At 63.6% G+C, this 115,343-nt stretch carries 88 protein-coding genes, 2 tRNA genes and 1 pseudogene (1 of these 91 running past the window's edge); 40 read left to right on the forward strand and 51 right to left on the reverse strand.

The genetic code is table 11. The annotated features are described in order from the left end of the window. Positions 1–211 precede the first annotated feature (211 nt). From GNK13_RS04575 to GNK13_RS04600, 6 genes are all read left to right on the forward strand, one after another. Positions 212–835 carry a ClpP family protease gene (locus GNK13_RS04575; RefSeq protein ID WP_164101270.1) on the forward strand — a complete coding sequence of 208 codons (624 nt, stop codon included), beginning with the start codon at positions 212–214 and terminating at the stop codon, positions 833–835. A gap of 78 nt (positions 836–913) precedes the next feature. Then, positions 914–1,504, forward strand: coding sequence for an ATP-dependent Clp endopeptidase proteolytic subunit ClpP (clpP, locus tag GNK13_RS04580; protein WP_164101271.1), 591 nt, complete (start codon positions 914–916; stop codon positions 1,502–1,504). A 311-nt stretch (positions 1,505–1,815) separates the two neighbouring features. Then, a complete protein-coding gene (locus tag GNK13_RS04585; RefSeq protein WP_164101272.1) occupies positions 1,816–4,029 on the forward strand; it encodes an HlyD family efflux transporter periplasmic adaptor subunit in 2,214 nt (737 codons plus the stop codon). 60 nt (positions 4,030–4,089) lie between these two features. Continuing rightward, positions 4,090–5,211, forward strand: a complete 1,122-nt coding sequence (locus GNK13_RS04590; RefSeq protein ID WP_164101273.1) for an HlyD family secretion protein — start codon at positions 4,090–4,092, stop codon at positions 5,209–5,211. After that, on the forward strand, positions 5,208–7,325 hold the full coding sequence (locus tag GNK13_RS04595) for a hypothetical protein (RefSeq protein ID WP_164101274.1): 2,118 nt from the start codon (positions 5,208–5,210) through the stop codon (positions 7,323–7,325). The genes GNK13_RS04590 and GNK13_RS04595 overlap by 4 nt, the downstream gene beginning before the upstream one ends. A 29-nt stretch (positions 7,326–7,354) precedes the next feature. Further along, entirely contained in the window at positions 7,355–7,909 is a 555-nt protein-coding gene (locus GNK13_RS04600; RefSeq protein WP_164101275.1) for a peptide chain release factor family protein, read from the forward strand. Between the two features lie 11 nt (positions 7,910–7,920). On the opposite strand, the gene GNK13_RS04605 is transcribed toward GNK13_RS04600, so the two are convergent. The 7 genes from GNK13_RS04605 to GNK13_RS04635 all read right to left on the reverse strand — a co-directional run bounded on the left by GNK13_RS04605 (position 7,921) and on the right by GNK13_RS04635 (position 18,253). Then, positions 7,921–10,938 carry a PQQ-dependent sugar dehydrogenase gene (locus GNK13_RS04605; RefSeq protein ID WP_164101276.1) on the reverse strand — a complete coding sequence of 1,006 codons (3,018 nt, stop codon included), beginning with the start codon at positions 10,936–10,938 and terminating at the stop codon, positions 7,921–7,923. 49 nt (positions 10,939–10,987) lie between these two features. After that, on the reverse strand, positions 10,988–12,322 hold the full coding sequence (locus tag GNK13_RS04610; RefSeq protein WP_164101277.1) for an outer membrane protein assembly factor BamB family protein: 1,335 nt from the start codon (positions 12,320–12,322) through the stop codon (positions 10,988–10,990). A gap of 35 nt (positions 12,323–12,357) precedes the next feature. Further along, positions 12,358–13,059, reverse strand: a complete 702-nt coding sequence (locus GNK13_RS04615; RefSeq protein WP_164101278.1) for a hypothetical protein — start codon at positions 13,057–13,059, stop codon at positions 12,358–12,360. Positions 13,060–13,198: 139 nt separating this feature from the next. After that, positions 13,199–14,233: a Kelch repeat-containing protein gene (locus GNK13_RS04620; RefSeq protein WP_235934775.1), complete on the reverse strand. Its 1,035-nt coding sequence runs from the start codon at positions 14,231–14,233 to the stop codon at positions 13,199–13,201. Positions 14,234–14,405: 172 nt separating this feature from the next. Continuing rightward, positions 14,406–15,389: a DUF1559 domain-containing protein gene (locus GNK13_RS04625; protein ID WP_164101280.1), complete on the reverse strand. Its 984-nt coding sequence runs from the start codon at positions 15,387–15,389 to the stop codon at positions 14,406–14,408. 333 nt (positions 15,390–15,722) lie between these two features. Continuing rightward, positions 15,723–16,739 carry a threonine ammonia-lyase gene (locus GNK13_RS04630; protein ID WP_164101281.1) on the reverse strand — a complete coding sequence of 339 codons (1,017 nt, stop codon included), beginning with the start codon at positions 16,737–16,739 and terminating at the stop codon, positions 15,723–15,725. Next, entirely contained in the window at positions 16,736–18,253 is a 1,518-nt protein-coding gene (locus GNK13_RS04635) for a hypothetical protein (RefSeq protein ID WP_235934776.1), read from the reverse strand. The genes GNK13_RS04630 and GNK13_RS04635 overlap by 4 nt, the downstream gene beginning before the upstream one ends. Before the next feature lie 192 nt (positions 18,254–18,445). On the opposite strand from GNK13_RS04635, the gene GNK13_RS04640 reads away from it, so the two are divergent. After that, positions 18,446–19,168 carry a hypothetical protein gene (locus tag GNK13_RS04640; RefSeq protein ID WP_164101282.1) on the forward strand — a complete coding sequence of 241 codons (723 nt, stop codon included), beginning with the start codon at positions 18,446–18,448 and terminating at the stop codon, positions 19,166–19,168. A gap of 284 nt (positions 19,169–19,452) precedes the next feature. On the opposite strand, the gene GNK13_RS04645 is transcribed toward GNK13_RS04640, so the two are convergent. Next, positions 19,453–22,632, reverse strand: coding sequence for a protein kinase domain-containing protein (locus tag GNK13_RS04645; protein WP_164101283.1), 3,180 nt, complete (start codon positions 22,630–22,632; stop codon positions 19,453–19,455). A gap of 460 nt (positions 22,633–23,092) precedes the next feature. Here GNK13_RS04645 and GNK13_RS04650 point away from each other — a divergent pair, with 460 nt between their 5' ends. Together GNK13_RS04650 and GNK13_RS21890 are read left to right on the forward strand one after the other, a co-directional pair. Then, positions 23,093–23,716 carry an RNA polymerase sigma factor gene (locus GNK13_RS04650; protein WP_164101377.1) on the forward strand — a complete coding sequence of 208 codons (624 nt, stop codon included), beginning with the start codon at positions 23,093–23,095 and terminating at the stop codon, positions 23,714–23,716. Between the two features lie 179 nt (positions 23,717–23,895). Next, positions 23,896–24,030: a hypothetical protein gene (locus GNK13_RS21890; protein WP_261345391.1), complete on the forward strand. Its 135-nt coding sequence runs from the start codon at positions 23,896–23,898 to the stop codon at positions 24,028–24,030. On the opposite strand, the gene GNK13_RS04655 is transcribed toward GNK13_RS21890, so the two are convergent. Next, complete coding sequence (locus tag GNK13_RS04655; RefSeq protein WP_164101284.1) at positions 24,027–24,335, reverse strand: GYD domain-containing protein; 309 nt, start codon at positions 24,333–24,335, stop codon at positions 24,027–24,029. The two genes, GNK13_RS21890 and GNK13_RS04655, sit on opposite strands and share 4 nt — an antisense overlap. Between GNK13_RS04655 and GNK13_RS04660 the strand changes: the two genes are divergently transcribed. Further along, the gene (locus GNK13_RS04660) at positions 24,322–24,558 is read left to right on the forward strand and encodes a DNA methyltransferase (protein WP_164101285.1); all 237 of its coding nucleotides are present in this window, start codon (positions 24,322–24,324) and stop codon (positions 24,556–24,558) included. The genes GNK13_RS04655 and GNK13_RS04660 overlap by 14 nt on opposite strands. A 353-nt stretch (positions 24,559–24,911) precedes the next feature. Further along, positions 24,912–25,946: a DUF6807 domain-containing protein gene (locus GNK13_RS04665; protein WP_164101286.1), complete on the forward strand. Its 1,035-nt coding sequence runs from the start codon at positions 24,912–24,914 to the stop codon at positions 25,944–25,946. Here the strand turns inward: GNK13_RS04665 and GNK13_RS04670 are convergent, their stop codons facing one another. Next, positions 25,947–26,126, reverse strand: a complete 180-nt coding sequence (locus tag GNK13_RS04670) for a hypothetical protein (protein ID WP_164101287.1) — start codon at positions 26,124–26,126, stop codon at positions 25,947–25,949. A 123-nt stretch (positions 26,127–26,249) separates the two neighbouring features. Beyond that, complete coding sequence (locus GNK13_RS04675) at positions 26,250–27,614, reverse strand: purple acid phosphatase family protein (RefSeq protein ID WP_164101288.1); 1,365 nt, start codon at positions 27,612–27,614, stop codon at positions 26,250–26,252. Positions 27,615–27,690: 76 nt separating this feature from the next. Between GNK13_RS04675 and GNK13_RS04680 the strand changes: the two genes are divergently transcribed. Further along, a complete protein-coding gene (locus tag GNK13_RS04680; RefSeq protein ID WP_164101289.1) occupies positions 27,691–28,473 on the forward strand; it encodes a hypothetical protein in 783 nt (260 codons plus the stop codon). On the opposite strand, the gene GNK13_RS04685 is transcribed toward GNK13_RS04680, so the two are convergent. Next, positions 28,463–29,197 (reverse strand): 3-keto-disaccharide hydrolase, encoded by a 735-nt coding sequence (locus GNK13_RS04685; RefSeq protein WP_164101290.1) that lies wholly within the window; start codon positions 29,195–29,197, stop codon positions 28,463–28,465. The genes GNK13_RS04680 and GNK13_RS04685 overlap by 11 nt on opposite strands. 80 nt (positions 29,198–29,277) lie before the next feature. Beyond that, entirely contained in the window at positions 29,278–31,314 is a 2,037-nt protein-coding gene (locus tag GNK13_RS04690) for an SHD1 domain-containing protein (RefSeq protein ID WP_164101291.1), read from the reverse strand. Positions 31,315–31,502: 188 nt separating this feature from the next. Here GNK13_RS04690 and GNK13_RS04695 point away from each other — a divergent pair, with 188 nt between their 5' ends. The 4 genes from GNK13_RS04695 to GNK13_RS04710 all read left to right on the forward strand — a co-directional run bounded on the left by GNK13_RS04695 (position 31,503) and on the right by GNK13_RS04710 (position 34,459). Beyond that, a complete protein-coding gene (locus tag GNK13_RS04695; protein WP_164101292.1) occupies positions 31,503–32,768 on the forward strand; it encodes an RNA polymerase sigma factor in 1,266 nt (421 codons plus the stop codon). Positions 32,769–32,861: 93 nt separating this feature from the next. Then, on the forward strand, positions 32,862–33,293 hold the full coding sequence (locus GNK13_RS04700; RefSeq protein ID WP_164101293.1) for a YciI family protein: 432 nt from the start codon (positions 32,862–32,864) through the stop codon (positions 33,291–33,293). Between the two features lie 278 nt (positions 33,294–33,571). Beyond that, positions 33,572–34,036, forward strand: coding sequence for a VOC family metalloprotein YjdN (gene yjdN, locus GNK13_RS04705; RefSeq protein ID WP_164101294.1), 465 nt, complete (start codon positions 33,572–33,574; stop codon positions 34,034–34,036). A 12-nt stretch (positions 34,037–34,048) separates the two neighbouring features. Then, the gene (locus GNK13_RS04710; RefSeq protein WP_164101295.1) at positions 34,049–34,459 is read left to right on the forward strand and encodes a YciI family protein; all 411 of its coding nucleotides are present in this window, start codon (positions 34,049–34,051) and stop codon (positions 34,457–34,459) included. 180 nt (positions 34,460–34,639) lie between these two features. Here GNK13_RS04710 and GNK13_RS04715 read toward each other — a convergent pair whose 3' ends face one another. From GNK13_RS04715 to GNK13_RS04725, 3 genes are all read right to left on the reverse strand, one after another. Next, positions 34,640–36,310, reverse strand: a complete 1,671-nt coding sequence (locus GNK13_RS04715) for an ATP-binding response regulator (RefSeq protein WP_164101296.1) — start codon at positions 36,308–36,310, stop codon at positions 34,640–34,642. 76 nt (positions 36,311–36,386) lie between these two features. Next, complete coding sequence (locus tag GNK13_RS04720; protein ID WP_164101297.1) at positions 36,387–37,169, reverse strand: response regulator; 783 nt, start codon at positions 37,167–37,169, stop codon at positions 36,387–36,389. A gap of 459 nt (positions 37,170–37,628) precedes the next feature. Further along, positions 37,629–39,776 (reverse strand): FAD-dependent oxidoreductase, encoded by a 2,148-nt coding sequence (locus GNK13_RS04725; protein WP_164101298.1) that lies wholly within the window; start codon positions 39,774–39,776, stop codon positions 37,629–37,631. A 327-nt stretch (positions 39,777–40,103) separates the two neighbouring features. Between GNK13_RS04725 and GNK13_RS04730 the strand changes: the two genes are divergently transcribed. Both GNK13_RS04730 and GNK13_RS04735 read left to right on the forward strand, forming a co-directional pair. Beyond that, positions 40,104–42,521, forward strand: a complete 2,418-nt coding sequence (locus tag GNK13_RS04730; RefSeq protein WP_164101299.1) for a peroxiredoxin family protein — start codon at positions 40,104–40,106, stop codon at positions 42,519–42,521. Between the two features lie 287 nt (positions 42,522–42,808). Then, entirely contained in the window at positions 42,809–43,744 is a 936-nt protein-coding gene (locus GNK13_RS04735; RefSeq protein ID WP_164101300.1) for an isochorismatase family protein, read from the forward strand. A gap of 221 nt (positions 43,745–43,965) precedes the next feature. On the opposite strand, the gene GNK13_RS04740 is transcribed toward GNK13_RS04735, so the two are convergent. Further along, positions 43,966–44,310: a carboxymuconolactone decarboxylase family protein gene (locus tag GNK13_RS04740; protein WP_203328924.1), complete on the reverse strand. Its 345-nt coding sequence runs from the start codon at positions 44,308–44,310 to the stop codon at positions 43,966–43,968. A 75-nt stretch (positions 44,311–44,385) separates the two neighbouring features. On the opposite strand from GNK13_RS04740, the gene GNK13_RS04745 reads away from it, so the two are divergent. The 5 genes and pseudogenes from GNK13_RS04745 to GNK13_RS04770 all read left to right on the forward strand — a co-directional run bounded on the left by GNK13_RS04745 (position 44,386) and on the right by GNK13_RS04770 (position 50,171). After that, positions 44,386–45,873: a pectate lyase gene (locus tag GNK13_RS04745; RefSeq protein ID WP_164101301.1), complete on the forward strand. Its 1,488-nt coding sequence runs from the start codon at positions 44,386–44,388 to the stop codon at positions 45,871–45,873. 172 nt (positions 45,874–46,045) lie between these two features. Further along, the gene (locus GNK13_RS04750) at positions 46,046–47,443 is read left to right on the forward strand and encodes a TIGR01777 family oxidoreductase (RefSeq protein ID WP_164101302.1); all 1,398 of its coding nucleotides are present in this window, start codon (positions 46,046–46,048) and stop codon (positions 47,441–47,443) included. A gap of 269 nt (positions 47,444–47,712) precedes the next feature. Then, positions 47,713–48,720: pseudogene (locus tag GNK13_RS21640) on the forward strand (DUF1559 family PulG-like putative transporter). 17 nt (positions 48,721–48,737) lie between these two features. After that, entirely contained in the window at positions 48,738–48,935 is a 198-nt protein-coding gene (locus GNK13_RS04765; protein WP_164101305.1) for a hypothetical protein, read from the forward strand. A gap of 417 nt (positions 48,936–49,352) precedes the next feature. Next, positions 49,353–50,171: a TIGR01457 family HAD-type hydrolase gene (locus GNK13_RS04770; protein ID WP_164101306.1), complete on the forward strand. Its 819-nt coding sequence runs from the start codon at positions 49,353–49,355 to the stop codon at positions 50,169–50,171. A 59-nt stretch (positions 50,172–50,230) separates the two neighbouring features. Here GNK13_RS04770 and GNK13_RS04775 read toward each other — a convergent pair whose 3' ends face one another. The 10 genes from GNK13_RS04775 to GNK13_RS04820 all read right to left on the reverse strand — a co-directional run bounded on the left by GNK13_RS04775 (position 50,231) and on the right by GNK13_RS04820 (position 66,501). Continuing rightward, the gene (locus tag GNK13_RS04775; RefSeq protein ID WP_164101307.1) at positions 50,231–50,890 is read right to left on the reverse strand and encodes a bifunctional 4-hydroxy-2-oxoglutarate aldolase/2-dehydro-3-deoxy-phosphogluconate aldolase; all 660 of its coding nucleotides are present in this window, start codon (positions 50,888–50,890) and stop codon (positions 50,231–50,233) included. A 31-nt stretch (positions 50,891–50,921) separates the two neighbouring features. Next, complete coding sequence (locus tag GNK13_RS04780; RefSeq protein ID WP_164101308.1) at positions 50,922–52,442, reverse strand: UxaA family hydrolase; 1,521 nt, start codon at positions 52,440–52,442, stop codon at positions 50,922–50,924. Positions 52,443–52,721: 279 nt separating this feature from the next. Then, on the reverse strand, positions 52,722–54,278 hold the full coding sequence (gene malQ / locus GNK13_RS04785; RefSeq protein ID WP_164101309.1) for a 4-alpha-glucanotransferase: 1,557 nt from the start codon (positions 54,276–54,278) through the stop codon (positions 52,722–52,724). A 392-nt stretch (positions 54,279–54,670) separates the two neighbouring features. Further along, positions 54,671–55,303, reverse strand: coding sequence for a hypothetical protein (locus GNK13_RS04790; RefSeq protein ID WP_235934786.1), 633 nt, complete (start codon positions 55,301–55,303; stop codon positions 54,671–54,673). A 240-nt stretch (positions 55,304–55,543) separates the two neighbouring features. Beyond that, the gene (locus GNK13_RS04795) at positions 55,544–56,836 is read right to left on the reverse strand and encodes a 6-phosphofructokinase (protein ID WP_164101310.1); all 1,293 of its coding nucleotides are present in this window, start codon (positions 56,834–56,836) and stop codon (positions 55,544–55,546) included. A gap of 26 nt (positions 56,837–56,862) precedes the next feature. Then, positions 56,863–58,209, reverse strand: coding sequence for an acetyl-CoA carboxylase biotin carboxylase subunit (gene accC / locus GNK13_RS04800; RefSeq protein WP_164101311.1), 1,347 nt, complete (start codon positions 58,207–58,209; stop codon positions 56,863–56,865). A gap of 88 nt (positions 58,210–58,297) precedes the next feature. Continuing rightward, positions 58,298–58,816, reverse strand: coding sequence for an acetyl-CoA carboxylase biotin carboxyl carrier protein (accB, locus tag GNK13_RS04805; protein ID WP_390622496.1), 519 nt, complete (start codon positions 58,814–58,816; stop codon positions 58,298–58,300). Between the two features lie 79 nt (positions 58,817–58,895). Beyond that, the gene (locus GNK13_RS04810) at positions 58,896–59,987 is read right to left on the reverse strand and encodes a M24 family metallopeptidase (protein ID WP_164101312.1); all 1,092 of its coding nucleotides are present in this window, start codon (positions 59,985–59,987) and stop codon (positions 58,896–58,898) included. A gap of 605 nt (positions 59,988–60,592) precedes the next feature. Further along, positions 60,593–64,939, reverse strand: coding sequence for a PVC-type heme-binding CxxCH protein (locus tag GNK13_RS04815; protein WP_164101313.1), 4,347 nt, complete (start codon positions 64,937–64,939; stop codon positions 60,593–60,595). 101 nt (positions 64,940–65,040) lie between these two features. Further along, the gene (locus GNK13_RS04820; RefSeq protein ID WP_164101314.1) at positions 65,041–66,501 is read right to left on the reverse strand and encodes an outer membrane protein assembly factor BamB family protein; all 1,461 of its coding nucleotides are present in this window, start codon (positions 66,499–66,501) and stop codon (positions 65,041–65,043) included. Positions 66,502–66,517: 16 nt separating this feature from the next. On the opposite strand from GNK13_RS04820, the gene arfB reads away from it, so the two are divergent. The 4 genes from arfB (at position 66,518) to GNK13_RS04840 (ending at position 70,080) form a co-directional block, all read left to right on the forward strand. Continuing rightward, the gene (gene arfB / locus GNK13_RS04825; protein ID WP_235934777.1) at positions 66,518–66,928 is read left to right on the forward strand and encodes an alternative ribosome rescue aminoacyl-tRNA hydrolase ArfB; all 411 of its coding nucleotides are present in this window, start codon (positions 66,518–66,520) and stop codon (positions 66,926–66,928) included. A gap of 153 nt (positions 66,929–67,081) precedes the next feature. Continuing rightward, entirely contained in the window at positions 67,082–67,759 is a 678-nt protein-coding gene (locus GNK13_RS04830) for a UvrB/UvrC motif-containing protein (RefSeq protein WP_235934778.1), read from the forward strand. Further along, positions 67,759–69,240 carry a sensor histidine kinase gene (locus GNK13_RS04835; protein WP_164101317.1) on the forward strand — a complete coding sequence of 494 codons (1,482 nt, stop codon included), beginning with the start codon at positions 67,759–67,761 and terminating at the stop codon, positions 69,238–69,240. The genes GNK13_RS04830 and GNK13_RS04835 overlap by 1 nt, the downstream gene beginning before the upstream one ends. A gap of 204 nt (positions 69,241–69,444) precedes the next feature. Next, the gene (locus GNK13_RS04840) at positions 69,445–70,080 is read left to right on the forward strand and encodes a response regulator transcription factor (protein ID WP_164101380.1); all 636 of its coding nucleotides are present in this window, start codon (positions 69,445–69,447) and stop codon (positions 70,078–70,080) included. Positions 70,081–70,359: 279 nt separating this feature from the next. On the opposite strand, the gene GNK13_RS04845 is transcribed toward GNK13_RS04840, so the two are convergent. Together GNK13_RS04845 and GNK13_RS04850 are read right to left on the reverse strand one after the other, a co-directional pair. Then, positions 70,360–71,280, reverse strand: a complete 921-nt coding sequence (locus GNK13_RS04845; RefSeq protein ID WP_235934779.1) for a deoxyribonuclease IV — start codon at positions 71,278–71,280, stop codon at positions 70,360–70,362. A 50-nt stretch (positions 71,281–71,330) separates the two neighbouring features. Then, positions 71,331–71,945 (reverse strand): 5-formyltetrahydrofolate cyclo-ligase, encoded by a 615-nt coding sequence (locus tag GNK13_RS04850; protein WP_164101318.1) that lies wholly within the window; start codon positions 71,943–71,945, stop codon positions 71,331–71,333. A 177-nt stretch (positions 71,946–72,122) separates the two neighbouring features. On the opposite strand from GNK13_RS04850, the gene GNK13_RS04855 reads away from it, so the two are divergent. After that, positions 72,123–72,440, forward strand: coding sequence for a hypothetical protein (locus GNK13_RS04855; protein ID WP_164101319.1), 318 nt, complete (start codon positions 72,123–72,125; stop codon positions 72,438–72,440). A gap of 130 nt (positions 72,441–72,570) precedes the next feature. Beyond that, entirely contained in the window at positions 72,571–73,713 is a 1,143-nt protein-coding gene (carA, locus tag GNK13_RS04860) for a glutamine-hydrolyzing carbamoyl-phosphate synthase small subunit (protein WP_164101320.1), read from the forward strand. Between the two features lie 145 nt (positions 73,714–73,858). Here carA and rplT read toward each other — a convergent pair whose 3' ends face one another. The 5 genes from rplT to rsmG all read right to left on the reverse strand — a co-directional run bounded on the left by rplT (position 73,859) and on the right by rsmG (position 78,231). After that, positions 73,859–74,221, reverse strand: coding sequence for a 50S ribosomal protein L20 (gene rplT, locus GNK13_RS04865; RefSeq protein ID WP_164101321.1), 363 nt, complete (start codon positions 74,219–74,221; stop codon positions 73,859–73,861). A 161-nt stretch (positions 74,222–74,382) separates the two neighbouring features. Then, on the reverse strand, positions 74,383–74,604 hold the full coding sequence (gene rpmI / locus GNK13_RS04870; RefSeq protein ID WP_164101322.1) for a 50S ribosomal protein L35: 222 nt from the start codon (positions 74,602–74,604) through the stop codon (positions 74,383–74,385). A 90-nt stretch (positions 74,605–74,694) separates the two neighbouring features. Then, entirely contained in the window at positions 74,695–76,632 is a 1,938-nt protein-coding gene (cysN, locus tag GNK13_RS04875) for a sulfate adenylyltransferase subunit CysN (protein ID WP_164101323.1), read from the reverse strand. 1 nt (position 76,633) lies between these two features. After that, the gene (gene cysD / locus GNK13_RS04880) at positions 76,634–77,545 is read right to left on the reverse strand and encodes a sulfate adenylyltransferase subunit CysD (protein WP_164101324.1); all 912 of its coding nucleotides are present in this window, start codon (positions 77,543–77,545) and stop codon (positions 76,634–76,636) included. A gap of 41 nt (positions 77,546–77,586) precedes the next feature. Next, complete coding sequence (rsmG, locus tag GNK13_RS04885) at positions 77,587–78,231, reverse strand: 16S rRNA (guanine(527)-N(7))-methyltransferase RsmG (RefSeq protein WP_164101325.1); 645 nt, start codon at positions 78,229–78,231, stop codon at positions 77,587–77,589. A 119-nt stretch (positions 78,232–78,350) separates the two neighbouring features. On the opposite strand from rsmG, the gene tsaD reads away from it, so the two are divergent. Beyond that, complete coding sequence (tsaD, locus tag GNK13_RS04890) at positions 78,351–79,367, forward strand: tRNA (adenosine(37)-N6)-threonylcarbamoyltransferase complex transferase subunit TsaD (protein ID WP_164101326.1); 1,017 nt, start codon at positions 78,351–78,353, stop codon at positions 79,365–79,367. A 128-nt stretch (positions 79,368–79,495) separates the two neighbouring features. Here the strand turns inward: tsaD and trhA are convergent, their stop codons facing one another. Beyond that, positions 79,496–80,179: a PAQR family membrane homeostasis protein TrhA gene (trhA, locus tag GNK13_RS04895; RefSeq protein WP_164101327.1), complete on the reverse strand. Its 684-nt coding sequence runs from the start codon at positions 80,177–80,179 to the stop codon at positions 79,496–79,498. 367 nt (positions 80,180–80,546) lie between these two features. Here trhA and GNK13_RS04900 point away from each other — a divergent pair, with 367 nt between their 5' ends. Beyond that, on the forward strand, positions 80,547–83,297 hold the full coding sequence (locus GNK13_RS04900) for an FtsK/SpoIIIE family DNA translocase (RefSeq protein WP_164101328.1): 2,751 nt from the start codon (positions 80,547–80,549) through the stop codon (positions 83,295–83,297). A gap of 158 nt (positions 83,298–83,455) precedes the next feature. On the opposite strand, the gene GNK13_RS04905 is transcribed toward GNK13_RS04900, so the two are convergent. The 5 genes from GNK13_RS04905 to GNK13_RS04925 form a co-directional block, all read right to left on the reverse strand. Continuing rightward, complete coding sequence (locus tag GNK13_RS04905) at positions 83,456–84,058, reverse strand: SpoVG family protein (RefSeq protein WP_164101329.1); 603 nt, start codon at positions 84,056–84,058, stop codon at positions 83,456–83,458. A gap of 156 nt (positions 84,059–84,214) precedes the next feature. Next, positions 84,215–85,243 carry a 4-(cytidine 5'-diphospho)-2-C-methyl-D-erythritol kinase gene (locus GNK13_RS04910; protein WP_203545337.1) on the reverse strand — a complete coding sequence of 343 codons (1,029 nt, stop codon included), beginning with the start codon at positions 85,241–85,243 and terminating at the stop codon, positions 84,215–84,217. A 291-nt stretch (positions 85,244–85,534) separates the two neighbouring features. After that, complete coding sequence (locus GNK13_RS04915) at positions 85,535–86,467, reverse strand: LpxI family protein (protein ID WP_164101331.1); 933 nt, start codon at positions 86,465–86,467, stop codon at positions 85,535–85,537. Then, positions 86,467–87,552, reverse strand: coding sequence for a UDP-3-O-(3-hydroxymyristoyl)glucosamine N-acyltransferase (gene lpxD / locus GNK13_RS04920; protein ID WP_235934780.1), 1,086 nt, complete (start codon positions 87,550–87,552; stop codon positions 86,467–86,469). Before lpxD ends, GNK13_RS04915 begins: the two co-directional genes overlap by 1 nt. Before the next feature lie 94 nt (positions 87,553–87,646). Continuing rightward, positions 87,647–88,351, reverse strand: coding sequence for a hypothetical protein (locus tag GNK13_RS04925; protein ID WP_164101332.1), 705 nt, complete (start codon positions 88,349–88,351; stop codon positions 87,647–87,649). Between the two features lie 295 nt (positions 88,352–88,646). On the opposite strand from GNK13_RS04925, the gene acnA reads away from it, so the two are divergent. After that, positions 88,647–91,409, forward strand: a complete 2,763-nt coding sequence (gene acnA / locus GNK13_RS04930) for an aconitate hydratase AcnA (protein WP_164101333.1) — start codon at positions 88,647–88,649, stop codon at positions 91,407–91,409. A gap of 557 nt (positions 91,410–91,966) precedes the next feature. Continuing rightward, the gene (locus GNK13_RS04935) at positions 91,967–92,461 is read left to right on the forward strand and encodes a keratin-like protein (RefSeq protein ID WP_164101334.1); all 495 of its coding nucleotides are present in this window, start codon (positions 91,967–91,969) and stop codon (positions 92,459–92,461) included. 681 nt (positions 92,462–93,142) lie between these two features. On the opposite strand, the gene tig is transcribed toward GNK13_RS04935, so the two are convergent. Further along, complete coding sequence (gene tig, locus GNK13_RS04940; protein WP_164101335.1) at positions 93,143–94,639, reverse strand: trigger factor; 1,497 nt, start codon at positions 94,637–94,639, stop codon at positions 93,143–93,145. A 197-nt stretch (positions 94,640–94,836) separates the two neighbouring features. Then, positions 94,837–94,909: transfer RNA gene (locus GNK13_RS04945), tRNA-Gly, on the reverse strand. A 471-nt stretch (positions 94,910–95,380) separates the two neighbouring features. Here GNK13_RS04945 and GNK13_RS04950 point away from each other — a divergent pair. From GNK13_RS04950 to GNK13_RS04960, 3 genes are read left to right on the forward strand one after another with little or no spacing between them, the layout of a single operon-like run. Next, entirely contained in the window at positions 95,381–96,436 is a 1,056-nt protein-coding gene (locus tag GNK13_RS04950) for a ketoacyl-ACP synthase III (RefSeq protein ID WP_164101336.1), read from the forward strand. Beyond that, positions 96,429–96,977 (forward strand): YqgE/AlgH family protein, encoded by a 549-nt coding sequence (locus GNK13_RS04955; RefSeq protein ID WP_164101337.1) that lies wholly within the window; start codon positions 96,429–96,431, stop codon positions 96,975–96,977. The genes GNK13_RS04950 and GNK13_RS04955 overlap by 8 nt, the downstream gene beginning before the upstream one ends. Positions 96,978–97,001: 24 nt before the next feature. Then, positions 97,002–97,712, forward strand: a complete 711-nt coding sequence (locus GNK13_RS04960) for a metallophosphoesterase family protein (RefSeq protein WP_164101338.1) — start codon at positions 97,002–97,004, stop codon at positions 97,710–97,712. Positions 97,713–97,765: 53 nt separating this feature from the next. On the opposite strand, the gene GNK13_RS04965 is transcribed toward GNK13_RS04960, so the two are convergent. Beyond that, the gene (locus GNK13_RS04965) at positions 97,766–98,287 is read right to left on the reverse strand and encodes a hypothetical protein (protein WP_164101269.1); all 522 of its coding nucleotides are present in this window, start codon (positions 98,285–98,287) and stop codon (positions 97,766–97,768) included. Positions 98,288–98,488: 201 nt separating this feature from the next. Here GNK13_RS04965 and GNK13_RS04970 point away from each other — a divergent pair, with 201 nt between their 5' ends. After that, a complete protein-coding gene (locus tag GNK13_RS04970) occupies positions 98,489–99,649 on the forward strand; it encodes a glycosyltransferase (RefSeq protein WP_164101339.1) in 1,161 nt (386 codons plus the stop codon). A 305-nt stretch (positions 99,650–99,954) separates the two neighbouring features. On the opposite strand, the gene GNK13_RS04975 is transcribed toward GNK13_RS04970, so the two are convergent. The 8 genes from GNK13_RS04975 to mfd all read right to left on the reverse strand — a co-directional run bounded on the left by GNK13_RS04975 (position 99,955) and on the right by mfd (position 112,997). Continuing rightward, positions 99,955–101,178: a BON domain-containing protein gene (locus GNK13_RS04975; RefSeq protein ID WP_164101340.1), complete on the reverse strand. Its 1,224-nt coding sequence runs from the start codon at positions 101,176–101,178 to the stop codon at positions 99,955–99,957. A gap of 338 nt (positions 101,179–101,516) precedes the next feature. Continuing rightward, the gene (locus GNK13_RS04980) at positions 101,517–101,891 is read right to left on the reverse strand and encodes a hypothetical protein (protein ID WP_235934781.1); all 375 of its coding nucleotides are present in this window, start codon (positions 101,889–101,891) and stop codon (positions 101,517–101,519) included. Positions 101,892–101,920: 29 nt separating this feature from the next. Next, entirely contained in the window at positions 101,921–103,870 is a 1,950-nt protein-coding gene (locus GNK13_RS04985; RefSeq protein ID WP_164101341.1) for a S1C family serine protease, read from the reverse strand. A gap of 96 nt (positions 103,871–103,966) precedes the next feature. Next, on the reverse strand, positions 103,967–105,061 hold the full coding sequence (locus GNK13_RS04990; protein WP_164101342.1) for a S1C family serine protease: 1,095 nt from the start codon (positions 105,059–105,061) through the stop codon (positions 103,967–103,969). Beyond that, positions 105,061–106,902: a S1C family serine protease gene (locus GNK13_RS04995; protein WP_164101343.1), complete on the reverse strand. Its 1,842-nt coding sequence runs from the start codon at positions 106,900–106,902 to the stop codon at positions 105,061–105,063. The genes GNK13_RS04990 and GNK13_RS04995 overlap by 1 nt, the downstream gene beginning before the upstream one ends. A gap of 26 nt (positions 106,903–106,928) precedes the next feature. Beyond that, complete coding sequence (locus tag GNK13_RS05000) at positions 106,929–108,149, reverse strand: NPCBM/NEW2 domain-containing protein (RefSeq protein WP_203545338.1); 1,221 nt, start codon at positions 108,147–108,149, stop codon at positions 106,929–106,931. A gap of 299 nt (positions 108,150–108,448) precedes the next feature. Further along, the gene (locus tag GNK13_RS05005) at positions 108,449–109,636 is read right to left on the reverse strand and encodes a peptidylprolyl isomerase (RefSeq protein WP_235934782.1); all 1,188 of its coding nucleotides are present in this window, start codon (positions 109,634–109,636) and stop codon (positions 108,449–108,451) included. Between the two features lie 106 nt (positions 109,637–109,742). Beyond that, on the reverse strand, positions 109,743–112,997 hold the full coding sequence (gene mfd, locus GNK13_RS05010; protein ID WP_164101385.1) for a transcription-repair coupling factor: 3,255 nt from the start codon (positions 112,995–112,997) through the stop codon (positions 109,743–109,745). A gap of 219 nt (positions 112,998–113,216) precedes the next feature. Between mfd and GNK13_RS05015 the strand changes: the two genes are divergently transcribed. The 3 genes from GNK13_RS05015 to GNK13_RS05025 all read left to right on the forward strand — a co-directional run. Beyond that, positions 113,217–114,257, forward strand: coding sequence for a Gfo/Idh/MocA family protein (locus tag GNK13_RS05015; RefSeq protein ID WP_164101345.1), 1,041 nt, complete (start codon positions 113,217–113,219; stop codon positions 114,255–114,257). A gap of 338 nt (positions 114,258–114,595) precedes the next feature. After that, positions 114,596–114,667: transfer RNA gene (locus tag GNK13_RS05020), tRNA-Cys, on the forward strand. 80 nt (positions 114,668–114,747) lie between these two features. Continuing rightward, a protein-coding gene (locus GNK13_RS05025) for a potassium channel family protein (protein ID WP_164101346.1) crosses the window boundary here: on the forward strand, positions 114,748–115,343 show its 5' portion. The gene runs 505 nt beyond the window's last position; 596 of the gene's 1,101 nt are visible here — the first part of the coding sequence; its start codon is at positions 114,748–114,750; its stop codon lies beyond the right edge, outside the window.

Raw genomic sequence — 115,343 nt, forward strand, 5'->3', positions numbered from 1 at the left:
CTCCCCCCTCCCATTCTCTCCCCCCTCCCACTCTTCTCCGGCCCCCTCCCTGCCGCCACGGTCGAGCGCTCCTGCTCGGCCGCTGGCGGTTTTTCTTTGCTCCCAGTAAGCCTCGGACCGTGGCCGGAGATACCACTCTTGTCAGTCGGCTCCATTTCGCGAACACTTAGGTCCATCCCCTTTTTGTCAGGACCCGGGAAAGGCACGCGAGATGAACTACGAGCTAGCCAATAGCTACTCCTACCAGAGCTACCAGCGTCAGCGGCAAATGACGCTTGGCGACCTGCTGCTGGAAAACCGGATCGTCTTTTTGCAAGGCGAGATCTACACCGGCAACGCCAACGAAGTGGTCATGAAGCTGCTCTACTTGCAGAGCGAGAATCGCCGCAAGGACATCCACTTCTACCTGAACTCCCCCGGCGGATCGGTCACCGCGACGCTGGCGATCTACGACACGATGCAGATGCTCTCGTGCCCGGTCGCGACCTACTGCGTGGGCGAAGCGGCCAGTGGTGCTGCGGTCCTCCTGGCCGGTGGTACCAAAGGCAAGCGGTACGCGCTGCCGAACAGCCGCGTGATGATCCACCAGCCGCTCGGCGGCGTCGGCGGGCAGGTCAGCGATATCGAGATTCAGGCTCGCGAAATCCTTCGCTACCGCGACGTGCTGAACCACATCATGGCGCACCACACGGGCAAACCGATCGAGCAGATCGCCAAGGATATCGACCGCGACTTCTTCCTCTCGGCCGAGGGCGCGAAAGAGTATGGGCTGGTCGACGATGTGTTGACCAAACCGCCGGTTGATGTGAATGCCGAAGACGACGAGCCGAAGTAGAGCCGCCGCAGCCACTGTTCGCGGTTCCTTCGACTCCACCGATCCAGCCTTTCCTCCATACCATCCAGGTTCACGGCGATGCCCCTAATTCCCTACGTTGTCGAAAAGAGCGGCCGCGAAGAACGCGTTTACGACATCTACAGTCGGTTGCTCAAAGACCGGATCATTTTTCTCGGCCAGCAGGTGAACGACGAAATCTCCAATTCGTTGGTCGCTCAAATGCTGTTTCTGCAGAGCGAAGACCCCAAGGCCGACATCCACCTGTATATCAATTCGCCCGGCGGGAGCATCACGGCCGGCTTGGCGATCTACGACACGATGCAGTACGTCTCGTGTGACGTGGCGACTTACTGCATCGGCCAAGCGGCTTCGATGGGTGCCGTGCTGCTGACCGCCGGGGCCAAGGGCAAACGCTACTCGTTGCCCAGCGCACGGATCATGATCCACCAGCCGCTCGCCGGCATGCAGGGAACCGCTCAGGAGATCGAGATCCACGTCGAGGAACTCCGCCGCGTGAAGCGGAAGATGAACGAGATCATGATCCGCCACACCGGCCATTCGCTCGAGAAGATCGAGCAGGATACCGACCGCGACCGCTTCATGTCGGCGACCGAATCGGTCGACTACGGGCTGATCGACAAGGTCGTCACCTCGGTCAGCGACAGCTGAACGAGCTCAGGCCAGCCGCTGTTAGAGGACGGCGCTTAATAGTCACCCTCCCCGCGGGAGGGTCGAGCGTCAGCGAGGGGAGGGATCGCGATCCCTAGCGATTGCGCCCCCGTGAAATGCACCGTTGCGGAAACCCTCCCCGCTCGTTCCTCGCGACCCTCCCGGGGGGAGGGTGTCGTGGTTTTTTATAGAAGCAGGTCAGGCTGGAAAGCCTGACGTACTTTCGGGTCAGGCTGGGAAGCGTGACGTATGGGGTGGGGTGGGAAGTTGTCTGTACTTCCCTGCCTCGTTTGTGGTATCGGCCTCGATGCATGGAAGCGTCATCGACCACCGAACCGTTCCGGTTTTCCGCCAGCTCGCCCTCGCTCGAGGGACGGGGTGCGCCTCACGCGCCGCGCCCCGAGGCGGACGCGCTGGTCCTCGAGACGAAGCGGGAGATTCGGCGGCTCGTGCAAGAGATCGCCGCGCTCTGCCACTCCCGCTTATCGGCTCGCCAGTTCTGGCCCCGCTTCCTGGCCGACGTCACCAGCGCAATGGCCGCCGAGGGATGCGTCCTGTGGCAGCTCGCCGGTGAGCACTGGGCTTCGGTCGCACATCACGGCCATGTCGATCGCCGCCTGCTCGTCCCCCGATTGTCGCCAGGAGACTCGCTCGAGCCGGTGCGGTCCGGCGGGACCAATCGCCACTGGCTGATGATCCGTGAAGTCGCCCATGGCGGCGGCCCGATGGTCGTCCCGCCGAGCGGCGACTGGACTGTAGCGGATGCGGAAACGGCTGCCGCGTCGGACGATGGGAACGACGCGGTGGAGCCGGGTAATCCCACTGAGTTTCTAGCTGCGGTCGTCCCCATCCCCGTCGATTTGGACCAGCCGGTCGAGTGGATGATGGAGCTGTTTTTGCCGGTCGGCGGCGGACCGGCCACGCAGCGTGGCTATCTGCGATTCGCGGCTCAGATGGCCGATTTGGCCGCTGATTTTCTTCGCCGGGAACGACTCCGCGCCGCTCGTGCGCACGCCGACCAAGCCGCGCGGATGCACGAGAGTGTGCTCACCCTCTACCGTTCGACCGATCGCACCACTGCGGAGTCGAGGATCGTCGACGCGGCGGCCCGCGTCTTCTCCGCGGAACGCGTGAGCTTGGTCCGCCGAAGGGGCGGTTCCTGGCGCGTGGTCGCCGTCAGTGGAGTCGACCAGATCGATCCCGCACTTCCCGCCGTGCAAGCCATTCGCGAGCTTGCCGCAGGACTCGTCGCGGCGAGCCCCACCAAGACCGACGGCTCCGTCGGTTTCATCCCCGCCGGCAGCGCCCCCGAGACTTCGGGCAACATCCCCGACGCTGCGGGCGCGGAGCCCGTCGAAGCGGAGCCGGCCGAAGCGGAACCGGACGCGGAGGGGGAGGCGAGCGAGGGAGCACTCGTTCTTCGTGGCGTCGCGATCGTCGATGCCGCTGGCCAAGCGCGCTTGGTGGTGGAAGACCGGGCGGCGACGGAGGTCGACCCCGAACAGCAGCACCGCTGGTCCCTGTTTCTCCAGCACACCGATTGCGTGTTGACGCGTCTCGATCGAACCCGGCAGCCCGGGCTCCGCGGCTGGATCGCGGCCCGCGGCGAGCGGTTGCGCAATCGTCTGGGACGGTCGGTCGTCGTGCTGGCGATTGCGGTCGGTGGACTCTTGCTCGCCGCTCTCCCGGTTCCGCTCATCGTGACCGCCGATGCGAGACTCGAGCCGCGGCAAGTGCAAAACCTGTACGCTCCCCGCGACTCGGTGATCGACGAGATCTGGGTCGATCATGGAGCTGCGGTCGAACCGGGAGAACCGGTGCTGCGGCTGGTCGACCTCGAATTGGATCGGTCGATCAACTCGCTCCTCGGCCGCCGCGCGGTCCTCAGCGAGCGGCTGGCGGAGATTCGAACCCGGGTCGTCGGCGGCTCGACCAATGATCCCGAAGAAACCGAACGACTGCAAACCGAACAGCAGATCGCCGGCGAGGAGCTGCGGAGCATCGCCGCCGAACTGGCGGTGTTGGAGCAAGAACGCGAGCGGCTCGTCTTGCGAAGTGACCGCAGCGGGATCGTGGACGCTTGGCAGATCCGCGAGCGACTGGGCCATCGACCGGTGGGAAGAGGACAGATGCTGTTCCGCATCGTCGCCCCCGAGGGAGGCTGGTTGATCGAAGCCGACGTGCCGCAGAACCGCCTCGATCACCTCGTCGCGAGCCGCGGGAATGGCCCGGTGGAAGGAACGGCTGTGTTGGCCGCTTTCCCCGACCACGCCGTTGCGGCCCAACTCGAGGACATCGGCCCCGCCGCATGGCCCCGAGAAGGTTCACCGTCGCTGGCGACCGCGGCCAGCGGTCCCGATCCGACCGGAACCGTGACCTTTTCTCTCGATGCCGACCGCTTGCCCCTCAAGCAACCGGGGGCGCCGGTCAAACTCGGGATCGACTGTGGCCACCGCCCGCTCGCCTACGTCGCATGCCAGGACCTGGTGCGCACCGTCGTGGGCTGGTTGCGGCTGTACCTGTAACCCATTTCACCCTTCCCAGAGAGAGCCGTTTCGATGCAGCCATGCCGCTGGCCACTGTGGATGCGAACATGGGACGCTGCGGCGACCCTGCTGGCGGCCCTTTTGGCGGCCCTTTTGGCGGCCCTGCTAGCAGCTGGTCCGCTTGCCGCGGACACGCCGCGCCCGGCGACCGCCCCGAGGCTCGCTTCCGGCGGGTCGCCGGCCGTGGTCGCGGAGGAATGTGTCATTCGCTTTGCCGAAATCGTCGACGTCCCGGCGCTCGATGCTGGCCCGCTGGCCGAAGTTGCGGTCACGCAGAACGAGGAAGTCGAGGCTGGGCAATTGCTCGCTCGGCTGGACGACCGAACGCTCGCGATCCGGCGACACGCGGCGGAACTCAAACGGGAAATCGCCCAGCAGCGAGTCGCGGACGATTTGGAAGTTCAATTTGCCGAGACGGCCTACCAAGAGGCTCTCGAAGAACTGGAATCGAACCGAGCCGTCTACGACGCCAGCTCTGGAGCAGTTCCCCTGAGCACGCTGCGGCGGCTGAGGATTGCGGTGGAGCGGGCGAATTTGGAACGCGAGCGAGTAAAAAAATCAGGCCGACAAGCGGAGATTGAACTCGAGCTGCAAACGGCTGAGCTGGAAGTGATCGACGACCATCTGAGACGGCTCAAGGTCCAAAGCCCGATCAGCGGGATCGTGCTGACCGTCGACCACCGCCCCGGCGAATGGTTGGCGACGGGTGAGACGGTCGCCCAGATCGCTCGCCTCGATCGCCTCCACGTCCAGGTACTCTTGTCCGAAGACATGCTCCCGCAGCGGGCCGCCCCAGGGGCCGCTGTGCTGGTCCGCTGGAGCGAAGCGGGAGTGGAGCATTCGCTTCGCGGCCGCGTGACTTCGGTGGATCCGCAGCAGATGGCCGGCGGACGTTATCGGCTGCATGCGATGATCGAGAACCGGGCGGTCGCGGGCGGTTGGCTGTTGCTGCCGGGCCGAGAAGTCCAGATGGTGCTCTATCCGCTGGCGGCGGGAAGCGCGACCGCCGACGGGTCGAGAGCGGAAGAATCTAAAAACTCCGAAGCAGCAACCGATCTGCAATCGCCTGCGACAGCCCGCTCAGCTCAGCGTCGCTTGACGGCGCCGGTGGCGCCGGTGGCGCCGGGGGCGCCGGGGGCGCCGGGGGCGCGGCAGCGATGACCGCCGCCGGGACCGGGGCTCGGCCTGGACCGGGAACTTCCTACCGGCTGCGGGGGGATCTCGAAATTCACCCCCGCGAGCGCGCAGGCCGCCGGCAGTACTGGTTGGCCCATCCGATCAGCGGTCGCGTTGTGCGGCTCGCCGGAGAGGACTATCGCGGGTTGGTGGGAAGAGTCGACCGCGGCGGAGCGGTTGAGCGTTTACCGGCGGCCGATCCGGCGCTATTGGCCGAGGCTCGTGCGGCGGGGCTCGTTGCTGGAGAGCGTCCGGCCACCGCCGTCCGCGCTCGTTCCGGATGGTGGCGGAATCCGCTCTACATTCGTCTCTCGGGAGTTCCCGCCGATGGCGTCGGAGCGTGGTTGGCGAAACGCACGTCTTGGCTGTTCTCCGCGGTGGGCGTCACGTTCTGGGGACTGGTGATCGCGGTCGTCGCGGTGGCGCTACTCGCCCACGCTGGGGAGTTGGTCCGCCGGTTGGATCCGCTGGTCACGTTTCAGGCGAAGCACTGGGGACTCGCGCTGGCGACGCTGGCGATCACCAAAGGGATTCACGAGTTGGCCCACGCGGCGGTCTGTCGGCGCATGGGAGCGGCGGCCCGGGAGATCGGCGTCCTGTTGCTCTGCGGAACGCCCTGCTTGTACTGCGATGTGACCGACAGCTGGCGCGTTGATTCGCGCTTGCGACGGGCGGCGATCATGCTCGCGGGCGTCTATATCGAATCGGTACTGGCCGCACTCGCCGGAGTGGTGTGGCTGCTCAGCGAGGATGGATTCCTGCGGATGGCCGCGTTGAATTTGATCTGCGTGTGTGGAGTGAGCACCGTTTTGTTCAATATCAACCCGCTGATGCGCTACGACGGCTACTTCGTTTTGGCGGACTTTTTGGACGTCCCCAACCTTCGCAGCCGAGCCGTCGAAGCGTGGCGCTCCGCCGTCGTTCGCCGAGTGGCCGGGGCGAGTTATCAGTCCGGGACGTTCGGCGGGAGCGGAGCGGTTCAGTGGGGGCTCGCAGCGTTTCACTTGGCGTCGACCGGCTACCGCTATGTCGTCCTCTCGGCGCTTCTCGGCTGGGGCTATCTGGTGCTCAGCCGGGCCGGTGTGGAAAGTCTTGCACGGGGAGCGATCGTGGTGGGAATTGCCGGGTTTATCTGCGGTCAAGCGAATCGACTGTGGCAGGTCGGCAAGGGCCGCGGGGCGTGGAGCGGCGTGTCTGCTTGGCGGCGGTGGGGAATCGCCAGCGGCTGGACGCTGCTCGCCGGATTGATCCTGTGGGTACCGGTGGAACGCCGCGTCACCGCCCGAGGCGTGGTGGAACTTCATGCGGCTACGAATGTCTACGCCCCCCGCAGCGGGCGGGTCGAACGGATCGAAGTCGAATATGGGAACGCGGTCGAGCAAGGTGCGACGCTCGCGCTGCTCGACGAGCCGGCGCTGCGGATCGAGCGGGTACGCCTCACATCGCAGCTGGAGGAGTTGCGGATTCGAAGTGCCTCGCTCCGCCGCCGAGCTCTTGCGGACCCGGAACTGCTCGACCAACTCGAGGAGCAATCGGCGGCCATCGCAGCGACGGAAGATCAACGGCGGGCGGTCGAGACGGCGATCGGACAGCTTCACTTAACCGCGCCCCGCAGCGGAACGCTGCTGCCGTACGTCGCACCATCGCACGGCGGCGGGGAGTCCAGCAGCGGTTCAGGAGCTGGCGTGCGAGCTGCGGCCCCCGCGGCTGCTCCACGGTTGTCGACTCGTGAGGGACAAACGATTCCCGCCGGCAGCGTCTGGTGCTGCGTTGGGGACGAGAGGTCCAAGCAAGTCGTCTTGGAAGTCGATGCGGCGCAGCGACGGTTCATCGAAAGAGGGGGCGAGGTGCAGGTTCGGCTTGACCCGCTGCCGGCGGAAATCGTGACCTGCCAAGTTGCGGATGTTTCGGCAATCCGTCACGATCCTCGCAGCTTCGCGGAACTGGTTCCGCGAAATCGATTCGCGGTCGCCTGCCGGCTGCCGGAAGAGATGGCCGCACGCGTTCCGATCGGCTCGACGGCGACCGGCGTGTTCCGCGGCGAGCCGCTTCGGCTGTGGGATTGGTGCCTCAGCCGCATCACCGGAGCGGCGCTTTGACCCGTGACTATTGATCCAGTAAGGAACCCATGACGAACGGCTCTCGTGACGACGGACCTACCGCCTGTGACCCTCCGCATCCCGCCTGGCTCGAGGAAGCGGAATTGTTGGCGGTGTGCACGATGCAGCAAACTCGCCGTGGCGGACCGGGAGGCCAGCACCGCAACAAGGTCTCGACGACGATCGTCCTCGTTCACCAGCCGACTGGGATCAGTGCCGAGGCCTCGGAGCGGCGGAGCCAAGCCGACAACCGGCGCGTGGCGCTGCGGCGGTTGCGTGAAACGTTGGCGCTGCGGCTGCGGACCCGCGGGGTCCCCAGCTCGGCTCCGGAGTCGGCTCCCGTGCGGCTCCGCGCCAAGTACGGTGGAGCGCAGTTCCGCGTGGCCGAAGACAACGTGGACCGTCCAGCCGTGCTCGCCCTGCTGCTCGATGATCTGGCCCGAGCCGCGGCCCGTCCGGCCGAAGTCGCCGCGCTCTGGCAGACGACGACGAGCCAAATCGTCCGCTTCCTCCGAGAAATCCCCGCAGCGTTCGCAACGGTCAATCGCTGGCGGGAAGACATGGGACAAAAGCCGCTCCAGTAGAGCTCGAGTTGCTACTTTCGGGGTGCGGCTTGAACGGGTTTGCTGATGTCCGAATGGGGGCGGCCGAGGGTGGTGAGGAAGGCGAGCAGATCGGCGGCTTCTTGGGCGGTCAGATCCCGGAGCACTCCATCGGGCATCAACGATTGCGGAGAGACGACCATTTGTTCGATCTCCTCGGTCGGCACTTCGACGACGCGGCGCTCCACGTCAGCGACTCTCACGCGCTCCGCTGTCCGCTCGATGAGCAACCCGCTTAGCACGCGACCATCCACGGTCTGGATCAAGTAGGTCTGGTACGCGGGATCGATTTTTGCCGAAGGCGTGAGCAGACTTTGCAGCAGTTCCTCCCGGCTCCGCTGGTGGCCAATTCCGCTCAGGTCGGGGCCGAGCGATGTTCCTTGGCTGCCGGCCGCGTGGCACCGATTGCACTGCAGTAGCTTGTCCGTGAAGAACATCTGCTCGCCCCGCTTCGGATCTCCCTTGCGGCGGAGGATCGACTCCGGATCGATCCGGTCGCCCAGCCGCTGGCGTTGCTCGTCTTCAGGCAGAAATCGCTCGAAGAGATCGCGGACCAAAGGGTCGTGGTGCGCCGCTGCCGCGGCGACAAGCTGATCCTGGAGGGCAGGAGGCAGGGAGTCCCGGTCGAGTGCCATCACGCTGCGGAGGGCGGTCGTGGGCGAGGCGAGTTGCTCGGCCAGTTCGGTCGCGGAAGTGTCTCGATTCGCCGCCGCTCGCAAATCCGCAGGAACGTGGTCCTCGCGTGCGGCGGAGCTCGCCCCCGCCGCTGCCAACTCTCCGTCGGGCTTCATCTGCTCGACCCAGCGGTAGAGCAGCGCGAGGCCTCGCGGATCGACCCGATGGGCGCCCAGCCGCGGCATCCGCCCTTGCCCCGCTTTGGCGATCCGGTACAGCAGCACCGAACGTTCGGGCGCGCCCGGGGCGATGACCCGGGCCCCTTCGATTCCCAGATCACCCTGGGTCGGCGGGGCGTCGATCATCTGAGTCGCGGCAGGCTCGAGATCGTACGCCATCTGCGAGAGCACCGCGCCGCCCGCATGCAACCGATGGCAGTGGGCGCAGTTCGCATGCAAGTAACTCCGCGCCCGCTCGTCGAGCGTCGCGTCGGGGTCGTGGGGATCGACCAGCGTCGGTCGCTGTCCCACGTTGTCCGCACTCGCGCCCGCGTCGCTGGTAACCTCAGCCGCATCGAGCCACTCAAGTCGCTGCAGCTGCAGCGGGTCAAACGCGAGCGGAGGCCCCGACCAGGGGTTGTGGCAGCGGAGGCAGTCGGATCGTGACGCGTAGTGCCACTGGACTTGCTGCGGCGTGGCGTCTGGATCGTCCGCCGCAAGCTCCCACACGGCGTCCGCTCCCTCCTCCGGCACCAACTCCGCGTCCCGCTGATCGGCATCCCAGCGGTAGGAATACGCGTTCCAGTCGCGGCCGTCAAAGTGCAGGAGCTGCGTTTCGAGATGCACGCTTCGGCCGCGGACATCGGGGAGCGATAAGGTTTTGACCAGCACGGTGCCGTCGGGAAACTCCCACTTTCCGTCTTTCGCTGCCACTCGCGATTTTCCCGGCAGAGCAATCCAGCGCTGGCTGGTCGCACCGTCCTGCCACATCGGCGCATGGATCGTATAGCGAACGACCCCCGGCGCCGGTTGCTGATCGGGGACCGAGGTAAAGAGGCCCGTTTCGCTCAGCCGCTCGGGGAACTCGCTCGGCTGACCGGCCCGCGGGTTCTCGACGAAGCGATGAATCGAACCTGTATGGTCGAGCAGGAACAACTCGCCGCGGTGGTCGACGCCAAAGCTGACCAGCTTGAGCGTCGAATCGGCGAGCTCTTGGTGCCAGGCGACTTCACCATTCGATCCGAGACGCAGGCCCCAAATCTTTCCTGTCTCATAATCCCCATAAATATAAGCCCCCCGCAGCTTGGGCAGACGGTCGCCCCAGTAAACCACGCCGCCGGTGATCGAGGCGGCTTCGGTATGGGGATGATCGACCGTGGGGGCCTGAATCGGCGTCGGGCCACGGGGAGCGTCGGAGTTGATCGGCTGTCGGCCCTCCATGATGCTCCAGCCGTAATTTCCGCCCCGGGTGACGCGATAGATCATCTCCCACAATTCCCATCCCACATCGCCGACCCACAGATCGCCGCTTTCGGGATCGAAGCTCATCCGCCACGGATTGCGAAACCCATAAGCCCAGATTTCGCCGCGGGCATCGGGCAGTGAGATGAACGGATTGTCAGGGGGAATGGTATAAGGTCGATTCCCATCCGCGTGATCCACGTCGATACGCAGCACCGCCGAGAGCAGATTCGTGACGTCCTGGCCGGCGCCATGAGGATCCGGCGGATTCGGCCCCACGCCATCGCCGGTAGAAATGTAGAGGTAGCCGTCGGGACCGAATTGTAGGCAGCCGCCGTTGTGTCCGCCGGAAAACCAGGTGAGCAAGATTTCTTCGCTATCCGGATCCACGCGCGGCGGTTCGGTGTCGAGAACCTGAAAACGCGACACGCGACTCCCATCCTCCTGCCCGGGCGGGAGGACATAACACACATACAGCTGTCGATTTTTTTCGAACTGGGGATGGAACGCGACGCCGTAGAGGTGGTTGAGCTTTGGGGCATGCGCAAGCAGATCAAAAAACAAGTCGGGCGGTGGGGCCGTCGCTTCATTCCCCTCCGGTGGCAGCTGGAACGAATCCAAGCGACCGCGAAGCCCGGCGACCAGCATCCGACGGGTCCCCGGAATCGCCACGATCTCCACCGGTTGCGGGAACGACAATTCGGGAAAGGCGTTCTCGGTCGTATAGGGCAAGGGCGGTTGCGGCGAGCCCACGACGCGGGAAGTCGTCCAGGCCGCCCGCGGTTCGACGCCTGAGGCCTCTGCTTGCTCCTCGCCACGCGTCGACCCAGCCGGCAACAAAAAACAGCCGGCAATGAAGAGGAGTAGCCGCAGTTTGCACCGACTCCATCCCGCGAATGCTCGTCCGCCATCTCGAGGCACTGTCCGATGTCGCATTGCCCGCGCTCCCGTCGACGCACCAAGGCGAGTCCCGTTGCACAGCCTCCTATCGTAGCGACTCGGCTTGGCCAATGGCGTAAAGAGCTTCGCCGCTGCGGATCAGAAAGCGTCCCTCGACGGCGACCGCGGCGTAGAACGTCGCTCCAGCGGCAGCCGCTTCCCTTCCTCCGTCCGATTGCGGTTGGGCTTCGGGAGCAAGTTCGTTTTCGGCGAGCACCTCGAAATCGGGGCCTGCTTGAATCACGGTCGTCGTTCCCTCTTTTCCGAACAGATAGATCCGCTCTCCAATTCCAATCGGCGTCGCCCAAATGCTTCCCGACGATCGTTTCGCATATTGCTCTTCACCGGACTCGAGATCGAGGCAGTAGACGACCCCGGCCCGATTGACGAAGTAGGCATATCCTCGGTGGGCGATCGGGGAGCCAAAGGAAGATGTGGCCCGCTCGGCTCGCCAGACCCATTCCGCACTGAACGCCCCGTCCGCCTGACGCTTGATCTGGACGACCCCATTGGAGGCCGCCGCCTTGCCTGCATTTGCATCTCCGTTACCCGTCGTCGCTCCGATCAAAAACCGTCCCTCGCCGAGTGGGACTGGGGTCGGCGTCGAGTTTCCGGATATATCCTCAAAACTCCACAGCCGCTGGCCGGTCCGCGGGTCGAGTCCTGCCAAGCGACCAATCCCGCTGAGGACGAGATGGTTTGCTTCGCCGATCGGGACCAGCCGCGGGCTGCTCCAGGAGGTGACGCCCAGCCCCTCCTGCTTCCAGATCGTTTCCCCGGTCGACTTGGAGAGAGCCAACACGTAGGGCGCCTCGCTTCGCTCGATCCACCCATAGATCCGCTCCGCATCCTGCTCGAGCGACGCTCCCAACCCATGGCGAGAATCGATCGCTCCGTACTCCGCTACCAGATTTCGCTGCCAACGGACTTTGCCGTCATGGGTCAGCGAGATCAAGTTTCCTCCTTCGAACAATGCCGTCACGCCAGCTTCATCGACGACGGGGGAAGGCGCCGCTTTGCTGACGTAGGTCGAGTTCTCTGCCTGCGAAGCCGCCGCGAGATCGTGCTGCCAGAGGACTTTCCCCGACTGAAGATCGTACGCTGCGACGTGGCAGTTCTCCTTCATCGCGCCCGAGATCGATGTGACGAACACACGCCCCTGCCAGACGACGGGACTCGACTGCCCGTATCCCACGAGCGGTGTCCGCCAGGCAACGTTCTGCGTCGACGACCAGCGGAGCGGAACATCCGCGACCGCCAGACTTTCGTCGACCGGACCTTGGAAGCGAGTCCATCCGTCACCAGCGTGGGCTTCGACCCCGACGGCCAATGCGATGAAGAAGAGATTCACCAGGATGCGGAGGCGAGACAGAATCGGCATACTCGGGCTTTCGAAACAAGTGGTGGCTAAACCGATTACGGACGAACAAACGTGACCGTCAGGTAGTGCGCTTCACCGGTATAAGGTGTACCGTTGAATTCACCAGTGGTGGTTTTGTCGACCTGGCCGACCAACAGCCCGTGAAGTCCCGCTTCGAGCTTGTTCGCAGGAAAGCTCACGCGGCCGTCCGCGTCGGTCGTCGCAGTTGCCTTTTCTTGTCCCTCTCCATCGAGAAGCTGAACCTCGGCTTCGGATAAGGGTTTGCCACGCCAAAAAATCTGCGCGGTGATGCCTCCATCCTGCTGACCCACTACCGCTTCGAGGTCGAGATTGCCGGTAGGCTTGGACGCAGCCTTCGACAACTCGCGGTCGAGGATCGCTTGCGCCGAATAGGTCAGCTTCATTCCATGGTAGAGCCCGTAGTCGACGGTCGACTGCAGTTGTCCCTTCGTGGCGAATTTGTGGGCCGATCGTCGTCCGATCAACCCATCGGTCTCGACCGCCGCAAAATCGGTTAGCGGTTTGCGAGCTTCGCCGGTCTGATGTTGAACCTGAGCCGCGGCGATCGATTCGGGCATGGCGTACTCGCGATCCGCCGGGTTTTCACCAAAGAACAAGATTGCCCGGCCTTCGGCATCGAGGGCCAACCAGGGGAAATGTGCGTGGGTGGATTTTGGAGTCGCACTGCCGAGCAACAGGAGGACGCCGAGAACGAGCAGAGTTTTGAGATGGTGCATAATTTCGATTTCCTAACTGATGGGTGGAGCCTGATAAGGCTGTGTCAAAAAAACAAATCGACACCCTCCCCGGGCCTAAGAGCCCGACCCTCCCGGGAGGAGGGTATTGGAAAGAAGGCGTCTTCTGAAGGAGCCTCAATTACTTGACTTGGACGATTCCAATTTCTTCATACTTCCCCTCGGACATGTTCGCCCCTCCGATGAAGACCAGGCGGTCGTCGCCGAGCGGGAGCATGCGATGAAAGAAGCGGGCCGGTTCCAGTTCGCGGACGATCTCCCACGACTTGCCATCTTCGGCCAGCCGCTGCAAAGTGCCGTGGAGGGTGCTCGTGTAGAGCCGTCCGCCGACGGCGAATGCGGAGCTTCCAAATCCGTCCATCCCTTCGCCTTGAAGATCCGGTCCTTGGCTCCAAGTGCCGCTGGCCACGTCGTAGACGTCGACCCGCGTCGTCGGCTTGCCTTCCTTGGTCATTCCACCGATCGCATACAGCTTCCCTTGGTAGGCTGCCACGCTCAGGGCTCGCCGCTCAAACGGCGGTGGGGCCAACGCCTTCCACTCCGGCGACTCGGCGGACAAGTCGAGCGCGTAAGCGGTGTCATGCCACAGGTGCTCATCCCCGCGGATCTGCCAGCCTCCGACCACATAGATCGTGTGGTCCAGAACGGCGGCATCGAACGAGGAACGTGGCTCGGGGAGCGACGGGAGCTTTTGCCACTGCTCGGCCTTGAGATCGTAGGCGACGACGGTGTCTTGAGACCAAAGATCATGTTCTTCCCCGTCGTCGTTCTTGGCCGTGAAACCACCGATGCGGTAGAGCCGGTCTCCGTGGGCAACCATCGCCAAGCCTTGCAGCCCGACGTCGCTGGCGACTTTCTCCCAGCCCTGCGGCTCGTTGAGATTCAGCCGCCAGAGCGTTTTGCCTTGAGCTTCTGCCGAGTATGAGTGGGCCGAGCCGGTATGACCGCCGTAGAGGTAGAGCGCGTCGCCGACGATCGCCGCTCCAAAGCTGGTGACCGGTTCGGGGATGTCCGGGTAGCTGGTCCGACCCTCTGAAGGAGAGTCGGCGGCGGAGGTCAGCGGCAGCGGACCGCCGAGCAGGATTCCAAGGAGCAGGAGACCGGCGGGGGGCAACCACCGAAGAAAGGCTGAAGGGTGATATAGGGAAGTGGTCATGAAGGGTGCTTTTGTGATAGGGGGAGGGGAAGGGTCATGGGAAGGGATCATCAGCCGCCGGGCGATAGCCCCCGGTTTCCTCAAACGTGAACGGAACCGGACGCTAGCGCGTGGCGGCTGATTTTGAAATCATCGAAAAGTGACCTGCATTGCCGCTTGTGAGACCGCGGATTCAATACTCGGCGACCACTTCGCCGCCGGCGCGGGTCGCGAGCGCTTGGTATGTCGCGTACTCGATCGTTTCGGCCACAAACCTCACCGAGCCGTCGGTCAGGGCGAAGTTGCCGCCACCGGGATGCTGGCTGCGGAATGCTCCATAGACGGTCCCCGCATTGTCGTGGTTGTTGAACGGGTGATAGCTGGTGCCCCAGCTGTAGCCGATGTAGCCATAGGCCCAAACTCCGCCGTAATCGGTCGAGGGAACTCCCTGGGGCATAAAGTCGGTTTCGCCGGCCAGGAACGTGCTGGAGGTCCCGTCGATGATATCGCGGAACTTCGTCGGGTTGCGATGGTTGGGGCTGGTTGCCACGGCAGTCTTGATCGGCACGATAGCCCCGTCGTAGGCGGGCTCACCGGCCGGCATGTACGCCCCGTAGTGCAGCAGACCTGCCTCGGGAGTCCCGGCGCAGAACAGGTAGCTGGCCGGAGCCCGATCTTCGACGCTCAGCGGCCCCGAGGGCGGCGACATGCTGGGGCAGAGGTAGGTAGGGATCTCCATCTGCTGCAGCGTCGCGTTGCTGTAGCCATCGCCGTCCGCATCGTCGGTGCTGTTCCGCGGCTGGGCCGGGTCCCAGCGGCTGGCCACGGCGTCCCCTTCGAGGAAGGGCAGGATCTGAATCAGTCCGGTCCCCCAGGTGTCGCTCGTCTCCGAAGGCATCCGATCGCGGGTCGCGTAGGGAAACTCGCGGTGGGTGTCGTGAAAGTTGTGTGTGGCGAGGGCAATCTGCTTGAGCTGATTGGTGCAAGACATCCGCCGGGCCGCTTCCCGTGCCGCTTGGACAGCGGGCAACAGCAGGCCGACGAGTACGCCGATGATCGCGATCACGACCAGCAGCTCGACGAGGGTGAATCCGGAACGCGCCGCAAGACGGGGTTGCGGGGCGAGTGGCCGCCGCAGCAGGCGGTCGGCGCAGGGGGACGGGCAGCGGGAAGACATCCGGCACTCCTTGAGCGTTGGGCCCGGGGCTAGGATCCCGCGGCAAACGTGTGCCGCGAGAGGAACTAGTCGCGCGTGGCTGGCTCAACAGAAGTGGCTGGCTGCGGTCGCGATGAAACTGATACTCAGTCTCAATAGAGGCGAAGTTTAATGGGGAGACGCGGGCTGGTCAACACCCGGGGAGCTTTCGCTTCGCCATAGTCGCCTTTCGCTCCGCGAAAGTAGCGTTCTTGCACCACTTTCGCGGAGCGAAAGGCGACTGTATGCCTGCACCACTTTCGCGGAGCGAAAGGCGACTATATGCCTGCGCAACTTTCGCGGAGCGAAAGGCGACTATGCTTCCCCGATCCAGCGGCGGAAGGCGTCGTCGTCGGCGTTGCGACCGCTGATCACGGCGACCACGTCTCCGTCGCCGGCGAGTTCGACTTGGCCGCTGAGCAGCGCGGCGATGCCGATCGCCCCCGACGGCTCGGTTCGCAGTCCGTGGCGGTCATAAATCCACCGCATTGCCTGCTGCGTCTCGGCGTCAGGAATGGCGACCGCCTCGCTGACCAACTGACGCAAGATCGGCCAGTTGTGTTCGCCGACGTCGTAGGAGAGCAGCCCGTCGCAAATGCTCCTCGGATGCTCGATGCGGCGCCGTTCGCCAGCGGCGAGTGACTGGCAGAAATCGTCGGCTTCGCTCGGCTCGACTCCGATAATTCGAGCTTCGGGGAATCCGTCATGGATCGCGATCGCCTGGCCGGCCATCAAACCTCCGCCGCTGATCGGACAGAAGAAGTGCGAGACCGAGCGGCCTTGCGACTGCAGATCGCGGACGATTTCCAGAGCTCCCACGCCGTTGCCGGCGATCACGAACGGATCGTCGTAGGGCGAAGCGGGGATCGCGTTCTCGTTCTCCGAGATCTCGCGAGCCATCCGTAGCCGATCGCCGGTGATGTGATCGCGCGTAATGTCATAGGTTCGCACCTCCGCGCCAAACGATTGCGTCCGTTCGAACTTGATCCGCGGGGCGTTCTCGGGCATCACGACGATCACCCGTTTGCCGTACCGCATTCCGGCGTAGGCGATTCCCGAGGCGAAGTTTCCGGAGGAGTGGGCGGCGATCGGGCGGTCGCCGATCCGCTCGAGATTGTTGTACATCCAGTTCAGCGCCCCCATCAGCTTGAACGAGCCCGAGGGAGTCCAGCCGTAATCTTTGATCCACACGCGGCGGTTCGGCGAGAGGCCGAGCTGTTTCTCGAGTTCGTAGGAGCGAATCAGCGGTGCCGGCGAAATGTGCTCGCGGATCACAGGCTCAGCGGCGCGAACGTCTTCGATGGTTGCGATCCGGATCTCGGTTGCACTCATAGCTTTCCTAGCAATTCGGACACCTTGTCCTCGAAAATCTGTTGCCATGCGGGAGCCAGGATACAGTCGCTGTCCTCCTGAGCTCCGCCGATGTTCCGCAACTGTTCGGCGGTCGGCGCGTAATAGATATAACCATTCGTATAGCCGGCGACGAAGGTCTGTTCGTGCGGCGAGCGTTCTTTGATGCCCAGGCCGATCCGCACGGTCAGTTCACCCGGAAAAGTGACCAGCACGAAGTCTCCGATACGAATCGCTGCGACTTCGACGTCGATCGTCCGCTTCCCCGAATCGAGCAGGCTTCGCTGATGTTTGCGGAGCAGGGCGAGGTTCGTTTGCAGCCGTGTCAGCTCTTCCATCACGCGGATGTTTTCGGCATAGGCTTCGATGTTCCGCCGGTTCTCCGCATCGAGCCGGGGCAGGTGCTCGCGGCCGAGCGCTTGGTCGTGCAGATAACGCTGGGCCGGGGCCAGTGGGTATTCGCCGCCGACCTTATATTTAACGATCAGCGGAAGAAAGGTTTCAAAATTTAAACTCGTCCCGCGGAGCGATTGCAGCAGCCGTTGTTGCTCGGCTTCCATGGCGTAGATCCGCTCAGTCGGATCGACTCGCGGCAGGGTCAGCGTCTCGTTCAGAACGACGAACCGGGCGTCGTCTCGGCAACGAATTTTACGAACCGCCTCGAGCGTGCTCAGGCCGAGCAGGTTGCCGAGCGGTTCGGCGTCGCGAGGCTGGTCGACCGCTTTGTAGCCGATCGGATTGATGTCGCCGCCGCAGCCTTGCACGAACAGCGCGATCGCGCCATCGTCCAGGTTGTCTTCAATCACCTGGGAGGCAAAGCCGGTGATATCGGCGGTGTTGCCGCCGCTCGGGACGCCCTGAATCGGATGGCAGGCGAAGTTATAGACGACGGCCAGCGTGCGACCGTCGTCTTTGCGATCGAGCCGGAGGATTCCAATCTGAGGATCGACCGGTCCGGCTTCGGCGACTTGTTCGTCCGCTGGAAAGGCATACGCGTGCCGCACGTCGGCCTCTCGGCCGCTCTTGAGCTTCACCCGCCGGTTCTCCATGATCCGGTCCTCGTGTCCGGAGCCGCTTCCGACAGTGACTGGAACCATGCTTTGCACGGCCGCCTCGACCGCCTCGACGGTGCGCTCGGCGACGTCCGCACGCACGACTCCATGGCAATGGCTGGCGTTGGCCAGCACATTGGCCGGCTCGATGCCAAGCTTCGCCTTGAGGTGTTGGCGGACCGTCGGCAAGTAAACGTTCGTGATGTAGCCGATCTCCCCGATCGCGACCGCATCGACGGTGATCAAGACCGCGGTGGTCTCGCCCGACTGGATCGCCAAGGCTTTGACCCACAGCGGATCGTTGACGGGTCCCGCCTCGCGGTCGGTGATCTCGACTTTGGCCACCCCCGCCCTCAGCTCTTCGGCGGCTGCCGAAGAGCCGAAGTTCATCGCCGCGATCGCGGCAACGGCGAGCAAAACGATCTCGGTCGAGCGAAGCAGCATGGTGTCGGTCCTCAGCAAAAACGGTCGGGGCAGCCAGCGGGCCGGAGCGGTTACCGGCGGGGCTGATTCTAGCTCAATTGGTGAGTCTCTGTGTGCCGACTGCCGAGGGAGCTTCGCTCTGAACGCACCGATCGTTAGGATGCAGGTTCGAACGGCTTCCGTCACCCGTTTCACCAGCTCCGAGGAACCGAGATGTTCGACATTCACCAAAACCTGTCAGATGAATACGGAGAATGGGACGAGGATGCGGCAGAGGAATACATCGAGGGGCTACTCGAAGCCTTCGACGATTCGCGGGAGGCGAAGGAGCTTTCCGCTCGGGAGACCGAGTTCGGGTGGAGTCGAATCTTCCTCGAGTACGGCTTTTCCTATCGGGGCGAAACGCCTCCGCAGATGAACCGGTACAGCATCGAGGAGATCGTCTTCGAACTGTTTCCCCGCAAAGTGTCGACCCATGCGGATGCAGCGGCGGACATCATCGCAGAGCTGAGAGCGTTTTGGAGTTTCTTGCAGCGAGAATATAAGCTGGCCAACGCCGCGACGATTCTCGAGGCATTGGATCCTAAAGCTGAGGAGGAGCTCAAAGCGGCCCTCGGCGACAGCTCGAATTTCGGGCCGGCCAAGTCGCTCGTGTTAATGGGACGGGAGGCTGGGTTTGATATGTCGACCCAGGAAGGGATGGCTGAGTTCATGCAGTACTATAACGCCAACATCGCGGCTCAACGGGCCGAGCGAACCGCGGCCGAGAAGCCTTTGCCGCCGAGTCGCATCGATCCGCCTAGCCCACTCGGTGGCCTCCGGGACCCCGGCGCACCGCGGGTCAAACGCCCCCTCTCGGTGACTCACGTATCGCCCGACGAACGCCGCGAGCGAAACAAGAAACTCCGCAAGCTCAAAGGAAGAAAAAGAAAATAGCCCAACGCAATGCCGCAGTCCCGGAGGGACGACATACACTAGCCTGGGGCGCGAGCTGCAGTCGCGCTCCATTGAGCCGTAGGCGCTAGCCTCGGGCTCGATCCGTTCCGCGCCGCGGCAAAACGTTGTGCTGCAGCGGCGGTTAAACATGAGTTCGAGCCATTCGGCAGCGCAACGGAACCCGCGGCTAGCGCCTTGCGGCTCAAATGGAGTTTGCATGGGGCTTACGCCACCTGGCTATTCTCTGCCGCCGCTCCGCGGCTGAATGCTCGACCTGCCGCAAGCTAAGGCCGCACCACCTCGCCTCCGTTGCGGGTGATCAGCTTGGCGAGTTTTTCCCAGTCGACCGGGTCCATCTCGTGCGCCGCTCCGTCGGCGTTGAGGTAGTAGAGGGGCGAGTCGTCGAAAGGTTTGATGGCCTTTGCATCTTCCGGTTTTTCGAAGCGAAGATCCTCGGGCTTCGTCCACGGGACGCTGGCCTGGCTTTCCACGATCAGCAGCGTATTACTGGTTCCGTCGCGGAACTCCCGCATCGCCAGCCCACCGCCGGTGCCGAGCGCCGTCTGTTCGCCGACGAAACCTTGAAAATGGGTTTCGCCAGCGGGTGTGGGCTTGTCCGAACCTTCCGCCAACGGACTGCGATAGACCTCGGGCATCTTCGTAAGCAAGGTTCGGTTGTGCTCGCTGTCCCACGGCTCGTCGAAGCGATACTGATCGAACAACTCGTTCTCGCCAATGAAGGGCAGGATCGCAACTCGCCAGCTGAACGGTTCGAGCTTCGTTTTTCCACCCGAATGGCGAGCGCCTTCGAGTACATTCGTGCTTCCGGGAAATTTGCCGTAGGGCGCGTAAAAATTGTGAAACGCGAGGCCTAGCTGCCTGAGCTTTCCTGGTGTCGCAGCTCCTCGGGAGTCCTTTGGGTCGCCCGCAACTGGTGTTGTCGGAAGATCCTGCTCCGCAAAGCCTGCAGGCTTGAGTGCGTTAACAATCGCCTGGGCCAATTCGTGATTCTTCCCTTTTAGGATCGCCTGAAGTTGTCTCAAGTTTTCTGGTATGTCACCGATTCGTGTGAGGATCTGGTGAGTTCCTGTAGAATCTCGAGACGTTTTTAGCGAAAGTGCAAGTTTGCCATCTGGGCGAACGGAGTAGACACCCGGCACTGTTGCGTCAGTGCCAAATTCGATTCGTTCATTTCGAAGGGTGATTCTGTGATGGTGAGCGTCTATACGCAAATCGAATGTTCCGCCGCCCGTCAGGGTATTTGCATTAGCGACATAGAATTTCTTGCCGTCGAATGCCCACACGGTCTCAGGTGCGTCTTCGACTTCCTTCACGTTCACTCTTAGTTCGCTTACTCGCCAGATCCCCTGGAACTCTTTGAAGCTTTTACTCATCGGATCCGCAGTCGACTTCCTAATCGGCTCGGATCCACTGCCCACGCCACGAATCGCGTCGATCAAAGCCTTGATTTGCTCGTCGCTCAAATCGCCCTCCAGGATGGCTTGGCTGCTTTTTAGGCCTGCATGGACGACGGGCGCGGCGATGACTTTGCCACCGAGGATGATTGCGATCTGTCGCTGGACACTGGCTTCCGCGAGTTGATTAAGCTTCGCGAATAACGCTTCGTCAAAGTTTAGCTCGATGCGGTTGATGTCGTTCTGCTTCGTAACCGTCGCGGCAACGTGTCCCTCGATCGTTTCCCAGCCGATCATTCCCGCGGAATCGTTTCTAGCGAGTACATACCGCTGACCGTTGTGGAATAAGGAGAGCGGCTCGTTGGGACCGGGGGCCACCGCTATTCCCATCGGCATCATACCCGAGTCCAAACCGAGCCGGCCGTCGGATGCAAGCGGGAAATTCGCTGCCGACAGCGGGTACCAGGTACCGATCTCGGTGGCGACCGGGCGGTTCTTATCGCTGGTCAGGAACTTATCGATGGCTGCCCGCACAGCTTCATCTTTGAGATTCGGCTCCGCGAGGATGGCGAATTGAAGTGGCGGGATTCCGGCGGCGTTGCTGAGCGGTTCCGTATGCGTGGCTGGCGCGGTATCGCTGTCTGCCTCCCCACTGGTCGCGTCGCCGATCGTCACTCGGCTGCCGGCCGGGGCTTCGAGGCGGACGGTCGTTCCGTCGGGATACTCGATCGTGAGCAGGATTCCGAGCACTGCGCCCAAAAGCATTCCCGCAACGCCGCTGGCCAGGGCGATCCACAGGGCGATCGGACGGCGGAGCAGGGGGAGGGTAGGTGGCGAGCTGGGGCGAGTGCTCGGCGACGCCGGCTGAGGGAGCGGTTTTGCAGGTTCGAGAGCTTCCGCCCGCTCGGCGAGCCTTCCGAGTTCAGCGCCCTGCGTGAACGCGGTCAGCCGCTCAGCGACCGCCTGCGGTGTTTGCGGACGCTTCCGCGGCTCTTTGGCGAGCATCGCCGCGATCAAACGCACCAGGCCCGCCGGGGCGTCGGGCAAGCGATCGGCGAGACTCGGCGGCGGCTCGGAGACGTGCGCGGTCATCTTGGCAAACGCGGTCAAATGCTCCGCGTCGGCGAACGGGGCGGAGCCGCAGAGCAGCTTGAACAGCGTGCAGCCGAGCGAGTAGATGTCGGCGCGGACGTCGACCGAGCGGCTATCGGCGACTTGTTCGGGAGCGACGTAATCGGCGGTCCCCATGGTCTGACCGGTGCCAGTCATCCCCACCGACTCCAGTTCGTCAAACTGCAATCGGGCCAATCCCAAGTCGAGCAGCTTCACCTCGCCGCGGCGGCTGAGCATGATATTCGATGGTTTGACGTCGCGGTGGACGAAACCTTGGGAGTGGGTGTAGGCGAGCGCCACGGCGACTTGGCGAGCGATCTCGCAAGCGTCTGCCACCGTCAGCGGCCCGGTGCGGGCGACGAGTTCGCTGAGGTCCAGGCCGTCGATGTACTCGGTGACGAGGACTGCCGTGCCATCGACTTCGCGAGCATCGTGTGCGGTGACGATGTTGGGATGGTGGAGCTTTCCCACGGCTCGCATTTCGGCATCAAACCGCTCTCGCATGCGTGGGTCGCCGAGCCGATGGCCGGCAAGCACTTTCACGGCGACTTCGCGGCCGAGTTTGGTATGGCGGGCGAGAAACACCGATCCCATCCCGCCGCTCCCCAGCGGCCGCACCAGTTCGTACTCGCCGATCGCCCTCGGCAATTCCGTAGGGACGCCGTCGGAGGTCGTATCGCCCACTGCCGCGAGTGCTCCGAGCGCCTTGGCGAGCGCGAGTCGGTAGCCCGGCTCGCCGTCAAACGCCGGCGGGGCTTCCGGAGAACGCAGAGCAGCAACCAGCGAATCCTCGCCATCGGCGACCGAAACAATCGCCGAGCGGCACGGTTCGCAGCCGCGCAGATGCTCAAGCAGCTCGTCGCTCCGCTCGTCGGCGAGCCGCCCCGTCGATAGGGCTCGCAGTTCCTCCGGCGGCGGACACTCAGTCGCGATCATCATCGTTCTCCCCGTGACCTTATAGGATAAACCTTCCGCTAGCCGCGGAGTATCGCTCCGCCGCAATGAGATGAACGCGAGCGTCTGACACGATTTTTCGAATCGCCGGCAGTCGCAGTTGCAGAATCTCGCTGCACCAACCACTCGCCCGGCTCCTGCATCAGCCGCCGGGCGCTAGCCCCCAGTTCTCGAAAATGCCATGACAACCGGACGCTAGCCCGGATTATTCATCAGCCGCCGGGCGCTAGCCCCCGGTTTCCGAAAACGCCGTGAGAACCGGACGCTAGCGCGTGGCGGCTGTTTTAACGCACTGTCTCGCGACGGTCTGTCGCAACTTCAAACACCACATGAACTTGTAATACATTTAGCTAAACGCATGAATAATCCGGGCTAACGCGTGGCGGCTGATTCAGAGATGCGTTCGGTGACAGCCGGCATCGCAGCCACTACGATTGGCGGCATGGATCATCCCCATCTCCCAACCCCGCCGCCCCCGGAGCATCCGACGCTCTCCTCGACGTTGCTCGGCGATGTGCAGCAGATGGATGCGGCGGCGTGGAGCCGGTTGGTGGAAATCTTTGGGCCGATCGTCTACCGCTGGTGTCGCACGACCGGCGTCCCGGCGGCGGATGCAGCGGATGTGGTGCAAGAGGTTTTTACTTCGGTCGCCCGCGGGATCGGCACGTTTCGCCGGCAGAAAGAGGAAGGAAGTTTTCGCTCCTGGCTGGCCACGATCACCCGCAATCGCGTTCGCGATTATTTTCGCCGACAAGCCGCTCGCGAATCGGTTCGCGATGCAGCGGTCGGAGGCACCGAGGCGCTGCGGCGGTTGGAACAGCATCCCGACTCGCTTGAGTCGACGATCTGTCCTGAGTCGGCAGCCGGCTCGATCCTGCGGCACTCGCTCGAGGCGGTCCAAGCCGAGTTCACGCCGACGACCTGGAAGGCGTTTTGGATGGCCGCCGTAGAAGGGAAGCCCGCAGCGGAGATCGCCGAAACGACTGGGTTGTCGCTGGCCAGCGTCTATCAAGCCAAATCGCGTGTCCTCAAACGCCTGCGTGGTCGCTTGGCAGAAGTGCCGTAGAGTCGGAGGCTGGTTAGAGTTCATGCCGCCGCTCATTCGCTTGCCGCGACATCCGGCTTGTCGCGGAGCCTACCATGACGCGACCTGAAAGCTCCTGCGAAAGGGCTACTTATTTCAGCGGTTCGATGCGGAAGGCATGCAGCACGAGGAACCGGTGCTTGGGATCGGTGGAGTGAAGGATGCTGAGGGCGCTCGGCTACGATCGAACCCGGCAGTTCATCGAGATCATGCGGCACTCGATCGCCCTCAACGGATCGTTCTTCAATACCCAGCGGATGTTGAACCAATACGTGATGCGGGCCTATTTCGGTTAGCCAACACCTCCTTCGCTGGATTTCGGGAGGAGCTCTTCCATCTCCGCGGCGGTGAAGGCGCGGTTGGTCGTGGTCCGCACGTTCCCATGCGAACCGAGTTGCAGCAGAAACGTTGCCGCAGCGGGGTCATCCGGAGCCTCAAAAATCAGCACTCCGTCGTAGGAGCCGACGGTCCAGTAGACGTTGGAGATTTTGACTCCCAACTTTTTGGCCGCGGTCTTGATCGCCGCCACTCGCCGCGTCGTTTCACCGACCGTCTTCATCCCCTGGTCGGTGAACTTGATCGTGCTGATGAAGGTTGCCATCGCCCATCTCCTCGCAGTGGAATGCCATGGAACGGAACCCAGCTATCACGATGGGGCTCGCATCAGCCGGCGTCAAGTTTTTAAGATCTGGGACCTCCCGCTCCGGATGGGCGAAGACTTCGGGGGCTCCCTGCCTGAGTATCTCGTGCGGCTCTCGACCCGAAAGGGACAGACGGTGTTGAACTGGTTCTGCGGATCGGGATCGACTGGCGTGGCCTGCTAGCGCTCGAGTCGGAAGTTCGTCGGCATCGAACGCGACGAGCCGCATGCCCGGACCGCCGCCGCCCAGATCGCCGCCGCCCAGATCGCCGCCAAATGATCTACAATCAGCCCAATCAGTCTCGACCCCCTGAGCTCACAGCACCCATGCAGGAGGAGGGCCGGAGGAGCATCTCGATGAACTCGCCGATAACGATGCCGACGCGGAGTCGCCCCACGGCATGTTGCAATGGAAGCAGGCAAAGCAGTGGGCGGTTTGCCAGGGCCTTTGGAAGCTGATCCATGGACCCAGACCAACCCGAGAAGAACCGTAACTGAGCGAACACGATCGGAATTGGTATTAGGAATGAATGAAAGATGAACCGAGCAAGCCTCACTATTGTCGCCCTGTTATTCGTCGGCTGCGCGGCTGTCGCGGCGGATCCTCTGGAGCCAACTTCGTCGGTGCCGGTTCGGTGCGAGATCGTTCCACTCGCGGACTTTGCAACTTCATTCACGATCGACGGGATCGAGAAAACTCGCTGGCATTTTGACTCCCAGCATCCAGGACCGTTTTTCTACCCGTTGCGAAGTCCGCGCGGCGGAGTGCTGACTCGGATGGGGCATCCAGGTGCGCCGAACCACGATCACCACCGCTCGATCTGGTTCGCGCATAAGGACGTCGATGGACTGGACTTCTGGTCGATGGATCAGAAGACGCGGATCCGGCAGAAAGGGTGGTATGGATACGGCGATGGTCCAGACGAGTGCGTCATGGCGACTTCGCTCGGCTGGTACGACGGCGAGGGCCGAGAGGTGATGGAGCAGGACCTGGTCGTCGCCCTGCAGCCGTTACCGGAGGAGGAGCATGCTCTGGAAATCCAGATCACGTTGCGGCCGGGCGAGGGGCGGTCGAAGGTGGTGCTGGGCAAAACGAACTTTGGACTTTTTGCTGTCCGCGTCGCGAAGAGCGTGTCGGTGCATTTTGGTGGAGGAAAGTTAAGCAGCAGCGAAGGCGGAGAGGGAGAACCGGCGATTTATGGGCGTCCAGCCCGGTGGGTGGACTACAGCGGGCCGGTGGTCGTTGGCGAGGGAAGTGACCGCAGAGCCGAAGTGGAGGGCATCACCTTTTTCGATCACCCCGACAATCCTCGTTATCCGACGACTTGGCACGTCCGGTCTGACGGATGGATGGGAGCGGCGTTCTGTCTAAACGGGAGCTACGAGGTGACGGCGGAGCAGCCGCTTGTGCTCCGCTACCTGCTGCACGCTCATCGCGGCAGCTGCGAACCAACCACTGCGGAGCAATTACACGAAGACTTTGCAACGCGGCCGGAATATGAGATCCGGAAATCCTCGCAGCCGCACCGGCAGTTCGAAGTCGTCCGCACCGCGACCGATTCGAACAGGTAGTTAGACCCGCGGACGGCGGAGAATGTCGGCGCGGTGCACGTGCCGCTTTTCAAACTCCGACAAATCCTCCGGCGGGCATTCCACCGGGTCGTTGGCTTCCTGCAGGCTGACCGAGATCACCAGGAAACTGATCAAGGCGGCCACCATGACGATCAGGAAACCGAGCAAGAGATAAACCATTGTTTGCACCCTCCAGAGGGGCACGCCCCGAGGGCAGGCGCGCATGGCACGAACCGAAGACGGCCCCGGGTTGTGCGGCCGCCAGCAGATAAATCGCTGCAAACGTTGGACCTCTCCCTGCGGTCATTCACTGCGCGCCGGAGCGAGCGGAGCTTTAGGTGCAAGGCTGAACGAGTCGATCGGTTTGCGGTCGAGGCCGATCGCTTGGACATGCAGCCCGTCGTCGCGGATCTCCAGTCGATGGACATGGTGGGCGGCGGTGGTCATGCCGGGAGCTTGTAAATACCAGCGTGATGGATCGGGAGTCCGCTGGGGGACTCCCAGCCCACCATCGCCGATATAGACGATCCCCCGCTTCGGGTCATGTTGGTCGTTGCGGATTGGGAGCGTCCGCTTCAGGCTATGGTGGTCGGCTTCGCAAACCAGGTCGACATCATACTCCTCGAACAGGGGCACCCAGTGGAGGCGTTGGGCCTCCCCCTGCCGATAAGACTTCACGCTCCCATACGACGGCACATGGTACTGGGCGATAATCCATTTGCCTTCGTCCGCGCGTTGCCGCCGCAATTCGTCTTCGAGCCAGTTTCGTTGATCCCCCGCCTTGCTGATTTCCGTGTTCAGCGTGAGCAGAACAGCGCGGTCACTGAGTTCGGTGGCGAAGTAGTAATCGTGGTCGCGTCCGGGCCAAAAGAACATCTCTTCGAACACGATGTCGCGATCGTGATTGCCGCGAGCCGGAATGATCGGCAAAATTCGGTCGGAGTCGGTGATCGTCAGCTCGTGATCCGACAGCCAATCGGTCATGAACCGCCAGTGGGCACGGGTGCAGTAGTCGCCGCCATGAAACAGCGCCAGGATCTCGGGATCCTCCTCGACCATTTCGGCGATCATGCGGTTGATCTCTCGACGCGCCGTGTGAGCGGCGGGGAGGGATGGAGGCCGCCGCGAGTCGCCGCCGAATAGCAACTTGATCGGACGATCATCCGCTGGAGCGGTGACGAAATGGAATTCGCGCGAGACCAAATCGTCGCTGGCCACGACGAAATAGTAAGTCGTCGCCGGTTCGAGATTCTCGAGCAGCAAATGATGGTAGAATCCGGCCGGTGTGCCCTGGTCATCTCCGACGGTGGTGAACCGGCCGGAGCGAGTGACGGGGTGTCGGTTGGCGTACGCCGAAAGCTCGCCCTGCCGCGGTTGAGTGTCGAAATAGACGCGGTGCTCCTTGCCGGGCTGGCCGGTGGTCCAACTGATCACAGCTTTCGTCGATGGATCATGCATCCAAAGAACGCGGAAGTGCATGATCGGCCGGGCGGCGCGTTCGGCGGGCGAACCGATCGTTTCAGCCTGATTGGGGATTTCGGGCTGCTCGGGGGCTTGGCCGTGCCCCGGCGTGGTGGCGGAGAATAACGACCCGCCGAGCACGAGCAGCGAGCCGAGGAGCCGAAGATTCATGAGTCGCAGCGCGGCGAGCGGGGAGTGAGCAAGCATGGCAACTGGGGGAGATTGGGACCGTGAAAATCGGGATGCGAAAGAGCGCTTTACTTTACTCCTCCTCGGGATCGCTGTGGCCGCGACCATGCTGGGGCAGACGTTCGCGGTATTTCGCGGCGACGGCATTTCAATCAACGCTTGGCTGTTCCTCGACCTGGGATTGAGCCACGCCGCCGCGGCTCAACTGGAGCGAATCACGCTGGTGGCGGTGAGCGTACTCGCGTGGGTGGCCCTGGCATGGCCGCGATGGTTTCTTCTAGCGCCGGCTGCGCTTTACTTGCTGCTGGAGTCGCTCGCCGGGTCGATCGTCCGCGGTTATGCCTTCAGCGAGTGGACTTTGGCCGCACACGCGTTGCGGTATCTCACCCCCGTGGCCCTGATCCTGCTCGCAGCGGCAACGCGCCGACCGCGAGCCTCGAGCTGGGCGCGGGTCAGTGGGACTTGGCTGCTACGGCTGGGCCTGACCAGCGTCTTCCTGGCGCATGGTTACGAAGCGTTCGAGCGGCATCCAGCGTTCATCGATCTGATCATCACCAGCAGCCAAAACTTGCTAGGCATCCGGATTGAGGAAAGCCAAGCAGGGGCGGTGCTGCGGATCATCGCCGTGGTCGACTTTGCCGTGGCTCTGCTGCTGCTCGTCCGGCCATGGCGTCCAATCCTGTTTTGGATGCTCTTTTGGGGGCTGGTCACCGCTTGCTCACGGATGACCAGCTACGGCTGGGGAGCGTACACCGACGTTCTCCTTCGCACGACGCATTTCGCCATTCCCCTGGCGCTACTGTGGATGACGCGAAATTCGGCTTCGCGGACGAAGGACGAGCCCGAGCGATCCACGCGGGAAGAGGCTACGGCTTGAGCGGCAGCAGTTCGACTTTGCGGAATTGCACGGGGTGACTTTCCGACTGGAGGCTGATCGTACCTTGGCGGATCAGCAAATCGTCACTTGCGATCAACCGCTGTGCGTCGGAGTCGCTCGGATCGTACTGGGGCTTTTCGTACTTCAGCACGACCTGTCCATCGAGGATGTGTTTGATCACATCCCCGCCGCGGACTTCGAACTCGGCAGTCACCCATTGGTCGCCGTGATAAGTTTTGCTCCGCGAACTGTTGCAGTGTCGGGTGATCCGTTCGCCATCGATCACGATGTGGGTGCCGGGGGTACAGACGTTGGATGTCGTGCGTTCGGCGACGCCATCGCCACCGAGCAATTGTGCTTCGACCGAGACGGGGAACCGCTGATCGACGGTCATCGTTTCCGGCTTTTGGCCGTGTAGCATCACACCGCTGTTGCGAAAGGCCCACCCAGGGCCGCCGGGGCATTGCTCGCCAATGAAGCGATATTCCACGCGGAGGCGGTAATGTGAGAACGCATCGCGGTAGAAGAGGTGACCAAACTGCTCATCGAACGTGTCGTATTGGTCGTAGCGGACCGTCAGCAGCCCGTCCTCGACGCGGAAGGTATTGCCAAAGTTCTCACCGACTGGATGATTCCGAATTTTGACGGTCCAGCCGTCCAGATTCTTGCCATTGAATAGCTGGATCCACGCCTCGTCTTCGGCGGCGAGCGATGTCGAAGCCATTGCGAACAGGCAAAACGTGGTAGCGATCAGACGACAATACACGGGCGGAGTCCTTTGCGAGCACAGGAGGTAAGTCAGGGTCAGCGGCGCGACCGCGCCCGGGCGGGAGGGGCCGGCTCTCCGGTCACATCATACCACTGCCCATCCCGGAGCACGCTGCGACCGACCGAGGCGGCGATCTCTGGCTTGGGGATTCGAGGCGGCAGATCCAGGCGACCGAAAAACGCAGCATCCGGTTTCTCATACCGCTTGACGGCATCCTGCACCGTTTCCCCCTCCTCGAGCCTCAGGATGGGAGGGATGCGGTTTTCGCTGGAGCGGGTCCAGAGCACGTCGGTCCCGCGTCGAATCTCCAGTTCCGCGGTAAACGGAGTGAGCGTCGCCGTGCTCGGCGGCCGCGAGCCATCGAACCTGCTCACTCCCATGCCACGGAACTTCAGTTCTTGCGGTTTTCCGCGACCGATTTTGGCCACTAGCGTAATCGGGGCCTGCGGGCTGACCTTCCAGCCCGCTTCTTGCGCCGCCTTGGCGAGTGCCTTTTCGATCTCCGCGGCATCGGTTCCCGGAAGCGCCTCGACTGCGATCGCGACATCCGAGCCGGGGCGAACGAGCATCGCTTCGTCGCCGGCACGCTTCAGCATTTCCGCGGACTTTTGCGCCGCCTCATGCGGCACGGCGATGCTGACCAGCACACACTCGGAAGACGTGGTCGCGGTCAGCAATTGTCCGCCGCGGAGCAGGATGGCGGTGCTCGCCGGACGCGAGTACTTCCAGACCGACATCCCAAGTTCCAAGTCGATGACGTCGCCGGAGGAGCATAGGAGCATTTTTGGGCTGAGCCAGTGGACTGGGTGGGAACCAAGATGAGCGGTCGTTGTCGCTTGATGCACAATGCGCTCTTCCACACAGTCCCAGACCAGATACTGGTTGGAAAAGCAGATGGCGAGCAGCCGGCCCGAAGCGTCGAATGCGGCTCCAGACATATGGCCTGGCTGGGTCGGGACGCGAGCCAGCACCTCGCCCGTCGCGGTTTCGACGATCGCCACATAACTGGGCTGCGGGACCGCCATGTACCTTTGGTTTGCGCTAAACACCGGAGGATCATTCGATCGCACTTGTTGGATCTTATAGACCAGCTGGGCCGAGGAGAGGTCCCAGAGCAGAAATGCCCCGTCGAGAATGACCGCGACATGCGATCCTGAAAGCATCTGTGCCCACTCGATTCGGGGGCGAAAGCCCGGTTTGCCGGCACCCGGCAATATCCGCTTGTAAAGTGGCGAAGCGGACGTTCCCTCGAGATCCTCATACATCGCCAATATTCCGCCGCGATCGAACTGGTCCAACCCTTGGATCAGCAGGGTCCGGCCGGTGGGCGGATCATGGTCGAGAATCCGTACCGATTCAGGCTGGTTCCAGATGAGCGACGAGGCTTTGGCACTGAGATCCGCGAGATATATGCGTCCGCGGATCTCCTCCTTCTTTTCCAGTTTGTTGCGACCGATGGAGACGAGGAACTTACTTCCGGTGGTTCCATATTCCACCGGCGGCGCCACGTGATCGTAGGGATCGACGCTGCCCAGAGCGATCGTCGCCGATGGGGGCGGCTCGGTAGGGGAAGCGGCGTCGGGGACGAAGGCTTTCTCGGCATCGACCTGCGTCAGGTCGAGCGTCTTGCCCGCATCGGGGAGTGCGAGCGAGGCTGCAGCGCTCGGTGATTCGGGTAAGCTACGGAGCGTCCCCGGCGCGGATGCCGAGGCGGGACTTGGAGCGTCGCTCTCGGGCATCGCCGCGGCGAACGGGTTGTCACTCGGAACCGCGAGCGACGCGAGAAACTCCTGGTCGGCCGCGCTTAACCGATCGCGAGGTACGGTGACTTCCCGGCCATTGGCGGCCCGCAGGCGGACGGTGGTCGGGGTTTGCTCGACGAGCCTCGCTTCGACCTGAAACTTGCCGGTCGAGTCCTTCCATACCCGTGGGGCGGTGGATTGAGTGGCCGTGGCGGGTGGTGCTTCGTTCTGTGCTTGTAACGGCGCAGGCGCCCCAGGACAGCCGACTGCAAGGATCAGGGCCAGGCCGAGCGGGCGAGAAAAGGGAGCGGGCAGAAGTTGGGCGGGCATGGGGGTTCTCGGTTCGAAGGCCACCGGGAAGAAATAGTGCCGTGTCATCAGCCCGTTAGCTTAGCTCATCCGGGGGGAAGTCGCCCCTCGCGTTCTCGAAATCTGCTCTGGAAACACCAGGTGCCGTGACGCTTAAGCTGTACGGCCGGAGCGGGAATGCAGGTGAGCGAGAGCAGGAGAGGAGAGGTATGTGCGACGAGACGGCAGCTTCGATCCGGGAGCGGATCGAGGAGCTTTATCGGTCTGAATCGCGACGCGTGTTCGCCACACTCGTCCGCTTGCTGGGCGATTTGGACCTGGCCGAGGAAGCGCTGCACGACGCCTTTGCCTCGGCGATGCAGAAGTGGCCTGGCGAAGGCGTTCCGGAGAATCCTCGCGGCTGGCTCATTTCTACCGGGCGGTTCAAAGGAGTCGACGCGATTCGCAGGGGGGTGCGCTTCGATGCTTCGCTAGCCGAACTGGCCCAGCGGGCTGAACAGAAGATGGCTGCGGGCTCCGCGCGGGAACTGGAGGAGGATCGCGAGGGACTCGAGGACGACCGACTGCGACTGATCTTCACTTGCTGTCACCCGGCGTTGGCGGCCGAAGCCCAGGTGGCGCTGACGCTCCGCGAGGTTTGCGGGCTGACGACCGAGGAGATCGCCCGCTCCTTTTTAATTGCACCGTCGACGTTGGCTCAGCGGATCGTTCGGGCCAAGGCCAAGATTCGCCGCGCCGCAATTCCCTACGAAATCCCGCCCCGCTCCGAACTGGCGAGCCGCTTGGATGCGGTGCTGCAGGTCGTCTACCTGGTGTTCAACGAGGGCTACGCAGCCTCATCCGGAACGACGCTGACCCGCGCCGATCTTTCGGCCGAAGCGATTCGGCTCGGCCGGCTGCTCGTCGACTTGCTGCCGGAGCCCGAGGTGGAGAGTTTGCTCGCGTTGATGTTGCTGCAGGAATCGCGGCGGCTGGCGCGGGCCTCGCCCAGCGGCGAATTGATTCTTCTGGAGGACCAGGACCGGGCGCTCTGGGATCGGGCTCAAATCGAGGAGGGGGTTGAGCGGGTCCAGCGGGCGTTGACGTCTGGTCGCGTCGGCTCCTACACGCTGCAAGCAGCCATCGCGGCGGTGCACGCGGAGGCCCCCACGGCCGCGGCAACCGACTGGGAACAGATCGTCGCCCTCTACAGTCTGCTGTTGCGAGTCGAGCCGTCGCCGGTGGTCGAACTCAATCGGGCCGTGGCTGTAGCCATGCGAGACGGTCCTGAGGCGGGCCTGGCGGCCATCGACGCGATTCTTGACCGAGGAGCGTTAGCCGATTTCCACTTGGCCTACGCGGCGCGAGCGGAGATGTGCCGACGGCTGGAGCGGAACGAGGACGCCGCGGCTGCCTACCGCCGCGCAATCGGACTCGCCCGCCAAGAACCGGAGCGGCAGTTTCTGGATAAAAGGCTCCGTGAACTCGGCCACTGACCGCCGCGGAAAAAAAATTTTCGCCGCGGTCGATTCTCCTTCGCTCCGGTCGACTACATCATGTTCAAGCCAATTCCCTTGGAGACTCTTCCGATGCGTTTCATGATCTTGATCAAAGCCGACCAGAACACCGAAGCGGGAAAAATGCCCAGCGAGCACCTGCTGAGCGAAATGGGCAAGTTCAATGAGGAACTGGTGAAAGCCGGTGTGATGCTCGCTGGCGAGGGGCTGCAGCCGAGTTCCAAAGGAGCACGCGTCAAGTTCTCCGGCAATCAGCGGATCGTGACCGATGGCCCGTTTGCGGAAACGAAGGAGCTGATCGCCGGCTTCTGGCTGTGGGAGGTCGCGTCGAAGGAAGAGGCCATCGCGTGGGTGAAACGCTGCCCCTGCCCGCTCGAAGGGGAGGCGGAAATCGAAATCCGCCAAGTCTTCGAAGCGGAGGATTTCGGGCACGAGTTTACGCCCGAGTTGAGGGAGCAAGAGGACCGGCTCCGCGACCAGATCGCCGCCCAGCAGCGCGCGTAGTCTCGTTTGCAGCCGTGCGTTTGGCTCTGTCAGAGAACCGATTTTCACCGTCACCCTTCCCCCGGGAGGGTCGGGCTCTCAGGCCCGGGGAGGGCCAGCAGAATCCAGCTGCATTGAGGGCTCTACGCCGCGCGGATCGCCCTCCCCGCTCGTCCCTCGCGACTCGCCCGGAGGGGGGCATTCACCGTTTTGTGAAAGAGCCTATCGCGTTGCAGCTGATGAAGAATCTGACCCGACACGACAGTTTTCTAACCTTACTTCCCCCCAAGAGCATTCCCATGCAACTGCAACCCTATTTGTTTTTTGACGGCCGCTGCGAAGAAGCGGCCGAGTTCTACCGCAAGACACTCGGCGCTGAAGTTGTGATGATGATGCGGTTCAGCGAAAGCCCCGAACCGGCTGGCGATGCAGAGGGTTGCCAGCCGGGCGACCCTGACAAGGTGATGCACATGAGCCTGCGGATCGGCGACACCGAGGTCATGGCTTCCGATGGCAACTGCTCCGGAAATCCCAACTTCCATGGCTTTTCTTTGACGCTCAACGCCGCCGACACCGCCGAGGCCGATCGCTGGTTCGCGGGATTGGCCGAGGGGGGACAAGTCCAGATGCCTCTGGGCCCAACCTTTTTTTCACCTCGGTTCGGAATGGTCGCCGATCGGTTTGGCGTCTCATGGATGGTTCTCGTCTCACCGGAACCGTCAGCCCACGCCCCGGCCGATTCGCAACGCGCCGCAACCTCCTGAGGACCAGGTGCCATGAAATACATGTTATTGATCTACAGTGACGAGAACGCTTGGACAGAGTCGGAGCGGGAGCACTGTTATGAGGAATCGACCCAGCTCGTCGGCCAGCTCCGCAGCAGCGGTCAGTGCTTGGCGGCCGCACCGTTGCATCCGGTCTCGACGGCTACGAGCGTGCGCGTTCGCGACGGCAAACGGCTGGTGACCGATGGACCATTCGCCGAAACCCGAGAACAGCTCGGCGGATACTTTCTGATCGATGCGACCGATTTGGACGAAGCGATCCGAATCGCAGAACGCATTCCAGGGGCTCGCGTCGGGACGGTGGAAATCCGTCCGGTCCTGGAGATCCCGGGCTTGCCCGAAGCCTTGGACGCGGTCGCCGCGGCGGACCGGAACGGCCATTCCGTGAGCCGTAGGCGCTAGCGTTCTGTCAGAAAACTCCCTCTCAGCATTACCCTCCCCCCGGGAGGGTCGGGCTCTCAGACCCGGGGAGGGCTTAGTGAATTCCGCCGCATGGAGGCTTTACGTCGCGGATCACCCTCCCCGCTCGTTCCTCGCGACCCTCCCGGGGGGTGGGTGACGTTATGGGTTTTCTGACAGAGCCTACCGCGTGGCGGCGGATACTTCGCGGACGGTGCCGCTCATGCCGTCGCCGCGAATTTGCGCGAGCAGCTCCTGCAGGCAGACCGGTTTGACGACGTGGGCGTCGAATCCGGCTTCCTCGGTTAAGCGGCGATGCTCATCGCCGCCCCAACCGGTCAGTGCAATGATCTGGGGCTGGTCATTTCCGCAGCGGCGACGGATCTGCTTGGCGACTTCAAAGCCGTCCATCCCGGGCAGCCCGATATCGAGGACGATCGTGCGATATTGCTTGCGGTCAATCGTGCGGAGGGCCATCGGGCCATCGTTGACGACGTCCGCCTCCATGCCGTGCAATCGCATCAGTTCGCGGAGACTCGTTCCGGCATCAACGTTGTCTTCGACGATCAGCACCGCTTCGCCCACCGCAGAGGCCGAACCCTGCGAAGCAAAGTCCATTTCGCTGACAGCGGACGCGTCGCAAGGGGCGACGCGATTCGCCATGTCCGCGGTTGGGATTTCACGCTGCTCGACTGCACTGTGCCTGCCTTCAGGGTGCCGTCCTTCAGGGTGCTGGGCCTCAAGAGGCTCGTCGCGCCGCGGTTCGGCAGCGGCGGCTGGCTTCGAGAGTGGCAGAGTGACCGAGAATCGGCTTCCGGTCCCGGGGCCGCGGCTGACCGCTTCGAGCGTACCGCTGTGCATTTCGACCAGATTGCGGACGATCGATAGTCCCACTCCGAGGCCTCCATACTCGCGGGTTCGGGAGGTATCGATCTGCGTGAAGGGCTCGAGGATCCGCTCCGCTTCGGACGGTGGAAATCCCATCCCGTTGTCGATCACTTGGATCACGGCCTGGCCATCGAGCATTTCGAGGCTCAAGGTGATCCGGCCGTTCTTCGGAGTGTACTTGGCCGCATTGGAGAGCAGGTTTGCCGTCAGTTGCGTCAAACGGACGGAATCGCCGTGGACGTAGACCGGGGCCTTCGGAAGGATGTAGCAGAAGTTATGAAATTTCTGCTGCATCCATTCATCGGTTTGCTCGATTGCATCGCGGACAGATTCGCGAAGGTCGACAACCGCCAGTTTCAATTGGACGTTGCCTCGCAGTAACCGAGAGACATCCATCAGGTCATCCACCAACCGGACCAGGTGGGCCATTTGGCGGGCCATCACGCGGCGGTTTTCTTCGCGAACCGTGCCCGACTTCTCCCAAATCGCCAAGCTGGTTTTGATTGGCGCAAGTGGATTGCGAAGCTCGTGCGCGAGCAGCGCGAGAAACTCATCCTTGCGGTGATCCGCCTCTCGCAGCGAAGCGGTCAGACGCTCATTGTCCTGCAATCGCATTTCGGCCAACTTCCGCTGGTGATCGCTGGTGACAAAGAGCCCGATCGCCACGCAGTTGACGAGGACATAGATCGCGAGGCTGACGAGGTCATCCGGCGAGTCTACGATCAGACTCCACGTGGATGAGACGAAGAAAAAAATTGCGGCCAACGTGCCCAGCAGCAGGGACAGTAGCGCCGGTCCCGCCCCCGCGATCCACGCCGTCAACAGGACCGACAGGTAGAACAAGCTGAAGGGGCACTCCGAGCCGAGACTCGGCTGGAGCAACGACCGTACCCAGACGGCCGTCGCCGTGCTGATAAACGCCACGGTGTAGCGTGAAAGTACATTGTTCCAAACGTGCGGTGCCATGAGCGGTCCTCGAACTCCCACGGGGCCCCGCGTCCGATGGCGGGGCATCTCAATCGAGCGGTTTCAGGACCGGAGCTCAGTGCACCGACGTCCGCAATGAACGGCCCGCCTCGCGCGGCGAGTCCAACGACGACAGTAGGGCGGGCACGTTGAGCGGCTTGGAGAACCATCCGTCCCAGCCATCGACGTCGGGACGCGTCTCCGGCCCCGCGTCCTCGCCGGTCACGGCATAGACGCGGAGGTTGCGGAGCCGCCCGTTGCCGCGGATTTGCGCTAAGGCCTCCAGCCCATTGCACATCGGCATGTTGAGATCCATTAGCACGAAGTCCGGTAGCACGGAGGACTGCAACAGGATCTCGAGCGCCTCTTGACCATCGCGGGCAACGCTCACATCAAAGCCGCGGGCGACTAACAAGTAGGAGAGCAGCATCCGCTCATTATCCGAATCCTCCACCGCCAGCACGCGTGGCCGATGGGAGGCATCGGCGACGGCCGGTGGCCAAGCCGCGATGGGCTCTTCGTCACTTTCGCTCGAAGCCGCTTCGCCAATGATCTGCTCGAGCAGCTTTTCCGCTTCCTCGGTGTTCCCACGCTCTAAATGCACCTGCAGAATCTGCAACTTCAACAGCAGCGAGTTCAGCTGGTTCCGCAGCGCGTGGGTCGTAGCCGTGTGCGGGACCGACGGATCGCTCGGCAGCAAGTCCGCGTCCATACCGACCTCGGCCCGGAGCACCTTGACCGATTCGGGGGCGGCGACGCCGACTTTGACCAGCCGACCGCTGACCTTCAGCACCCGTACGACAATTCCCAGATTGGGAAAAATGAGATCCTGCCCGGCTCGTCGAGATACGACTAACATCCAATTGCCTCCTGCATCTCCGCCGAGCCGACAAGTCGCTTCATGCGAAGATTTCGACGCCACAAGCCGTGGGTGTGGCTGCCCATCGTCCCCTGCCACAGTTCTTCGCGGACAGGTGCAGACGAGTGGTGGAATCGGTGCCGTCATCTGCACCGTCAAGTGGGCTTGATTCTACGGCTCGCCCATCGCCCCTTCAATGACCGACGCTCCGATTTTCGTAACCCAGCGGTGCGTACGTCAGCCTTTCCAGGCGGACTCTTACGCTCGAAAGGCCAGGCTGGAAAGCCTGACGCACGTGCAGGCGGACTGTCACGCCAGGCTCTGTCAGAAAACCCTGAGCCGACGGCGCTAGCCGCGGGTGCTGCAGCGGAAATCCCGGGGCTGCGAGGCCCGAGGCTAGCGCCTACGGCTCACCCGAGGCTCGCAAGTCCAGGCTGGAAAGCCCGACGTATGGGGGACTTACTGGTCGAGCGGCAGCCACTGGACGGCATCGACGATCACGTGCCCCTCGGTCCCCGCGTTGGAGACGGTGACTTCGGCCGTCAGCTCGGAGAAGTCGTAGCTGCCGAGCGAAATCAGCAGCCCATCGATCGGCGGGGTTTTCTTCTGGTCAACCGACACGGTGGCGGTGCCCGCTGCGTGCTGGATTCGCACTGGCACGTTGCTCGAGCGGTTACCCCCGGCCGAATAAGCCAGGCGGACTTCGTAACGTCCGGCCGAGGGGAGTTCGGCGGAGAAGGTCGCCGAGGCTTCCCCTTTGGTGGTGCTGCCGTCGTGGAGGTACCCGCTGGCGACCCATTTGCCAAGCGTGGTGCTGTGGCCCCAGTTGCCGACCAGCTTCGCCTGCTCGTCGTCGACGACCACGCCGCCGAGCGACTTGGGGGCGACGCCCTGTTTGGTAGGCCGAGGATCGGTCCACTCGAGCACTTGGCCGTCGGCGACGAGCCGCTCGCGGAGCCGGTCGTAGGGCACTTCTTGAACGCTTAATTCTCCGTCGATCGCCAGCGCCGCGGCAGTCGCTGCGCTTTGCCCGAGAATCATGAACACGGGCTCCATTCGAATCGAGCCGAAGGCGATGTGCGAGCTGCTAACACAGACCGGGACGAGCAAGTTTTCGCACTCCTCGCGTTTGGGCACCAGCGAGCCGTAGGCGATTTCATAGGGACCGCGCGTGCTGACTCCGATGTCCCCCTCGTTCTGGACGTAACCTTCCGGAGTAACGTAGCGCTGCACGTTATGAGAATCCATCGTGTAGGACCCCATCCCCACCGACTCGGGTGTGGGACGTTTTTTCAGCAGCTCGTTTTCCGTCATCACGTACTTCCCCACCATCCGCCGCGCTTCGCGCACATAGATCTGATGGGGCCAGTGGCCGTTGTCGGTGAATTCGTCGCGCGGCAGCCCCCACTGTTGCATCCGCGTGCGAACCTCTTCGGGAACGCGAGGATCGTTGGCTAGAAAATACATCAGGCCCTTCTGATACGTCTCGTGCTCGCGAATGATCGCTCGCCGCTGATCATAAGAGCCTTCGGGGTAGTCATAGTTGTATCCGATGTTATCGGTGCTGAAGGGACCGTGATTATTCGTATCGGTTTTGTGATTGGGGATCGGGTCAAACTTGTCGAACGTTTCCCGCCAACCAGCATCGAAGATCCGCACCAGTAATTCGTACTGTCCGGGATCGTATCCCTCGGGCTTCGGAAAGGGGATTCGGTTTTCGGGAGCGTTCGTGAGGCACATCCGGAAGCAGTAGGCTTGGATTCGCTTGTCGGCCTCGCCACGCTGCCCCGGGTCCTCGCCGCTGATTCGCGGCAGCAGACCGCTCGAAGGATCATCGGGCACCACGTAGGGGCTAATGGGTTTGGGAACCGCGCCGAAGTGATGGCGGTGGTGCAGCACGCCGACTTGCACCCCGTTCCAGGTTTCCCCGTACTGGCTGCTCGACTCGCGGCCGACGTGGTAGGAAACACCGGCAGCGGCCATTAGATCGCCTTCGTACGTGGCGTCGATGAACATCCGGCCGCGATAGGTCTCGCCGTCGAGCGTCGTGATCGAGGCGATCCGATTGTCCTGGAGTTCGACACCCTGCTTGCGGTCGAGCCACGCGTTGCGAACGACGGGAATCCGCAGTTCCTCGACCCAGGCATCGAAGACCTGTTCGGCCACGTGCGGCTCGAAGATCCACATTGTCCGTTCGGCTTTGTCGATCGCGGGCGTGCCCTGCCCTTTGTTGCCGTACTCCTCAGCCGCTTGCCATTTCCAGGTTTCCGGCTGCTGATACTCTCTCCAAATCCGGTGATAGAACTGCCGGGCCAGGCCGCCAATGACAGCTTTATTTCCGCTGTCGGTCCATCCCAGACCGCCGCTCGATAGTCCCCCAAGGTGCTTGTCGGGGCTGACGACGATCGCGGTCTTGCCCATCTCCTGGGCCTGCACGGCCGCCGTGACCGCCGCGCTCGTCCCCCCGTAGATCACGACATCGTAGACGTCGGCGTCCCGGGTATTGGCACTGCGAGCCGCTCGTTCGTCCGCAGCTTGCAGCCCCTGAGTCGCAAACAGAAGAAGCGTCAGCGTCGCACAGACACGATGAGAGAGCCGGATCCACATGCAGTTTGCCTCGAGGAATATTTCGCGAGAGAGCGGGTACGGGAGCGGAGACGCAAAGCCGGCCGTGGAGTGAAGGCTGGTGCGCTCCGGTTCTCGTTCCCAGCCTACTCCTCCGTCCGCTCCAGATCGAGCTCCCGACGTGCCCGTTGCACCGGAGGCGCTGTTTTGCCACTTCGCCCGCGGGGATGCATTACAATCGCAGGCGAGCTGTTCGCTGTGACAGCGAGTCCCGCCCCGATCCTTCCTGTTGGCACCGATTCCGCTTGGCTGAATTCCGTGCAGCCGAATCTCCCCTCCTGCCGAACCTAGGGTCCACCAGAAATGAAAATGAGTCGATCCATCGGCATGCTGCCACTCGCCGCGAGCCTCTTCGGGGTGTGCTTGCTGAGCACCTCGCGACTGGCTGCTGCTGACTCGGTCGAGCGTTCGGCCGAAGCGGTTGCCGCCGGCCATAGCTACCACGGCGAAGCGTTCAACGAAGGGCCACGGCAAGCGGCAGAGTTGCTCGACGGGATCGCGAACCTTGACTTTCCGACCTCCGCCAAGGAGGAGCGAACGCAGGCCTTCATCGAACAAGGTGTCGCCCAGCTCCACGGCTTCTGGTACCTCGAGGCGGAGCGGTCGTTCCGCCAAGCGGCGGCCGCGGAGCCGGAATTGGCAATCGCCTACTGGGGGATGGCGATGGCCAACACCAATAACCAGTCGCGGGCCCGCGGGCTGATCGACCAAGCAATGGAGCTTCGCGAAGCCGGCGCCTCACCTCGAGAGAAGCGGTACATCGAGGCCCTCGATCGCTACCTCGGTCCGGCCGAAGATTCGGAGCAAGCTACCGAGTCGAAGGAAGAGGAATCGGATGAGCCGAAGAGGAAGGCCAAGCCGCAATCCAAAGAGGAGAAAGCTCAGGCCGAGAAGGATGCGAAGCGGAAGCGAGCTGAGCGGTATCTGTCGGACCTCGAGCAGATTCTCCATGAGTTCCCCGAGGATATCGAAGCCAAGGCCTTGCTCGCCGTCCAGCTCTGGATGTTCGAACGCGAGGGAGTGACGATGCCGAGCCGGTACGCCGTCGACGCGCTGCTCGGTGATGTCTTTGCCGCGAACCCGATGCACCCAGCGCATCACTACCGCATTCACTTGTGGGACCGACAGCGACCGCAAAACGCGCTCGAGTCCGCGGCGCTCTGCGGGCCTTCGATGCCGGCGGTCGCCCACATGTGGCACATGCCCGGGCACATTTATTCGCGGCTGCATCGCTACGCCGACGCCGCGTGGCAACAGGAAGCTTCGGCGCGGGTGGACCATGCCCATATCTCCCGAGCCCGGTTGCTCCCCGATCAGATTCATAACTTCGCTCATAACAATGAATGGCTGACGCGAAATCTTATCCATACTGGCCGGGTGGAAGACGCGCTTGAGCAGGCCCGGAATCTGGTTTCGCTGCCGCAACATCCGAAATACAACTCAATGAAGAAGGGTGGGAGTTTCAAGTACGGTCATCAGCGGCTGCTTCAGGTTCTTACCACGTATGGACTGTGGAAAGAGTTGACCGAGGAAGCCGCCGGGCCTTATCTGGCGGTCATCGGAGATGCGAAAGCGGACCGCGAGCGGACGGCTTGGCTCGCCGTCGCCCATCTCCTGTCGGACAATCGCCGCGAGGGGCGGAGGTTGCAGCGGGAACTTCAAACCCAGCGATTGAAGCTCCAGGAGTCGCTGCTCCAGGCCCAGGCCGCCGAGGATTCGCCCGCCAAAGACGCATCCGCCACGCCAGAGCAGGAGAAAGCCAACGCGGAAGAGACGGGCGAGTCGACCCCACCGGCCGAGACTCGGAGCGTTGCGAAGCTGAAGGCGGAGCTTAAGGAACTGAACATCGTCTTGGCCCGCGTGGCCGCGGCGGCGGCCGCTCTTCGCAAGGACTCAGAGGCTGTCGAGCGGCACGCCAAAGCGGCGAAGCTCGATAAAATCTTGCAGGCTTGCTGGTTGGCCCAGGCGGGCGACCTCAAATCCGCGGCGGAGGTCGCGGCGGAGGCGGTCAAGGCTGGCGAAGGAGAAGTGCCACCGCTGGCGGTACTGGTCGATGTGCTGTGGCAGCAAGGAAAACAGGAGGAAGCCCAAAAACGCTTTGCGGAGCTGCAAAAGCTGGCCTGCGACGCTGATCTGACAACTCCGCTGCTGGCAAGGCTCGCACCGGTCGCCGCTGCACTCAAAGCCGGAGAGGATTGGGGAATCGACACCCCACCCGCCAAAGATCTCGGCAAGCGGCCGCCGCTTGATCAGCTCGGACCGTTCCGCTGGGAGCCCCCCACCGCGCCCGCATGGCAGGCGGTAGATGCGGAACAAGCGGCAGTCAGCGACGATCGTTTCGCTGGTAAGCCGCGGATTCTGATCTTTTACCTCGGCTTTGGTTGTCTGCACTGCGTCGAACAATTGAAAGCCTTCTCGCCGATGGCCGAGCAATACGAACAAGCCGGAATCGAACTGGTCGGGATTAGCAGTGAAACCGTGAAGCAGCTCCAATTGGGACTCGAAAATTTCGACCAAGAGTTGCCGCTGCCGCTGCTAGCCGACCCTGAGCAGAAGGTGTTTAAGCAGTATGCGTGCTGGGACGACTTTGAGCAGCAGCCGCTGCACGGCACGTTTTTGATCGATAGCGCGGGGAAAATTCGCTGGCAAGATATCAGCCACGAGCCCTTCACCGATGCAGCGTTCCTGCTCAAAGAAGCAAACCGGCTGTTGGCTCTGCCGCAGTAGCAGCATCCCCTCAGCCACCACACACTGGGCTCTGTCAGAAAACCCATAACGACACCATCCCCCCGGGAGGGTAGTGCCAAAAGGGATTCTTCTGACAGAGCCTAGCTGGACAGCGCCACTTTCTTACGCTGAATTGCGATAAAGTCAGCAGCGCCCAGCAGTTGGCTACCAAGTCGTTTAACGGCAAGCCGAAGGCGACTGTGTTTTAAAAAGCAGTCGCCTGCGGCTTGCCGTTAAACGATTTTCATCTGCTTCGAGCGCTATATCCCAGGCAAAAGGAGACTCCCATGCGGCTGAACATGACGTGGCGTAAGACTCTGCAGTTACTCGCCCTTGCGGTCGCTATCGTCGCGGTCTCTTCAAACCGCTCCATCCTGGCTCAGGATGCGGCGGCATCGAAACCGCCCGGCGATGAGTCTGCCGAGCGGGTGGCGAACCGAGTCAAGACGCCGGGTATTCTGGAGATCGAGATGCGCTCTCGCGACCCCGAGAGTGGGAAAGATCGGCAGGAGACCGTGCAGTGGCAAGCGGCGGAAACGGCGATCATTATTTGCGACATGTGGGACGGTCATTACTGCCAACTGGCCGCGCAGCGCGTCGGCGTCATGGCGCCGCGGATGAATCAGGTCCTCTCGGCCGCTCGCAGCCACGGTGTGATGATCATCCATGCTCCAAGCGGGTGCATGGATCAGTACGCCGACACGCCTTACCGAGCTCGCATGCAGCAGGCCGCTGCCGCCGAGCCGCCGGTTCCGATCGGCGGCTGGTGTTACCTGGACCCGGAGACCGAAGCGCCGCTACCGATCGACGACTCGGTCTCCCCCTGTGACGATCCGGTCGTCGGCCCGGCGGTGCGGCAATTCACTCGACAGCACGCAGCGCTCGACATCATTGGCTTTGACGGGATCAGCGACAGTGGCACCGAGATTTATAACTTTTGCCGGCAGGAAGGGATTAAGAACATTGTCTTGATGGGCGTGCACACCAACATGTGTGTGCTCGGGCGGCCGTTTGGGATTCGGCAACAAGTGCGGCTGGGGATGAACGTGGCTCTCTGTCGCGATCTGACCGACGCGATGTACGATCCGCGTCAACCGCCGTACGTGAGTCACACCCGAGGCACCGAGTTGGTCGTGGAGCACATCGAGAAGTACTGGTGTCCGTCGTTCGAGAGCGAAGACTTGACCCGCGTCGTCGCCGGATCAGCCGGACCCGTCGAGTAGAAAAGCACAGTCGCCTTTCGCTCCGCCCATAGTCGCCTTTCGCTCCGCGCATAGTCGCCTTTCGCTCCGCGAAAGTAGCGCGCGCATTCCGCAACTTTCGCGGAGCGAAAGGCGACTATGCGCAACTTTCGCGGAGCGAAAGGCGACTATGCGCAACTTTCGCGGAGCGAAAGGCGACTATGCGCAACTTTCGTGGAGCGAAAGGCGACTATGATTGGCGACTATGTCTCGAGGGCATCGAGGGCTTCGGTCACGCGGGGCAAATAGGTGTAGCCCGGGCCTCCGGACATCATCACGGCAACCGTCGCAGCTTCGAGCACTTGATCGCGAGTTGCCCCGGCTTTCACGGCTCCGCGGACATGAGTGTAGATACAGTCCTCGCAGCGTAACGCCATGCCAATCGCGAGCGCGATCAGCTCCTTCTGTGCGATGTCGAGCTTACCCTCTCCCATGGCTGCGACATACATCCCACCGAAACCCTTGAGAAATCCCGGTAGTGCTTCGCGAGTCGGCTCCATGGCGGCGGCATGTTCGCGATAATAACGAGCGGCATTCGTCTCATGCATGGGAGTTCTCACGGCGTTACAGTGGTTGGCTGTGAAATGGATCCGAATTCCAGGCTCTTGCGCCCCGGTGACCGAATGACCCTCAGCGAATGGCGTTCCGGCAATCGGCTTTGGTGTCCGCTCCTGTGCTTGCTTGCTGCGGCGCTTGCAGCCCCGTGCGGGGCCCGCGAAGTCGATCCCGCGGAGGCTCGGCAGGCGATGCATCGGGCCGTCGATTTCTTCCGACAGCACGCGGCTTCGAAAGGAGGCGGTTACGTCTATCGACTCAGCGGAGATCTGATGAAGCGAGAGGGGGAAGGGGCTGTCGACGCTGCGACCGCATGGGTCCAGCCGCCCGGAACTCCGGCGATCGGAATGGCTTATCTGCAGGCTTATCAGCTGACCGGTGACTCAGTGCTTCGCGAGGCGGCGATTGAGACAGCCGAGGCCTTGATCAATGGGCAACTTGAATCGGGTGGCTGGGACAACCGCATCGAGTTCGCTCCCAAGGAGCGACGTCGGTACGCCTACCGAGTGGAGAAGCACAAAGGGGACCGCAACGTCACGACGCTGGACGACAATAAATCGCAGTCCGCCGCGATGTTCCTGATGCGTCTCGACCAGGCACTGGACTTCCAGCATCCAGAGATTCACGAATCGTCGCTCTACGCGCTCGACTCCTTCGTCCGCGCTCAATACCCCAATGGCGCATGGCCGCAGCGGTACAGCGAGTTTCCCGAGGCGGAATCGTCGCCACCTCGCAAGGCGAGTTTCCCTGAAAATTGGCCGAGGAAGTTTCCCAAACGAGACTACGGCGGATTCTATACGCTCAACGATAATACGATCCGCGACATGATCGAGACGATGCTGGCGGCGCACCGTATCTATGGCGACCAGCGGTATCTTGATGCAGCGCGTCGCGGCGGGGACTTTTTACTGCGGGCTCAATTGCCGGAGCCGCAGCCAGGTTGGGCGCAGCAGTACAACGAACAGATGCAACCGGCGTGGGCGCGGAAGTTCGAACCGCCGGCGATCACCGGCGGCGAGTCGCAGGGCGTGATGTCGACGCTGATGCGGCTGTACCGCGAGACGGGAGAGCCAAAGTACCTGGAACCGATCCCTCGGGCTGTCGAGTATTACCGCAGCCTGCTGTTGGAGGACGGACAACTCGCTCGATTCTATGAGCTCGGTACTGATCGCCCTTTGTTTTTCACGAAAGATTACCAGCTGACCTACAGCGATGCCGACATGCCGACGCATTACGGATTCAAAGTCGGCTCAAAGCTCGACACGATCGAGCGAGAGTACCAACGGTTGGTCCGGCAACCGCCGCCAAAGGTTGCCGACGGTCCTCGCAAGGAGCGCGTTGAAACACCTCGACTCACCGATTCGCTCGCGAAGGACGCCGAGAAGACCATCGCCGCGCTCGACGAGCGAGGGGCTTGGGTCGAGCAAGGGCGGCTGCGGTATCACGGGGACGAGGACCCCACGCGGGAGGTGATCGATTCCCGAACGTTTGCGGAGAATTTGCTGGTGCTGGCGCGGTACATCGCCGCGGCGCAGTCGTCCGACAACGAGCGGTAGAACTGAAGTTTCCGTTTCACGGCTATCAGCCGCAACGCGCTAGCGTCCGGTTTCCGCTGCATCAGGGGAGCCGTGGGCTAGCGCCCCGCGGCTGATGTGACTTCTTGCAAAACAGTCGCCTTCGGCTTGCCGTCAAACGATCGCGCCTCGAACTCGAAATCCGGACCTTTTTGTGAACGCTTCCGCTACTGCACGCTATTCGATCACGCTTCCGGTGTCGCAGCAGGCGGCATTCGACTATCACGCGCGTCCAGGAGCGCTCCAGCGGTTGCTTCCGCCGTGGCAGAACGTGGAGATCGAATCGTCCGACAACAGTCTGACAGAAGGCAGCCGCGTCGTTCTACGGATGCGTGTCGGGGGGCTGCCGGTTCGCTGGGTAGCCCAGCACACCGCCTACGATCCGCCGAACGCCTTTGAGGATGTCCAACTCGAAGGTCCGTTTGAGCACTGGCATCACCGCCACGAGTTTACGGCTTTGGGGGAGGATCGCTGCGAGTTGATCGATTCGCTGACCTACAAGATCCCCGGTGGATCGATTGGAGAGCGGATAGGCGAGCGTCGGATTCGCGACCAGTTAGATCAGATGTTCGCCTTTCGGCAGGCGACGATCCTCGGCGATCTGCAGTTGGCCGCGGCCCATCCATTGCCGAGCCAGCGGATTGCGCTCTCGGGAAGCCGTGGTCTGGTCGGGTCCCACCTCCAAAATCTGTTGACGGTGCTCGGTCATCAAGTGCGGCCGATTGTTCGCAAAGCATCTGGAGGCGACGAGGAGGAGATCGCGGTTTGGGCGGACGATGCTCCTCTGGAGAAACTGCGAGAGATCGATGCGGTGATCCATTTGGCCGGTAAACCGATTGCCGCGGAACGCTGGAGCGAATCGGTGAAGCGGGAGATCCGCGAGAGCCGTGTGCGGAAGACTCGGCAGTTATGTGAACGGTTGGCCAAATTGGACGGCGAGGGTCCTCGCACGCTGCTCTGCGCTTCGGCGACTGGATATTACGGGGACCGGGGCGATGAACTTCTGACGGAAGAGTCGGCGGCTGGCGAGGGCTTTTTGGCGGAAGTGGCTCGGGAGTGGGAGCAAGCCTGTCAGCCGGCCGTCGAGGCAGGAATTCGCGTGGTGCATCTCCGCTTTGGCGTCATCCTTTCGCCTCGTGATGGAGCGCTGCCGAAGATGCTGACTCCGACCCGGTTGGGACTTGGGGGAAAACTCGGCCGTGGCGATCAGTGGTGGAGTTGGATTGCGCTCGATGATTGTTTGGGAGCGATCTACCACGCGCTGGCCCGCGAGTCGGTGCAGGGCCCTGTCAACGTCGTGGCTCCCACGCCGGTTCGCAATCGAGAGTTTGCCCAGACGCTTGCCCGCGTCCTCTCGCGACCGGCGGTGTTGCCTGCGCCTAAGACGGCGCTGCGGCTGATGCTCGGTGAAATGGCCGATGCACTTTTGTTGGCAAGCGCTCGAGTGCAGCCCGCGCGGTTGGAGCAGACCAACTATCGATTTCGTTATCCCGCACTCGAACCTGCACTACGACATCTGCTTGGGCGTGCAGTAGTGGACACAAGTGGATGAGGCAGAGCTGGGCAGGTGCCGTGCCAGGAAGGATTCCCTAAGAGAAAGATCGGCAGAGTCTTGCGGCAGACTCTTTGCCATAAAGCCAACGAGAGGCGAGTTGCGTCCGGGTTAGAAGGACCGGAATTCTCGTAATGGAAGATAATCTGCCTCTAAAATACCCATACGGAAATTTTCTTGACTACTGCTCATCGATCCCCTATCGTGCCGAGATGAGCCAAATCTGGCTCCGTTCTTTTCCTCATTCCCGGATTCAAGGGGATTAAAGCATGGCGCGCTCTCGCTTGGGGCGTAGGGGCTTCACCTTGGTGGAGTTGCTCGTCGTAATCGCAATCATTGGAGTTTTGGTCGGTCTATTATTGCCGGCCGTGCAAGCAGCTCGGGAAGCGGCTCGCCGCATGTCCTGCAGCAACAACATGAAGCAATTGGGGCTGGCGCTACACAACTACCATGACACGCACGGCAAGTTCCCGCCGGGTGTGATCTGGGGACCTGGCAAGGCACCGTACACCCAGCCCTATCATCACACGTGGAACGTGATGATCCTGCCGTTCATGGAACAGCAGCCGTTGTACGACAGCGTCAACCTCGATCTGCCGATTTGGGGTCAGCCGATTGTCAGCACTCCACTCGCAGCGCTTCGCTGCCCGTCGGACGGCGGACGTTGGGAAATCAGCGAGACGAGCGACATTGCCGTCACCAACTACCCAGGCACCGAAGGCTACCACTGGCACCCAACCGGTTCTGCCAATGGCGGTGCACCGTGGAACTCCTACGCAGACCCTTTCACCAAAACGTGTGATATCCAGGGGATTTTCGCGCAGACCAAGACTCGGCGGATGTCGGACGTGACTGACGGCCTTTCCAACACGTTGGTGATCGCCTAAGGCGACTCGATGGGCTTCGGCGGCGGACCGATTCGCACCTGCGGAACGGGGCTGCGTCGCACTGGAGCCCCCGTGTTCCACAGCGCGTTTGTTGGCACGGCGCACGCTGGATGGGGTGCGAATGAAAGCGGTGCCAATTGCGTCAACGTCGACGGAAGTGCGAAGTCGAGCGGCACCTGGTTCCGCAACCACTCGTTTACTCCCACGTTCATCGCGGCTTGGGGCCCAAACGCTTCGTGGCACGGTCCGTCGAGCTACCACCCCGGAGGCATTCAGGTGACGATGGGAGACGGTAGCGTGAGCTTCATCTCGGAGACGATTGACTATGGGACGTGGCTGAAGCTCAACGCCATGGCCGATGCTCACAACTTCATCGATCCTCGCAACTAAGTAACCGGAGTACCACGATGCGGATACTGATGGGAATGTTCCTCGCCTGCCTACCACTGATGATCAGCGTCGGCTGTGGGGAGAGCCGCCCCGACCCGCGGGCAAATCCGGACTTTGACGAGGAAGCCTACAACGACCCGAACATCATGCCGGGAGTCGAGGAAGGCGAAAGTCTCCTGCCGCCACCGGGACTGCGAGTTCCCGTGCGGCTGTAGCCCCTACGTTTTGCGTGGATTCCTTTCCACCGAAGATCAACACCCACCCCGCCCGGTGCACTTTGCACTCGGCGGGGTTTTTTCGTGGCGTGGGTGGTACCTCGTTTGCCCGTGACGGCCGAGTTGCGGTCGAGGCAAGTCAGTTGTCCGAGGCGAGGAAAAAAATTTTCCGTATTTTTCACGGTTGAGCCACGGCAGTCGGCGGCGGACGGAAGGGCGCTTCGTTTCCGTAGCAGATCGGCCAAGGCAATTTTGCTCCGCGTTCGCCGACTTCCGCTCCGCTGACGCTCTGGCGAGTTGCTGCCCGTAACACCCTTCGTCCCCCGCCGGGGGGCTTTTTGCCCGATTCTCTTCGCGGCATGCTGACCATGCGGTTGTGGATACCGCAGCGAGTTACGTGTTGCAGGAGAGTTTCGAATGTACGGTTACTTGATCGACATGGACGGCGTCATCTACCGCGGCGGGCAGTTGATTCCCGGGGCGGATCGGTTCATCGCGAGTCTGCGAGCAGCCGAGATCCCGTTTCTGTTTTTGACCAACAACAGCCAGCGGACACGCCGCGACGTGGCGACGAAGCTTCAGCGGCTGGGGATCGATGCGGGCGAAGAGCATGTCTTCACTTGCGCGATGGCCACGGCTCGCTTTCTGGCCCGTCAAAAGCCGGGCGGCACGGCGTATGTGATTGGTGAAGGAGGGCTGCTCAATGCGCTGCACAACAATGGTTACTCGATCGTCGACAAAGACCCGGATTATGTCGTCGTCGGCGAGGGGCGGACGCTGAACTTTGAGATGATGGAAGCGGCGCTGGGAATGATTTTGGGAGGTGCGAAGCTGATCGCTACCAACCTTGATCCCAACTGCCCGACGCAGTCTGGCATGCGACCGGGATGCGGAGCCATGGTCGCGTTGCTCGAAGCTGCCGCCGGAGTGAAGGCGTTTAGCGTGGGCAAACCGAGTCCGGTGATGCTACGCGACGCACGCAAAGCCCTGGGTCTCACTACCGATCAGACGATTGTGATCGGCGATACGATGGAAACTGACATTCTGGGAGGTGTGCAGCTCGGATTCAAAACCGTGCTGGTTCTAAGTGGGGGCACGCGTCGTGAGGACGTCGCCCGGTACACCTATCGGCCCGACCGGATCGTGGAGTCGATCGCCGAGCTGACGCACCAGCAATTGGTCGAGGAGTTCACCAGCGTCAGTTCGAGCGACTTTGAGCTCGCGCATGTTGGATAGGCTCGGTGAGAGAAGTGACCTTCGTTGGCGGGGCGCTACTTTCGCGGAGCGAAAGGCGACTATGGCGTCGCTTGCCGCGCTTCGCCGACGACTCGGATGTAGTCGGCGGCAAGGCGGCTCAGTTCCGACCAGTTGCCGCTGCGAATGAGGTCCTTGCGGACCAGCGACGACCCGACGCCGAGTGCGACCGCTCCAGCCTTGATCCAAGCGGGCGCGGTTTCCAGATCCACGCCGCCAGTCGGCGTGAGGCGAACGTGAGGCAGCGGCCCGTGGATGTCCTTGAAGTAGCTCGGTCCAAAGTGATTCGCCGGAAAGACTTTGACGATATCCGCTCCGGCTTCCCAAGCCGTCGCGATTTCCGTCGGGGTGAGTGCACCGGGGACCACGACCCGGTCATAGCGATGAGCCGCTTCGATGACTTGCGGTTTGACGATCGGCGAGAAGACGAACTCCGCACCGGCATGGATGCTGGCTACGGCCGTTTCGGAATCTAAGACCGTGCCCACCCCCGCGATTCCCTCGTCGCCAAGTGTTTCCGTCACCTGCTCAATCGCCCGCAGCGCTCCAGGCGTCGTCATGGCGATCTCCCAAGCCAGGACGCCTCCGTCGCGGAGCGCGCGACAGACGTCGACGGCTTGAGTCGCATTGTCGGCGCGGATCACCGCCACAACACCGGTCGATTCGATCAAAGAGAGGGTTTCCAGGCGGGAGCGAGGCATGGTCGGGTTTTGGTGGGAGGGGGAGAGGGGACTACAACGTGACGCCCGATTTCCAGACGGCGATTTCTCGGTAGCCGTTAATCTCATTGCGGGTCGGTTCGCCGCTGGCGAAGGCGAGCAGACGCTCAAAGAGGGCATCGGCGAGCGCTTCGGGATCGGCGCCCGCGGCGGCCAGCGGCCCTGCGTCAAAATCGATCCAGGACGGTTTGCGGTTGGCTAGATCCGAGTTGGTGGAGATCTTCACCGTCGGAGCGGGAACGCCGAATGGGGTGCCGCGGCCGGTGGTAAACAGGATCAGATGCGCGCCGGCGGCAGTCATCGCGGTGCAACTGACCGCGTCGTTGCCGGGCGCGTTGACCAATCCCAAACCTCCGAGCCGCGGCGTTGCGGATTGACCGTAAGCGAGGACTTCGGCGACCGGAGCTCTGCCTCCTTTTTGGACGCAGCCGAGCGATTTGTCTTCGAGCGTCGTCAAGCCACCGTCTTTGTTCCCGGGAGATGGGTTTTCATAGATCGTCTGACCGTGACGGCGGAAGTAGTCCTTAAAATCGTTGATCAGGTGGACGACTCTTTCAAATACATCTCGATTGACCGCTCGGTCCATCAGCAGTTGCTCGGCGCCAAACATTTCGGGAACTTCGCTGAGCAAACTCGTACCACCGCCGGCGCAGTGTCGATCGCTGATTCGGCCCACCAATGGATTGGCGGTGATGCCGCTAAACCCATCGCTCCCTCCGCATTTCATTCCCAGTACAAGTTCATTCGCATCGATCGGCTCGCGCTGGGCGTTTGAGGCCGATTCGACGAGCTCGCCGATTAACGCCATGCCATGCTCGATCTCATCCTCCACCTGCTGGGCGTTATAAAACCGAACTCTTTCTCCATTCTCGAGTCCGGCCTGCCGCAGCTGCATGCGGATCTGATTGTGTTCGCAACCGAGCCCAATCACGAGCACTCCGGCGGCGTTGGGATGGCGGATCAGCGCGCCGAGCAGCGCCTGCGTCGACGCTAGATCGTCGCCCATCTGCGAGCAGCCGAAAGGATGGGGAAAGCTATAGACGCCATCGATGCCGCGACCAGCAAACTCCATTCTCGCTCGTTCAGCGATCCGAGCGGCTGTCATATTGACGCAGCCGACCGTGGTGATGATCCAGATCTCATTTCGGGTCGCCACGCGTCCATCGCTGCGGCGAAAGCCTTGGAACTGGCGGACCTTGGGTTTCGCAGCGGCTGCCCCCGCCGGTGCTGGGCCGCGCCATTCGTACTCGAGGTTTGTGTCGAGCGCGCTGTGGAGATTATGCGAGTGAACGTGGTCGCCGCTGGAGATCGGGCGCGTCGCAGCGCCGATTGAGAATCCGTATTTAAAGACGTGCTCGCCAGTTTCTATGGGACGGAGCGCGATTTTATGTCCAGCGGGAATCGGCTGCCGCGTCGTGACTCCGTTGACTTCGACTCCTGCGGGAATTGCGTCGATGGCAACGATGACATTGTCAGCCGGGTGGATCTGCAGCCAAGCCGGCCGCTGGGCGACGGGTGTCGGACACTCACTCATCGGGCGATGCTCCACTGGGGCCGCGGGTTAGACGGAGCCTATGGTAACCAATCGCGCGAAGGGAGAAGGAGCGTGAGAGAGAATCGCCGACCGAGGATCAGCCGCCAGACACCGAGCTCTGTCGAAATTCGGAACGATACCTTCCCCCCGGGAGGGTCGCGAGGAACGAGCGGGGAGGGCGCTGCGGGTCGTAGATCGCAGACCGCGGCTCGATTCCGTGAGCCCTCCCCGGGCCTGAGAGCCCGACCTTCCCGGAGGGAGGGTGATGGTGAAAGGCCGTCAGCGGGCGGGGACGGCCGACGCTTCTCGGCCGGTGCGGCGGGTGAGCTCATGAAGCCGCTCGAAGACCTGATCGTCGAGCATCTCTTCGGTGACTCGCCACGACCAATTGCCGGCGGCGAGGCCGGGGATGTTCATCCGCGCGTCGCTGCCGAGGTTCAGCAGATCTTGGAGCGGGGCGATGGCCAGCCCGGCTTTGGAACTCCAGGCCGTCTCGATCAACGCCCAGGCGACTTCGTCCGCATCGAGATCGGGGCGGTCGAGCGTCTCGCGGACCAGTTTCCGCGACTTTTCAGGAAGCTCGGCGTACCAACCTCGCGTGGTGTCGTTGTCATGCGTGCCCGTGAAGACGGCCGTGTTCTCGTCGTACATGTGGGGCAGGAAGAGGTTGTCGGGATCGCCGTCGAAAGCGAATTGCAGGACGCGCATCCCGGGCAGATGAAACGCGTCGCGGAGAGCCCGCACATCGTCGGTGATCAGCCCCAAATCTTCGGCGATGAAGGGGAGCCGCCCGAAAGTGTATTGGGCTTGGACGAAAAAGTCGGCACCGGGACCGGGAACCCATTTGCCCGTTTCCGCCGTGGGAGCTCCGGCCGGTACGTGCCAGGCCGCGGCAAAGGCGCGGAAGTGGTCTAGGCGGACCGCATCGACCAGCGTCAGCAGGGCGCGGAGCCGGTTCATCCACCACCGGTATTCGTTCCGCTGCATGGCGTTCCAGTCGTAGATCGGATTGCCCCAGAGTTGGCCGGTCGCGCTGAAGTAGTCCGGTGGGACGCCGGCCGCCACCAGCGGCTGACGATTCGCGTCCAGGAGGAACAATTCCGGATGCGCCCAAACTTCGGACGAGTCGTGTGAGACGAAAAAAGGTAGGTCGCCAAGGATCCGCACGTTCCGCCGCGCAGCATGCTCACGCAGCCGGTGCCACTGGCGGAAGAAGAGGAATTGGCCAAACCGGGCCTGCTCGATCCGCGGTGCCAGCTCCTGGCGAGCTTGAGCGATCACGTCGGGATCGCGGCGGACGAACTCATGCGGCCAGCTGTAGAAGGATGCGCCGCTAAAGCGCTCCTTGAGGGCGATAAAAAGGGCGTAGTCATTCAGCCAGTGCGCCTGAGCTCCGCAGAAGGCAGCGAACGCCTCGCGGAGCGCCGTGCTCCCGTGGCTTTGGAAATTCTTCCAGGCAAGTTCCGCCAGCCGCGGCTTAATCACGCGGATCCGATCGAAGTCCACATAATGCGTCGGGTGATCCACTCGCTCGCAATCAGACGGCTCGAGCAGCCCATCTTCGATCAACCAGTCGGGGCTGAGCAGGTGCAGGTTTCCCGCGAATGTGGAAAGCGGATCGTAGGGTGAGTTTCCGAGCCCGGTAGGGCCGAGCGGAAGGATCTGCCACCACCGCTGACCGGCATCCGCCAACCGGTCCACCCAGGCAATCGCTGCGGGACCGAGGTCGCCAATCCCATACGGCGAAGGGAGTGAAGTGACGTGCAGCAATACGCCCGCTGCGGGATCATTGGGCGAGAGCAGCGCGGGCGTTTGCGGATTCTGGTTCTCAGACATGCTCTGAAACGCTTTTCCGGTGCAACCAGTCGAGGGAAGGGGCGAGGCGGTGCTCGGAACTACAGCCGAAGCATCTGCCATGCCCAAAGTATCGCCTCGAGCGGGTTTCCGGGAGCCGGGAGCAGGGAGCAGGTTTCAGGGTTTAGGTTTCAGGGGGGCCACGGAAGGACACGGAACGGCACGGAAGGGAGAGGGGACGTCAGGTATCGTGCTCGTGCTCAGTGAAGCGGTGCTCGTGCTCGTAATCGAAGAGGAGCGAAGGGGGGACAACCACGAATGACGCGAATGGTGGCCACGGAAGGACACGGAACGGCACGGAAGGGAGTGGGACCGCGGATAGCACGGAGAACGCGGATGAAGAGGGGGAGGGAGAATGCAGGTCGTTGGAGCCGCTACGGGTTGGCGGACTGAGGCGGGGCTTGGTTGGGCTTCCAGTAGAACTGGCGGTCGGGCAGCCGCGGGCGGAACGGGACCGAGGGATAGTAGCCATCGGCGTAGGGCGGAACCGGATAGGGCGAACGCGGCCCCGAAGGGTAGGGCTGATAGGGCATCGGAGGTTGGGGGCCCCCACCCCGATGGCCCCCACCCCAATCGTCATCGCCCGGATGGTCATGGCCCGGATGGCCGCCGGGGCCAGGGTGGTAGCCGGGGTAGCCGTAGGGGAAACCGCCGAGATTCAGGCCGGCGAGCGGCGCACCCCACTCGGGATAAGGCACCGAGTAGGGGCGATAGGGAAACCGCCATTCGCCGTAGGGTCGGACCGGCGGGCCCCACTGTTCAACGCGGTGGTAGTTGTCGGCCGATTGTCCGACTTGAATCGAGCTGCGGAGGTGGGTGTAGCCGCTCGAGCGAAAGCTAGCCGGTTGTGGGACCGCCGCCGGCGGCGGGGCGGCGTACTGGCTGGTCCGCAGGCCCGTATGAGGATCGTGCGTGTAGAAGCTCGGCGCGGTCAGCCACTCCCCGCCGCGGGCATTCCCGGCGGCGTTGGCTGCGAGCAGGACGAGCAGGGCGAGCACGGTTCTCATCCGCACCAAAATAGTTCACCCCGAGGCCAAAGCCGGCATCGGGGGAAAATTTTTGCGGCGGATGCGGCTAAAGAGCCCGCATAATCGGAACGGCCGGCAGGAATGGGAGCGGCTTGTCCAGGTCAATCATCAGCCGCCGGGCGCTAGCCCCCGGTTTCCGCAAACTCCGCAGTAACCGGACGCTAGCGCGTGGCGGCTGATTTCACTGAGCCTTCACCCGTGCAGCGGATTTGCGACGCGTCAGTCGTCGGTGACCGTTTCGAGGAATCGGGCCAAGCGATGGAAGTCGCTGCCGGGTTCGATGAAGCGGACTTTGGTGACGAGCGTTTTCGGGTCGACGAGTTCATCGAACGGCACGAAGTGCAGGTCGAGCTGGCCGGTGACGCTGACCATCACCCCATTGAGTCGCTCTTCCATCAGGGCCCGGTAGGCACCGACGCCGAGCTGGGAGCCGAGCATCACGTCGAAGGCATGCGGGGCGGCACAGCGGGCTTCGTAGCCGAGCTGCAATCCGTTGACTTTGCGGGCCCGGCCGGTCCGCTCCTGATAGCGGCTGGCGATCAGGCGGGCGAACATCGAGCTGAGGTTGATGCTGCTGATGCTGATGTGGCCGTGGTCATCGCGCTCGATTCCCTCGAGGCGTTCCATCGGCAGGTACTCGGCCAAACCTTCGGCGATCACAATCACGCCGTACTCGCGCTTCTCTCGTTCGCGAGCGAGCATCATGTCGACGATCCGGTCGATGACCCGGTCGACGATCATGATCTTGCGGGTCTGGCCAGTCTCGGAGTTAGTGACTTCTTCCCCGGCCAGCGCGCCGGTGATGTCCTCGACGCTGAGCACCATGCTCCCTTCGCCGGCGATCGTCGCCCCATAGGCCAACCAGCCGGCGCTGCGGCCCATGCATTCGCAGAGGAAGTAGGCTTTGCCGGCCGCCGCATCGTAGTTCAGGTTGCGGATCTCTTCGGCCAGCGTCTCGACGGCGGTGAAGTAACCGAAGGTGAAGTCGATCCCCATGTAGTCGTTGTCGATCGTCTTCGGCAGGTGCACGACCGGCAGCCGCTTGGCATCGGACGGCAGATTGTCCTGGAACATCTTGAGCTTGTTGGCCGTCTTCAGCGTGTCGTCGCCACCGATCGAGATCAGGGCATCGACGCCGAGCGACAGCAGCCCCTCGTAGACTCGGCGGAGCGGTGCCGAAAGCTCCGCGTCCTTGAGGTGCTCGGGCGAGCTGACGTGTTTGCCGGGGTTGGTCCGGGCGGTCCCGATCATGATCCCACGGCTGGTTCGGCTGTGAGTCAGCATCTCGTGGGTGAAGCGGATGTAGTCGGTGCCTTCCTGCAGCGGACCGGACGCCGTGTACTCGGCCAAGCGGCTGTAGCCGTGCTTGAGGCCGATCACTTCGACCCCTTCGTTGAGGAACGAAAAGGCAGCCGTCGAGATCACCGCATTGGCACCGGGGGCGGGACCGCCGGCAAACAGGATCGCGACGCGTCGCAGGGGAGCTTGGGTATCTTTTTTCGAAGCAGCCATAGGTGTTGGATCAGCCGGAATGGACTTTACGGTTTAAGAAAGACGCGATCGACAAACGTGGTGTCGCAGCGACCTTCGACAAATTCGGGATGCTGCAGGACGCGATCGTGGAACGGGGCGGTGGTGGCGATCCCGCGAACCTCGAGCTCCGCCAGGGCGCGGCGCATCGTGGCGATCGCTTCCTCGCGCGTCGGGCGGTGGACGATCAGCTTGCCGATCATCGAGTCGTAGTGGGGCGGGACGGTGTATCCGCCGTAGATGTGGGAATCGAAGCGAACGCCGAGCCCGCCGGGGACGAACAGGTGTTCGATCTTGCCCGGCTGTGGCTGGAAATTGCGGCTCGGATCTTCGGCATTGATGCGGCACTCGATCGCTGCGCCTTGGCAGCGGATATCGTCCTGCGCGAAGGACAGGTTTTGGCCAGCCGCAACGCGAATCTGCTCGCGAATCAAATCGACGCCCGTGATCATTTCGGTCACCGGATGTTCGACCTGGATCCGCGCGTTGACTTCGATGAAGTAGAAACTGTCGTCCGGGGCGACGATAAATTCGACCGTTCCGGCGTTGGTGTATTTGGCTTCGCGGATCAGCCGCACCGCCGCATCGCACATCGCCTGCCGACGGTCTTCGGGGAGCCGCGGCGAGGGGGCTTCCTCGATCAGCTTCTGGTGTCGTCGCTGGACGCTGCAGTCGCGTTCGTGGAGGTGGACGACGTTGCCCGCCGAGTCGGCGATGACTTGGACTTCGACGTGCCGCGGACGCTCGATGTACTTTTCCAAGTAGACGCCGGCGTTGCCGAACGCCGCTTGGGCTTCGTTCTTGGCTTGCTGCAGGGCGCTTTTGAGGACCAGCTCGTTGGCGGCCACTCGCATCCCTTTGCCACCACCGCCGGCGGTCGCTTTGATCAGCACCGGGAAACCGATTTCGCTGGCCACGCGGACCGCTTCGGCGTCGTCTTCGAGCAATCCATCGCTACCGGGCACGACTGGCACTTCGGCTCGCTTGGCCAGAGCCCGCGCGGAGTTCTTGTCGCCGAGCATCGCCATCGCTTCGGGCGAGGGCCCGATGAAATCGATCTGGCAGGAGCGACAAACTTCGTTGAAGTGGGCGTTTTCCGAGAGAAAACCGTAGCCCGGATGGATCGCGTCGACGTTGCCGATCTCGGCGGCGCTGATCACTTGGTCGATAGCCAAATAGCTTTGGGCGCTGCGAGCCGGACCGATGCAGATCGCTTGGTCGGCGAGCCGCGCGTGGGCGGATTCGCGATCGGCCTCGCTGAAGACGGCGACCGATTCGATCCCCATTTCGCGGCAAGCGCGGATGATCCGCAACGCGATTTCGCCACGGTTGGCGATCAGGATGCGATTGAACACTGCGAGCAGACTTTCCGTGGAGGGTGGGGCAGTGGAGGGAAGAGGAACCGACGGCGTGGTGGCAGCGGCGAGTAACTCGCCGCGCCCTTTACGCCGAGGTGTCGATCTTGAACAGCGGCTTGCCGAACTCGACCGACTGTTCGTTGTCCACCAGCACCGCCACGACCTTGCCGCTGACTTCGGCCGGGATCTCGTTGAAGACCTTCATCGCTTCGATGATGCAAATCACCGTGTCGGACTGGACCATCGAGCCGACTTTGACGAACGCGTCCGTCTCGGGATTCGGGCGGCTGTAGAACGTGCCGACCATCGGTGCTTTGATCGTCACGATGTTCGGACCATCCTCGGCCGGTGCGGAGGGCTGGGCTGGAGCGGCCGCCGCCGGGGCAGCCGCTGCCGGGGCCTGGTGGACCACCGGCGCCGCAGGGGCCTGCGGGTACACCATCGGCGGCGCCTCGGGGCCCCGTTTCAGATTGATTCGCTCTTCCCGCTGACGCAGGTCGATTTCCGAGAGGTCATGTTCTTCCATCAAACGGACAAGCCGCCGGATGCGTTCCACGTCAAAGACGTCGTCCGATTTTGATTTTCCGCCTTCGCTCATTTCCATCGGCCCCAGCAATTTCTTCGAAGCTGTCGGCACCTGCCTGACGCATGATGTCGCAGGCCGGGCCGGAAAAGTCCAGAACTTACAGAATCACTTCGGTTTCTTCGAGGCCCTTGGGCAGCGAAGAAAGGACCTCGTGGCCCCCGGGAGTGACCAACACGTCATCTTCCAAGCGAATTCCGATCTCTCCAGGCAAATAAATCCCCGGTTCGACCGTGACCACCATGCCCGCAGCGAGCTTGCCCGATTCGGGGCTGGCCAATCGCGGCGGCTCGTGCACCTCCAGCCCAATCCCATGCCCGAGGCTGTGGCTGAACGCTTCGCCGTAGCCCGCCGCAGCGATCACCTGGCGGGCCGCCGCGTCCACGTCGCGGAGCAAGACCCCCGGCCGAATCGCTTCAATCGCTGCCAACTGGGCCTCGAGCACGATCGGGTACAGCTCTCGCATTCGCGGCGTCGCCCGGCCCATCGACAGCGTCCGCGTCAGATCGCTCGTGTAGCCCTCGAACCTCGCCCCCCAGTCGACCAACAAGCCTTGGCCAGCGGTGATCATCGCCCGCCCGGGCTGATAGTGGGGCAGGGCGCCCGACGGGCCGACAGCGACGATCGAGGGAAATCCACACCCGCTGCCGCCGAACTGGCGGATCGCCGCTTCGAGCAAATACGCCGCTTCGAGCTCGCTCATCCCCTCGCGAAGCGAAGCCCGCAGGACCCCGAACGCTCGCTCGCCGCAGCGGACCGCGCGGCGGATCGTCTCGAGCTCCTGTTCGTCCTTGACCGCCCGCAGCTCGCTGACCCAGCCGCTGGTCGGCGTCAGCGCAACGCCGGCAAGCGTCTTTTCAATTCCTCGCAGCAGGCTCCACGGGACCGCATGATCCTCCAGCCCCAGCCGCTTGATGCCCGCCTCGCGAACGACGCTCCCGATCCACTCGGTCATCCGCGTCTCGGGGCCGCGGATCTGCGGCGTCAATTCAGGGCACTCGCTGGCGATCTGCGTCTCGAACCGCCGGTCGCTGAGGATCGACGTCCCATGCCCGGTGATCAGCAGCGAACTGCTGTCACCGGTAAATCCCGACAAGTAGCGGACGTTGACCGGGTCGCTGACTAGCAAACCGTCGAGCTCCGCGTCCGCCAGCGCCGGAAGCAACCTCTGAATTCGCGCCGTGAATCTCATGCTGCTCCACAAGGAAAGGGGGCGGATCTATGTCCGGATTTAGCCGGAAGTGCAACCACGAAGGACACGAAGAGCACTGAGGGTGGCCACGGAAGGACACGGAAAAGCACGGAAAGGGGAGGAACCGTCCAGATCCAATAGTCCCGGGACTCGGATACTCCAGCGGCGGGGGATGGTGCAACCACGAAAATTTTTGAGCCGTAGGCGCGAGCCTCTGTCCGAAAACCCGTAACGACACCCTCCCCCCGGGAGGGTCGCGAGGAACGAGCGGGGAGGGGGTTGCGCGACGTACAGCCTCCACATGGCGAAATTCAGCGGGCCCTCCCCGGGCCTGAGAGCCCGACCCTCCCGGGGGGAGGGTAATGGCAAAAGGGAGTTTTCTGACAGAGCCTAGCGTCGTGACGCCCGGGTTTCCGCTGCAGCACCCGCGGCGAGCGCCCAATGCCATCTACTTTGGACCATCAGCCGCCACGCGCTAGCGTCCGGTTCTTTGCAGTTCCCAAGGAACCGGACGCTAGCGCGTTGCGGCTGATAACAAAAATCCGCGAAAGTAGATGGCGTTGGGCGAGCGCCGCCGGCACAGGGCCCTCGCCGCTCGCCTCTCTTCAGTTTCCTCCGACGATCGTCAGTTGCGTGGCAGAGTCTTTGCCGCGGACGACTTCGACCGTCAGCTCTTTCGGCAATTCGCCTTGCTCGCTGACGACGTACACGTGGTGCCGGCCTTCGCTGAGGCTCGTGGTCTGCGAACCGTTGGGCGCGAGCGATTGGCCGGCGAGGACGACTTGCAGGTTCTCGGCCGGAGCGACGCGAACAGCGACGGGTCCACCGACGACGACGTCGATTGTTCCTCGCAGGATCACCGGTGCATCGCTTGAGACCTTTGTGAGTTCCGTGGTCGGCAGTCGACCATCGACCAGCGCGTAGGCGGGTTGCCACGCGGCCGCGTCGATCGCGTCGAGCTGAGCTTCGAGCTCCCCTTCACCGAGCGCGGCGAGTCGTTTTTTGACCGCCGGGTCGGCGAGCACCTCGAATCGCTGGACCGTGGGGCGGGAGTTGACGACAAAGTCCCCCGGTTTGCCGAGGGCGGAAAGGAAGGCGACGACGTCGATCAGCTCCCGCTCGGTCATGAGGTGATGCAGTCCCTCGGGCATCAGCGAGGGGCCCTCCGTTTCCGCTTCGATGTCGTCGGCCGCGATCACGATCTCGCGGCCTTCCACGTCCCGGAGGACCAAGCGTTCTTCGTCCGAGTCGACTTTGACGCCGCGGACGATCGACCCATCGACCGTCAGCACATTTAGCGTCGCGTACGCTTCCTTGATCTGCTGGGAGGGGAGCAGGATGCTGTCGAGCAGGTATTCGACCGGGCTGGTCACGCCGACGCCGCTGAGGTCGGGACCGATTTGGCCCCCGGCTCCGCTGAGGGCGTGGCATTTGATGCAGTTGAGTTCTTCGCGGCGGTAGATCCACTGGCCGGCGTGCGGGTCTCCTTCGCGTTCGATCCGGGCAATCAGCTGCTGCTTTTCCTCGGCCGACATTTTCGACTGGCCGTCGATTCCCGCCGCTTTTTGCAGCGTGGCGAGCAGCTCCGCATCGCTGTTTCCGGCAGCGTACATCGCGCGGAGGATCAGCTTGGCGGAGTCGGTATCGATCTGGCTGTTCTTGACCACCGAGGCGAGCTCAGCGGCCCCGTTCTGCTTGCCCAGGTAAGCGGCGACGACCAGCCGAACAAGCTCGTAGTCGTCGGTCCCTTCGTTGAATGCCGAAACGAAGAGCTGTTTGGCTTGGCCCGAACGCTTGGCGGCCAACGCGGCGGCTGCACGCAACCGGAGCGGGACCGGAATCGGCTGGCGGGTGAGCGAGCTGAGGCTGTCGCTCGCCGTGGGAGTGCTGAACTGCGTCAGGGCGGTCAGCGAGGCTTGGATGACTTCACCCGCGGTGTCGGGGTCGAAGGCGGCCGATTGCAGAGCCCCTTCGGTGCCGCTGACCTGCCAGTCGCCGGCCACTCGAGCGAGCTCCGCGGCCAGTCCCGGACGACCCTCAGCAACCGCCGAGCGGAACGCAGCGAGCAGAGCATTGGCATCCACCACGGGCGTCACTTTCCGCGTCGCCGCGGCGGCGGCCAGCTCGGCGAGCGCGTCGGCTTTGACCTGAGACTCGTAGGGTCCGGCGAGGACACCGCCGAAGATCTTGCCGAGTTGCACGGGAGTCGCCGTGCGGGCGGCCAGACGGATCACCGAGACGAGCTGCGGCTGTGGCACTTGGCTCTCCGCCAGCTGCTCGCTCAAGTCCGCGGCCCCTGAAGACTCCGAACCCCCGCGGCGGTCGAGTGTCGTCGTCGTCTCGCCGATCGTGTAGTTCAAGTAGTAATCGAGTGGTTTCTGCATCGCTGCGGCGACGACCCGGCGGCCTTCCGGGGCGTCGAGGAAGCTGGCCGCGCGGACCGCTTCGAGCCGAACTCGCGGATGTTCGTCGCTGGCCGAACGGACCAACAGATCCGCGGCATCGTCGACCTGCCCCCGCCAGTAGCAGAGCACGCGGGTCGCCGCGGCGCGGGCACGCGGATCGGGGGACTGAAGCACCCGCTCGAGCGCTTTGCGGTCGACCGCGTCGTGATGCTGGCGGACCCAGAGCGCTTCGAGGTGGGCGTGTTCGACGGCGGTCGGGTCCGCTGCTTCACGCTCGACTTTGTCCAGCCAACGCTCGAGCGCCGCCAGCACGTCCTCGGTGGGATGCGTCCGCAGCACCGTTCGCGCGGTCAGCCGCGTCGCATCTTCGTAGGCCCCGAGCAGTTCGACCAATTGATCGAGCGACGCGCCTTCGAACTGCGGCGGCTCGAGCAACGGCTTCTGGGTGTATCGCACCCGCCAGATCCGGCCGTGATGTTTGTCTCGCTTCGGATCGCGGAGATTGTGCTGCATGTGACCGATCAGGGGATTGAACCAGTCGACCAAGTACAGCGCGCCGTTGGGACCAAAGCTGAGGTCAACTGGGCGGAAGTTCGTGTCGGTGCTGCTCAGCAGCGGTTCGACCGGCTCGGCGCTGAATCCGCTGCCGTCGTCCCGCACGCGATACTGCAGCGTGCCGAGGAAGCCGATCGTATTGTTGAGCAGATAATTGCCCTGCATCTCGTCGGGAAAGTTTCGGCTGCTGACCATCAAGCAGCCGCAGGTCGGCCGCCACTGTTTGACCAAGAACGCTTCCATCCGGCGGTGCTTGTCGGGATAGACGACTTGGCCGGAGAACGCGGTGCCGTAGTAGTTGGCTCCACCCGAAGCATCGGCGACGAAGTTCTGACCCCAGCGATCGAAGCAGTGTCCCCAAGGATTCGCGAAGGGATAGGAGACGAAAATCTCGAAGTCCTCGGTCCGCGGCGCGTAGCGAAAGACCGCGGCGTCCTTGACTCGCCGGGGACCGCGAGGCGTCTCGACCTGCGTGTGGTGAAACGTCCCTTCCTGGAAGTACATCGCGCCGCCCGGTCCCCACGTGAAGGCGCTGATCGAATGGTGGGAATCGGCTGAGTCAAAACCGTGCAGGATCGTCTTCCGCACATCCGCCACGTCGTCGCCGTCGGTGTCTTGGAGAAACACCAGATTGGGCTGCTGCGAGACGTAGACGCCGCCGTCGCCGAGCACGAAGCCGATCGGCAGGTGCAGTCCATCGGCAAAGACAGTTTGCTTGTCCATCCGGCCGTCGCCGTCGGAATCCTCTAGGATCAAGATCTTGTCGTCCGGCGGCGTCCCCGGCAGATACATCGGGTAGCTCGGCATCGTGCTGACCCAGATCCGGCCGCGCTCGTCGAACTTGAAAGCCACCGGATTCTGCAGGTCGGGAAACTCGACTTCCGAAGCGACCAGCTCGACTTCAAAACCTTCGGGAACTTTGAATTTCTTCAGCGACTCTTCCGGCGTCGAGTGCGTGACCGCTTCGGCGACGTTGCTCTCGACCGCAGGCAGTTCGCCCGTGCCGGAGTCGTCGATCTCGGCGCTGACCGGGCGTCCGGCGGCGAGGTCCCAGATCCGCTGGTCGCGAACAGCAATCATGGCTCGCAGCTTGGCGAACTCGGCTGGAAAATTGACGACGCCGTACGGATTCTTGCGGCCACCGTAGATGTAGTAACCGTTGACCGCGCGGTAGTCGTAGTAGAACTGCTCGTTCCGCTCGAGAACCGCCTCGCGAAGCTTTGCGAGTTTCGCTTCCTCCCATGTCGGCGGTTCTCCGAACAAGCCTCGGTCGAGCACTTCGGCCAGCTGCTCGTAGCCGGCGTCGTTCAAGTGGATGCCGTTGATCGTCAGATCGGTCGCCGGATCAGCCATGCGGGGACGCATCGGCGTGTACAGATCGACGAAGAGCGTCCGCGGCGAAGCAGCGGCCGCTTCGCGCATCGCCGCCGAGTAGAGTTCAATATTGGCGTTGGTCTGTTCGCCGTCGGGCAGCTCGCGGCGGCCGAGATCCTCGTGGGGAATCGGCGAGCAGAGCACCAGCAAGGGAGGCGTCTTGCCGTTGTAGGCCGTGGAAGTTGTGGTCTTGATGAACTGCTGCAAGTCGCGGCGGAACGCGTCGAGACCTTCGCGACCGGCGAACGACTCGTTCAGCCCGTACATCGCGATCACGATCTCCGGTTTGTGGTCGCTCAGCTCGTGACCGTGCTGGTCGAAATCTTTCGAGCGCGGTCGCAGCGCGACTTCGTCGGCCGACCAGCCGAGATTGCGAACCGTCAGCCGATGCTCAGGAAAGCGGCTGTGCAGCTTCGGCTCCCAGTAGCCGAACATCCCCATCCGCTCAGCCAAAGTGTTGCCGATGATGACGATCGTGTCGCCGGGTTCGGGAACGAGCGGCTCCGCTCCGCGAATCGGTTCAGCCCCACCGACCGGAGCTGCGACGAGCCATCCGCAGAGCAGCAGCAAGGCGGAGCGAAATTGGTGGTTCAACGAGGGCGTGCAGGACGGCTTCATGGGGCGGATCAACTGACATTCGAGGGATCGCCGATCGAGTCAACAGATCCGCCGATAATAACCGACCCCGCTCCCCAAGGAGAACCGAAGGGCTGCTTCTTTCACTCTCCAGCGGCACCGGGAATCAGTTCAAAACAGACGACTCGGTCGGGTCCCCGCACGTACATCAGCCCTTGGGCGAGGATCGGCGCTGCCCAGCAGGGATAGCTCAGCAGCGGCTCGCCGCCGGCTGCCGGGTGGGGCTGGCTGAGGTCGATCGAGGTGACGCTCGCGTAGGCTTCGGGCGTGGCGCGGATCAGCTCCAGGGTGCCTCGCTCGTCGAGGACGACCAGATGTCCATCGACGCCGAGCAACGACGACCGCTGGCGGCGGGGATCGGACCACCGCAGCTCACCGGTCTCCCAATCGATGCACCGCAAGTCGCTATCCGGAGCGTTCCGGCCGCTGGTCCCGTAGACCGCGCCGCCGACTTGAATGGGCGTGGCCCAGTGGGCGCGGAACGATTGCTGGCGAGGATTCCGCGGATCCTGGCGAAGGATCTCGTAGCCATCGCGACCGGCTCGGAGCAAAAGCGAACCGATTTCATAACATTCGGAGATCAAAATCTCGTCGCCGCGGACGAGCGGAACCGCCCCGTTGACGCTTTCGAGTTTCCGCGATCGCCAGGGGACGAACCACGCTTCCTTACCGGTTTGGGGATCGATCGCCAAAAGTCCCTCGCGGACAAACGCCAGGATCAATGTCGTGTCGCCCACGCGGAAGGGCCGCGGCGTGGAGTAGCTCGCCAAATACTCGCCGACTCGGTACAGCTCCTGCCCGGTCTGCTTGTCGAAAGCGACGAGCGCCGAGCCGTTGGGGATCACCCGGTCGAGTCTTCCCGGCGGCAGGTTCTGGTCTTCGGGAGGGCTCCCGCCGACCATCACGATCACGGCATTCCCGTGGATCAGCGGTGAGCAACCAACGCCGAAGAAGTTTTGCACGACGCCGTATCGGTCGTGGGTGTCGACGCTCCAGCGAAGTGCACCATCGGAGACGCTGCGGCACGTCAACCGGCCAGCCACTCCCATCGTGTAAACCGCGTCGCCGTCGATCGCCGGACTCGAGCGGGGGCCGTTGTTGTAGCCATACATGTCCTCGTACTGGACGCTCTGGCCGTGGCTCCAGATTTCCTCGCCGGTGCGTGCATCCAGGCACGTCAATCGCTCCTCGTCCTCGATGCGGTCGAATTGAAAGTAGCGTCCGTCGGCGACCGAACCGATTCCGTAACTGGTGCCGAGTTCGCGCGTCCACAGGACCGGCAGCCGATCGCCAGACCAATCGGTGCGAATCCCGATTTCCGAGGAAGTGCCGTCGTGGTTGGGGCCCAGAAAGCAAGGCCAGTCGTCTCCACCGCGATTGGAATGCGAACCTTTTGCCGCCGCAGCGCTCCTATCGGCAGGCGCCGCAGCGCTCCTAACGGCAGGCGGCTGATCGGCGGCCGGGGAGCGCGTTACGATGGCGAGCGGTAACAGGACGACCGCGACGACGGCGAACGCAGAACTCAAACGCTCAGAACGGAACATAGTGGAAGACCTGTACGTGAGCAGACGATTGACGATTCCGGCTGCGGAGCTGCAAACAACTTTTGCGCGGAGCGGTGGCCCTGGCGGGCAGAACGTCAACAAAGTGAATTCGAAGGTAACGCTTCGCTGGCGGATTCGCGACAACTCGTTGATGCCCGAACCTTGGCGGCAGCGCGTCGAAGGTCGCTTTGCCGGGCGGATCAACAACGAGGGCGAGCTGGTGCTGCACAGCGAGCGGTATCGCAGTCAGCCTCGCAACCTCGAAGACTGTCGAGAGAAACTTCGCGACTTGCTGCTCGAATGTCAAACTGCGCCACGAAAGCGGATCGCCACTCGCCCGACGAAGGGAAGCAAGCTGCGGCGACTGGATGCGAAGCGTCAGCAAAGCGAGAAGAAACGATTGCGCGGGCGGCCGTTTTCCGATTGACCGCTCGCGGTCGCCTCCGATCCTTCTCCGATCCGCGGCCGGCAGATATACTTGGGGTTGGCTCTCCCCATGCTCCTCGAACTCTGTGAGCTCATGAAGCGCGATCTGCACCTGGATCGATTACTGAAACATTGGAAATTTGACCCCCAGACCTTGAGTGTCCGGATTGTCAAAGGTACCGATGGTCGCGATGTGATCCAAATGCGGGTCGACATGGGCATCCTCCAGCTCGAGACGCGCGGCCGTCCCGACGGGACCACTCCCGAAGGTGCTGCGACCTACCTCGATCATCTCCTCCACCGCGAACTCGAGGCGCAGGGTTCGTTCAAATTGACCGAGGAGGAATGCAGCGAGGTCGACCGCGAATTCATGCAGTATTACCACCGCCGTATCTGTTGGTTGCGGCTGCAGTACTACCGCCGAGCAGTGATCGACGCCGACCATACGCTGAAGTTGATGGCGGTGGCTCATCAGCACTCGCCCGATGAGGAGTGGAGCGCTTCGCACGAACAGTACCGACCCTTCGTGTGGTTCCACCGCACGCAAGCGGAGGCCCTGGCGGAACTGGAAGAGAACGGACCGGAAGAAGCGATCCAAGCGGTCAGCCACGGACTCGATGCGATCCGGACGATCTTCGTCGAACACGAAGTCGAGGATCAATTCGAGACCGATGAGCTGGTGATTCGGTTGGTCGAGCTCCGCGAATCGCTCCGCAAAGAGTACGACGTCGGCCGCACGCTCCAGGAACAGTTGGACGACGCGGTCGAGAGCGAACAGTACGAGCTGGCCGCGGAACTGCGAGATCAACTGGCCCGCCGCCAGGCTGGATAATGCCCGCTTCCGAGCCGCCTCGAAGCGTCGCTCTCTGGGGTCAGCGGCTGTTCGCACCGCTCCTGATGTTTCGTCCCGAGCTGGGAACCTCGAACTGGTTGCTCCAGTTGCGGTGGTTCGCCGTCGTCGGACAGCTGCTGACGATCGGTGTTGTCAGCTACTACTTCGGCGAACAGTTGCCCATCCGCCAGCTGCTGGCCCTGGTCGCGTTGACTGCCGGGACGAACCTCGCCTACTGGCTCTGGCTTCGCGGCTCCACCGGAGGGCAACGGGCGGTCTCGGCCGAGCAGGCGGAAGCAGCGCCCGTGGCCGCACTGGCAGCCGCGGAGCCGCGGGACGAGGCACCGAGTGAGCGGGGGTTTGAGCGGGGGTTTGCCGACGGAGCCAGCTCGCGGGTGGCCGCGGCGCTGATGATCATCGATCTGTTCACGCTGACCGGCATGCTCCACTTCTCCGGAGGGGCCGACAATCCGTTCGCCTATTTTTACTTCGTCAACTTGGCGGTGGGCGGAGTGATCCTGCAGCCGCGGTGGGCCTGGACTCTGGCCGGATTGGCGATCGTGGGGTTTGCCTGGCTGTTGATCAGCTACACTCCGATCGACGTGCTCGAGGTTTCGTCGCCGAGCATCGGCGACGAAACCCGGCGGTTCGGAGCGTTCGTGGCGTTCTCAGCCTGTGCGCTCGTGGTCACCTATTTCGTGACTCGGACGGCCGAGGAGCTGACGCGACGGGAGCGCGAGTTGCGTGCAGCTCAGGAGGAGCAGGCTCGCAGCCAGCAGCTCGAGGGACTCTCGACCCTGGCCGCCGGCGCTGCTCATGAACTGGCCACACCGATGTCGACGATCGCGGTGATCTCCCGCGAACTGGGGCGACAGCTCGAGGCGATCGACGTCCCGTCGTCGGTCCGCGAGGATCTCCAACTGGTCAACTCGCAGCTGCATCACTGCCGGGCGATCCTCTCGCGGATGCGGTCCGCCGCGGGGGACTACACGGCCGAGCGCTGGGACCGGATGACCGTGGGCGAGCTGATCGATTCGGTGCTGGAGGGAATTCGCGAGCCGCATCGCGTCGAAATCTCGGACTCGATCGATGCGGCTGAGGAAGTTCCTCTCTGGTTGCCCCGCGAGGCGGTCGCCCAGGCGATCCGGAACCTCGTCCACAATGGGCTCGATGCCAGCCCGGACGACACGATTGTGACGCTCGACGCCGAAGTTCCGGGCGACGTAGTCCGGCTGCGGATCCGCGATTCCGGGGGAGGGATGTCGGAAAAAGTGCTCAACCGCATCGGCGAACCCTTCTTCACGACCAAGGAGCCGGGGCGAGGGATGGGGCTGGGACTGTTTCTCACCCGCAACGTCATCAAACGGCTCGGCGGAAGCCTGGTCTTCGACAGTCTTCCCGGGCGCGGCACCGAGGCGACGGTGACGCTCCCGCGAGGCACGACGAGCGAAGCCGCCGAGAGTGTCGCCGCCGAAGCGTGACCCGCCCGTCGAGCAAAATCCTCCTGCAGTATCCTCACCCGCAGCAACGCGGCGATGGCGGTGAAGCTGTGACGATCGGTCGCGGTTCCTCATCGAGGGGGCGGTGAGCGATAATAGAGTAAGCCTGCCCCGTCATCGACGTCATCAGTCATCGACGTCACGAGTCATCGACGTCACGAGTCATCGAATTAGGGAATGAGTGGAATGGTCAGCGAAACCGAACGCCTCAACACCGACGACCCGGTCCAGGCCCAAACGGGCGAGAGCCCGATCTACGACGCGGCCTCTTTAGGCTACGACAGCATTCTGCTCGTCGACGACACCGTCGTTCTGCGGGACCGTCTGGCCGAAGCGTTCCGCCAACGCGGCTTTCGCGTCGAGACCGCCGGCTCCTACGACGAAGCGCTGGTCGTCTTTTCGCAGCGGCCGACCGAGCTCGCGGTGCTCGACATGCGGATGCCGGGCCCCTCGGGGCTGGAGCTGTTGCAGCGGATCAAGGCCCGCCGACCGGAGACGCAAGTCGTGATGCTGAGCGGTTTCGGGAGCATCGCCGCGGGGATCGACGCGGTCCGTGCCGGAGCGGTCAACTTCCTCAGCAAGCCGGCCGACGCCGACGAGATCCTGACGGCATTCGCCCGCGGCGAAGCCTCGAACCTGCCCCATGCCTCCGGTTCGGATTTCCGAGCCCCGTCGCTCGCTCGAGCCGAATGGGAACACATTCACCGCGTGCTGAGCGATTGTGGCGGCAACATCTCCGAAGCCGCCCGGCGGCTCGGCATCCATCGTCGCTCGCTGCAACGCAAGCTCCGCAAACGAGCCCCCGGCGACATGCAGCCGTAGAGGAGGGGGGTATCATCCGCCACCGGGCTAGGCTCTGTCAGAAAACCCTGAGCCGACGGCGCTAGCCGCGGGTGCTGCAGCGAAAATTTCGGGGCTGCGAGGCCCGAGGCTAGCGCCTACGACTCACCCGAGGCTAGCGCCTACGGCTCAAAAGAGTGAAATCGCCGGGTTTTCTGACAGATCCTAGCGTCCGGTTTCAAGGGCGTTTGTGAGAACCGGGGGCTAGCGCCCGGCGGCTGATGAATAATCTGGGCTCGCCCCCGTTCCCGACACCGGCGTTCACTGCCCCGCGGCGATCTCCCGCAACCGTTCGAGGTTGACCTTGTCCCAGTCCTCGCCGGTTTCTGGATCGGTTCCCTTGGGCGTCTCCAGGTAGCCCGGGAGCGCTGCGAGCCGGGGATCGGCCAGCACCAGGCGGAACCCTTCGGGACCAATCTCGCCGCGGCCGATGTGCTCGTGGCGGTCGACGCGAGAACCGAGCGGTTTCTTGCTGTCGTTCAGGTGCAACGCTCGAATCGAGCCCGGCGGCAATTCGCTGTCGATCTCTCGAAGCATGGCGGCAAACTGGTCCGCCTCGTTGATCGCGTAGCCGGCCGCGTAAGCGTGGCAGGTGTCCAGGCAGATGCCGAGGGATTTCGCCCCGTCGATCCGCTCGAGCAGCCAGCCGAGCTGGGCAAAGGTGTGCCCCAGGCACGAACCCTGGCCCGCGGTGTTCTCGAGCAGCAGCCGGCAGTACTTGGGTTCGACCGCTTCGATCGCGCGACGGACTCCCACGGCGATCCGTTCCAGCCCTTCCGGTTCGCTGCTGGTGGTGAAAGCGCCGGGATGCACGACCAAGCCTTCCAACTGCAGCGCCTCGGCCCGCTGCCACTCGACGACCAACGCCTCGACCGACTTCTCCCAAAGCTCCTCGGCCGGGGCAGCCAGGTTGATCAGGTACGAAGCATGGGCGATCGGCGAAACCAAACCGTGCTCCTCGAGCGTGCTCCGCCAAACCTCGATCTGCTCGGCCGCGAGCGGCTTGCAGACCCACTGGTTGTTGTTTTTCGTGAATATCTGCACCGTTCCCATGTCGAGTTTGGCGGCGGCTTCGATGGCTTTGTGAAGCCCTCCGGCGACCGACATGTGAGCTCCCAGGCAGTGCCCGGTGGCGGCTTGGCGTTTCGACCCGCGGGACGACGAAGTGGACGGCGATGGCATCGGGCGAGCCCCTGGGGAGCGGGTGGCGGAAGTCGGTGGAGCGGCGGGCCTCAGCTGCGGCGGCCGCGCCCCGAGTGAACGGCAGACTCGGTGATCACCAAGTCCATGTAGACGTCGTGCGGCTGCATCGGAATCGCGTCGAAGATCTGGCAGTCGTAGGCGAGCGCGACCAGCACCGCGTCGCGGCGGGCCGTGGCCAGCAAGCGGTCGTAGTACCCTTTGCCGTATCCGATTCGCCCTCCGTCGCGATCGAACGCCAACCCCGGGACGAGGATCAGGTCGAGCTGCTCGGCGTCGAGCCGCTTCTCAGCCAGCCCACGCAGCTCCTCTCGCGGTTCGAGAATGCCGTAGGTCAGCGGCTCGAGCTCGTCCATCGAGGCAAGGGGGAACAGCCGCAGCTGGTCGTCGACGCAGTAAGGGATCGCAATTTGTTTCCCGGAGTTAACGGCCGAGGCCAGGACCGCCTGCGTGCGGACTTCGTCGCGGACGTCGACGTAAAACAGCACGGTCGCAGCGGCCTGGTAGACGTCGCTGGCCAGCAAGCGATCGATAATTTTGCGACTCAGCTCGTCCTTGCCGGGCAACCGTTGGCGGGCGGCGTGAGCCGCGCGACGGATTTCGGCCTTGCGGTTCGCCAGGGCTGCGGCCAGGTCGGGAGCGGACATGCGCGGCAGGGAGCAAGAAGGAACGACGCGGTTGGGATCAGCGGGCTTGACTATAGAGGGCGAAAACGGATCAGCCGATGGGGCGAGGATTTGTTTTCAGCCACCGCCGAAACTACAGTGGTTCGCTCGGCTTCCTCTCTTCTCTGGCTCTGAATTCGCGTCTCGAGGCATCGGCCTGTGTTATCGATCAGCTTCCTGCCATGGTTACTCTTGCTGTTGGGGATCGTGCTGGCGATCCCGATCGTTTCGTTCGTCGAGACGAGCCGCCAGAAGAAGGCATTGGCCGCCGCTGAGCCGCCGGCCGAGGAAGGAGAAATCGCCGAAGCCGAAGGGGAAGAAGTTTTTGCCGAGGATGCCGGGGCGGGCTTCGGAGACGACGCCGGGTTTCCCAGCGGTGAGGCGGCCGGCGGTGAAGGTTTCGGCGACGACTTCGGCGACTTTTCGCAGCAGGAGGGAGTCGATCTGGGCGATTTCGAGGGCGATCGGGCCAAGTAATCCTCCGCCTCTGCGGCGGTGGGTCCCTTGTCCGTCTGGGGCCTGCTGTTTAGCCTTGATGTGACGCCGGAAGCGAGCAGCGGAGGGGCCGCGGTTCGTAGCCACCGGGTCCCCCCCGTACGACGGACCTATGCCGACTGCAACGCCTCGACCCGCCAAGCTAGCCCTCGAAGATGGTTCTGTGTTCACCGGTACCTCGTTTGGTGCCGAGGGCGAAGTTTTCGGTGAGGTCGTCTTCAATACCGCCATGACCGGTTATCAGGAGATCCTGACCGACCCGAGCTATCGCGGTCAGATCGTCACGATGACCTATCCCGAAATCGGCAACTACGGTGTCAACGCTGCTGACATCGAGCATGCCGCCCCGTCGCTCTCGGGCTTCATTGTTCGGCACGACAGCCGGCGGTTCAGCAACCACCGGGCGGAAGGCTCGCTGGCCGACTTCCTTCGCTCGCACAACATCGTCGGGCTTGCCGACATCGACACCCGCGCCTTGGTCCGCCGGATCCGCAGCGAAGGAGCGATGCGAGGAGTGATTTCGACGGTCGATCTGGATGACGAGAGCCTGGTCGCCAAAGCCAAGCAGAGCCCCGGGCTCGTCGGCCGCGATCTGGTCCGGGAAGTGATGCCCGAGGCGCCGATCATCTGGGACCATCGGCTCGACGAGTGGACGACGGTTCCGGCCGGAAAAACGCCCGAGGGCCGAGGTCCCCACGTCGTCTGCCTCGACTTTGGGATGAAGTGGAATATTCCCCGGCATTTCCGCTCTCGCGGCAACCGCGTGACGGTCATGCCCGGTTCGTCCTCGGCTGAAGAGATCCTGGCCGCGGAACCCGATGGCGTGTTCCTCTCCAACGGCCCCGGGGACCCCGAGCCGCTGACCTACGCGCACGAGACGATCCGCGAACTGCTCGGCAAGACTCCGATCTTCGGGATCTGCCTCGGCCACCAGCTGTTGGCCCTGGCCTGCGGCGGCGAGACGTTCAAGCTCAAGTTCGGCCACCGCGGTGTGAACCAGCCGGTGATGAACCTCGAGACTGGCAAGGTCGAGATCACCACGCAGAACCACGGCTTTGCGGTCGATGAAAAATCGCTTCCCGAGGTGCTCGAAGTCACTCACCGCAATCTGAACGATGACACCATCGCTGGCCTGCGGCACCGTGAAGCGGCGATGTTTGGCGTCCAGTACCACCCGGAATCGGCTTCGGGACCGCACGACAGCCACTACCTGTTCGAGCAATTCCAGCAGCAGCTCGAAGCCGCAGCGGTGTAATACGTCCGAAACATAGTCGCCTTTCGCTCCGCGAAAGTAGCGCGTCGGCGCGGCTTTCGCGGAGCGAAAGGCGACCATAAAAAATGCCCTCGCGGATTGGCGAGGGCATGATTCGTTATCTGATTTCGGTTGCGCCGCGGGCGAATTACGCCTTGGCGGCCAGCGCTTCTTGGACCTTGGCGAAGACGACGTCGAAGTCAGCCGGGTTGTGGATCGCCATTTCCGAGAGCGTCTTGCGGTCGAGTTCGAGACCCGCCCGATTCAGCCCGTCGATGAACTGGCTGTAGCGGAGGCCGCGCATCCGGCAGGCGGCGCTCAAGCGGGTGATCCACAGCTTGCGGAATTCGCGTTTCTTGACGCGGCGGTCGCGATAGGCAAACACGCCGGCGCGGAGCGTCGTTTCCTTGACGCTTCGCAGCAGCTTGCGGCGTCCGCCGACGTAACCCTTGGCTCGCTTGAATAAACGCTTCTTCGATTGCCGCCGTGCGGCACCGGTAGTAGTACGCATCTTTGCTTCTCCGGCAGATGCTGTGACGACTCAGGCCACGAATCGACCGCACTCGGCGTGCAGCTCGGATTCGCCGTTCTTGCCCAGGCGTCTGGGAGGGAAATACCAATACTCGTTACACAGGTGTCCGCCGCGCCCGTGGAGCGGCCGACGCAGTCCGATCAGTTGCTGTAGCCGTTCAGGGCGGCGTGGATCATCGGTTCCATGACGGAGTCGACCGACGTGGTACCGCGGAGATTCCGCCGCCGCTTCTTCGACAGCCCCTGGGCCAAGTGGCTGGTGCCGCTCTGACGGTGCATGGCTTTGCCAGTGGCCGACAGCCGGAACCGTTTCTTGGTCCCCTTGTGGGTCTTGATCTTGGTCTTCGCTTTGGCTTTTGCCATGGTTCTTTCCCGGTCTCCGGGGGTAGCAGTGGACGTTCAGGAATCCCGGAATATAGAAGCAAACCGGGATTTGAGGAAGGGGAAGAGTTGTCAGGAAACCGACCGCTCGTCGATCATTTCCACGACGCGATCGACCGCCTTGGCCAAGGAGAGCTCCGCGAGGTCCAAGGTCAGGGCGGGCGATTCCGGGGAATCGTACGAAGCGGTGACTCCGGGGAAATTCGGCAATTCACCGGCGTCGGCTTTGGCGTATTGTCCCGATTCGTCGCGAGTGCGGCAGACCTCGACCGGAGTCGAAACGTGGACCACCAGAAATCGCTCTTCACCGATCACGGCGGCCACTTTCTGACGCACCGACTCATCGGGCGCCACGAAGGCCGCCAAGCAGATCAACCCGGCGTCGTTCAGGAGATGCGCCAGGTGGGCTGAGCGGCGAAGGTTTTCGCTGCGATCCTCGGCCGTGTAGCCCAGATCGCGGCTCAAGCCGCGGCGGACCCACGAGCCATCGAGAACCGCCACCGCGCGGCCTTCGTCGAACAACCGCCGCTCGACCGCTCGGGCCAACGTCGTCTTGCCGCTTCCGGTCAGCCCGGTGAACAGCACGGTCAACGGGCGTTGGCCGAAGCGAGCTTGCCGCTCTTCGCCGGTCACGTCGCTGGCCAGCTCCGACGTCTCGCTGCCGGCGGCCAGGTCCTCTTCCCAGAGCGCGGTCGATTTCGATTCTTCGCCCCGCTCGAGAACCATGCCCGCACCGACCGTCACATTCGTGATCCGGTCGATGATGATGAACGAGCCGGTGCCCGGATTGGCCCGGTAGGCGTCGACGTGCAGCGGCGCGCCGAGCGACAACCGGCAGCGGCCGATCTCGTTCAGCTCGAGCGTCGGGGCGGGGCCGCGGTGCAGCGTGTTGACGTCGATCCGGTACCGCAGCGTGTCGATCGTGCCGGGGACCGTCTGCGTCGTCTGCTTGAACAGATAGTTCTTTCCGGGAACCATCGCTTGCTGGTCCATCCAGACGACGATCGCTTCGAGCGTGTCGGTCGTTTTGGGCAGGTTTCCCGAGCGGACGATCATGTCGCCGCGGCTGGCGTCGACTTCATCGGCGAGCGTCAGCGTCACCGAGAGCGGGGCAAAGGCTTCTTCTAGATCGCCGTCGAAGGTGACGATCCGTTTGACCTTCGTCTTCTGCCGGCTCGGCAGGACCATCACCTCGTCACCGGGGCGAACGATCCCCGAAGCGATCGTGCCGCAGAACCCGCGGAAATCGAGGTTCGGGCGATTGACGTACTGGACCGGCAGCCGGAAGTCGCGGAGGTTGCGGTCCGAACCGATGTAGACCGTCTCGAGCAGGTTCATCAGCGTTCCCCCTTTGTACCAGGGGGATTTGGCGCTCGGGTCGACGACGTTGTCCCCGTCGAGGGCGCTGATCGGGATGAAGTGCAGGTCGGGCAGATCGAGCCGCGTGGCGAAGGCGCGGTAGTCGGCGCAGATCTCCTCGAACCGCTCCTCGCTGAAATCGACCAGATCCATCTTATTGACCGCGATCACCACGTGCCGGATTCCCAGCAGCGAGACGATGAAGCTGTGTCGGCGGGTTTGCGTCAGCACGCCGTGACGGGCGTCGATCAGGATCACGGCCAGGTCCGCCGTGCTGGCCCCGGTGACCATATTCCGCGTGTACTGCTCATGCCCCGGGGTGTCGGCGATGATGAATTTCCGCCGCGCGGTGCTGAAATAGCGATAGGCGACGTCGATCGTGATCCCTTGCTCGCGCTCGGCCCGCAGCCCGTCGGTGACCAGCGCCGGGTCAAACCGCCCGCCGGTCGTCCCTTGGGTTTTCGATTCGGCCTCGATCTGAGCCAACTGGTCCTCGTACAGCATTTTGCTGTCGTAGAGCAGCCGCCCGATCAGGGTGCTTTTGCCATCGTCGACGCTGCCGCAGGTGATGAAACGCAGCAGCTGCTTGCGCTCGTGCTGGGCCAAGTAGGCGTCGATGTCGGTCGCGATGAGTTCCGATTGATGCGACATATCAGAAGTAGCCTTCCCGTTTTTTCTGTTCCATGCCAGCCCCGCCGGCGTCCTTATCGATGACCCGCCCCTGCCGTTCGCTGGTCTTGGTCAACAGCATCTCTTGGATGATCTCTGGCAGCGTCGTAGCGTTGGATTCGACCGCCCCGGTCAGCGGATAGCAGCCCAGGGTCCGAAACCGCACTCGCCGAACCTCTTCCCGCTCTCCCGGCAGCAGCGGCATGCGATCGTCGTCGCGGAGGATCAACGTCCCCTCCCGCTCGATCACCTTTCGCTCGTCCGCGAAATAGAGCGGCACGATCGGGATTTTCTCCAAGTGGATGTACTGCCACACATCGAGTTCGGTCCAGTTGGAGAGCGGAAAGACGCGGATCGATTCGCCTTTATTGACCCGCGTGTTGTACAAGTTCCACAGCTCGGGTCGCTGGTTCTTCGGATCCCAGCGGTGGCTGCGGTCGCGGAAGCTGAAGATGCGTTCCTTGGCTCGGCTCTTCTCCTCGTCCCGCCGGGCACCTCCAAAGGCGGCATCGAAGCCGTACTTGTTCAGGGCTTGCTTGAGCGCGTCGGTCTTCATCAGCGCCGTGTGCCGGTCGCTGTCCACCCAGGGGTAGATGTTGAGCGCGAGCCCCTCGTGGTTGGTGTGCGTCAGCAACTCCAGCCCCAGCTCCTCGCGGACATACGTGTCGCGGAACTGGATCATCTCGCGGAATTTGTAGGTCGTGTCGACATGCAACAGCGGGAACGGCGGCTTGGCCGGAGCGAACGCTTTGAGCGCCAGCTGAACCATGACCGACGAATCCTTGCCGACCGAATAAAGCATGACCGGGTTTTGAAACTCGGCGACCACCTCACGAATGATGTGGATGCTTTCCGATTCAAGCTGTTTCAGGTGCGTGAGGTTATAATCAGACATAGCCGGTGAGGGCGAGAATTGGAGTGGAATAGAAAGCGACGCTACGTCGACGACTCGGGCCAGATTTGCAGAATAACTCCTTCGTGCTCGCCGTCCCCCAGCGGGTAGGTCGCCGCGCGCCGCATCTGCAATCCGGCCAGGGCACCCGTATGGCGGGCGGTTCCCCGCTCTTCGACCCACCGCGGACCTTTGATCAATAGCAGCCGGCCTACCGCCGGCCAATGCGGTTTGATCCAGCCGCAGAATTTCTCGATCGAACCGACGGCCCGCGAGACGATCGTCGAGAAGCGAAAGTCCTCCAGCAGCTCCTCGCCGCGGGCCGCGTAGACCGGCACCGGCAGGTTCAACTCCTGGACGATCGAGTTCAGCACGTTGGCCCGCTTGCCCACCGACTCGGCCAGCGAGACATCGACATCCGGGCGAAGAATGGCGAGCGGGATTCCGGGGACCCCGCCCCCGCTGCCCAAGTCGAGAACCTCCTCGCCGGCATCGATCAACGGAGCCAACTGCAGGCAATCCCGCAGGTCGCGGTTGACGAACAGATTCCAATCGGTGTGCCGCGTCAGGTTCAATTGTTCGTTCCACCGCCAGAGCACGCGAGCGTACAACTCGAGCTTCTCAGCTTGTTCGGTGGGGATTTCGAAGCCGGCGTCGGCCAGCGCTTTGGAAAAATCAGGATCGAGCACGGCAGCTGGGGGGGATCGGGCATGGGCAAAGGTCTCAGGACAGGTTATAGCCGAAGCCGCATTTTTGGCGTAGGTCTCCCCCGCTACACTCTATCGCTCCCGGCATAATTCAACGACTGATGCATCTGCTCACCATCGAATCGACCTGCGACGAAACCGCCGCCGCCGTGATTAGCGGCGAGGGAGACGTGCTTGGCGCGGCCTTGGCCAGCCAGGAGGAACTCCATCGCCAATTCCGTGGAGTCGTGCCGGAGCTCGCCGCACGAGCTCACGTCGAGCGGATTCTGCCGGTCATCGACCAGGCGCTCCGCCAAGCCGGATTGGACAGCGCGGCGATCGACGCGATCGCCGTCGCCAACGCGCCGGGGTTGGCCGGCTCGCTGCTCGTGGGGCTCACGGCAGCGAAAATGCTCTCTGTCGCGTGGGGTAAACCGCTGCTGGCGGTCAACCACCTGCATGCCCACATCTACGCTTGCCGAATGGCGGCCGGTCGCGACATCTATCCCTGCGTCGGACTCGTCGTCAGCGGCGGGCATACGACGCTGTACGATTGCGCTGGGCCGCTCGAGTTGACCACGCTCGGCGGGACGATCGACGATGCCGCCGGCGAAGCGTTCGACAAAGTCGCTGCGATGGTCGGCTTGCCTTACCCGGGGGGGCCGGAAGTCTCCCGCGCGGCGGCCGGAGGCGATCCTGCGCGGTACGCCTTCCCCCGCTCGATGATTCACGAAGACCACTTTAATTTCAGCTTCAGCGGCCTGAAGACGGCCGTCCGCTACGCTTTGGTCGGTCCGGGAAAGCAAGATTTTTCGCAGCTCGAGCTGACTCCCACCGAGCTCGCCGACCTGTGCGCTTCGTTCGAGCAAGCGGTCGTCGACTGCTTGGTCGCAAAATCGCGAAAGGCCGTTCGCCATACCGGGCACGGACGGCTGTGCGTCGGTGGTGGCGTCGCCGCGAACCGCCGCTTTCGCGAAGCGATGCAGCAGGCCGCCGACAGCGACGGGTTCGAGCTGCTCGTCGCCCCGCCGGAACTCTGCACCGACAACGCCGTCATGGGGGCGATCGCGCTCGAGAAACTCCGCCGCGGCGACTACGCCGATCTCGAACTCGACATCGAAGCCGGGCTGGTGAGGTAGAACGCGTACGCAAGCCTTTCCAGGCCTGACAAATTCCCCATCGTGCCCGTGCTCGTGCTCAGCGAAGCGGTGCTCGACTTCAACCTCACCCTCCCGGGGGGAGGGTGAGGTGGGACGTACGGGGAGAGTCAGCCTGGCATGCCTGACGTACTGGCATACTCAACCAGATACTGGATCGCGATGAAGTGGCAGGCCGAGCCGGCGATCACCATCAGATGCCACATCGCATGAAAGTAGCGATAGCGGCCGTCGAGCCGGAGAAACAAGATCCCTGCCGTGTAGGCGACTCCGCCGGCGAGCATCCACAGCAAACAGATCGTGGGCGTCCGCGGGACCAGCGGAATCGCCGGAAGCCAGCCGAGCAGGACGTAAGTGACGGTCGAGATTCCGTTGACCCGGTGGGCGGCCAGCACTTTGGAGTAAAAGCCGATCGCCGCCGCCAGCCAGACCGCCAGGAGAATCGCCGAGCGCCAGCCGGCGGGGCTGCAGACCCAAATAAATGGGGTGTAGGTGCCGGCGATCAGGGTGTAAATGACCCCCTGATCCCAGGCTCGCATTCGGTGTCTCCACAGCGGCTCGTAGACGGCGTGGGAAAGCGTCGAAAAGAGATACACCGCGGCCATCGAAATCGCGAACACCGTGCAGGAGACGGTGAACCCCAGCGATTCGGCCGCTGTCTGCTGGGCCAGATAAACCGCGGCGACGAGACTCAGAACGAAGCCCAGCGCATGGGTCGCCGTGTTGGCCCGCTCATCGGCAACGCTCAAATAGACGACGTCGCTGGGTGCACTGTGCGAAGGGAGTGAATTCACGATTGGGTCGCTAACTCGCGTCCGGTTGTGGCGCCGTATTCGGGAAGGGTGGACTAACTGAGACACCGCATCAGCCGCCACGCGCTAGCATTCGGTTCTCACGGCATATTCGAGAACCGGGGGCTAGCGCCCGGCGGCTGATAGGACTTGCAACGCCATCGTACCGAGGCGCCCTTTCCAACGGAATTGTGGGTTAGTGCGGTCGAATCGTTCGTGGGGGGGGCTGCTGAATTTCTTGCCCCTGGGGGACCGCAAGCGTCGAAACAAGAGAGACGAAGACCACGGAGGGGTCGAGTTTACCCGACTGCGATCGCTTCGGGAGGAAGTGGTCCCGGCACGTCCAGCCACCAGTGCGACGGAGTTTCCATTGGCCGATCCGCAACGGGGGCGGCGACGCGACCTGGGGGGGATTGCCCTGGGGGCGCTCGCGTTGTTCCTCGCCGTCTCCCTCGTCACCCAAGATCCGGCAGACCCGGTCGATGCGCCGGTCTGGCCGCTCGACCTGCTGTACCTGCCCGATGCGCTCGTCCACCCGAGTTCCGCCGCGATCGCCAACGCCTGCGGGTACTGGGGCGCACTGGTCAGCAGCGCCCTGCTCTCGGGGCTGGGCGTTGGGGCGGTATTGGTCGTCGGCCTCCTGGCGATGACCGCCGGAATCATCCTCACCAAGGGATCGGTGGAAGCTCCGCTGCTCCGCTCGCTCGGCTGGACGCTGGTCCTGATCGCGATGGTGACCGCCGCGTCGCTCAGCGGAGCCACGGCGTCGGGGCTCCCGGTCGTCGGTGCCGGCGGTTGGCTCGGGGCAATGACCAGCATTTGGTTGGGGGATCATTTTGCCAGCGCTGGGAGTTGGATTCTGACCCTCACGCTGCTGGCGTTTGGGTTGTTGTTGTCGACCGACTACCTCTTGATCCACCTGGGCCACAAGGTGCTCGCTCGAGGGGCGGCGGCCTCGATCGGCGGGCTCAAGCGAGCGCGGGGAGCTGCTGCTGCTCTTCCGCGTCGGCGGATCACCGATGTCGAGGAAGGAGTTCAGCTGCCTGGCGAACCGGCAAGCGACGCCGCTCCGCTCGAGCATCCGGCAATCCGCATCCGCGGCAAGCATTTGGACGATGGCCCACCGATGGTCGTCGCCGCGCTCCCCGAGGACGAATCGCCCGCGGAAACTCCCTCGTTCGTCGCCAGCGTCACGAGCAAGGTCGCCGGGGCACTGGGGCTCGGTGGCAACGGCCGCGACGAAGATGAAGCGGCTGCCTCGGCCGAAGCGACCTCACCGGTGTCGAGTGTCGCCGATGATCCGGGGGCGGAGGAGGACGATGTCGAGGCAACCGACTACCGCGATGTCGAGATGGCCGACGAGACGAAGAAAATCCGCCAGGACGAGGAGCACTCGAGCACGGAGCTGAAGATTCGCAACCCGGCGAAACGCAAGGACGAGCGGCAGCAGTTGTACGATTCGTTGCAAGACGAGCTGCCTGCCGATGCCGACGATTACGTCCTCCCGCCAATCGACATGCTGATCGAGTCGGACGAGATCTGCTACGAGGATCAAGCCAAAGAAGTCCGCCGCAAGGCGACGATCCTGGAGCAGACGTTCAAGAATTTTGGCTTCAATATCCGCGTCGTCGAAATCGAGACCGGTCCGGTGATCGCCCAGTACGAGGTCGAACTCGAAGCCGGGCTGCGGCTCAGCAAGATCACTGGGTTGGCCGACGATTTGGCGATCGCGCTCCGCGTCCCCAGCGTCCGGATCGTAGCCCCGATTCCGGGCAAAAACACTGTCGGGATCGAAGTTCCGAACGAGACTCGGCAGGTCGTCCGCTTGCGCGAAGTGATCGAAGAGTGCGGCGCGGCGGCGCGAAAAATGAAGATCCCGATCTTCCTCGGCAAAGACGTCTCGGGCAACTCGCTCACCGTCGACCTCGCCTCGATGCCGCACCTCCTGATCGCGGGCCGGACCGGTACCGGTAAGAGTGTCTGTCTCAACGCCATCATCTCGTCGATCCTGATGACGCGTCGGCCCGACGAAGTTCGGATGCTGATGATCGACCCCAAAATGGTCGAACTGTCGGGCTACGGTCGGTTGCCGCACCTAATGCATCCGGTCGTCACCGACATGAAGAAGGCCGAAGCGATCCTCGCCTGGGCCGTCGACAAGATGGAGGAGCGGTACAGCCTGCTGGCCCAGGTCGGCGTTCGACATATCGCCAGCTACAACGAGCTGGGGCGGGAGGAGCTCATTCGCCGCTTGGGCATCGAGGACCCCGAACAGGCTCAGGGCGTCGCCGATCACCTGCCGTTCATCGTGATCGTCGCCGACGAGATGGCCGACTTGATGATGACGGCGGGCAAAGAGGTCGAGCAGCACATCATTCGCTTGGCGCAAAAGAGCCGAGCCGTCGGTATCCACTTGATCCTGGCCACCCAAAAACCGACCGTCGACGTGATCACCGGGTTGATCAAGAGCAACCTGCCGGCCCGGATTTCGTTCCAGGTCGCCAGCCGCACCGACAGCCGGGTCGTGCTCGATGAAAACGGAGCCGACAAACTGCTGGGAAACGGCGACATGCTGTTCCTCTGGCCGGGCACCAGCACGCTGTTGCGGGGGCAAGGGACGTACTTGTCGGACGACGAAATCGATCGCGTCTGCAACCACTGCAGTATGGGCGAGCAAAACTTCGTCGGCGAGCTGATGAACCTGAAGGTCGCTCAGGGCGAGGAAGAGGAAGCCAGCGGACCACTGGCGCTGAAAAAACGCGACGACCTGTACGAAAGTGCGATCGATGTCGTCGTCCGCGAAGGTCGCGGCAGTTGCTCGCTCCTGCAACGCGCCCTGGGGATCGGCTATGGCCGGGCCGCTCGCCTGATCGACTTCATGGCCGAAGACGGGATTGTCGGCGAGTACAACGGCTCGCAGGCGCGAGAGGTCATCATCTCGGTCGCTGAATGGGAATCGCGGCAAGGCATCGAGCCCGAAGCGAGCCAACCGGAACCGGCGGCACCGGTGAATCGACGGACGATCACTCGCGGCGACGGTTGGGATGACAGCGCCGAAGAAGCCGACGGCGATGCGGAGGAAGCGGATCGTCCCCTTTCGCTCCGCGAAAGTAACGCATAGTCGGCCCTTCACTCCGCCATAGTCGCCTTTCGCTCCGCGAAAGAATCGCAAAGTCGCTCTTCGCTCCGCACAAGTTGCGGGTAGTCGCCTTTCACTCCGCAAAAGCAGCTTGCAGACGCTACTTTCGCGGAGCGAAAGGCGACTATGGCTCCGCGGCGCTAGAAAATTCCCGCTCCGAAGCTGTCGTCTTCGTCACGATTTGCTGAATCGCTTCGGCCAGCCGCTCCGGACGACGAGTCCCGCTTCGCATCGGCAGCGGCACCGCGGTCGAAGTGCGGCCGGGGAGGCGCCGCGGTGGGGGGCTGTTCGAGGCTTTCGTCCCCTTCGGACTCCGGCCCAGCATCGGAGCCTGAGAATTCGTCGTCGTAGCGAGAGCGATAGCCCGGTTCGCCGGCCCGGGCCAGCTCGCGATCGAGCTCCTCGATCACCGCTTTTTGAATCATCTCGCGACACGAGCTGTTGATCGGGTGGGCCACGTCGGCGTACAGCTTCTGAGGCGACTCGGCGTCGGCGTCGGCCGACGCGCGCAGCTTCACACCGCACTGGTTGCAGTACAGCGAGCGGAGGTGGTTCTTGTGCCCGCACCGTGGACAATGGCCAGTCAATTTGCGGCTCGGCATCGCCACGAATGGACCGTGCACGCCGTCGATGATCTTCAGATCGCGAACGACGAAGCAGTGATCGAAGGTGATCGAGCAGAACGCACGCAGACGATCCTCGGACGCTTCCATCAGCTTGATGCGGACTTCAGTGATCTCCACGTTTCCACTCTCCCTATCCGGTGGACCGATACATGTACCCGCCCCCCGTTGGCGGCGTGAGGCGCCCGCTGCAAGCGGGCTCCCGGAGGGCGGGTTCCCGGCCACAGGGGCAGGCAATCGTTTCCCGCCCCACTCCTAGCCGGCTGCGTCTGTAGCTCAAGTCATCGTTCGTATGGTTGCCGGCAGGCTGGCCGGAACGGCGGCAAAACATAGCCCGGTCCGACGCGCCGACAGCAGCGCCGCAGCCCGCCGAGCCGCCCGCGCGGAATCGGCGAGGGCGAAGCAGGCCGAGCCGCTCCCAGTCATAGTAGCGCCTCGCAAACCGACACCTTCCAAAGCCCGCAGCGCTTTCTCGATCCAACCCGATATCTCCCTCGCCGGCTCGCTCAACCGATTGAATAGCGGCGGAATTTCCCTGCGATCCTTTCCCCCCAGTGGCAGTGTCCACCCTGCGGCCGACTGCGGATCCGCGGGAACCTGGCAGTGGCTGAATACGCGAGGCGTCGACAATGGTTCAGGTGGATAGATGACGACAAAGTGCAGTTTTGGTGCCGCTATCAACGCTGTCAGCCGTTCGCCCCGCCCTGCGGCGAGCGCCATGGACGTGCTCCGGCCGCACTCCCCCGCAGCCGCCCCTTCATCCGCCGCGGTGGCTCGGTCCGCAACCGCCTCGGCCCGCGGCCGCAAAAAGAATGGAACGTCGCTCCCGAGGTCCGCTGCGATCTCCAGCAGCCGCGGGTCGTTCGGCTCAACTCCGCAAAGTGCGGCCGCGGCTAGCAGTGCCGAGGCTGCATCGCTACTCGCCCCTCCCATTCCCGCACCCGCCGGAATCCGCTTGTCGAGCTCTACCCGAAACCCGCCGCCGACGCCGAAAGCGCTGCGGAATCGCTCGAGGGCCCGCGTGACGAGGTTTTGCGCCGCCGGCGGCAAGGAAAACGTGTCGGGGGCTGCGGAAGGCAGCCGTTGCCGCCACACCGCTACCGAGGGGCTCCAACGGCACTCGAGAGAAATTGACGAGTGTTCAGTTCGCGTGACGCGCAGCCGGTCACGGTGACCGATAGCGATCATCACCGTCTCGAGGTCGTGATAACCATCCGCTCGCTTGCCGAGCAGCTCGAGATAGAGATTCAGCTTCGCCGGGGGGTGCGTTTCGACGACGGTGCACTTCACAGCAGCTTGCCCCACGCGGACAGTACCTGCGACGCTCCAGCCCTCGGGTTCAGGGTGGAGGCTCGCAAGCAGAGGAACGGCTCGGAGAATCGTCGGCGGCCCGCGCTGGAACCGCCGGCATTCTAGGAGACCCTAGTTGGTGGTCAACCAGATCCCCCGGCCCCCGAGTCGCCTTTCGCTCCGCCAGAGTCGCCTTTCGCTCCGCCAGAGTCGCCTTTCGCTCCGCCATAGTCGCCTTTCGCTCCGCGAAAGAAGTGTTTCTGCGCTACTTTCGCGGAGCGAAAGGCGACTCTGGGCGACTCTGGGTCAGGCAACTTCGGCGTCTGCGTCGGCGGCATCGATGGCCACGATCGCAACCCCGAGTCGGTCGGCCAACGCGGCAGTCTCTGCAGCGTCGACGACGATGGTTCGCTCGGCTTCGATTGCGATCGCTCGCCCTCCCGCGGCATGCACGCGCTCGACTGTCTGGGGGCCGATCGTCGGGACGTCGAATCGCATGTCCTGGGCCGGCTTAGCGACTTTGATTAGAGTCCATCCGCCGCGGCGGCAGAGGGTGCCCGAGCGATCGATACAGGCATCGGTGCCCTCGACCGCCTCGACCGCGATCACCGTTCCGTCGCGAACGGTGATCGCTTGCCCGATGTCCAATCCGCCCATCTGTTTGGCGATCGTCCAGCCGAAGCGAATATCGCGGCGCTGTCCGGCCGACGGCTTGAGTTGGGTAAGCGAGCCTTTTTCCACGAGCAACTCCGGTGCGAAATCGGTTGCCGGTCGCACTTCCATACCATTTCGCTCGAACGCATCGGTGACGGCCGTCAGCAGGCTGTCGTCGCGGGTGTCACTGTGGCGAAAAATGAAGTGCGGAGCAAAGGTGCGGATGCATTCCAGATCGGGCCACTGGCTCCACACGACCGACCGCTGGAACAGCAACTCGGCCTTAAAAAGCTTGCCCGCCATGGTGACGCCATGAACACCGTGGCGGCGGAAAAACCGCATGTGTCCGCCGAGTTTGCCGACGCCGAGCCAGCGGACGTCGTCGCAGATCGATTCGAGCGAGCGGTCGGCCAGTCCCGAGAGGGCGACGCACACGACCGGTTGTTGATTCCGGACGAGGGCTTCGGCGACCAGCACGGGAAACCGTCCCCACCCGGCGACCAGTCCGACCGGGCGACGATCACCCCCGGCTAAACTCGCGGGTTTGGAGGCGGAAAAGAACCGAGGCTGGTACCGGGCGAGCATCAGGCCACGCACCGCGATGAGCCGGCCCCGTCCGTTTGCTCCCGCGTCCGGGAGTCGGCCACTGGCGTCTCGACGGCCCGTTCGAGCGTTTTGATCGCGCGGCGCATCTCCGGCAAGCGCCGCTGGATCGCCATAATCTGCATCTGTTCACGCTGCGTCGTTGCCGGGCTGCCGAGATACACTTGGCCGCCAGCCAAGTCCTCCATCACTCCGGCCTGGGCACCGACGATCGCCCCCTCGCCGAGGGTGATGTGGTCCTTCAGCCCCACTTGGCCCGCCAGGATCACGTGGTCACCGGTGCGACAGGAACCGGCGATCCCGACCTGGGAGCAGATCAGGTTGTGCCGCCCGATTTGGCAGTTATGGGCGATCATGACTTGGTTGTCGATTTTCGTGCCGGTGCCGATCCGCGTCGAACCGAACGTCCCGCGGTCGATCGTCACGCTCGCTCCGATTTCGACGTCCGCTTCAATGTGCACGTAGCCCAGTTGCGGGGCGCGGTGGTGTCGTCCTTCGCGGGTTTTGTAGCCGAAACCAAAAGCCCCCAGCACCGACCCGGCGTGAACCGTGACCCGCTCTTCGAGCACCGTGCGATCGTAGAGGGTGACGCCGGGATAGAGGACGCAGTCGTCGCCGATCCGCACCTGGTCCATTACGACGACGCCGGGCATCAGCCGGCAGCGATCACCGATCACCACGCCGCGGCCGATCGTCACGTTGGCCTCGATGGCCACGTCGCAGCCCAGTACCGCGGTGGGATCGATCGTCGCCGAAGGATGGATGGCGGCAGCGGCCGGAGGGGCGGCGGGCTGAAAATGACTGACGATCGTCGCAAAAGCGTCGTGCGGATGCTCGACGACGATCTGGTGGATCTCGACGTCGGGAAGCGGCTGGTTGACCACGACGGCCACCGCTCCCGCTTCCACGACCGACTCCACTCCGCGGGAGGAGTCGAGGAACGTAACTTCGCCGGCCGAGACCTCGTACAGCGGCGCGGCTCCACGACAGACTGCGTTGGCGTCACCAATCAGCTGTCCGCCGACGAGCGAGGCAAGTTCGCCCAGTAGGGTAGAACGGGAATCCACAAGCCATCCTTTGCTTGCCGAATATGGGGGAAACTGGCTGATCGGGATTTAACCGACTCGAGCCACGACGATCAAGGGTGATCGCCGCTCGGGGTCACTGTTCGTAGTACGCCGAGCGGGAGATTGTGGGGTTGCTTCCCGAGGAAACCGGATCGTCGCCAAACGGATCGACGTACTGGTCGCGCTGCATGCGGGAGGTCGGCTGCTTGGGGCTCATTCGCTCCGGAGTCGCTCCACGGGTGTTGCCGGAGCTGTGATCACCCTGCACGCTGCGGGGCGGCTTCGGTGGCTGGTGGAGCGGAGCGGGGAGCAGTTCGAATCCTGGCGAAACCGGCTGCGGAACAGACGGGATCCCGCTTCCCGTGGAGCTGGAACCGGTCTCCGTGGGATAGAAGCCCGGAGCGTAGGGCGCCAGCCCGATCGCGTCGCAGGCGGAATCCGGGAGAGCGTCGCAACCGGAATCGCAGTCGCAGAGCCCTTGTTTCGACGAGCCGAAGATCAGCCAGTCGGTTCCCGCGGTCACGCCATCGAGGAAGCGGCCGAAAAGATTGCGGCGTTTCTTTCCGCAGGTGGTGCATCCGCTCGCATGCGGCGTGGGCAGCGTCGCCTCGAACGCGTGTGGAGCGTGCGAAGTATGCGACGCGTGGCGGTGATGCGCCGGAGGGGCCGCGGCGGCCGGCTCGAAGGCCGTGGCGATGGCGCAAACCGCCATGCCGGCCATTGCCAGCCGACGCGGGGCGAACGTGCCCGACGTGCGGCCACGAGCAACAATCGGGTCCATCTCGATCGACAGTTTCATCTGGCCGCGTCCTTCCATCCGTTCGTTCGGCGGGGAGTGATTCTAACTCACTACAATCGATCGGAATCCGACGACCGATTTTCACAGAAGAAGCGTTACCGTCGGCAGGGTTTCCCCAGCCCGCACAGCTTGCCCTCTCGCTGCCGACTCGAACTTTTCCCCGTTGACTCCGAACCGAGGGGTGGTAGAGCGGCAGACAATCCGCCCGCGGACCGCTAGAATAGCCGCGCATCCCACCGGCAACTCCCTCCTCTTACCAGAGCCCCGGCTGCAACCCCGCCGGGAATACGCACCGATGAGCAACTCGAAGGCAGCATTCGACCCCTTCCAGGCACGCGATACGTTCGACTCCGGCGATGGTCCGATGACCATCTACCGGCTCAGCCGGTTGGAAGATGCCGGCTTGGGCGCTATCAGCAAGATGCCGTTCTCGATTCGCGTCTTGCTCGAATCCGTGCTCCGCAACTGCGATGGTTTCCAAGTCACCGAAGAGGACGTTCGCAATCTGGCTGGCTGGAAGGCGGCCGACCCGGCCAAGCAGGAGGTTCCCTTCAAGCCGGCCCGCGTGGTCCTGCAGGATTTCACCGGCGTTCCAGCGGTGGTCGACTTGGCAGCCATGCGTTCGGCGATGCAACGGCTCGGCGGCGACCCGACCAAGATCAATCCGCTGATTCCGGTCGACCTGGTGATCGACCACTCGGTGCAAGTCGACTTCTTTGGCACCGACGAGGCGCTGGGGCGGAACGTCGACATCGAGTTCGTTCGCAACCGCGAGCGGTACGAATTCCTTCGCTGGGGCCAGCAGGCGTTCGACAACTTCCGCGTCGTCCCGCCGAATGTGGGGATCGTGCACCAGGTGAACCTGGAGTATCTGGCGGACGTGGTTTGCGTGCGAAATACCGAGCACGGACCGGTGGCGATGCCCGACACGCTGGTCGGAACCGACAGCCACACGACGATGATCAATGGGCTCGGCGTGCTCGGCTGGGGCGTCGGCGGGATCGAAGCGGAAGCGAACATGCTCGGCCAGCCGCTCTACATGCTGATGCCTGAGGTGGTCGGCTTTGAGCTGACCGGGGCGCTGCCCGAAGGGGTCACGGCCACCGACTTGGTGCTGCGGGTCACCGAAGTCCTCCGCCGCGAAGGTGTCGTCGGCAAATTCGTCGAGTTCTTCGGCAGCGGCGTGTCGCGGATGAGCCTGGCGGACCGGGCGACGATCGCCAACATGGCCCCCGAGTACGGGGCGACGATGGGCTTCTTCCCGGTCGACGGCGAGACGTTGAATTACCTCCGGCGGACCGGCCGCGATGAGAAGCTGGTCCAGCGCGTCGAACGCTACAGCAAGGAGCAGGGGCTGTTCCGCACCGACGATGGTCCCGCACTGAGCTACACCAAGCAATTGCACCTGGACCTGTCGTCGATCGTGCCGGCGCTGGCCGGGCCCAAGCGTCCGCAGGACCGTGTCGCCCTTTCCGACATGAAGTCGTCGTTCCGCGAATCGTTGACCGCTCCGGTGGCGAATCGCGGGTTTGGGCTCGAAGCGAGCAAGCTGAAGAACACGGGCCACGTGCACCTCGACGCCTCCAACGGCCACGCCTCCGGCGCTCAAGTCGAGACGGCCGAGGATTACGAGATCGGCCACGGCGCGGTGGTCATCGCCGCGATCACTTCCTGCACCAACACCAGCAACCCGTCGGTGATGATCGGCGCGGGTTTGGTCGCCAAGCGGGCGGTCGAGCGGGGCTTGAAGGTCAAGCCGTTCGTAAAGACGAGCCTCGCGCCGGGTTCCCGCGTCGTGACCGACTACCTCGAGAAAGCCGGCCTGACCGACAGCCTCCGCGCCCTCGGCTTCAACACCGTCGGCTACGGATGCACGACCTGCATCGGCAATAGCGGCCCGCTGCCGGAACCGGTCGCCAAAGCGATCCTCGAAGGGGACTTGGTCGCTTCGGCGGTCCTCAGCGGCAACCGCAACTTCGAAGGCCGCGTCAATCCGCTAACGCGGGCCAACTACCTGGCCAGCCCGCCGCTGGTCGTCGCCTACGCCTTGGCCGGGACGACCGACATCGACTTGGCGACCGATCCGATCGGCCAGGACTCGAGCGGCCAGGACGTGTACCTCAAGGACATCTGGCCGTCGACTCAAGAAGTCAACGATACGATCGCTCGCGTCGTCGACCCCAAAGCCTTCGTCGAAGAATACAGCGAGGCGGTCAAGGGAGGCGAGCACTGGAACGCCCTCGAGTCGTCCGGCGGTAATATCTACGACTGGGACGAGTCGAGCACCTACATCCAGGAACCGCCCTTCCTCGCTTCGGTCACCGCGGAAGTTCCCGACGTGCAGCCGATCCAAGGTGCCCGCGTGCTGGCGCTGCTCGGCGACTCGGTCACGACCGACCATATCTCGCCGGCCGGAGCGATCGCCAAGGATGGGCCGGCGGGTCGGTATCTGCAGGAGCACGGCATCAAGCCGGCGGACTTCAACAGCTTCGGGAGCCGCCGCGGCAACGACCGCGTGATGGTTCGCGGGACATTCGCCAACATCCGGATTCGCAACCAGCTGGCTCCCGGCACCGAAGGGGGCTGGACCACGCACCTGCCCGACGGCGAAGTGATGAGCATCTACGACGCGGCGATGAAGTATATCGCCGACGAGGTGCCGCTGATCGTGCTGGCCGGGGCCGAGTACGGCACTGGCAGCAGCCGCGACTGGGCCGCCAAGGGAACGCAGTTGCTCGGCGTCAAGGCGGTCATCGCCGCCAGTTACGAGCGGATCCACCGCAGCAATCTGGTCGGGATGGGCGTCCTGCCGCTGCAGTTCGCCGAAGGGGAGACCTGGGAGTCGCTGGGGCTGACCGGTGAAGAGACGTACGACATCCAAGGGCTGACGAACGATCTCGAGCCGCGGAGTACGCTCGAAGTCCGCGCGACCTCGCCCGACGGATCGGTCAAAACCTTCCCCTGCGTCGTCCGGATCGATACGCCAGTCGAAGTAGGCTACTACCGCAACGGTGGCATCCTCAATACGGTCCTCCGCGCCTTGGCCGCCGAAGCCTGAGCCGGGACCGAAGGATTCGGGATCGGGGATCGGAAATCCTTTGATCAGCCGCCACGCGCTAGCGTCCGGTTCCCGCACACGCTGTGGGAACCGGACGCTAGACTCTGTTAGAAAACTCCCTTTTGGCATTACCCTCCCCCCGGGAGGGTCGGGCTCTCAGGCCCGGGGAGGGCTCGCTGAATCTGCACGCGTTTAGGGCTCTACGTCGCGCATCACCCTCCCCGCTCGTTCCTCGCGACCCTCCCGGGGGGAGGGTGTCGTTGCGGGTTTTCTGACAGAGCCTCGCGCGTGGCGGCTGATTTCATTGGGCCTTCCACCGCGGACAATCGGCTCAGCCCTCAGCGTCCGCTCAATCCGAACGCTTTTGCCAGGCGGCGGCGGAATTCTTGCGGATTAGGAAAGAAGCGGGGGCTAGCGAAGTCGATAGGGATCTCCAGCACACCATGTGGTGCGTTGCGTTGCATTCGACTGACCCTTAAGGCGGCTGTGCCGTTGGTCGGATGAGAATACGACGCCGAAGACAACAAAGTATCCCTGGATCTCTGGAGATTTCACCGATGCGTCGTGTGATCGCCCCCGCCTTCTTGGCCATGTTCCTGTTTGCCGGCAGCTCGGCCAGCGCCGGTTTCGGTCTGTTCCACCACTCGAACGGCTGCGACAGCTGCGCCGTCGAGCCCACCTGCGGCTGCGAAATCGTCGAGCCCTCGTGTGGCTACGAAGTCGCTGAGCCCTGCTGCGACAGCGGACACCGCTGCGGCGGACTGCTCCACAAGCTGTTCCACCACAAGAAGCACAATGCTTGCGACGCCGGTTGCGGCTGTGCGGTCGAGCCGTCCTGCGGCTTCGAAGTCGCTCCGGTCGACTGTGGTTGTGCGGTGGAGCCGGCTTGCGGCAGCGAAGTCGTTGCTCCTTGCTGTGGCTCGCACCACAAGCGGGGCGGCCTCTTCCACAAGCTGTTCCACCACAAGAAGCACCGCGGCTGCGATGCCTGCTGCGACGTCGAGCCGAGCTGCGGCTACGAAGTCGCGCCGAGCTGCGGCTGCGGACTGTAAGCGAATCGCATGATCGAACTCCGTCTCGTATTCGACGCCCCCTTCCCACACGCGTGGTCCGGCGAGCCCAGAATGCCAACTCGGCATCGCCCCCACCCTGGTTGACGTCGAAGCCAACGCGAGGCGATCAGTTCGCATCGATTCCTAGCTGAAAACCTCCCGATCCCCGGTGAAACATAGGTTTCCCCGGGGGTTGGTCGTTTGTAGGGGAGGTAGCCGGTAGCCGGTAGCCGGTAGCCGGTAGCCGGTAGCCGGTAGCAGGAAGCCGGTAGCCGGTAGCCGGTAGCCGGTAGCTGGTAGCCGGTAGCCGGTAGCCGGTAGCCGGTAGCAGGTAGCCGGTAGCCGGTAGCAGGTAGCAGGTAGCCGGTAGCCGGTAGCCGGTAGCCGGTAGCCGGTAGCAGGTAGCAGGTAGCAGGTAGCAGGTAGCAGGTAGCTGTGGTCCTCGCACTCAGCGAAGCGGTACTCGTACTCGTACTCGTATCCGGCCCGGCAGTCCGCCAAACTCGACACGAGTACCGCTTCGCTGAGTACGAGCTACTACGTCAGGCTTTCCAACCTGACAATTTCCGGATTGGTCAGACTGGAAAGCCTGGCGTACTGAGGGCGGCAACGAAAAACGCCCGCTGGGGTCAGCGGGCGTTTGGGTGAAGCGTGGGGGAGCGAGTGAAGAGCCGTGGCGAATTACGGCTTCTTCTTGTCCTCTTCCTTCTCTTTCGGGCTTTTGTCTTCGTGCTTCGCCTCGGGGATCGAATCGGTTTCCTTCGTTCCCAAGACGTTGTGGTAGACGGCGAACTCCTTGTCGTCTTGGCCTTCGGCTTGCGGCTCGTCGCTGACTTCGGCCGCGGCGGTGATCATCTCGATAACTTTGCGTTCGACGATCTGATTCCGCAGGGCGTCCATCTGGCCGCTCTTTTCCAGCCGAGCGCGAACGCGGCGGACCGGCATGTCGCTCTGCTCGGCGATCAGCTCGATTTCCTGCTGGTAATCTTCCGCCGTCGCGTCGACTTTCTCGTCTTCGGCGATCTGCTCGAGGACGAAGTGCTCGCGGAGCGAGGCTTCGGTCTGGGTTTGGGCGTTCTGCCGCATGGTGTTGACCAGACGACGGACGGTGTCGTCGTCAAAACCGCTGCGACGCAGTTCGAGGATCTTGCGATCGAGCTCACGACGCGTCTGGCGACGGACCAGGTCCGGGGGCAGTTCCCACTCGGCGTCGCCGATCAGGTTCTCGACGATCTGTTTCCGCAGCGCCTGTTCCTGGCGGTAGACCACCTGACGCTGGAGGCTGCTGCGAACGAACTCGTAGAACTCCTCCTTGCTGTCGAAGTCGCCGATCTCGCGGAGGTACGACTCGGTCAGCTCGGGAAGTTGCTTGCGGGAGACTTCGACGACCGTGAATTCGGCGTCGAGCTCCTTGCCCCGCATGTCTTCGCGGGGAGCTTCGGCGCTGATCTTGACCTTAGCTTTGCGGGTGTCCCCTTCGCGGGCTCCCTGAAGCGCTTCCCCAAAATTGTCGCAGACGCCGTCGGAGAAGCTCAGGCGATCGGTCAGCTGGACGCGTTCTTCGTCCATTTCCGAGATCACCCGGCCGTCGCTCAGGAAGCGGGCGGTCAGGAGCAGCGAATCGCCCTCGGCGGCCGGTTCATCGGTCGCTTCGGCCTGAGCGTTACGACCGAGCAAGCCCTTGACCGCTTTCTCGACCGCTTCGTCGGTGATTTCTTCGCTGGGCCGCGTGAGTTTCAGCTCTTTCCAGTTCGGCGTTTCGAACTCGGGCCGCACCTCGACCTTGAACTCGTAGCGGAAGTCGCCTCCTTCGGGGAGCTCGATCGACTCGTAGTCGAAGTCGGGCTCGCTGATCGCGGAGAACTCGGCCGAGTCGGTGACTTGCGAGAGGCTGTCCATCAAGAGCGAGCTCTTGACCTGATCCGAGACGCGGTCGCGAAATTGTTTCTCGACCAGCTTCCGCGGGGCGCGGCCGGCGCGGAAGCCGGGAACCTGAGCTTCGGGAACCAGCTCGTCGTAAGCGTCCCGCATGTACCGTTCGACTTCCGCGTGGGGGATCGTGACCACCACGTGACGCAGGCATGCCTGCGGGCTGTCGACCTTGATGTCCAACTTCAGCGGGGTTTTCTCGCCTTCGCTGGCGACAGGCGAATCGGACTGCAGATCGGACGTGGACATAGACGTAGCGTGCCTTCGCGGTAGGGTAGCGTGCGGGGGTGATTCGCGACCGAACGGGCCGAGAACTCAAGCTGGCCGAGATCTGGATGAGTCGTCGGTGGCAATCCGTCGCCTACCCATACTCCGCCTGCCACGAGTGTCCTCAGGGACCTGCCGGCGGCGTGGGGACAGAATTGAAACGAACGATTGGGAGCAAGAGCGGCTGATGGGATTCGAACCCACGACAACAACGTTGGCAACGTTGTGCTCTACCAACTGAGCTACAGCCGCAAATGCTCTTCTCAAGGTCAACTGAACGATGCTCGCGATCGACTCGCCGCCGCTGGCGGGAATCCCTCGCGAACTTCAGCTCCCAATCTTTTCTTTCAAACTTGACGCTGGTTCAAGTTACTCGTTTCGTCCGCTGAGATCGAGCCCGGGTAGGGACCGGAACGTTCTCGCTCAGCAGCGAAGGAGCCAGATTATAGATCCGCGGCCAACCCTTGCAAGGCCTCCCCGCGGGAGCGTCAAAATTCCCAAGATGACCGTACTATCGTCGCGGCCACGGGCTTTACTTGAACCAACTTTGTCCACCGTTTCAAGGGCCCACGTAGATTTCAGCCGCCCGCCACGATTTGCCAGGCCTCGCTTGTTTCGCATTGGCGGTTCGTGATATTTTCCAGCCACGGCTCCGCGGTCCTTTTCGGGAGCCTCTCCGGAACGCCTCTCCTCGCCCCCGAAACGACTGCCCGACGACTGCCCGTGCCGCACGCGAAAATCGGTCCGATCGCCGTTCATCTGCCGAGCCGGGTCGAGACGAACGACCAATTGCAGGCGGAGTATCCCAACTGGGATCTCGAGCTGATCGCCTCCAAGACGGGCATCTATCGGCGGCACATCGCCGCTCCCGAGGAAACCGCTTCGGATCTGGCCGTTGCCGCGGCGGAGAAGCTCTTCGCCCAGGAGCAGATCGACCCCGCGTCGATCGACTTTCTCCTGTATTGCACGCAAACCCCCGATTACCCGCTGCCGACGACCAGCTGCCTGATCCAGGATCGGCTGGGGCTGCCGGTGCACTGCGGGGCGCTCGACTACAACCTTGGCTGTAGCGGCTTCGTCTACGGTTTGGCGCTGGCCGACGGGCTGATTCGCTCGGGGGCGGTCCGCCGAGTGCTCCTGCTGACGGCCGAAACGTACAGCAAGTACATCGACCCGGCCGACCGCAGCCTCCGCACGATCTTTGGCGACGGTGCGGCGGCGACGCTGGTCGAAGCCGATCCAGAGTGTTCGCTGTTCGGCTTTCGCTTCGGGACCGACGGGAGCGGGGCCGACACGCTGCTGGTCAGCGATGGCGGGGCTCGCGCGACGGCCGATCGGATCAAGCCGCGACACCGTAAGCGATGGGACAGCCGGCTCTACATGGACGGCCCGAGCTTGATCAATTTCACCGTCGACGCCGTCCCGCGGCTGGTCGATCAGATCCTGCAGCGGGAAGGCTACTCCAAAGACCAGATCGAACTGTTCCTGATGCATCAAGCGACCCGCAAGATGCTCGAGCAACTGCAGTCCCGGATGGAAGTCGACGAGCAGCGGATGCCGATCGTGCTGGAGAACTGCGGGAACACCGTCTCGGCGACGATTCCAATCCTGATCCACACCCTGCGCGGGACGGGCGTGCTCCGCCCCGACGAGCTGAACATGATGGTCGGCTTTGGCGTCGGATGGTCCTGGGCCGGCTGCCTCTGGCGAGACACCTACCGCAGTCCTGCTCACGGCAGCCTTAATCACGGCAGCCTTAATCACAGCAGCCATGAATAGCTCGATCGAAGGCCGCCTCCTGATCGCGGCCCCGGTGCTCTGCGATCCCAATTTCTTTCGCTCGGTGATCTACATCGCCCGGCATTCCTCCGAGGGAGCGTTCGGGATCCTGTTAAATCGTCCGAGCAACCTGCGGTTAGAGGACATCATGGAGCAGGCTCGGGGGCACCGCCCGCGGCGCCGGGACGCGATCTACGTCGGGGGTCCAGTCGAAGGGCCGCTGCTGGCGCTACACCAGCTCGAAAACTTGGGGGATGTGTACCCCGGCGGCGTGTGGCTGACTAGCGACGACGACCATCTGATGATGCTGGCCGATCGCCCCGACGTCTCTGCCCGGTTTTTCAGCGGTTACAGCGGCTGGGGGCCCGGTCAGCTTGAAGCCGAACTGGATGCCGGCGGGTGGATGGTCGGCCAGTTCCTTCCCGAGCAGCTCTACGGCGATGCGGAGCGGATTTGGGAAGTCGCGGTCAAACGCCAGGGGCAGGAGGTGCTCCGCAGCGTCATCCCCGATTCCGGCAAGGTCGACCCCGGAGTCAATTGAACACCTGGAGTGAATTGAGCAACCGTGGGTAGGACGATCGCAATCGGGGACATCCACGGCTGCCGCAAGGCGCTTGCAAAACTCCTGGAAACGCTCCGCTTGGAGCGCGACGATACCCTCGTCACACTCGGCGATTATGTCGACCGAGGACCCGACAGCCGGGGCGTCATCGAGGAACTGCTCGAAGTCCGCAAGAGCTGCCAGCTGGTCGCGCTCAGCGGAAACCACGAGTGGATGATGCTCGGCTCGCGGACGATCGGAACGCCCACGCTGCATTGGCTCAAAGCCGGTGGGCTGGCGACGCTCGAGAGCTACGGCGGAACGTTGGCAAAAGTCCCGGACGACCACTTTGCCTTTCTATGCTCGCTCCGCAGTCATCACGAAACCGACGCGGCGATCCTGGTCCACGCGGGATACCTGCCCGATCGGGAGATGCACGAGCAAACCAACGAGACGCTCTACTGGGACCACATTCGCAGCTCCAATCCACCGCCGCCTCACCAGAGCGGTAAGACGGCAATCGTGGGGCATTCGCCGCAGCGAAATGGCGTGCCGCTCGACCTCGGGCATTTGCTCTGTATCGATACCTACTGCTGCGGAGGGCAATGGCTGACGGCGGTCGACCTTGAATCGCGAGAGATCTGGCAAACGAACCTCAATGGCGGATTGCGTCGCGATCCGCTCCGCGCTCTTCGCAACGGCTATCGCCACTGCTTCGGTTCGTCGCGCAAATAATCCCGCTCGCTCCACGACTTCCGCTCCCCGCCAACGACTGCAGGGGCGACCGCCTACTGCAGGGGCGACCGGCCTACTGCGAGTTTGGCGATGGCCAAGGGATTGGTTCGCACCGGCCCGGATTGCGAAGCGAGCGGTTCATCTCCAGTCTCAACCGCTTCGGTCGGCTCGATCTTCAGGGGCTCGCTGTCGAGCGGCTCGACTCCACGCGGTCCCGGGAGTTCCTCGACCGGTGCGCAGAACGGGTTGCCGCAGATCGGGGCCGGCGGGACCACAAAGTCGGCGAGGTGGCGGGAGTGATAGCCGCTCCCGGCTTCGACCTGCGGAAGGGAAGCAAAGGGACTGATCCCATAGGGTCGCGCGTGCCGAGCCCCGTAGTAGACTGGCGGGTTCACCGCAAAGTACGGTGGCGTCCGCACCGAAGTGCTGTAGCGAATGCCGTAGGGCTGATAGAAGCCGGAGAAGTAGGGCAGGTGCTCGAACCCGTGAGCAAATCCATTGGCGGCTTCCGCCGACGGCAGCGAAACGAATGTGGCCGAGATGGCGACCAGTGAAAGCAAAGAGTGGCGAATCATGAGGTCTTGCGGGGCTGGGGAATGGAGAGTCGGAACAGGATGCAAATGTTCCCCCGATCCCTCTGACCGTAATTACCGGCACCGTCTGCATCAATCTCCACCACTGGATTCTTCGCCCCGACCCACAAAGGTGTCAGGATCCCGCCGACCGCCAGATCCGGGGGCCGGTTTTCTCCCCTGTTCCCTCGGAATCGCAGTGCCGTGCGTATCACGTGTCTGATCCATTCGCTCGCCGGGGGAGGTGCGGAGCGATTGATGGCTGGGCTGGTGAGCCGCCTCGTCGAGCGGCACGCTGTCACGCTCCTCACGCTCGACGATGCGACGGGCGATCGCTACTCGCTAGACGGGCGGGTCCAGCGAATCCCGCTGTCCGTGATGAGCCACAGTCGCCATCTGTGGGCAGCCATCCTCAGCAATCGCCGCCGCGTGACGGCGGTCCGCCGGGCGGTCCGCGACAGCCATCCCGATGTCGTGCTCAGCTTCTGCGATAAGAACAACGTTCTGGCGCTCGTTGCCTGCCAGCCGTTGGGAGTGCCGGTCGTCGTCTCCGAGCACACCGATCCGCGGCATCAGGACATCGGCCCCGTCTGGTCGCTGCTCCGACGCCGCAGCTATCGCCGCGCGGCCGCCGCGATCGCGTTGACCGAGGAAACGGCCGAGTACATCACGCGTTGGACGGGACCCGGGGCGGACCGACGTCCCGCAGTCATCCCTCCCGCGGTCGATCCGCCGCAGTCCGCTCAGCCTGCGACCGCGCCAGCCGTTGGGGCCACAGTCCCTCGCGACGCAGCCCCACCGAGCCACGCCGGCTTTCGCTGGCTCGCCGTCGGGCGACTTTCTCCGGAGAAGGCGTTTGAGCGAGCGATCGCCGCCTTCGCCGCCGTGGCCGACGATTTTCCCGCGTGGTCGCTCGCGATCGCGGGCGAGGGACCGGAGCGGGAGCGATTGCAGCGGATGATCGACGCGTCGGCCGCCGGCGAGCGGATCGCGCTGCTCGGCTGGGTCGACGACGTGGCGGCCTTGCGCAGCCAGAGTGATGCCTTCGTGTTGACGAGCCTCTACGAAGGGTTTCCGGTGAGTCTGCTCGAAGCGATGTCGGCGGGACTAGCCTGCGTCGCCGTCGATTGCGAGAGCGGTCCGGCGGAAGTGATCCGTGACGGCGAGAACGGACTGCTCGTACCGCAGAACGATCCCGATCGGCTGCGGCAAGCGATGCTCCGCGTAATGCAGGACGAGTCGCTCCGCCGGCGGCTCGGAGCGGAAGCCCAGAAAGCGGCCGCACACTACGGCTGGGAAGCTTTCGTCGAAGCCCACGAGCGAGTTTTGGAAACGGCGGTCGCGGGAAGCGTTGGCTCGAGGTGATCCGCTCCCGCTCCCGCTCCCGCTCCTCTCGTACTCGTACTCAGCGCAGCGGTACTCGTACTCGCTGCCGCCCCCCTGCCCACCAAACGGGCCGATCGAGTACCGCTGCGCTGAGTACGAGTACCGCTTCGCTGAGTACGAGTACCGCTTCGCTGAGTACGAGTACCGCTTCGCTGAGTACGAGTACCGCTTCGCTGAGTGGAATGCCAACGAAAAAACCCTGCGGCGATCAGTTTTTGATCGCCGCAGGGTCAGTGGACCTTCGCGAGGGTCGTGCTCAACCGACGCTTACTTGTCGGTGGAGCCTACTTGTCGGTGAAATCGAGGAACCACCAACCGTCATCCCATTCGAGCGAGACCTTCCGCCATCCCAGCGGGACCTGCGGATAGGGATAGAAGGGACCGATGTAAGGCCACGCCGTGGGGCTGTACTGCTGCGGGTAGGTCAGCGCGGCGTAGTTCGGGTAGGCGGCGTAACCGGGCCAAGCGTAGTTGGGCAGGTACGGGTTATCGTACCGTGGAGCTCCGTAGGCCATCGGAATCGGTGCCGCCGAAACCGGAACGCCGGCCGCATAACCGGCTTGAGCGTAAGGGTCGGGAACCGGAGCGACGGGAGGCGCCGGAACCGGAGCCACGGGGGCGACGCCCACGCCGACGTCGGTGGTGCTCGCCGGCCTGACGCTACCGAACGGCAATGGAGCGGCCGGAGCGACCGGACCGTTTCCGGTGCCGGGCAGGCGGCCCGAGACGGTCTGGACTTCGACCGGCTGCAGGTGGCGGACCTGCTTCTTGGACTGCGGAGCGCTGGCCAGGTTCGCCGCCGGAGCGACGCTCGACTCGGTGCGGATGTCGTCGATCACGTTGCGGACGCCGGGAACGCGGCGGACCATCTCCATGATGATCTGCTTTTGTTCGCTCGTCCGGGCCCGTCCCTTGAGCATCACGTCGCCGTCGATGCTGCTGACTTCCAGACCGAACCCACGCAGCTCGCCCGACTGCTGAGCAGCGCCGAGGGTGCGGACTACGGCGGCCTTGATTTCCGCGTCGCTGACCGCGGCAGCCTCTTCGGTCGCTGCGGCGGGCTGAACGAGCGTGTCGCGAGGAGCGGCCGGTCGCTGCGAAAGGGCCTTGCTGAGCGAAAACTCGCTCGCGACCTTCTTGTCCGTGGCGACTTCCGCCACGCCGCTCACCGGGTCGACCCGAACCGGCTCGGGCTTCGCCGGAGCGGTGGAATCGGCCGACGGGGCGCCGACGGTGATCTGGTCGACCACGTCGCTGACCCCCTCGATTCCCTCGGCGGCAGCGAGAACCGCGTCGCGTTGGGCTTTCGTGGAAACTTGGCCTTTGAGCAGAACGCGACCGTTGCTGACATCCAGATCCAGGGTGAAGCCCTGGAGGACGCCTGCATTCTGCTGCTCCTTCAGCTCAGAAATAATATGTTCGGCGATCTCACGATCTCCGCCCCACGCGGCCAGCGGCGTGACGGCGGCGAGCGTGAAGAGCGCCACGCCGACAAAAAAGCGTCGCATGGTAACCCTCCTACGGTCTTCTGCGTCGGTCCACCCGGTTCCTGCCGTCGCCACATTGCGGGAACGACGGTCGGCCCGGGGATCCCGCCCCGGTCGATTCCCCTCCTTGAAAACCCCGGGCGCCGACCAGGCTGATCGCGAAGCCTTGCTCGCGATCCCCTCGTCGACGCCCCAGGCCGGGCGCGGTGCCCTGGCGCGGGGCCGGTTGTCAACACTAACTTCGGATCGAAGCAGGTCCCAAAGGTAGGTTTTTTTCGATTTTATCGTTGTTCGCGGTTTAGCCGGTCGGAGCGGCTAACGACGCCGCGCGGATCGGCTAACGACGCCGCGTGGCCCGGCTAACGACGCCGCGCGGCGCGGAACGACCGCACCAGCCAGCCGAGCGTCAGCAGCATCCCCGCCGCGGGCGCCAGGACGAGGATCAATTTCGGCTGTGCGGCGAGCGCCATGATCGCGACTAGGCAGAGCGCGGCGAGCCCCGGCGGAAGCCAGGCCATCGGGGTCCGGAGCGAGGGGAGGGCGAGCCAGAGGGCAAACAGCACCACCCCGACGCGAAGCATCGAGGCGGCAGCAAACGCTCGGCCACTCTCGAGCCCCTCGACTAGGCTAAAGAGCAGCCCCGCCCCGATCGCGAGCAGGGCGAGGACGAGCAGGATGACGCGGCGCACATCGACCTTCGCCTTCGAAGCCTTCGCCTTAGAACCGTCGGTCATCCGCTCCGCTTTCGTTCGATTCGAGTGACTTAGATGCGTGCCAGCGTCCAGACCCAACGGGTGACTGCCTCGGCGTCCTCGCCGCCGCGGACCATCGCGTATCCCGCCCGCTCGAGCACCTCGGACCAGCCGGGCAATTCGCCCCCTCGGATCAAAACCTGGATCGGTGCCGAGGGGTCGTTCTCGGTGATCCGAATCGCTGGCGGCCGGACGTCCGTGGGAACTGCCGCCCCCACGAAGGGTGTGGCCTCGGTCCAGGCGGCGATGATCGCCATCGCTGCCCCCGCGCCTTCACCGGTCGCGGCGATTGCTTCGGTGAGGATTCCGGGATGCCGCTGCCGGATCGACGCCGCCAGCCGCCCCCCGAGTTCACCCTCCTCGGGAGTCCAGCGGGCCGGATCGGCCGAACCAATGATTCCGACGACGACGCGATGCTCTCGCGCTGCGGCCATCCATTTGTCGGTCAGCTGATCCGAGAGCTGCATTGCGTTGTCGACTCCCGGCTCAGCGAACACGATCAGCAATCCCAGCGGGGTCTCCTCTGGAACGTCCGCCGGCGCCAACATCGCCACTTTGTTTGGCACGTCCGGAAGCGTCAACTCCGTAACCTTCCACTCGCCCTCGATCGGCGCACCCGGCAACGGGGGAAGTTGATCGGGGAGCGAACCGGTGATCCGCTGCGGAGTGACCTCGATGGCCTGAGCGGCTCCGTCGCGAGAGACGGTCACCGTGATTGGTTGGTCGCGGCGAAGCGTGAGCACCCGCTTGCGGAGTTGCTCGACCGACTCCACCTCGATTTCCGCAATCGAGACGATCTGGTCGCCCACTTCAAAGCCGCTCTTCTCGGCCGGCGAGCCCGGGAAAACCGCGGTCACGCGAACCCCTTCTCGGTCAGCGGCCAGAAGCCCAATCGTCTGCGGATCGAACCGTGGAATCTCGCCGACCAACGTTGGCGTCACCCTCAGTCGTTCGCCGTCGCGGCGAAGCACGATCGAGACGGGCGTCTCCGCGTCGAGCGGTCCCAGCCGCTGGCGAATCTCCGCGTGCCGGCGTACGGGCAGTCCCGCGATCTCAATGATTTCGTCTCCGGGCCGAATGTCGACCTCCGCCGCTGGCGAACCGGCGCGAACGGCGGCCACCCGAGTGCCCGGGGCGAACGGGTCGCCACTCCCCGCTACGATGCCCAGCTGCCCAGGGCGGATCGATGCGCCTTGTTTCATCTTCTCCAGCCGCTCCGCGATCTGATCGGCCGGAGCGACAAAGCCGATCCCCGCGTCGTACCAACCCGCTTTGTCGCCACCCTCTCCCATCTCGGGCATCGCCGGGACCACGATCCCCAGAATTTCTCCGCGGATGTTCAGCAGCGGACCGCCATAGAAAGGAGGGGAGACGCGAGCGTCGGTCTGCAGGGCGCGGCCATGCAGACGCCCCAGCGCGCTGACGATCCCAACCGAGCGAGCCGGAGGCCCTTCGGCCCGAACTCGACCCACCGCAATCGCATACTGCCCCACCCGGACGTCTTCGACCGGAGCAAGCGTCACCGCCGAAAGCGGCTCCGAAGGCTCGACCCGCAGCAGCACCAGCTCGCGTCCCTCGTCCTTCGCCACGACCTCGGCCGGCAGCCGGCTGCCGTCGCTGAGCACCACCAGAATCGACGCGGCGGGGCGAGCGGTAACCATGGACGAAGCGAGGATCAGCCCTTCGGAGTCGATGATCGTGCCAGCCGAGGGAGCATCCGCGGCGACCTCTCCCGCTTCGACTTCCGCCACGCCCACCAGCTCGATTTGAACCACCGATTCGGCGACTCGCTCAACCGCCGCCGCGATCGCCGCGGCCTCGGCAGAGTAGAAGTCGGCGGCATCGTTACCCCGGCACGCTCTGCCGAAGAGAGCCACTTGAGCGAAAGCCAGCAGGCAGACGATTGCGCCGCTGGATCTCCGTGATGAGTGGCGGCGGACGTTGCAGGAGAATCGAAACATGCAGGGGAAACCCATAGAGGCAAAGGATTTTTTAGCTGGCGTTCTCGACACGGCGGAGGAGCCCTCCACCTGGCGGAGACGTTGCTCTGGGCGAAATCAGCGAGGCCGCAGCGTCACCGTCACGACCTGCGAACCGCGCTGCACGGTAACGCTCACCGGATCTCGGCGATCCTTGGTGCGGAGCAGCTCGTTCAACGCCGACTGTCCCTCGATCCGCTGCCCGGCCGCCAGCAGGATCAAATCGTCGGGCTGAAGCCCAGCGGCCGCCGCGGGCGAATTCTCCTCGACGGCGTCGATGAATGGCGGCGTCTTCTCCAGCACGTTCGGGATCATCACGATCCCCAGCCCGGAAGCCGAATGCGCCTGATTAGCCGGCAGCGGCTCGGCGGTGCTCTCCGCCACCGAAGGGGTTCGTCCGGCGACGATATCGCCGATCACTCCGCGAAGCGTCCCCGCCGGAATCGCATAATTGAGCCAGACGCCGGTCCGCTCGTCTCTCAACTCTTTGCCGAGCATGCCGAGCAGATTCCCGTCGAGCCCAACCAGCGCGCCTCCGGCAGCCCCCGGATTGTTCGCGACCAAGTCCAGCACATACACCGGCCCGCTGTAGGCCGTGCGGAACGTGCCGCGGCGGGCTTCGAGATTCGCTTCGCTGGCAATGTACCCATGCATCACGCTGGCTGGTTCATTCCCGGCAGCGATCGAGAACAGGTTGCTGACCGCCAGCACTTGCGCCCCGGGAACGGCGCCGGAGCCCGCATCGCCTGATCCGCCCGCCGCTCCGCTCCGCTCGCCCACGGGAAAGTAGGGGAGCGAGTCGGCGTCGATCTTCAGCACGGCCAGCTCCAGGCTGGGCTCGAAGCCGACGATTTCTGCTTCGAAACGGCGGCCGTCGTCGAGCACCACGATCGGATCGACGTCGAGCACGTAACTCCAGACGGTCGCGATGTGCCCCTGGGGCGAGACGATGCAACCGCTCTGGTAGGCTTCCAGGCCAGCCATCCCGCCGGCCCCGTAAATTTTGACCACGCGTGCCTGAACTTCGCGGACGACCGTGGCTCGCGAGGGAGGTTGGGCCGCGGCTGTCGGCGAGTCCAGCAAGAATCCGCCGCTCAAAACCAACAGCCACGCCGCAAGCGTCAGCAGGGAAGGGTGGGGCAGCACGCGTCGATTCCATTTCCGGTTCGCCATCAGCTTTGCCCCGCTTCGCTGTCAGTTGTCCAGCTGTCGATCTTCAGGTCGAGCACCACGTCGCTTCCGTAGCGGAGCTCCAGGCGGGCTGGTGTGCCGGGCGCCTCGCCTTCGGCCGAAGCATAGTGGATCAGCAGTTCCGCCGGGTCGCGGGCTCGGTCGGCTGTGAGCTCGACCGCTTCGGCAGCCCCCGACTCGGGATGCACCATCCACCGCGCTTCCAATTCGCCGGCCGTGCCGACCAGGACGTCTCGCAGTGGAAGCTCGCCGAGCAGCGGTGCGGTGCCGAGATAGAACACGTCGCCAAACCTTCGGGGACCGACGTCGAGCAAGCGCCGCCAAGCCTCTAACGCCGGCAGCAGCGCCGCGGCGGATCGCTGATCGACTGCTTCGAAGCGGGCCGCGACCGAATCCTGAACCACTTCCTGGTCGCCAACCGTCATGCGGAGTTGATTATCCGAGACTTGGATGACCACCGGTGCGGGAGTCGCCCCGGTGGTCGTGCCGCGGATCGTCCACGCGGTTGGTCGCTGGCTGACTTCCGGTACGGTTCGGCGCAGCTGCTCGATCAGCCGCTGTTGGTGCTGGTCGTTGAAATGGTAGTTGGCAAAACCGGCTCGCTCTTCGAGTTGGGCGAGCGCGGCTTCGGGGATCGGTTTGCCGTCGGCTCCCTTGGGGGCGTCCGCCTCTTTGCCATCCTCCTGCGGCTCCTCCGCTTCAGGCGGCGCTGGCTCTCCGGGAGCTTCGTCCTCACCCTCCCGCGGGGCCGGCGGCGCAGGGGGAGGTGGCGGCAGGGCGCCGGCCATCTTCTCGATCAATTCGTCTTCGCCGTGCACCCCCGCCAACCGCACGAGAATCTCGCGGCGCTCGCTGCCCCGCAGATAGGCCAGCCGGATCCGCCAGCCTTTGGGCAGGGTGCCGAGGATGTTTTGGACGTCGTTCGCCGTCTGGACCGCCCGCCCGTGAACTTCGACGATCTCATCGTTGTACCGCAGTCCACGGCGGTAGGCGTCGGAAGACTCGAGGATGTTGCTGACCCGCACGCCACCGTCGGGGTCGGTGGCGACGGTCGCTCCGAGCGTCGCATGGTCGACGATCCGGCCGCTCTTCAAGTAGCCGAGAAAGTTCTTTGCTTGGTTGATCGAGATCGCGTAGCCGACGCCGACGTTCACCCGCCCCCGCTTTTCGAACGAAGCCCGCCCCACGATGCCGATCAGCCTGCCGCTGGCATCGTACAGCGGCCCACCCGAGTTGCCGGGGTTGATCGCCGCGTCGGTCTGGAGGCAGTCGGCGTATTCGAGCAGCGTCCCTGAGGGATACTGATAGCGATGCACGCCGCTGAGCATTCCCCAGGTCACCGAGGGCTGGAGGTTCGTGGAGAGCAGAAACGGATTGCCGACGACGAAGCACCAGTCACCCGCCTGCAGCTGATCGCTATCGGCCAGCTCGGCCGCCGGAAAGTCGTCGCGTCCGAGGAGTCGAATGAGGGCCAAGTCGCCGACCGGATCGATGCCCACGATCACTGCGTCGTACACGTTTCCATCGGAGAGACCACACCGCATGTAGCTGCCCGCAGGACTGCTGACGTGGAAGTTGGTCAGCGCGTATCCGTCGGGCGAAATCAACACGCCGCTCCCGCCGCCCGCCCCGCCAGGGACAAACACGCTGACCGCCGTCGGCACCGCCCGTTCGATCGCCTGGATCCGCTCCTGCTCGGCCGCTAGGACTTGACTTGGAACCGCCGCGTCGGCGGCCTGATCCGCGGCCCGGGCGGAACCCGAGAGGCCCAGAATCGTCGCCGCGGACGCTAGTAAAAGAGTGGGGAGCCAGCAGCGGAACATTCGCTTTCCTTCGATGGTTGCGCCAGTTACTGCAGTAACCGGGGTTCGATGAATCGGATCACATCTCCCGCGTCGCTCCGCCCTTCGCCGTCGCCGTAGTCGACTTCGAGCGTTACCCGCCGCGCGCTGCCCAGATCGAGCTCGACGCCCCGCGGGGCATCGGAGGGCAAGACCGTCTCATTCCAGACGACTTCCCCATCGACCAAAATCCGCACGTCGCATCCACCGCCCGCCGCGACGCTTGCGTCGGGAGCGATCCGGGTCGCGAAGGCGCCGAATTTCGGATCGACCCGATAGGTCACGCTCGAGCGGCTGCGGAGAATCAGATCGCGATCCCCCTCGACGCGAGGCCCGAGCCAACGCAGCAGACGCGGCTGGTCGATCGGCAGCTGGACGAGCGGCGTGTACTGGCTCTCCACCGGCGACTCGGCTGCCAGCAGTTGCGTGTTGCCCTCGAACCGGATCGAGTCGAGTTGATCCAGTCGCAACGATCGCTGCTGGCCGTCGAGAATCTCCATCTCCAGCACCCCCTCGGCTCGTTCGGCCGCCGATAGGTTCGCGACGCTCGCAAGCGTGAGCGATCGAACCGCCCACTGCGACCCCAGCGTGTCGACAACGGTGATTCCCGAGGACTCCGCCTCACCAGCGGCCGCGGAGCCGCCAAAGACGATCCCCTCGAGTCGCGCCACCGGAGCCGGCACTTCTTGATCCCCAACGCTGAAGCGGACGGTCGTCGCATCGGCCCCGATTACGACGCCATTGACTTGGTCGATCGTCTCGGCCGAGCGGCGGATGACCAGCATGTCCTCGGCCCGGTCATCGCCGAGCAGCCCCAGCCAGGCGTTGTCGATCGTGGGCGATGGAGGGCGGAAGCGAACCCAGCGAAGCCCGCGGACGGGAACCTCGAGCGGCTCTTGACGGCGGAGCTCGAGCGTGGCTTCGGAGCCTTCGATTCGAAAACCCTCCGCCTTCAGTCGGCTGCCGTCGGCCAGCCCCACGCTCACGGTCGGGCCCTGGATCGCCGCCGGCTCGGTCGCTTCGATGCGGGTGATCTCCGCCCGAGGAACACTTTTGGATTCACCGGCGACGAGCAGCGTCAGCGTCTCGGCAGTAATCGCCTCGAGCTCCGCTGCGTAGGGTTCGCCGGCGACGGGCGTGACGCGGACCGCCAGACCGGCGGCCATCGCCGAGCCTGCGAGCGTGGGAATCGCCAGCAGAAATATCGCCACCATCCGGTTCAAGATCATCGACAGCCCGTGCGACCCGCGTGCGAAACGGCCAGCCGCGGCCCGGACGCTCCGAACCGCTCGACAAACCAGTCTAGGCCTGTACGAGCGGCGGGTCGAGTTGCGTTTGCGCTCTCCTGAGCCGAAGGCGCTAGCCTCGGGCCCGATCCGGTTCGTCCCGGGTGAAAACTTTGTCCCTAGCGATGCGCAACCACCCAGGGCAACCCATTCCGCGACACGACGGAACCCGCGGCTAGCGCCGTCGGCTCAACAGAACACGCGCCCGGCGGCTGATGAAATGTGCAGGCCCATGCGTCAGCCTAGCGGGCGGGGCTGGCATCCACGGCCGCGGCGGTGCGGCTGCGCTCGACCGAACCGAGCGGCATTGCCCCGTCGACGTCATCGGGGTAGAGCGACCAGACGGGGACGTCGCGGCGAATCTCCTGCATCAACTTGGCTTCCGCTTCGGCGACCTTTTGAGCCTGGATCTTCTTGCGGAGCTCGTCCTGAAGCTCGCCGAGCGGCGTGACTCCCGCTTCCTCGCGGTCGAGGACTCGGATGATGTGGTAGCCGTCGGCGTCTTCGATCCGCGGGCTCATCCGGTTCAGCGGCAACGAGAAAATTTGTTCGTCGAGGACCTTCGAGGCCAGGCTTCCCTGCCGCGTCCAGTCGTGCAGCCCCCCGCTGGCGGCGAGCGGCTCTTGGGAGCGTTCCTTGGCGACCTTCTGCATGTTCCCGCCAAAGTAGGCTTCGCGGCCCATGTCCGAAATGGCGCGATCGGCCTCCTGCTTGTTGGGAAACCGGGAGAATAGCACCGTCAGTTGTTCCCATCGCGCTCGAGCCGGATGGCTGAACTCCTCGCGGTGTTTTTCGTAGTACGCCCGCAGCTCGTTGAGGGTCACCGCGGGATCGCGGGGAACCAGTTTTTGGATGTAGACCGCGCCGAGCATCTTGTCCTGGTATTCGTGCTCGAGCGTCTTCAGCGAGCTGCCGCTCTCGCGGAGCTTTGCGTCGAGCTCCTGAATCGAGTTCAGCTTCGATTCTTCGAGCATCCGAGGAATCTCACTCTCGTAAAACGCCCGGCGGGCCTGAGCGGCGATCTTTGTCTGAGCCTCGCGGCGCTGCTCGGCCGATGACGCGCCAACTTGGCTCATCATAAAGGCGTGGCCGAGCATCTTGGTTTGGATGGTTTGGGCGAGCAGCGCCCGGAGTAATCGGAGGCGAAGAATCTTCAGCTGTTCCGGCGGGATCTGCGAGATGTCCCCCTTGGCGAGCTGCATGATCCGGCTTTCGATCTTGGGCATCAAGTCGCCGAGCAAGATCGGATTGTCGCCGACGATCGCCAGTAGCGTCGACGGCTCGGTCGGCAGCTCCATCGCTTGCAGCTGGGCGAGCTGAGCTGGCGAAAGTTCCTGGGCGACCGCCCGCCCGGTGGCTTCCGCGAGCAGCACATCGCCGAGGCTCGGAGCGGCCACGGTCAGGGCAGCCACTCCAAACGCGACGGACAAGGCAACGGAGCGTGGGCAGGGTCTGCGGACCGGCTTCATGAATCGTTGACGCTGCGCGGGGATCGGCGGGACCGGACGAACGAGCCGGCCGCTTATAGAAGCCCCCTCAAACCGACCGCAAGACCGATCGCGCCAGTTCCAACCAAGCGTCGCCCCCGCGGGGATCCCCGCTCGCTTCCTCGGCCGGGATGTAGGCCCGCGACTCGTCGACGATCCGCACCGGGTGGGGCGCGGACCGCTTGAGCGCCTCGATCCGCTCGCGGCTGCTGTACCGCAGAACGAGAAAGTCCCGCTCGATGGCGATCGCCGCGATTTGCCAGATGGCCGCGTCGAGCCGCATCTCGGCAACCTCCAGCAATCGCTCCACGGGCCGCGGCGGCACACCAAAGCGGTCGAGCATCTCGCTGCGAATCTCTTCGATCGCGCGGTAATCGTCGAGCCTCGCGATGCGGCGATAGAGGTCGATCTTGTGCCGCAGGTCGGGGACGTACTCCGCCGGCAGGAAGGCGGCGACCGGCAGATCGATGTCGACATCGGCCGAAAGCCGCGGCGGCAGGTTCTGGGCGCGGCGGACCGCGTCCTCGAGCAGCTGGCAATACAGCTCGTACCCGATCGCCGCGATATGGCCGCTCTGCTGGGTGCCGAGCAGATTGCCCGCTCCGCGAATTTCCAGGTCGCGCATCGAGATCGCAAACCCGGCTCCCATCTGGCTGAACTCTTCGATCGCCCGCAGCCGCTTGCTCGCTTCGGGAGTCAAATGCTTGTGTTTGTCAACCAGCATGTAGCAGTACGCCTGATGCTTGTACCGCCCCACGCGACCGCGGAGCTGGTGCAAGTCGGCCAACCCATAGCGGTTCGCTTCGTCGACAAAGATCGTATTGGCATTGGGGATATCGAGCCCGCTTTCGATGATTGTCGTCGCCAGCAGGATGTCGTACTTGCGATCGATAAAGTCGATCATCACCTGCTCGAGCTCACCTTCGCCCATTTGGCCGTGACCGATCCCGATCCTCGCTTCCGGCACGATTCGCTGCAGCTTGTCTGCCAGCGTCCCGATGTCGGCGATCCGGTTATGGACGAAGTAGATCTGTCCGCCCCGGTTCAGCTCGCGGACCACTGCTCGGCGAATCAGCCTCTCGTCCCACCGCGTGACTCGCGTCTCGACGCTCAATCGCTCCGCCGGAGCCGTCTCCAAATTGCTGATGTCGCGAACGCCCACCAGCGCCATGTGGAGCGTGCGGGGAATCGGAGTCGCCGAGAGAGTCAGCACGTCAACGTTGGAGTGTTTGGCCTTGAGCCGCTCCTTGATCGCCACCCCGAAGCGATGCTCCTCGTCGATGATCACCAGCCCCAGATTGAAGAACTCGACCGCCTTCGACGCCAAGCGGTGCGTTCCAATCACGATGTCGACCTGTCCCTTCTTGATCTTCGCCATGGTTTCCCGCTCTTCGGCCGAGTCGGCAAACCGGTTGAGGCGGCCGATGTCGAAGGGAAACTCGGCCATCCGGCTGCAGAACGTGTGGTAATGCTGCTCGGCCAAGACGGTGGTCGGCACGAGCACGGCGACCTGAAACCCGCTGTCGACCGCCTTGAAGGCCGCCCGCATGGCGACTTCGGTCTTGCCGTAGCCCACGTCGCCGCAGATCAGCCGATCCATCGGCCGCGGCGTTTCCATGTCACCCTTGAGGGCGTGGATCGCGGCCAACTGGTCGTCGGTTTCGGTGTATGGAAAACTGGCATCGAACTGCCGCTGCCAATCGCTGTCAGCATCGAACGCCAACCCCGATCGGGTCCGCCGCTCGGCTTGGATCTCAAGCAGCTCCGAAGCCATGTCGGTTACCGCTTGCTCGGCCGACTGGCGGTGTTTGGCCCACGATTGGCCGCCGATCTTGGCCAGCTTCGGTCGGCTGCTCCCGCCACCGACGTACCGCTGGATCAAGCCGATCCGGTGGGCGGGCACGAAAATCTTCGTCCCCCCATCGAACTCGACGACCAGGTGCTCCTGCTGCTGGCCTTGTTTTTCGATCCGTTTGATGCCGCGATAGAGTCCAATGCCGTGCGAGAGGTGGACGACGAGATCGCCTGGCTCGAGCTGCAAAAAACTGTCGATCGGCTTGCTCTTCGCCCGCACTTTGCGGCGCCGCACCGGACTGCGGTGAAACAGCTCCGCACCGGTCAGGACCAGCACGCCGCCGCGCTGGCGATCGATGTCGTCGGTGATCCGAAACCCGCCGCTCAAATCGGCCACCGCGATCCGCAGCCGTCCGCCAGTGGCCGCATCGGTCTCCCGCAGCAGCTCGCCCATCCGCTCGGAGTCGGCCGGCGTGTCGGCGACCACGATCACGCGATGGCCGGCCGCGACCGTATCGACACGAGCGCGAATTTGGTCGAGCTCGCCGGTAAAGCTCTCGACCGACGCGGTCGGTAACTGGATCACGCGTCCGCCGGCCTCCTCTGCGCCCCCCGCCGACGCGCGCCCCGCCGACGCGATCACCGGAGGCAGATCGGCGGCAAGCGCGATTCGCCTTCCGCGGAGGTCTTGCAACAGCTGCTCCCAAGTCGCGAACCGCTCAGGGTCCGCGACGCGGCTGCGGAGCGTTTCGGCCGCCTTGCGGCACCGCTCGGGATCGATGACAAGGACCGCGGTCGCTTCGTCGAGGTATTCGGCGATCGAGCCGTTCTCGCGTTGAGCCGTCCCGAATGCCGTCACCTCGAACGCCGTGAGCGACTCGGTGCTCCGCTGGCTCGCCGGGTCGAAATGGCGGATCGACTCGATCTCGTCATCGAACAACTCGACCCGCACCGGCTCGGTCTGGTCGGGAGGATAGACGTCGAGAATCCCGCCGCGCTGGCAGAACTCGCCCGGCATCTGAACCGCCGTCGTGGCGTGGAACCCGGCTTCGGCCAGCCACCGCTGAAGGCCTTCTAGGTCGATGCGAGCGCCGACGCTGAGCATCCGCGAGGCGGCGGCAACGCTTTGCAGGCTGGGGACCGCTTGCATCGCCGCCGGGACATGGGCGCAGACGACCGTGGGCGCGACTTGTCGCTCGTCACCGCTGGCTCGCCGTCGCAGCGTTTGCAGCACGCGGAGCCGAGCCGCGTAATCGTGATCGCGAAGGCTTTCCGGATCGCCCGAGCTGGCCGACAGCGGCAGCGTCACCGCGTCGGGAACGCCCATCGCGGCGAGATCGGTCGCCACGATGTCGGCGTCGGCTGGCTCCGGGAGCAGGATCAGCAGCGTGTCGAGCCGCGCCGCGTGGATCAGCATCGCGGCGGCCAGAGCTCGAACCGTGTCGCGGACGCCTCCGAGCCAAATTTCCTCTTCCCCCGACCAGCCGGCAAGCTGCTGCGGGAGCCCCATCGATTCGCCGACCCACTGGGGAAGCGCAGCGATCTCCGCCGCTCCCAGCGGAGTCGTCGCTATCGCACCTTCGATCACGTCGCTCAACCGGCCTCTCCCCTGGTTTACCGCCCCCACCCACTCTTCGCCGCACCCGCTGGTCACTCCCCCTTATCCGCATTTATATTGCCCGGCAAACCAATTCCCCACCCCCGAAACTCATGCAAAACCGATTGCTCCATGACACTTCGCTTTGGCATTGTCGGCTGCGGTATGATCGCAAACTTCCACGCTCGCGCGCTCCACGACGCCGCCGGTGCGGAATTGGTGGGCTGCTACAGCCGTAGCCAAGAGAGCGCCGCGAAGTTCGCCGCCGAGCACGGTTGCCGGACTTTCGACTCGCTCGAAGCGATGCTGGCCGACCCGGAAATCGACGCCGTCGCGATCTGCACGCCGAGCGGTGCGCACCTCGATCCGGCCGTCGCCGCAGCTGCCGCCGGCAAGCACGTGATGGTCGAAAAGCCGCTGGAGATCACTCCCGAGCGGTGCGACGCGATCATCGAAGCCTGCGACGCCGCCAAGGTGAAGCTCGGAGTCACGTTCCAAAGCCGCTTCCATCGCTCGAGCCAACTGCTCAAAGGAGCGGTCGAGGCCAACCGCTTTGGCCGGATCACGCTCGGGGACGCCTACGTCAAATGGTTCCGCAGCCAAGAGTATTACGACAGCGGAGCTTGGCGTGGGACGTGGAAGCTCGATGGCGGCGGAGCGCTGATGAACCAGGCGATCCACACGGTCGACCTGCTGCTGTGGGTGATGGGGCCGGTCGCCGAAGTCTCCGCGATGGTCGATACCGCCACGCACGAGCGGATCGAAGTCGAAGACGTGGCGGTGGCGACGGTCAAATTCCGCAACGGAGCCCTGGGCGTCATCGAAGCGACCACGACCGCCTACCCGGGAGCGCTCAAGCGGATCGAGATCTCAGGGAACCGCGGCAGCGCGATCCTCGAGGAAGAAGACCTCAAGCAGTGGGACTTTGCCGACGCGACCGAGGAAGACGCCAAAGTCCGCGAAGAAATGCAAGGCAAGACCAAGACCGGTGGCGGGGCAGCCGATCCGGCGGCGATCGGACACCACGGCCACACGATGGTCTTTGAAGATTTCGTCCGCGCGATCGAAGCCGATACGGTCCCCGTGACCGATGGTCGCGAAGGCCGCCGCAGCGTCGAGCTGATCAACGCCATCTACCAAAGCGCCCGCGAAAACCGCACGGTCAAACTGTAAGCAAGCGCTATTTTGGATCTGCGCGCATGCCTCTTATAACATCACCCTACCCCCGGGAGGGTCGGGCTCTCAGGCCCGGGGAGGGTTGGCGAAATCCGTCGTTCACCAGCGCCTAAGTTCGCGGTTCGCCCTCCCCGCTCGTTCCTCGCGACCCTCCCGGGGGGAGGGTATCGAATAGGTTTTCCGACAGACCCTAAAGCCGCGGGCGACTTGGGCCGATAGTATCTACCAGTGCAATCGCCATAACTCGCAGCGAAGGCACAACCGCGAGATGCCTCGCGTGACTCAGCTTGACTGATCGCCAACGGTTTCCTAACCTGCGCAGACGATTCAACGACGGCGACGTGGCCAAGCGGCTAAGGCATCGGATTGCAAATCCGACATCCCGGGTTCGAATCCCGGCGTCGCCTCTTTGACGTGCTTTGAAAAACCTCGGTTTCCCCAGCGGAAGCCGAGGTTTTTTCGTTTCTGCATCGGCAAGGCGAAGGTGATGGACTCGATCGCAACAATCGCGGGCTGGCTGCTGATTCTTTGGGCGCTGGCGGAAGTCTTCATCGAGGTCCTCTTTCCGCGTGCCCTCAGCCCGCCGCTGGGAAGTCTCCTCTGCCGGGTCGCTCAGCGGATCGCGGCGGGGCTGTGGCGGGGCGGAGCCGGTTGGCAGCGAAAGCTAACCTCCCTCGTCGGCCCCCTGTTGGTCATCACCCAGATCCTCAGCTGGGGACTCCTGCTGTGGCTCGGCTTCGCCCTAATCGCGTGGCCCAGAATGGGCGACACGATCGTGGCCTCCGGACAATCCGAGACGCCCACCGACTTTTTCTCGGCGATGTACGTGATGGGCTATGGTCTGACCACCCTCGGCGTCGGCGACCTGGTGCCCAAGAGCAGCGGGATGCGGATCCTGTTCATCGCCGAAGCGGCCGTCGGGTTCAGCGTATTGACGCTGGTGATGACCTACCTCATGTCAGTCTACGGAGCGATCGCCGAACGGAATCGGATTGCGCTGCTGATTGATACTGCCACCGGCGGCAGCGGAGATCCCTACGAGTATCTACGAGAATCGCTGTGGCTTCCCCACGAGACAAAGCT

Source organism: Candidatus Laterigemmans baculatus (assembly GCF_010367455.1).
GTDB lineage: Bacteria > Planctomycetota > Planctomycetia > Pirellulales > Pirellulaceae > Laterigemmans > Laterigemmans baculatus.

Bases quoted from the DNA above. Each gene is read 5' to 3' on its own strand.
- GNK13_RS04575 (WP_164101270.1), top strand. From the start codon at position 212: ATGAACTACGAGCTAGCCAATAGCTACTCCTACCAGAGCTACCAGCGT.
- clpP (WP_164101271.1), top strand. From the start codon at position 914: ATGCCCCTAATTCCCTACGTTGTCGAAAAGAGCGGCCGCGAAGAACGC.
- GNK13_RS04585 (WP_164101272.1), top strand. From the start codon at position 1,816: ATGGAAGCGTCATCGACCACCGAACCGTTCCGGTTTTCCGCCAGCTCG.
- GNK13_RS04590 (WP_164101273.1), top strand. From the start codon at position 4,090: ATGCGAACATGGGACGCTGCGGCGACCCTGCTGGCGGCCCTTTTGGCG.
- GNK13_RS04595 (WP_164101274.1), top strand. From the start codon at position 5,208: ATGACCGCCGCCGGGACCGGGGCTCGGCCTGGACCGGGAACTTCCTAC.
- GNK13_RS04600 (WP_164101275.1), top strand. From the start codon at position 7,355: ATGACGAACGGCTCTCGTGACGACGGACCTACCGCCTGTGACCCTCCG.
- GNK13_RS04605 (WP_164101276.1), bottom strand. From the start codon at position 10,938: ATGCGACATCGGACAGTGCCTCGAGATGGCGGACGAGCATTCGCGGGA.
- GNK13_RS04610 (WP_164101277.1), bottom strand. From the start codon at position 12,322: ATGCCGATTCTGTCTCGCCTCCGCATCCTGGTGAATCTCTTCTTCATC.
- GNK13_RS04615 (WP_164101278.1), bottom strand. From the start codon at position 13,059: ATGCACCATCTCAAAACTCTGCTCGTTCTCGGCGTCCTCCTGTTGCTC.
- GNK13_RS04620 (WP_235934775.1), bottom strand. From the start codon at position 14,233: ATGACCACTTCCCTATATCACCCTTCAGCCTTTCTTCGGTGGTTGCCC.
- GNK13_RS04625 (WP_164101280.1), bottom strand. From the start codon at position 15,389: ATGTCTTCCCGCTGCCCGTCCCCCTGCGCCGACCGCCTGCTGCGGCGG.
- GNK13_RS04630 (WP_164101281.1), bottom strand. From the start codon at position 16,739: ATGAGTGCAACCGAGATCCGGATCGCAACCATCGAAGACGTTCGCGCC.
- GNK13_RS04635 (WP_235934776.1), bottom strand. From the start codon at position 18,253: ATGCTGCTTCGCTCGACCGAGATCGTTTTGCTCGCCGTTGCCGCGATC.
- GNK13_RS04640 (WP_164101282.1), top strand. From the start codon at position 18,446: ATGTTCGACATTCACCAAAACCTGTCAGATGAATACGGAGAATGGGAC.
- GNK13_RS04645 (WP_164101283.1), bottom strand. From the start codon at position 22,632: ATGATCGCGACTGAGTGTCCGCCGCCGGAGGAACTGCGAGCCCTATCG.
- GNK13_RS04650 (WP_164101377.1), top strand. From the start codon at position 23,093: ATGGATCATCCCCATCTCCCAACCCCGCCGCCCCCGGAGCATCCGACG.
- GNK13_RS21890 (WP_261345391.1), top strand. From the start codon at position 23,896: ATGCTGAGGGCGCTCGGCTACGATCGAACCCGGCAGTTCATCGAGATC.
- GNK13_RS04660 (WP_164101285.1), top strand. From the start codon at position 24,322: ATGAAGGTTGCCATCGCCCATCTCCTCGCAGTGGAATGCCATGGAACG.
- GNK13_RS04655 (WP_164101284.1), bottom strand. From the start codon at position 24,335: ATGGCAACCTTCATCAGCACGATCAAGTTCACCGACCAGGGGATGAAG.
- GNK13_RS04665 (WP_164101286.1), top strand. From the start codon at position 24,912: ATGAACCGAGCAAGCCTCACTATTGTCGCCCTGTTATTCGTCGGCTGC.
- GNK13_RS04670 (WP_164101287.1), bottom strand. From the start codon at position 26,126: ATGGTTTATCTCTTGCTCGGTTTCCTGATCGTCATGGTGGCCGCCTTG.
- GNK13_RS04675 (WP_164101288.1), bottom strand. From the start codon at position 27,614: ATGCTTGCTCACTCCCCGCTCGCCGCGCTGCGACTCATGAATCTTCGG.
- GNK13_RS04685 (WP_164101290.1), bottom strand. From the start codon at position 29,197: ATGGCTTCGACATCGCTCGCCGCCGAAGACGAGGCGTGGATCCAGCTA.
- GNK13_RS04690 (WP_164101291.1), bottom strand. From the start codon at position 31,314: ATGCCCGCCCAACTTCTGCCCGCTCCCTTTTCTCGCCCGCTCGGCCTG.
- GNK13_RS04695 (WP_164101292.1), top strand. From the start codon at position 31,503: ATGTGCGACGAGACGGCAGCTTCGATCCGGGAGCGGATCGAGGAGCTT.
- GNK13_RS04700 (WP_164101293.1), top strand. From the start codon at position 32,862: ATGCGTTTCATGATCTTGATCAAAGCCGACCAGAACACCGAAGCGGGA.
- yjdN (WP_164101294.1), top strand. From the start codon at position 33,572: ATGCAACTGCAACCCTATTTGTTTTTTGACGGCCGCTGCGAAGAAGCG.
- GNK13_RS04710 (WP_164101295.1), top strand. From the start codon at position 34,049: ATGAAATACATGTTATTGATCTACAGTGACGAGAACGCTTGGACAGAG.
- GNK13_RS04715 (WP_164101296.1), bottom strand. From the start codon at position 36,310: ATGGCACCGCACGTTTGGAACAATGTACTTTCACGCTACACCGTGGCG.
- GNK13_RS04720 (WP_164101297.1), bottom strand. From the start codon at position 37,169: ATGTTAGTCGTATCTCGACGAGCCGGGCAGGATCTCATTTTTCCCAAT.
- GNK13_RS04725 (WP_164101298.1), bottom strand. From the start codon at position 39,776: ATGTGGATCCGGCTCTCTCATCGTGTCTGTGCGACGCTGACGCTTCTT.
- GNK13_RS04730 (WP_164101299.1), top strand. From the start codon at position 40,104: ATGAGTCGATCCATCGGCATGCTGCCACTCGCCGCGAGCCTCTTCGGG.
- GNK13_RS04735 (WP_164101300.1), top strand. From the start codon at position 42,809: ATGCGGCTGAACATGACGTGGCGTAAGACTCTGCAGTTACTCGCCCTT.
- GNK13_RS04740 (WP_203328924.1), bottom strand. From the start codon at position 44,310: ATGCATGAGACGAATGCCGCTCGTTATTATCGCGAACATGCCGCCGCC.
- GNK13_RS04745 (WP_164101301.1), top strand. From the start codon at position 44,386: ATGACCCTCAGCGAATGGCGTTCCGGCAATCGGCTTTGGTGTCCGCTC.
- GNK13_RS04765 (WP_164101305.1), top strand. From the start codon at position 48,738: ATGCGGATACTGATGGGAATGTTCCTCGCCTGCCTACCACTGATGATC.
- GNK13_RS04770 (WP_164101306.1), top strand. From the start codon at position 49,353: ATGTACGGTTACTTGATCGACATGGACGGCGTCATCTACCGCGGCGGG.
- GNK13_RS04775 (WP_164101307.1), bottom strand. From the start codon at position 50,890: ATGCCTCGCTCCCGCCTGGAAACCCTCTCTTTGATCGAATCGACCGGT.
- GNK13_RS04780 (WP_164101308.1), bottom strand. From the start codon at position 52,442: ATGAGTGAGTGTCCGACACCCGTCGCCCAGCGGCCGGCTTGGCTGCAG.
- malQ (WP_164101309.1), bottom strand. From the start codon at position 54,278: ATGTCTGAGAACCAGAATCCGCAAACGCCCGCGCTGCTCTCGCCCAAT.
- GNK13_RS04790 (WP_235934786.1), bottom strand. From the start codon at position 55,303: ATGAGAACCGTGCTCGCCCTGCTCGTCCTGCTCGCAGCCAACGCCGCC.
- GNK13_RS04795 (WP_164101310.1), bottom strand. From the start codon at position 56,836: ATGGCTGCTTCGAAAAAAGATACCCAAGCTCCCCTGCGACGCGTCGCG.
- accB (WP_390622496.1), bottom strand. From the start codon at position 58,816: ATGGAAATGAGCGAAGGCGGAAAATCAAAATCGGACGACGTCTTTGAC.
- GNK13_RS04810 (WP_164101312.1), bottom strand. From the start codon at position 59,987: ATGAGATTCACGGCGCGAATTCAGAGGTTGCTTCCGGCGCTGGCGGAC.
- GNK13_RS04815 (WP_164101313.1), bottom strand. From the start codon at position 64,939: ATGAAGCCGTCCTGCACGCCCTCGTTGAACCACCAATTTCGCTCCGCC.
- GNK13_RS04820 (WP_164101314.1), bottom strand. From the start codon at position 66,501: ATGTTCCGTTCTGAGCGTTTGAGTTCTGCGTTCGCCGTCGTCGCGGTC.
- GNK13_RS04835 (WP_164101317.1), top strand. From the start codon at position 67,759: ATGCCCGCTTCCGAGCCGCCTCGAAGCGTCGCTCTCTGGGGTCAGCGG.
- GNK13_RS04840 (WP_164101380.1), top strand. From the start codon at position 69,445: ATGGTCAGCGAAACCGAACGCCTCAACACCGACGACCCGGTCCAGGCC.
- GNK13_RS04845 (WP_235934779.1), bottom strand. From the start codon at position 71,280: ATGCCATCGCCGTCCACTTCGTCGTCCCGCGGGTCGAAACGCCAAGCC.
- GNK13_RS04850 (WP_164101318.1), bottom strand. From the start codon at position 71,945: ATGTCCGCTCCCGACCTGGCCGCAGCCCTGGCGAACCGCAAGGCCGAA.
- carA (WP_164101320.1), top strand. From the start codon at position 72,571: ATGCCGACTGCAACGCCTCGACCCGCCAAGCTAGCCCTCGAAGATGGT.
- rplT (WP_164101321.1), bottom strand. From the start codon at position 74,221: ATGCGTACTACTACCGGTGCCGCACGGCGGCAATCGAAGAAGCGTTTA.
- rpmI (WP_164101322.1), bottom strand. From the start codon at position 74,604: ATGGCAAAAGCCAAAGCGAAGACCAAGATCAAGACCCACAAGGGGACC.
- cysN (WP_164101323.1), bottom strand. From the start codon at position 76,632: ATGTCGCATCAATCGGAACTCATCGCGACCGACATCGACGCCTACTTG.
- cysD (WP_164101324.1), bottom strand. From the start codon at position 77,545: ATGTCTGATTATAACCTCACGCACCTGAAACAGCTTGAATCGGAAAGC.
- tsaD (WP_164101326.1), top strand. From the start codon at position 78,351: ATGCATCTGCTCACCATCGAATCGACCTGCGACGAAACCGCCGCCGCC.
- GNK13_RS04915 (WP_164101331.1), bottom strand. From the start codon at position 86,467: ATGCTCGCCCGGTACCAGCCTCGGTTCTTTTCCGCCTCCAAACCCGCG.
- GNK13_RS04925 (WP_164101332.1), bottom strand. From the start codon at position 88,351: ATGAAACTGTCGATCGAGATGGACCCGATTGTTGCTCGTGGCCGCACG.
- acnA (WP_164101333.1), top strand. From the start codon at position 88,647: ATGAGCAACTCGAAGGCAGCATTCGACCCCTTCCAGGCACGCGATACG.
- GNK13_RS04935 (WP_164101334.1), top strand. From the start codon at position 91,967: ATGCGTCGTGTGATCGCCCCCGCCTTCTTGGCCATGTTCCTGTTTGCC.
- tig (WP_164101335.1), bottom strand. From the start codon at position 94,639: ATGTCCACGTCCGATCTGCAGTCCGATTCGCCTGTCGCCAGCGAAGGC.
- GNK13_RS04955 (WP_164101337.1), top strand. From the start codon at position 96,429: ATGAATAGCTCGATCGAAGGCCGCCTCCTGATCGCGGCCCCGGTGCTC.
- GNK13_RS04965 (WP_164101269.1), bottom strand. From the start codon at position 98,287: ATGATTCGCCACTCTTTGCTTTCACTGGTCGCCATCTCGGCCACATTC.
- GNK13_RS04975 (WP_164101340.1), bottom strand. From the start codon at position 101,178: ATGCGACGCTTTTTTGTCGGCGTGGCGCTCTTCACGCTCGCCGCCGTC.
- GNK13_RS04980 (WP_235934781.1), bottom strand. From the start codon at position 101,891: ATGACCGACGGTTCTAAGGCGAAGGCTTCGAAGGCGAAGGTCGATGTG.
- GNK13_RS04985 (WP_164101341.1), bottom strand. From the start codon at position 103,870: ATGTTTCGATTCTCCTGCAACGTCCGCCGCCACTCATCACGGAGATCC.
- GNK13_RS04990 (WP_164101342.1), bottom strand. From the start codon at position 105,061: ATGGCGAACCGGAAATGGAATCGACGCGTGCTGCCCCACCCTTCCCTG.
- GNK13_RS04995 (WP_164101343.1), bottom strand. From the start codon at position 106,902: ATGTTCCGCTGCTGGCTCCCCACTCTTTTACTAGCGTCCGCGGCGACG.
- GNK13_RS05000 (WP_203545338.1), bottom strand. From the start codon at position 108,149: ATGATCTTGAACCGGATGGTGGCGATATTTCTGCTGGCGATTCCCACG.
- mfd (WP_164101385.1), bottom strand. From the start codon at position 112,997: ATGGGGCTCCCGCAGCAGCTTGCCGGCTGGTCGGGGGAAGAGGAAATT.
- GNK13_RS05015 (WP_164101345.1), top strand. From the start codon at position 113,217: ATGACACTTCGCTTTGGCATTGTCGGCTGCGGTATGATCGCAAACTTC.